The sequence below is a fragment of the Geodermatophilus sp. SYSU D00965 genome, from assembly GCF_054050075.1.
In genome coordinates this window covers 227131-342473 of sequence record NZ_JBJGYQ010000001.1, presented here as the reverse complement: position 1 = coordinate 342473, position 115343 = coordinate 227131, and the positions used below count along the sequence as shown (strand labels likewise).

The following is a 115343-nucleotide window of genomic DNA, read 5'->3' as shown; positions in this document are numbered from 1 at the left end:
CCCGACCACCGGCGGCGACGTGCTGCCGACCATCCGCGCCGAGGTGCACCGCGTCCGCAGCGGCACCGAGACCGCGCCCCGGCGCGAGGCCGGCTCCTCGGTCTTTCAGGTGTTCGACGGCACCGGCACGGTGACCGTGGGCGAGGCCTCCTGGCGGGTGGAGCGCGGCGACCTGTTCGTCGTCCCCTCCTGGCAGCCGCTGTCGGTCCGCTCCGAGGCCGGCCCCAGCGACTCCGACTCCGGCGCGCTGGACCTGTTCCGGTTCAGCGACACCCCGATCTTCGAGGCCCTGCACCTCGACCGCGTCCACGTGGAGGACACGCCCCGATGAAGCTGGCCACCATCCGCACCCTCGACGGCGCCACCCGCGCGGTCCGGGTCGACGACGACCGCCTCGTCGACCTCGGGGCCGACGACCTGGGCGCGTTCCTCGCCGACCCGGGCTGGGAGGAGCGGGCTGCCGCCGCGTCCGGGGAGGTGTCCCACTCCCGGGGCGCGGCGTTCGCGCCGGTCGTCCCGCGGCCGGGCAAGGTCGTCTGCGTCGGGCTCAACTACCGCAACCACATCCTCGAGATGGGCCGGGACCTGCCCGAGTACCCGACGCTGTTCTCCAAGTTCGCCGACACCCTCGTCGGGGCCAACGACGACATCGTCAAGCCGCCGGAGACCACCGAGTTCGACTGGGAGTGCGAGCTGGCCGTGGTCATCGGCGCGCCGGTCCGCCGGGCCACCGGAGCGCAGGCCGAGGCGGCGATCGCCGGGTTCTCGGTGCTCAACGACGTGACCTGCCGCGACTGGCAGTTCCGCACCCGCGAGTGGCTGCAGGGCAAGAACTGGGAGGCGACCACCCCGCTGGGCCCCTACCTGGTCACCCCCGACGAGCTGCCCGGCGGCGTCCGCCCGAAGCTGGAGATCAGCACGCGGATCGACGGCGAGACGGTGCAGGAGGACACCACCGGCGACCTGCTGTTCGACCCGGTCACGCTGGTCGAGTACGTGTCCACGATCGCCACCCTGCGGCCGGGCGACGTCATCGCCACCGGGACACCCGGCGGTGTCGGCCACGCGCGCAAGCCGGCCCGCTACCTGGAGGTCGGGCAGCGCCTGACCACGGAGGTCAGCGGCCTGGGGCGGTGCGAGAACACGATCGTCGCCGACCCGGTGGCCCTCGAGGGGATCTGATGACCACCACTCCCGACGTCCTGGTCGTCGGCGGCGGCATCGGCGGGCTGGCCAACGCCCTGGCGCTGTCCCGCACGGGGCTGCGGGTGCGCGTCCTCGAGCGCGCGTCGGAGTTCGGCGAGGTCGGCGCCGGCCTGCAGATCGCCCCCAACTGCACCCGCATCCTCGAGTCCTGGGGGCTGCTCGACGAGGTGCTCTCCCTCGGCGTGCAGCCGGAGAACCTGGTGATGAAGGACGCCGTCGACGGCTCGGTGCTCACCCGCCTCGACCTGGCCGACGCCCGGCAGCGGTACGGCTCCCCGTACGTCGTCATCCACCGCAGCGACCTGCACGGCACGCTGCTGCGGGCCTGCCGCGCCGCCGGCGTGGACCTGGTCAACGACGTGCAGGTGACCGGCTACGAGCACGTGGACGGCGGCGTCACGGTGGTCTCCGCCGGCGGCCGGGAGACCGCACCCGTCGTCCTCGCCGCCGACGGCCTGTACTCCGTGGCCCGCAGGCTGATCAGCGACGACCGGCCGGTCAGCTCCGCCTACGTCGCCTACCGCGGCGCGATCCCCGCCGAGCAGGTCGCGGAGGCCGACGTCTCGATGAGCGACGTCGTGCTCTACGTCGGCCCGCACTGCCACTTCGTGCAGTACCCGCTGCGCCGGGGCGAGATGTTCAACCAGGTGGCGGTGTTCCGGTCGCCCAAGGCGCTGGCCGGCGAGGAGGACTGGGGCACCCCCGACGAGCTGGACGCCGCCTTCGCCGGCGCCTGCGACCAGGTGCGGGCCGGCCTGCCGCTGATGTGGCGCGACCGGTGGTGGCGGATGTACGACCGCGACCCGATCCCGCACTGGGTCCAGGGCCGGCTGGCGCTGACCGGGGACGCCGCCCACCCGCCGCTGCAGTACCTCGCGCAGGGTGCGGTGATGGCGATCGAGGACGCCTGGGTGCTGTCCGAGCACGTCGGCGCGCAGCTGGCGGAGGGGCGGCTGGACTGGGACGCCGCGCTCGCCGCCTACGACGCGGTGCGCCCCGAGCACTGCCGGCGGGTGCTGACCACCGCCCGCGCCTGGGGCGAGCTGTGGCACCTCACCGGCGCGGAGCGGGAGGCCCGCAACCACCTCCTGCGGGAGCGCGACGTCCACGACTACGGCTTCGTGGACTGGCTCTACGGGCCCACGGCGCTGACCCCCGAGCAGGAGCCGCCGATGTTCACCCCGCAGCCGCTGTCCGCGCCGGTCGGCGCCTGACCGCACGGCACGAGGCCCCTGCCCGGCACACCCGCCGGGCAGGGGCCTCGTGCCGTTTCCGGACCGGCGTGCGCCGGGACCCGCCCGCACCCCCCGGTGCGGGTGCACCCTGGGCCCCTCTCCACGTCGCGCCACCGGGAGGAGCAGCCATGCCACCCCTGATCGACCTGGACACCGCGGCCCAGGCCGCACCGCGGATGCGCGCCTCGGACGCCGACCGCCTGGCCACCGTCACGCAGTTGCAGGACGCCGTGGCCCGCGGACTGCTCACGCCCGACGAGGGCAGCGAGCGGATGGCCGAGGCGTTCGCCGCCGTCCACCGGGACGACCTCGGCCCGCTCACCGAGGACCTCCCGCCGGCGCCCGCCCCGCGCACGGCGCCGGGCTGGCGCTCGCTCGGGTCGCTCGCCGCGGAGCAGGTGCGGGCCTCCCTGACCTCCTCCGTCACCGGCCGGCTGCGGGCGGCGCGGGTGGCCGTCGTGCTCGTCGTCGCCGCCCTGTTCCTCCTCTTCGTCGGGGCCCTGAGTGGGGCCGCGATGTCGGACGACGGCAGCGGCGGGGGCGGCGGTTGGAGCGAGGACTGGGGCCACCACGGCGGCTGGGACGACGACGAGGACGACTGGGACGACGACTGACCCCACGCCTGCCAGACTCGCCGACCGGTGTCCCGAGCGTTCCCGGAGGTGTCGGCGGTGGGCCGGAGGGTGTGCGTGGTGACCGGGGGCGGCCGTGGCATCGGCGCGGCCACGAGCCTGCGGCTGGCCCGCGACGGCTGGGACGTGTGCCTGTCCTGGACCAGCCGCGAGGAGCCGGCCGAGGAGGTGGCCGAGGCCTGCCGGGCGGCCGGCGGGCAGGCCGTCGCCGTCCGGGCCGACGTGTCCAGGGAGCCCGACGTGCTCGGCCTGTTCGACACCGCGGCCACGCTCGGCCCCGTGCGGGGGCTGGTGAACAACGCGGGGGCGCTCGGCCTGCAGTCGCGGGTCGAGGACCTCGACGCGGCCCGCATCGAGCGCACGCTGGCGGTCAACACGCTCGGGGCGTTCCTGTGCGCCCGCGAGGCGGTCCGGGCGATGTCCACCCGGCACGGCGGGGACGGCGGCGGGATCGTCAACGTCTCCTCGCGGGCCGCCGTCCTGGGCGGCGCGGAGGAGTACGTGGACTACGCGGCCGCGAAGGCCGCCGTCGACGCGCTCACGGTCGGGCTGGCCAAGGAGGTCGCGGCCGACGGGATCCGCGTGAACTCGGTGCGGCCCGGGCTCATCCGCACCGACATCCACGCGTCGGGCGGGGAGCCGGGGAGGGTGGACCGGCTGGCGCCGACGGTGCCGATGCGCCGTGGCGGGGACCCCGAGGAGGTGGCCGCCGTCGTCGCCTGGCTGCTCTCCCCGGAGGCCTCCTACGTGACGGCGACCGTCGTCGACGTGGCCGGCGGCCGCTGAGCGGGGGAGGTCAGGAGCCGCCGAGCGCGCGGTCGAGGTTCACCGCGGCGCTGATCAGCGCCAGGTGGGTGAACGCCTGGGGGAAGTTGCCCAGCGCCTCCCCGGAGGGGCCGATCTCCTCGGCGTAGAGGCCGACGTGGTTGGCGTAGGTGAGCATCTTCTCGAACACCATCCGGGCCTCCTTGACCCGACCGGCCCGGGTCAGCGCCTCCACGTACCAGAACGAGCAGAGGTTGAAGGTCCCCTCGCTGCCGGTCAGCCCGTCGTGGCCGGTCATGGCGTACCGGTGCACGAGGCTGTCGGAGACGAGTTGCTCGCCGATCCGGTCCAGGGTGGAGAGGAAGCGCGGATCGGTGGGGCCGGCGAACTTCACCAGCGGCATGCACAGCAGCGACGCGTCCAGGGCGGTGCTGCCCGGGTGCATGACGTAGGCGCCGATCCGCGGGTCCCAGCACTCGTCCTGCACGAAGCGGTAGGCGGCGCCGGCCAGCTTGCGCCACCTCGACACCGGCGCGGGCAGGCCGCGGTCGCGGGCCAGCCGGCCGGCCCGCTCGAAGGCCACCCAGGTCATCAGCGCCGAGTAGGTGAACCGCTGCCGCGGCCCCCGGACCTCCCACACCCCCTCGTCGGGCTCCTCCCAGTGGTCGGCCAGCCAGTCGAGGCGCTTGGAGAGCCCCGTCCACAGGTCGTAGGAGATCGGGACCTCGCGGTTGTAGAGCCAGACCGAGTCCATCAGCTCGCCGTACACGTCGATCTGCCGCTGGCCGACGGCGTTGTTGCCGATCCGCACCGGCGCCGACCCGCGGTAGCCCTCGAGGTGGTCGAGCACCGTCTCGGGCAGGTGCTCGCTGCCGTCGACCGCGTACATGATCATGACGTCGCGCTCCGGCGTCGCGGCCTCGCAGCGCTGCTGGATCCACTCCATGAAGGCCGCGGCCTCCTCCAGGAAGCCCAGCGTCATCAGCGCGTAGGTGGTGAAGGCGGCGTCGCGCAGCCAGGCGTAGCGGTAGTCCCAGTTGCGGCTGCCGCCGAGCTCCTCCGGCAGCGAGGTCGTCGGCGCGGCGACCAGCGCGCCGGTGGGGTGGTAGACGAGCAGCTTGAGGGTGAGGGCGGACCGCTGCACCATCTCCCGCCAGCGGCCGCGGTAGCGGGACTGCGCCAGCCAGCGCTGCCAGAACTGCGAGGTCTCCTCGAAGTGCCGGTCGGTCTCCCCCGCCTGCAGCGGCCGCACCTCGCCGCGCCACTCGAGCTCGAAGTCGACCGTCTCGCCCGCGTCGAGGGTGAACGTCGCGCCCACTCCCCCGCCGTCCTCGACCTTGAGCGGCACCGGCGTGCGCAGCACGCAGGTGCCGGCGGCCGACCGGAACACCGCACCCACGCCCTCCACGACGTCGACGGTGTGCGTCGCCCGCCCGTAGTCGAAGGCCGGGGTGCAGGACAGCTCGAAGGTGGCCCGCCCGCGGACGGCGCGCGCCTGCCGGACCAGCAGGTCGCGCGGCGCGGCACTGCTGCTGGTCTCGGGGACCATGAAGTCGACGACCTCGCCCACCGCGTCGGCGGCGAGGAACCGGGTCATGAGGATGTTGGTGTCGGGCAGGTACAGCTGCTTGGGCCGCGCCGCCGTCCGGCAGGACAGCGCGAACGAGCCGCCGCGCTCGGCGTCCAGCAGCGCCGCGAACAGCGACGGAGCGTCGAAGCGGCCCGGGCAGTACCAGTCGATGGTGCCGTCGGTGCCCACCAGCGCGGTGGTGCGCAGGTCGCCGATGACCGCGTGCTCCTCGATGGGCAGGTAGCCGCGCGTCACGCCGTCGTCCCCCGCCCGGTGGTGCCCACCTCCTCACGGTCCCCCGGCGACGTGTCGCCCCTGTTGACCCGCTGTTACGGAGTCCACGCGCCCAGGACCTCGGCGAGGCTCGTCCGGCCGGCCCGCTCCCGGTCGATGCGGCGCACCTCCCCCGGACCCGGGTCCTGCAACAGCCGCGCCCACCGGGCGGCGTGCCGGCGCATCCGGCGGGCCGGTATCCGCCGTCCGCGGGCGGCCTGCCCGCTCTCGGCCAGCTCCCGGGGCACGTCGAGGAGCACCAGGCGCACCGACCGGCCGGCCCGCCCGGCGGCCCACAGCACGGCGGCGCGCCAGGTCCGGCTGGTCCACGGGTCGGTGAGGACGACGACCGGCGCCGGCCCGCCGACGCCGCGCAGGACCCGCACCCGGTGCCGGAGGTGGACCCACGGGCGCAGCAGGCGGTAGGGCAGTCGCAGCGGGTTGCGCAGCCGGGCGGCGACCTGCTCGGAGTCGTAGGCCGCCACCCCGGGGACGCCGGGACCCAGCAGCCGCCGCAGCAGCGTCGTCTTGCCGCTGCCGGGCAGGCCGGCGACGACGACCAGGACGCGGTCGTCGCCGGCCACGGGCCGCGCCGGCGCGGTCGGGGCGGGTGCGGTGGGCATGGGCGCCTCCTCGGTCGAGGACGACGGTGCACGCCCCTCCTCGACGGATCCGGTGCGGCGGCTGGGCGGTCGCTGTGAACACGTCGGGGCGCTGCCGCCCGTTCCCCGGGCGCCGGACCCGGGACGTCGTCGCCGTCCGCGCGCTGCGGCGGAGTCGGCGACCGTCCCGCGGGGTCCGGTTCCGACAGCTCCTTGACAGATGACAGTAACGATGTATCGTTACTGTCATCCGATACGACAGGAGGACAGCATGAGACCCATGCGAGACCACGACGGCCGGCACCCCGGCCTGCGCCACCACCACCCCCGCCACGGCGCCTTCGGGCCGCCCGACGGCCCCCCGCGGCCGCACCGCCGCGGCGGCCGGGGACGCGCCCCGCGCGGCGACGTCCGCACCGCGGTCCTGCTGCTGCTGGCCCAGGAGCCCATGCACGGCTACCAGCTGATGCAGGCCATCGCCGAGCGCAGCGGCGGGCGCTGGAGCCCGAGCCCGGGGGCCATCTACCCGACCATCGCCCAGCTCGAGGACGAGGGCCTGGTGACGGTCACCGCCGAGGCCGGCCGCAAGCTCGTGACGCTCACCGACGCCGGCCGCGAGCACCTGGAGTCCCGGCAGCAGACCTGGCCCGACCCGTTCGCCGGCCGCGGCGAGGCGGGCCCGGGCGACGACCTGCCCGGCCTGGTGCACCAGCTGCACGGCGCCGTCCGCGAGGTCGCCCGCACCGGCACCGACGCCCAGCGCGCCGCGGCGGCGCGGGTCCTGGCCGACGCCCGCCGGTCGATCTACCTGCTGCTCGCCGAGGGACCCGAGACCCCCGGGGAGCCCGAGACACCCGGCTCGTGACCGGCCGGCAGGGCCCGCAACGGCACCGACGCCCCTCCCGCGGCTGCGGGAGGGGCGTCGGTGCGGAAGGGGTGCCGGGCGGTCAGTGCCCCGGGGTGTCGACCGGCGGGGTGCCGTGGGTGTGGAAGGTCTCGATCGTCTTGAGCCCCCAGGCCTGACCCTTGGCCCGCTCGGCCTCGGTCCAGTCGACCGGCTGCCAGTCGGGGGCCAGCATCACCCGCGCGCCGGCGTTGCACAGCTCGATCCGGTTGCCGCCGGGCTCCCAGACGTAGAGGAAGAACGTCTGCTGGATGGCGTGCTTGTGCGGCCCGGTCTCGATGTGCACGCCCTGCTCGAGGGCGATGTCGGCGGCGCGCAGGATGCCGTCGCGGGTGTCCACGGCGAAGGCGATGTGGTGCAGCCGGCCGGGGGTCTGCGTCCAGTCGCGGGTGTAGACCGCGTCGTAGGTCTTGTTGGTGAAGGTGGTCCAGCTGCCGGCGACGGTGCCGTCGTCCAGCACGATCTGCTCGGTGACCAGCGCACCGAGGGTGTCGCGCAGGAAGTCCCGGTTCACCACCGGCTCCACGCCGAGGTAGTTGATGTGGTCCAGCCGGCGCACGGCGACCCCGGAGGAGGGGTAGGCCTGGGCCTGGTTCTTCAGCGCCGGCCTGAGCTCGGCCGGCGGGGTGTACCACTCCGACTCGTAGTACAGCCCCAGCTCGTGACCGTCGGGGTCGGTGAACACGTAGGTCGGCCCGTACCCCGGGTCGCCGTCCTGCCAGCCGACCCCCCGCCCGGTCGCCTCGATCTCCTCGACCCGGCGCTCGAGCGCCTCGGGGCTGGCCGCGCGCAGGTTCGTCCGGCCGACGCCGGAGGTGCGGTGCGCGGTGAGCTTGATGGTGGCCTGCTCGTAGTCGTCCCACGCCCGGAGGTAGACCGAGTCGCCCGACGACCCGTTCTCCGTCATCCCCAGGTACCGGGTGAAGAACTCGACGCTCTCCTCCAGCACCGGGGTGCGCAGCTCGACGTGGGCCAGGTGGGCGATCTCGTGCAGCGGGGGCATGACCTCTCCAGTCGACGATCCGGGGTGCGGGGACGGGCCGGCCGACCCGGGGGTCGTGGCTCGCGTCACTCGCCGAGTCTGCGAGAGGCCCAGCGACCAGTCCAACGCCATGGTGTGGCCGCAGCGATCGCGGCGCGCGATCGGCCACGGCCGCGACGACCGCGCCGGGGTGGCCGCCTCGCACGCACGGCGGCCACCCCCTGCGCTCAGCGGCCGCGGGCCTCCAGGGCGGCGTTGAGCCGCGGGTACACCCGGCGGACGTTGCCCTCGAAGACCTTCGTGCGGTCCTCCGGCGTCAGGTCGAGCGCCTCGACGTAGCGCCGGGTGTCGTCGAAGAACTGCCCGGTGCGCGGGTCGATCCCCCGGACGGCGCCGACCATCTCCGAGCCGAACAGGATGTTGTCGATGTCGATGACGTCGAAGAGCAGGTCGATGCCCGGCTGGTGGTAGACGCAGGTGTCGAAGAAGACGTTGCCCATCACCGCCTCCTCGACGGCGGGCCGGTCGAGCATGTCGGCCAGCCCGCGGAAGCGGCCCCAGTGGTAGGGCACGGCCCCGCCGCCGTGCGGGATGACGAACCGCAGGTCGGGGAAGTCCTTGAACAGGTCGGCCTGGACGAACTGCATGAACGCCGTCGTGTCGGCGTTGAGGTAGTGCGACCCGGTCGCGTGGAAGTTCCGGTTGGTCACCGCGGACACGTGGACCATGGCCGGGACGTCGAGCTCGACCATGGCCTCGTAGAACGGGTACCAGCTGCGGTCGGTCAGCGGCGCCGACGTCCAGGAGCCGCCGCTGGGGTCGGGGTTGAGGTTGCACCCGACGAAACCGAGCTCCTCGACGCACCGGCGCAGCTCGGCCACCGAGTTGCCGATCGGGACCCCGGGCGACTGCGGCAGCTGGCAGACCCCGATGAAGTTGTCCGGGTAGAGCTCCACGACCCGGGCGATGAGGTCGTTGTTGACCTGGGCCCAGCGGGTGCTCACCGCCTCGTCGCCCAGGTGGTGACCCATCGCCGAGGCGCGCGGCGAGAAGACGGTGAGGTCGATGCCCCGCTCGCTCATCAGCCGCAGCTGGCTGCCCTCGATCGTCTCGCGGATCTCGTCGTCGGAGATCTGCGGGTAGGCGGGCGGCTCCGCGCCGGCGGCGAACGCCTGCTCCTGCTCCGTGCGCCACGCGGTGTGCGGCGCCGGCGCGGTCGTGTAGTGGCCGTGGCAGTCGATGATCATGCGGTCTCTCCTCGCGTGGGGGTGGGGGGCGCCGTGCCGCTCAGCTGTCCTGCCGGTCGCGCAGCTCGACGAGCAGGTCGCGGGCGGCCGCGGCGATCCGGGGCGGCACGCCGAGCTCGGTGAGCTGGTCGGTGGCGGCGGTCATCTCGTCGGCGCGGCGCCGGGCGTGCCGGTGGGTGCCGTCGACGAGCCGGTCGATGGTGCGCTCGTCGAAGCCGGCCAGCTCCGCGCTGATGTTGCCGCGCAGCCAGTCGGCGCAGCCGGCGGCCTCGGCCGCGGCGAGCGCCTCGACCACCGCGGCGGCCAGCCCCTTGTAGAAGACGCTGCGCAGCAGCTTGCGGGAGATCGCCTCCCCGGCCGGGCCGGGCTGGATCGTCACCGAGATCCCGAAGCCGGCCAGGAGCTGGGCGTAGCGCTCCGCGCCCTCGCCGGAGACCAGCATCGGGGTGCGCAGCCCCTTGCCGGGCACCGGCGACATCAGCGCGACATCGACGACCGGGACGTCGCGGCCGGCCAGCTGCTCCACCAGGGCGGCCTTCACCCCGGGGGACGCGGTGTTCAGGTCGGCCCAGACCGTGCCGGGACGCAGCGCCGGCAGGGCGTTGACCAGCGCCGTGACCGCGTCGTGCGAGCTGTTCGCGCTGAGCACCAGGTCGGCGTCGGCGACCGCCTCGGCCTCGCTGCCGCGCGGCTGCACCCCTTCGACCACGATCCCCTTGGGGTCGTAGCCCCGGACGTCGGCGCCGGCCGCGACGAGGTCGCGGCCGATCTCCGACCCCGCCTCGCCCAGCCCGAGGAGCGCGATGCGGGCGGTCACCGGGCACCCGCCGCGGCACGCGGGAACGCCGTCCCGTCGAACAGCTTGCGCGCCGTCCGCACGACCCCGGAGCGCACCACCCGCGGCGGGGTGGCCGCGGCGTCGACGACGACGTCGACCAGCAGGTGGCCGGTGGGGTGCTCGACGTCGACCTGCGACCGACCGGCGTCCCAGGCGGCGGTGAGCTCGTGCCCGACCGCCCCGGGCAGGAGCAGGCCGGTCGCCACGCTCACCGCGGCCAGCACGCCGATCGAGGTGTGCGGCTGCACGGGGATGAACGACCGGGTGCACACCTGGCCGCCGTCCCGGGCGGGGGCGACCAGCACGGTCTTGGGCACCGACGAGCGGCTCACGTCCCCGAGGCCCATGAGCTGCCCGGCCTTGGTGCGCAGCGCGTCGACCCGCTCGAGCAGCGCGGTGTCGGCGGCCAGCTGCTCGTGCGGCTCGTAGCCGGTCAGCCCGAGGGACTCCGCCGTCGCGACGACCACCGGCATGCCGTTGTCGACGCAGGTGACCTCGACCCCGTCGACGGTGTCGCGGAGGTGGCCGGTGGGCAGCAGGCTGCCGGTCGCCGACCCCTCGGTGTCGGTGAAGGCGAGCACCACGGGCGCGGCCGTCCCCGGCACGCCGGCGATCTCGACGTCGCCGCGGTACTCGACCCGACCGCCCGGGGTGGGGAACGTGGCGACCGCGACGCTGTCGGAGTTGACCATCCGGATCCGCACGGTGGTCTCCTCCGCGCCGGCGGGCACCAGGCCGCGCTCGACCGCGAACGGCCCGACGCCGGCCAGGATGTTGCCGCAGTTCTGCTGCGTGCTGACGGTGGCCTCGTCCACCCCCAGCTGCAGGAACAGGTAGTCGACGTCGGCATCCGGGTGCTCCGACGGCCCGACGACGGCGACCTTGCTGGTCAGCGACGTCCCGCCGCCCAGCCCGTCGATCTGCCGCGGGTCGGGGGTGCCCATCAGCCGCAGCAGCAGGTCGTCGCGGGCGGCGGGGTCGGCGGGCAGGTCGCCCGGCTCGAAGAACAGCCCCCGGGACGTGCCGCCGCGCAGCATCGTGCAGCGGACGCCGGCGTCGTCGTAGCCGGAGGCGTCAGTCACCGCCGGCCACCTTCCGGTACTCCTCGTAGGTCACGTACTCGATGCCGAACTCCGGCAGCCGCTCCCGCAGGCCGTAGCGGTCCAGGCCCAGCTGCCCCTCCTGGAAGGCGGCGCGAGCGGCGGCCTCCTTGTCCAGACGGGCCTGCGAGGCGGTCAGCGCGCGGGCGACGTCGGCCCGGGGCACCACCATCACGCCGTCGTCGTCACCCAGCACGACGTCGCCGGGGTGGATCGTCTGGCCGCCCAGGACGACCGGCACGTTGACCGCGCCGGCGGTGGCCTTGACCGAGCCCTGCGCGCTGATCGCCCGCGACCAGGCGGGGAAGCCCATCTCGCGCAGCTCGGCGACGTCGCGGACGCCGCTGGCCAGGATCACGCCCCGCACGCCGCGGCGGGCCAGCGCGGTGGCGAACAGCTCGCCGAACAGCCCGTCGGTGGACGGCGAGTTGGTGGCCACCACGAGGACGTCGCCGGCCCGGCACTGCTCGACGGCGACGTGGATCATCAGGTTGTCCCCGGGCCAGCAGACGACCGTGACGGCGGTGCCGCCGATCCGCGCGCCCGGCCACGCCGGCCGGTACTCGGGGCCGAGGTAGCCGACCCGGCCCAGCGCCTCGTGCACGGTGGCCACGCCGAAGGTGCCCAGCTTCTCGGCCTCGCCGGCGTCCGCCCGGGGCGGGTCGGTGACGACGACGGTCCTCATGCCGTCACCGCCGGGGCGACGGCGCGCTTCGCGGAGTGGGAGTGGGACACGGACGGCTCCTCGGGGGTGGGGGGACGGGACATCAGTCGGCGACGGACTCGGTGAGGGCGGCGACGACGCTGTGGAGGTGGCTGCGCGCCGCCGACTCGGCGGCCGGCGGGTCGCGGTCGGCGATGGCGTCGACGACCTGCCGGAGCTCGGCGAGGGACTGCTGCGCGCGGCCGGGCCGCAGTGACAGCTGGAACTGGTGGCGCACGATCTGCGCCTGCAGGCGCTCGATCAGCCGGCCGGCCGTGGCCTGCCGCGCGGCCTCGCGGATGAGCGCGTGCAACTGGGCGACGAGGGCGGAGTACTCCAGCAGGTCGCCGTCGGCCACGGCCTGCCGCATGCGCTCGCACTGGTCGCGCAGCCGGTCGACCTCGGCCTCGGTGACGCACTCGGCGGCCTTCGCGGCCAGCAGGCCCTCGAGCACGGCGCGGCACTCGGTGATCTCGATCGCCTCGGCGACGGAGACCGTGCGGACCCGGGCGCCGCGGTTGGGGATCCGCTCGACCAGCCCGTCGGCGATGAGCGCGTCGAGCGCCAGGCGGACGGCGTTGCGGCTCACGCCGAACCCCTCGGCGAGGTCGGCCTCGACGAGCCGGTGCCCCGGCGGCAGGTCGCCGCGGGTGATGGCGTGCCGCAGCCGGCTCTCGGCTGCGACGCGGCCGTGCGCCCCGTCCTCCATGCGACCTCCCGTGACCTCTGCCGACCACCCTAAACCCGTCGACAAGATTGTCAACAATCCTGTCGACGGTGACGACCCACGGCCTCCGCCACACTGTCGACCGCGTCGATGCGGCCCCACTGATCGGAGACGGCGATGGATCTGCGCCAGCTGGAGTACGTCGTGGCCGTGGCCGACGAGCGCAGCTTCACCCGGGCGGCCGCCCGCTGCCACGTCGTCCAGTCGGCGCTCAGCGCCCAGGTCGCCCGGCTCGAGCGGGAGCTGGGCGTGACCCTGTTCCACCGCACCAGCCGCTCGGTCCGGCTGGCCCCCGCCGGGGAGCTGCTCCTCCCCCACGCCCGGGCCCTGCTCCGGGGCGCCGAGGTGGCCCGGGCCGAGCTGGACGCCTTCGCCGGGGTCGTCACCGGGCGGCTGCGGCTGGGCATGGTCGGCACGGCCGGGAGGGGGGTGCCCCTGGTCGAGCAGACCCTGCTGGCGTTCCACGAGCGGCACCCCGCGGTGGAGATCGCCGTCCAGGACACCGGGAGCCGGAGCATGGCCGAGCAGGTCCGCACCGGGGACCTGGACCTGGCCTTCGTCGGCCTGTTCGGCGACCAGGTCCCACCCGGCGTCGTCCACCACCTGCTCGCCGACGAGCCCCTGGTGGCCGTCGTCGCGCGCACCCACCCCCTCGCCGGGCGCGCCGGCGTCTCGCTGCGGGAGCTGGCCGCGACCGGTCCGTTCGTGGAGATGCCCGACGAGTCCGGCCTGCGCCTGCAGGCCGACGCGGCCTTCGCCCGCGCCGGCGTCGAGCGGGCGCTCGCCTTCGAGCTCGGCACCTCCGAGGCCGTCGCCCGGTTCGCGGGGCTCGGCTTCGGCGCCGGGCTGGTGCCCGCGTCGACGGCCGCGCAGGTGCCCGGCGTCGCCGTCCTGCCCGTCGACGACGCCGCGGCGCGGCACCCCATCGGGCTGGTGCACCGGGCCCCCGCACCCTCGACGCCCAGCGCCCGCGCGTTCGTCGACCTGCTCCTCGGCGAGGCCGGCTGACCGGTCAGGCCGGGCGCGCCACGCGGCCGGGCGGGGGTGCCGGGACGGCGTCCGGGTGCAGCGCCCAGGCCAGCGCCGCCACGCCGTCGACGAGGGCGGGGCCGGCCTGCACCACGTAGCCGGCCGAGTCGATCGCGAGCAGCGGGACCCCCGGCAGGTGCTCGCCGACCGGGCCGCACTGGTCGAGCGCCGCCGCCAGCCCCATCCCGCACGGCGCGACGACGACGAGGTCGGCCGGCGGCAGGTCGGCCCAGGCGACCGCGACGCTGCGCCCGCCCTCGACCGCGCCCACCGGCTCCCCGCCGGCCCGGCGCACCAGCTCGGGGACCCAGTGCCCGGCGAGGTAGGGCGGGTCGGTCCACTCCAGCACCAGCACGCGGGGCCGGGGCCGCCCGGCGACCGCCCGCTCGACCTCCCGCAGCCGGGCCCGCAGGTCCGCGACCAGCGCCTCGCCGGCGTCGGCGGCGCCGGCCGCGCGGCCGACCGCGGCCACGGCGGCCAGCACGTCGTCGAGGCTGTGCGGGTCGATCGACAGCACCGCGGCGTCGGTGCCGATGGCCCGGCAGGCCTCCTCCACCGTCGCCGCCGGCAGCGCGCAGACCCGGCAGAGGTCCTGGGTGAGGATCAGGTCGGGGTCGGCCGCGGCCAGCGCCGCGCGGTCCAGCTCGTACAGCGGCAGCCCGCGGGCGGCCCGCTCGTGCACCAGCGCGTCGATCGCGGCGGGGGTCAGGCCCGGCGGGATCACCGTGTCCACCACGACCGGGCAGCGCTCCCGGGCCTGCGGCGCGCACTCGAAGGTCACCGCGACGAGCCGGTCGGCCAGCCCCAGGGCCGTCACGATCTCCGTGGCCGCCGGCAGCAGGGAGGCGATCCGCACGCCGCCACGCTAGCCGCGGCGCGGCGCTCCCTCAGGCGACGTGCTCGTCCACCACGGCGTCGGCGCGGCGCAGGAACGCCTGCAGGGCCCCGGGGTCGTCGCTGCCGATGTGGTCGACGCCGGCCGCGAGCAGCTCGCCCCAGACGGCCTCGCGCGCCGCGGCCGAGCTCTCGGGCGTCGCCCGGAACCGCAGCCGGTGACCCCGGGCGTGGGCGGCCGTGACCAGGGCGCGCAGGTCCTCCCGCTCCGTCGCGGGCATGGGCCCCACGCCGGTCCAGGTGAAGCGGGCGTTCCAGTCGTCGCTGACGACCGGCACCAGCGACGGCGGGAAGCCGGTGCCGAGGTCGGCGGGCCGGCCCTCGAGGGCGCAGAACCGCAGCCGCGCGGCCGCGAGGGCCACCGGCGGGCGGTTGCCGCTGACGACCACGGTGACCGGGCGGCGCCGGACGGTGCCCCCGGTCCAGTGCGTGACCAGCCGCGGGGAGCGGCGCAGCAGCCCCTCGAGCGCGGCGTGCGTGCTCCGGCCCTCGCTGCGGACGTCGACCAGCAGCTGCAGCGACCTGGTCCAGCCGCGGTGCACCGAGCCCCCGAGCGCGGCGACCCGGGCGGCCAGCGGGTCCAGGTAGAGCGCCGGGAGGGTGACCCCGGGCCGGGTGCCGGCCCGGTCGCAGTCGACCCGCAGCTCGCCGTCCACCAGCCGGACGCCCACCTCGACGCTGGTGCAGCCGGAGTGCAGGGCGTCCCCGAGGGAACGGCGGGCGCCGGTGCCGGATGCGTGGGCGCGGGCCAGCGGCGGGGCGGGGCGGGTGCGGGCGACGTCGAGGGGGATCACGCCGCGAACGCTCGCCGTCGAGCGCGACCTCCCCACGGCAGCGACGTGACCGGCGGTTGAACGCGGCCCGACGAACCGGGTCGTCCCGGATCACCGCGACGGCGAGGTCAGCTGGTCCAGGGAGACGGGGTCGACCAGCACGCCGGCGGAGGTGCGCGACCACCAGGCGCCGGTCTCCCGCCGCTCCTGCCGCGTGGTGAACCGGTAGCGGTACAGCCGGACACGGACGAACGCCGGTGGCGACTCCGGCGGGAACGGCGAGCGGCGCAGCAGCCGCAGCGTGGCCCGGTCCCCCTCGAGCAGCCGCTGGAGGAAGGGCCGCAGCCAGCGGCTGCCGTAGCCGGGGTCGATGCCGACGAACCACATCAGCCAGTCCAGCCGCAGGTGGTAGGGCGCGTACTGCGGCGGACGGCGGCGCACGTCGCCGGGCTTGCCGCGGAACTCGTACTCCTGCCAGGGAGTGTCCGGGCCGGGGTGCGGGTCGTCGGTGCCCTCCACGACCACCTCGTAGCGGGTGCGGGTGACCGACCCGAAGGCGCCGTAGGTGTTCACCAGGTGCAGCGGGTCGAAGCTGGCGTTCATCCGCTGCCGCCGCGACACCAGGTTGCGGGCCGGCCGCCAGCTGAGCACCAGCAGCCCGGCGGTGACCACGACGACGAGGACGGTGTGCCAGGTCGGCGCGGCCAGGTCCGCCGGCGGGTCCACCGGCAGCACGGCGTCCCAGACGCGGCCGTCGACGACCGAGGTCGCGAGGACCAGCGTGAGCCAGTTCAGCCAGGCGAAGTTGCCGCTGAGCACCAGGTAGCCCTGGGTCACGATCACCACGAGCGCGGCGACGGTGGCCACCGGCTGCGGCAGCAGCAGCCCCCACACGACGACCAGCTGGGTGGCGTGGTTGGCCAGCGCCTCGACCGTGTGCAGCCGGGGGCTGAGGTGGTGGAACCACCAGCTGGCCGGGTTGGGCATCGGCTGGGTCTCGTGGTGGTAGCGCAGGCAGGTGAGGTCCCGCCAGCAGGGGTCACCGCGCAGCTTGATCAGGCCGGCGCCGAACTCCAGCCGGAACAGCAGCCAGCGCAGCAGCCACAGCACCAGCGTGGGCGGCGCCACGTGGGCCGGGCCGAGGAAGACCGCGAGGAAGCCCGCCTCGACCAGCAGCGACTCCCAGCCGAAGCCGTACCAGATCTGTCCCACGTTGACGATGGACAGGTACAGCGCCCACATCAGCGCCCAGACCGCCATCCAGGCCCACAGCGGCGCCCGGTCGAGCAGGCCGACCAGGGCGGCCGCCGAGCAGGCGATGCCGACCCAGCAGACGGCGGCGAAGAACCGGTCGGAGAAGTGCAGGTGGAACAGGCTCGGGGCCCGGCGGAACGGCGTCCGGGCCAGGAAGCGGGGCACCGGCAGCATCCCGCGCGTGCCGATCAGCGGCCGGAACTGGCGCAGCGCCGCCACGAAGGCGACCAGGTAGACCAGCGCCAGCCCGCGGGTGAACACCAGCCGGCTCGACCAGTAGCCCGGGTCGGAGAGCCAGTCCACGCCCCGCTCCCTACCCGGCGGGAGCGCCCCTCACCGGGCCGGGCCGGCGACGCGGAGCACCGGCACACTGGGGTCGTGAGCCCGGAGTCCTCTGGCGTGCGAGGCGTCGTCCGGCTGCTGAACACCGCCGACGGCGGCGTGCTGTGCCTGGCCGGCGCGGTCGACGCGGCCGTCGTCGACACCTTCCTGCGGCGCTACGGCCGGGAGCCGGTGCGGGTGGCCGCGATCGACGCCGGGTCGGTGACCTCGCTGTCCGGCCCGGGCCTCGACCTCCTGCGCGACACCCTGGCCGCTGCCGAGCGGGCCGGACGGGTGGTGGCGCTGCGTCACTCGCCTGCGGTTCGCCGGCTGCTCGCCGACGCCGCGCCTTGACCCGGCCCTACTCCCCCGTGCGCCCGTCCACGGCCTCCCGCAGGAGGTCGGCGTGCCCGTTGTGCCGCGCGTACTCCTCGATCAGGTGGACGAGGACCCACCGCAGGCTCGGCGCCCGCCGGTCGGGCCAGGTGCGCCGGGTCGGTCGCCCCAGGCCCCCGTCGGCGAGCGCCTCCGCCACCGCTGCCCGCGAGCGCACGACCGCGTCCTCCCACAGCTGCCGGAGCTGCTCGGGGGTGTCCTCGGCGGCCGAGTGCCAGTCCCAGCCGGGGTCGGCGCGCCAGTCGACGGCGTCCCACGGGGGCAGCCGATCGCGCCCGCGCAGCCACCGCGAGCACCAGTCGTCCTCGACGTAGGCCAGGTGCTCGAGCAGCCCGCCGAGGGTCACCGCCGAGGCGCCGACCGTCGCCCGCAGCCCCACCGCGCCGAGTCCTCGGCACTTCCACGCCAGGGTCGCCCGCTGGTACTCCAGGAAGCCGAGCAGGGTGGCGGTCTCGTCGCCGGCCAGCGGCGGCTCGGGACGGCCCTGGTCGTCCACGTCGGTCACGCCCGGGGACGTCACCGACGGCGACGGCGGTCGAGCGCGAGGTGGCCGCCGAGCTGGTTCGCCGGCTGACCGGCCCGACGCCGACCTGCACTCGCGGGTGCTGGCGACCGGCTTCCTCGCGACCCTGCGCATCGCCGTCCAGCAGTGGACCGACGCAACCTCAGGGACCGCTCTCCGACGCCGTCCGCGCTCGCCGCACCGCGGGGCTGAGCGGGCGACCCGCCGCGGACACGCCACGGCCCCGGCGCGGGGGTTTCACGGCCACGCCGGGGCCGGTCCGGTCCCTGGTGTGCCCCACCCTCCGCTGGCGAAACGCCGGTTGCTCGACGGGCCGCGAGACGTCCCGAGCCGGCAGGCGGTACTGCGGCTCAGGCCGCGACGGCGCCCGCCCCGGCGAGCCGGCGGAGCTCGTCGACCATCACGTCCGGCCGCTCCAGTGGCAGGAAGTGCGACGCCGGGTGCTCGCGGTACCGCGCGCCGGGGAGGCTGCTCGCCGCGGCCCGCACGTCGGCGACGTCGACGAGCACGTCGTAGCGGCCGGCCAGGAACGTGACCGGACCGGACAGCGGCGAGAGGTCGAGCGGGGCGTGGTCGGCGGCGGCCACCGCCATGTGGCGGAACCAGGCCCAGTCCTGACCGGCGAACTCGTGCGCGACGGCCAGGACGCCGGCCAGCCGGGCCGCGTCGCTCGCCCGCTCCGGCGCGGCCAGGGACAGCAGCGGCTGCCACTGCCGCAGGCTCCCGGTGACCAGCGGCAGGAACGGCCCGACGACCGGCAGCAGCCGGCTGCCGTGCCGCCCGGCCGACGGGCGCAGCCGCCGCGGCAGACCGAGCGACCCGAACAGCGACGAGAAGCTGCCCCCCGGGACACCGGCCACGGCCATCACGCCGAGCACCCGCTGCGGGTCCTCCAGCGCCAGCTCGAAGGCGATGTTGACGCCCAGCGACCAGCCCACGACCAGGGCCGAGGAGAGGTCGAAGGCCTCGAGGACGGCACGGGCGTCGGCGACGTGGTCCTCGACCCGGACCCGCGACGGGTCCCGGGGCCGGTGCGAGGCACCGAGCCCGCGGTGGTCCCAGCCGACCACCCGGAAGCCGCTGTCCGGGGCGAGGAGGGCCGGCCACGCCGCGGGCGAGGCGCCGAGGCCGTTGCACAGCAGGACCGGCACGCCGTCCTGCTCGGTGGACCAGGCGCGCAGCAGCGTTCCGTCCGCGCTGCGCACCGGGCTGGTGCGGACCGGAGGATGACGACGGGTGATGGGACCTCTCCCCACGACGGGCGCCCCGAGGACCGGGGCCGGGATTCGTGTCGACGGTCTGGTGTCCAGGCTAGGGCGGCTCCCCCGGCCCACCCCAGGCCTGGCGGTGGATGTGACACAGTCCACAGTGCGGGCCCGGGCGGGACCGGGCCACGAGATCCGGGGGTGCGGATGCGCCGGACGAGGGGGGACCTGCAGCGCGAGCTGCTGCGGTTCCTGCAGCCGCCGGTGCCGCGCCGGGCCGAGCTGGTCAGCGAGCGGGTCGCCCCGGCACTGGCCGAGGTCGGCGAGCGGCTGTCCGGCCGGCCGGCCGAGGAGGTCGCCGCGGCACTGGAGGCCGTGGTGCGCTCCGCCGGCGCGACCCCGGACCGCGCGGCGATCGCGGAGTTCGCCGCCGAGATCGAGGCCGGCGAGAACCCCTTCAGCTGACGCGGAAGAGCTGCACGCCGGCCTGACGGGCGAGGATGGCGGCCGCCTCGCTGCCGGAGGGGCCGCGGCCGGCGAAGAGGGCGGCCAGCTCGTCCCGGTCGGCGGGGGTGGCGTAGTCGGCGAGCTCCTGCTCGAGGACGCGGCGGGCACGGCGCTCGGCGCGGGCGCGGCCGAGGGCGTCGAGGAGGCTGCGGGGCATGGCGGGTCTCCGGACTGCGAGGAAGGGCGGCGCGGTGCCGCCCTTCCCATGTTCGGACAACCTGCCTGGCAGATCTCGCTCTCGGCGTGTGAGTGTCACCACGACGGGGTGGCAGGTGTGGCCGGCACCACGACCCGGCGCCGGCCCTGACGCCGTCAGGTCGTGCCGAGGGCCCGGGCGGGTCAGCGGCCGACGAGCGTCGTCTCGAAGTCGTAGCGGGAGGCGCGGTAGACGTGCCGGCCGTACTCGACGGCCACGCCCTGGTCGTCGAACGCCGTGCGCGACATCGTCAGCAGGGCCGACCGCGGCGGCTCGTCGAGCAGCCGGGCCTCCTCGGCCCGCGCCAGCCGCGCGCCGATGCGCTGGTGGGCCACCCGCAGGTGCACGCCCTGGGCGCGGAGGTACTGGTACAGACCCCGCTCGGTGAGGTCCTCCATCGTGGGCGTGAAGCGGCCGGGCAGGTGGTTGGTCAGCAGCGCCAGGGGCTCGCCGCGGGAGCGGCGCAGCCGCCGCACCACCACGATCTCGTCCCCCTCGGCCAGGTCGAGCTCCTCGGCGACGTCGGCCGGCGCGGGGCCGCGGTCCAGCGAGAGGACCTCGGTGGTCGGCGCCTCGCCGGCCCGGGACAGGTCGTCGTAGAGGCTGGTGAGCTCGACCGAGCGGCGCACGTGCGGCTGGATCACCTGGGTGCCGACGCCGCGCTTGCGGACCAGCAGGCCCTTGTCGACCAGCTCCTGCACCGCCCGCCGGACCGTCGGGCGGGACAGCCCGTAGCGCTGGGCCAGCAGGACCTCGTTCTCCAGCCGCGATCCGGCCGGCAGCGCGCCACCGGTGATCGCACCCTCGATCGCCTGCGCGAGCTGGAAGTACAGCGGCGTCGGACTGGAGCGGTCGATGTCGAACGTCAGCACAGGTGCCACCGGTCCCTCCTCGCGTGGGCCGCGGGTGGGGCCGACCCCTCGACACCCCCGCGACGGCCATGATCCCACCCCGGCGACCCATCCTGTCCTCACCTCATCGGGGCAGCCCGACATCTCCACGTCCTGTTGCTCGTATGTCTTTACAAACTCTTGACACCGCAGTGTGTCCCGGAGCACAGTTCCGACAGGACGGCGACCGACGACGCAGGGGGACGGAGAGCTGTGGGACACGCCCTCGACATGGTGGTGATGGGTCGCAGCGGGGTGGACGTCTACCCCCTGCAGGTCGGCGTCGGGCTGGAGGACGTCGAGACGTTCGGCAAGTTCCTCGGCGGCAGCGCGGCCAACGTCGCCGTCGCCGCCGCCCGCCTCGGCCACTCCGTCGCGCTGGTCACCGGCGTCGGTGACGACCCCTTCGGCCGGTTCGTCCGGCGGGCGCTGGGCGACCTCGGCGTGGACGACCGGTTCGTCGTCGTCGACCCCGAGCACCCCACGCCGGTCACCTTCTGCGAGATCTTCCCGCCCGACGACTTCCCGCTGTACTTCTACCGCCGGCCCAAGGCCCCCGACCTCCAGATCCGGCCCGAGGACCTCGACCGGGCGGCCGTCCGGGACGCCGCCCTGTTCTGGGCGACGGTGACCGGGCTGTCCGAGGAGCCCAGCCGGTCGGCGCACCTCGCCGCCTGGGAGGCGCGCGGCCGCCGCCGGTACACCGTGCTCGACCTGGACTACCGGCCGGTGTTCTGGGCCTCTCGCGAGGAGGCGACCGAGCAGGTCCGCGCCGCCCTCCCCCACGTCACGGTCGCCGTCGGCAACCGGGAGGAGTGCGAGGTCGCCGTCGGGGAGACCGACCCCGACCGGGCCGCGGACGCGCTGCTCGACGCCGGGGTGGAGCTGGCGATCGTCAAGCAGGGACCGCGGGGCGTCCTCGGCAAGACGCGCACCGAGCGGGTCGTCGTCCCGCCCACGCCGGTCGAGGTCGTCAACGGCCTCGGCGCCGGGGACGCGTTCGGCGGCTCCCTGGCCCACGGGCTGCTCACCGGCCTGCCGCTGGAGCAGCTCCTGCGCAACGCCAACGCCGCCGGCGCGATCGTCGCCTCCCGCCTGGAGTGCTCCACCGCGATGCCGACCGCCGCCGAGGTCGAGGCGCACGTCGCCGCCGCCACCTCCCTGGAGGACACCCGTGTCTGACACCGCCCTCTCCCCCGACGCGGTGCTCGCCCCGCCGCCGGTGTGCTCGACCTACGCCGAGGTCACCGAGCTGCGCAGCCGGGACCCCGAGGCCATCGGCCGCGCCCTGGCCGCCCGCCGCCGGCGGCCGGCTTTCCTCCCGGAGGACGGCCGGCTGATGCTGCTGGCCGCCGACCACCCCGCCCGCGGCGCGTTCTCCGCGCAGGGCCGGCCGACGGCGATGTACAGCCGCACCGAGATGCTCGACCGGCTGCGCACCGCGCTGGACCGCCCCGGCGTCGACGGGCTGCTGGCCACCGCCGACGTCGCCGAGGACCTGCTGCTCCTGGGGGCGCTGGAGGACAAGGTCGTCGTCGCCTCGATGAACCGCGGCGGCCTGGCCGGTGCCAGCTTCGAGCTCGACGACCGCATGACCGGCTACGACGTCGCCGGCGTCGTCGAGGCCCGCTTCGACGCGGCGAAGATGCTCAACCGCATCGACCTCGACGACCCCAGCACCGTGGCCATGCTGGAGACCTCCGGCCGGGCGATCACCGAGCTGGCCCGGGCCGGGGTCGTGGCGATGCTCGAGCCGTTCATCTCGCGCCGGGTGGAGGGCCGGGTCACCAACGACCTGAGCCCCGACGCGGTCATCCGGTCGGTGCACATCGCCCAGGGGCTGGGCGCCACCTCGGCCTACACCTGGCTGAAGCTGCCGGTGGTCGCCGAGATGGAGCGGGTCATGGACGCCACGACGCTGCCCACCCTGCTGCTCGGCGGCGACCCCTCCCGCCGGCCGCAGGAGACCTACGCCGCCTGGCGCGACGCCCTGGCGCTCCCGGCCGTGCGCGGCCTCGTCGTGGGCCGGACCCTGCTCTACCCGCCGGACGACGACGTGGCCGCCGCCGTCGACACCGCCGTCTCCCTGGTCCACTGAAGGAGCAGCCGATGACCGCGACCGCCGCGTCGTTGCACCTGCCCGCCGGCAGCGCCGCCGCCGGCCCGTACGCCCTCGAGGTGACCCCCGAGTCCGCCGGCTGGGCGCACTCCGGCCTGCGGGTGCTCGAGCTGCCCGCCGGCGGCAGCTCCACCCTCGACACCGGCCCCGACGAGGTCGTCGTCGTCCCGCTGGAGGGCGGGCTGACCGTCGAGTGCGACGGCGAGGTCCTCACCCTCGCCGGGCGCAGCGGGGTCTTCGCCGGGCCGACCGACTTCGCCTACCTCCCTCTCGGCGTGTCCGCCGACCTCTCCAGCCGGGACGGCGGGCGGTTCGCGCTGTGCAGCGCCCGGGCCCGCCGTCGGCTCCCGGTCCGGTACGGCCCGGCCGCCGACGTCCCGGTCGAGCTGCGCGGCGCGGGCCGGTGCAGCCGCCAGGTCAACAACTTCGCCACCGCCGACGTCTTCGAGGCCGACGCGGTCATCGCCTGCGAGGTCATCACGCCGGGCGGCAACTGGTCGTCGTACCCGCCGCACAAGCACGACGAGACCTCCGACGTGGAGACCGAGCTGGAGGAGATCTACTACTTCGAGGTCGCCGCCGGGCCCCAGGGTCAGCCGGGCCTGGCCTACCACCGGGTGTACGGCACAGCCGAGCGGCCGATCGACGTCCTCGCCGAGGTGCGGGACCGCGACGTCGTGCTGGTGCCGCACGGCTGGCACGGCCCGTCGATCGCCGCGCCGGGCCACGACCTCTACTACCTCAACGTCATGGCCGGCCCCGGCCCCGAGCGGGCCTGGCGGATCGTCGACGACCCCGCGCACGCCTGGATCCGCGGCACCTGGGACGACGAGCCGGTCGACCCCCGGCTGCCCCTGCACTCCCCCGCCGGCACCGAGCAGAACGGAGCCTCCCGACCGTGAGCGAGCACCCCGCACCGGCACGTACCGAGACCGTGCGCCTGACCGTCGCCCAGGCCGTCGTCCGCTTCCTGGCCCAGCAGCACACCGAGCGCGACGGGCAGCGGCAGCGGCTGTTCGCCGGCTGCTTCGGGATCTTCGGGCACGGCAACGTCGCCGGGCTGGGCCAGGCGCTGCTGCAGGCCGAGATCGACGAACCCGGTGCGCTGCCCTACGTGCTGGGCCGCAACGAGCAGGCCGTGGTGCACACCGCCGTCGCCTACGCCCGCGCCAAGGACCGGCTGCAGACCTGGGCGGTCTCCACCAGCGTGGGCCCCGGCTCGACGAACATGCTCACCGGCGCCGCGCTGGCGACGATCAACCGGCTGCCGGTGCTGCTGCTGCCGGCCGACACCTTCGCCACCCGCTCGGCCGGACCGCTGCTGCAGGAGCTCGAGCGGCCCGACAGCGGCGACGTGACCGTCAACGACGCGTTCCGGCCGGTGTCGCGCTACTTCGACCGCATCTGGCGGCCCGAGCAGCTGCCCGGCGCCCTGCTGAGCGCGATGCGGGTGCTCACCGACCCGGCCGAGACCGGCGCGGTGACGCTGTGCTTCCCGCAGGACGTGCAGGCCGAGGCGTTCGACTGGCCGGTCGAGCTGTTCGCCGAGCGGACCTGGCACGTGGGACGGCCGCTGCCCGAGCGGGCCGCCCTCGCACGGGCCGTCGAGGTGATCCGGTCGGCGCGCCGGCCGCTGGTCGTGGCCGGCGGCGGGGTCGTCTACTCCGACGCCACCGAGGCGCTGGACGCCTTCGTCTCGGCCACCGGCATCCCGGTCGGGCAGACCCAGGCCGGCAAGGGCGCCCTCCCCTACGACCACCCGCAGTCGGTGGGTGCGATCGGCTCGACCGGGACCACCGCGGCCAACGCCCTGGCACGGGAGGCCGACGTCGTCATCGGGATCGGCACCCGCTACCAGGACTTCACCACCGCCTCGCACACCGCCTTCAACGACCCCGGCGTGCGGTTCGTCAACGTCAACGTCGCCGCGATGGACGCCGCCAAGCACGCCGGCGTGACCGTGCAGGCCGACGCCCGCGAGGCGATCACCGCGCTGGCCGACGCGCTGGCCGGCTGGTCGGTCGACGACGCGTACCGCACCCGCACCGCCGAGCTGGCCGAGCAGTGGGAGGCCACCGTCGAGGCCGCCTACCACCCCGAGACGCCGAGCGCGGGCGAGGGCGGCCGGCTGACCCAGAACGAGGTCATCGGGATCGTCAACGAGGTCTCCGCCCCGCGCGACGTGGTGGTCTGCGCGGCCGGGTCCATGCCCGGCGACCTGCACAAGATGTGGCGGGTCCGCGACCGCAAGGGCTACCACGTCGAGTACGGGTACTCCTGCATGGGCTACGAGATCCCCGGCGGCATCGGCATCCGGATGGCCAGCCCCGACCGCGACGTCTTCGTGATGGTCGGCGACGGCTCCTACCTGATGATGCCCACCGAGCTGGTCACCGCCGTCCAGGAGGGCGTCAAGATCGTCGTCGTCCTGGTGCAGAACCACGGCTTCGCCTCGATCGGCGCGCTGTCGGAGTCGCTGGGCTCCCAGCGCTTCGGGACCCGCTACCGCTACCGGTCGGCGTCCGGCCGGCTCGACGGCGACGTGCTGCCGGTCGACCTCGCCGCCAACGCCGCCAGCCTCGGCGTCGACGTCCTCGTCGCCCAGGACGGGCCCAGCTTCGAGGCGGCGCTGCGCAAGGCGAAGGCGAGCGACCGGACGACGGTCGTGCACGTCGAGACCGACCCGCTGGTCGACGCGCCCTCGAGCGAGTCGTGGTGGGACGTGCCGGTCAGCGAGGTCTCCACCCTGCAGAGCACCCGGGACGCCCGCGCCGTCTACGACCGCTGGAAGTCCGTCCAGCGGCCGGCCTACCTCGCCCCGTCCGAGAACACCCCGCAGTCCTGACCCACCCGTCCGTCCCCGGAGGAGAGAAGACATGACCGCGCAGCACCCCGCGGCTGGCCGCGCCCGCATCCGCGTCGGGTCGGCCCCCGACTCGTGGGGCGTCTGGTTCCCGGACGACCCGGAACAGGTGCCCTGGCAGCGGTTCCTCGACGAGGTGAGCGCCTGCGGCTACGAGTGGATCGAGCTGGGTCCCTACGGCTACCTGCCCACCGACCCCGCGCAGCTGGCCGACGAGCTCGGGTCCCGCGGGCTGAGGGTGTCGGCCGGCACCGTGTTCGAGCACCTGCACCGGCCGGACTCCTGGGACGCCGTGTGGGGCCAGGTCAAGGACGTCGCCGCGCTGACCCAGGCCATGGGCGGCACCCACGTCGTCGTCATCCCCGACACCTTCCGCGACCAGAAGACCGGCGCGGACGTCGAGTCCCGCCACCTCACCCCCGAGGCGTGGCAGGCGAAGACGACCGGCGTGACCCAGCTGGGCAAGGCGGTGCAGGAGGAGTACGGCCTGTCCATCGCCTTCCACCCGCACGCCGAGACCCACGTCGGCTACCAGCAGGACATCGAGCGGTTCCTCGCCGACACCGACCCGCAGTACGTGCCGCTGTGCCTGGACACCGGGCACGTCAGCTACTACCGCGGCGACAACCTCGACCTGATCCGCCGCTACCCCGAGCGGATCGGCTACCTGCACCTCAAGCAGGTCGACCCGGCGGTCATCGACCGCGTGCTGGCCGACGACATCGTCTGGCCCGAGGCGGTGAAGATGGGCGCGATGGTGGAGCCGCCGAACGGCGTGCCGGCCTATCCGCCGCTGCTCGAGGCGATCGAGGAGCTCGGCCTGGACGTGTTCGCGATCGTCGAGCACGACCTGTACCCGTGCCCGCCGGACGTGCCCTTCCCCATCGCCCAGCGGACCCACCGCTACATCGCCAGCTGCGGGTTCCCGTCGCTGCAGATCGGCGCCCCGAAGGCCAACGCCGCCGGATCGGAGGCCTCGGCGTGACGACCACCGAGACCGCCGCCGGCGTGCTGCCGGAGCTGGCCGACGTCCCCGCCGCCGAGCTGCGCGTCGCCGTGCTCGGCGTGGGGCTGATGGGCGCCGACCACGTCGCCCGCATCCACAGCCGGATCTCCGGGGCCCGGGTCACCGTCGTCAGCGACGCCTTCGCCGACAAGGCCGAGCAGGTCGCCTCGACGGTGCCCGGGTGCCGGGTGGTCGCCGACCCGCGGGCCGCGATCGCCGACCCCGAGGTCGACGCCGTCGTCATCGCCACGCCCGGCGAGTTCCACGAGGAGCAGCTGCTCGCCTGCATCGAGCACGACAAGCCGGTGCTCTGCGAGAAGCCGCTGACCATGGACGCCGACAGCTCGCTGGCCGTCGTCCGGGCCGAGGACGAGTACGCGGAGCGCACCGGACGCCGGCTGGTGCAGGTCGGCTTCATGCGCCGCTTCGACCCCGAGTACGCGCAGCTGCGCGGGCTCATCGCGTCCGGCGAGATCGGCGAGCCGCTGGTGGTCCACTGCGCGCACCGCAACGCCGGCGTCCACGCGCGCTTCACCACCGAGATGATGATCACCGACTCGGTGGTGCACGAGGTCGACGTCACCCGGTTCCTGCTCGACGAGGAGATCGCCGCGGTCACCGTGGTCCGGCCGCGGGCGACGCGGCACGCCCGCGAGGGGCTGTCCGACCCGCTCCTGGTGCTGCTCGAGACCACGAGCGGCCGGGTCGTCGACGTCGAGTGCTTCGTGAGCACCGGCGTGGGCTACGAGGTGCGCACCGAGGTGGTCGGCGAGGACGGCAGCGCGATGATCGGCCTGGACCTCGGCCTGGTCCGGCAGTCGGCCGGCCCCGGCGGTGCGACCCGCGGCACGGCCGTCGCCCCCGACTTCCGGCAGCGCTTCGGCCGCGCCTACGACATCGAGCTGCAGCGCTGGGTGGACGCCGCCCGCCGCGGCACCATCGACGGGCCCGGGGTGTGGGACGGCTACGCGGCCTCGGCCGTGTGCGCGGCCGGCGTGGCGGCGCTGCGCTCCGGGCAGCGCACCGAGGTGCGGATGGAGTCGCGATGAGGATCGCCCTGGACCCGCAGATGCTGCGGACCACGCCGCTGCTGGAGCTGCCCGACGTCGTCGCCGGGATGGGCTACGAGTGGATCGAGCTCTCGCCGCGCGAGGACTTCATCCCGTTCTTCAAGCACCCCCGGGTCGACCTCGCCACGGTGCGGGCGTTCCGGGGGAAGCTCGCCTCGGCCGGCGTGGGCGTCACCTCGGTGCTGCCGGTGATGCGCTGGTCGGGCCCCGGGGAGGTGGAGCGGCAGGCCGCCGTCCGGTACTGGCGGCGGGCCATCGAGATCTGCGTCGAGCTCGGCGTGGACACGATGAACTCCGAGTTCAACGGCCGTCCGGAGGCGCCCGAGCTGGCCGAGGCGATGTTCTGGCGGTCGATGGAGGAGCTGCTGCCGGTCTTCGAGCGGGAGGGCGTCAAGCTCGCCCTGGAGCCGCACCCGGACGACTTCATCGAGCTCGGACACCCCGCCGTCGACATGGTCCGCGGCATCGACAGCTCCTACGTCTCGTTCCTGTACTGCCTGCCGCACACGTTCCACCAGGGCGACGACGCGGCCGGGATCATCGCCCACGCCGGCGACGAGCTCACCCACGTGCACGTCGCCGACTCGATGGACCACACCGCCTCCGACGGGCTGCGCTACATCACCAACCCGCCGGGCAACCCCGTGCGCGTGCACCAGCACATGGAGATCGGCCGCGGGGACGTCGACTTCGACGAGGCCTTCGCCGCCCTGGCGGGGATCGGCTTCGACGGCGTCCTCACCACCTGCGTGTTCGGCTGGGACGACCAGGCCCGCGAGTCCGGGGTGCGGATGCTCGCCGCGATCCGGGACCTGGTCACCAAGCACTTCCCCGGCGACGCGCTCTCCGCCACCGTGGCACCTCGACCCGCTCCCCAGCAGACCACCGTTCCCGTTCCCTAGACCCTCGAGAGGCAGCCATGCCCACGCACATCCCGCACTGGATCGACGGCGCCCGCCGGGAGGGTTCCAGCGGCCGCACCGGCGACGTGACCGACTCGGCGACCGGCGAGGTCATCGGCGAGGTCGCGCTCGCCGACGTCGGTGAGGTCGACGCCGCCGTCGCCGCGGCCACCGCGGCCTTCCCCGGCTGGCGGGACACCTCGCTGGCCAAGCGGACGGCGGTGCTGTTCCGCTTCCGCGAGCTGCTCAACGCCCGCAAGCCCGAGCTGGCCGCGATCATCACCGCCGAGCACGGCAAGGTCCTCGACGACGCCCTCGGCGAGGTCTCCCGCGGCCAGGAGGTCGTCGAGTACGCCTGCGGCGTGCCGTCGCTGGTCCGCGGCGGCTTCACCGAGAACGCCTCGACCGGCGTCGACGTCCACTCGGTGCGCCAGCCGCTCGGCCCGGTGGCGGTCATCAGCCCGTTCAACTTCCCCGCGATGGTCCCGATGTGGTTCTTCCCCATCGCGATCGCCACCGGCAACACCGTCGTCCTCAAGCCCAGCGAGCAGGACCCGTCGGCGGCGCTGTGGATGGCCGAGCTGTGGCAGGAGGCCGGGCTGCCCGACGGCGTGTTCAACGTCGTGCAGGGCGACAAGGTCGCCGTCGACCGGCTGCTCGAGCACCCCGACATCCAGTCGGTGTCCTTCGTCGGCTCCACCGCGATCGCCCAGTACGTGTACGAGACCGGCACCCGCCACGGCAAGCGGGTGCAGGCGCTCGGCGGCGCGAAGAACCACATGGTGGTGCTGCCCGACGCCGACCTCGACCTCGCCGCCGACCAGGCGGTCAACTCCGGGTTCGGCTCGGCCGGCGAGCGGTGCATGGCGATCAGCGCCGTGCTCGCCGTCGGCGGGATCGGCGACGACCTGGTCGCGCGCATCGCCGAGCGCACCCACACGCTGCGCACCGGCGACGGCCGCAAGGGCTGCGACATGGGCCCGCTGATCAGCAAGAAGCACCGCGACCGGGTCGCCTCATACGTCGACGCGGGCGAGGAGGAGGGCGCGAAGATCGTCGTCGACGGCCGCCGGGTGGAGCCCGACGGCGCCGAGGACGGCTTCTGGCTCGGCCCGACGCTGGTCGACCACGTCGAGCCGCACATGAGCGTCTACAAGGACGAGATCTTCGGGCCGGTGCTGTCGGTGCTGCGGGTGGACACCTACGAGCACGCGGTCGAGCTGATCAACCGCAACGAGTACGGCAACGGCACCGCGATCTTCACCAACGACGGCGGCGCCGCGCGGCGCTTCCAGAACGAGGTGCAGGTCGGGATGATCGGCATCAACGTGCCGATCCCGGTCCCGATGGCCTACTACTCCTTCGGCGGGTGGAAGAACAGCCTGTTCGGCGACTCCCACGCGCACGGCGCCGAGGGCGTGCACTTCTTCACCCGCGGCAAGGTCATCACCAGCCGCTGGCTCGACCCGAGCCACGGCGGCCTGAACCTGGGCTTCCCGCAGAACGCCTGAAGGACCTCCCTGCCCCCCGCCACTCGCGAGCTCGCGGCGGGACCCTGCAGGGAGGCCTCACGAGCGGCCGGCGCCGGCGAGACGTGTCTCCGCCGGCGCCGGTCTGCGTCGGGTCCGAGGTGCCCGCGGTGATCATGGCGCCCTGACCACGCCGAGGTCCCGGCCGGCGGTCACGACGCCATGATCGCGATGACGAGGACCCGCCCCGGTCAGCCGGGCAGGGTGTAGGCGGTGCGGAACCGGTCGAGGGCCACCGCCGGGTCGCCGGACGCCCAGCCCTCCAGGGCGACCACGCCGGTGTAGCCGAGCCGGCCGAGGGCGGCGGCGATCGCGGGGTGGTGGATCTCCCCCGTGCCCGGCTCGCACCGGCCCGGGACGTCGGCCACCTGGATCTCCCCGACCAGCGGCAGCGCCCGCTCGACGAGCCGCACGAGGTCCCCCTCGCCGATCTGCGCGTGGTAGAGGTCCAGGTTGAGCCGCAGGTGCGGGCTGCCGACCGCCTCCACCAGCGCGATCGTGTCGGCGGCGCGGGCGAACGGCGTGCCCGGGTGGTCGACGGCGGTGTTGAGGTTCTCCAGCGTGAAGACCCGCCCGGCCCGCTCCCCCAGTGCCGCCAGCCGCTCCAGGGTGCGCGCCGCGGTCAGCCACATCGTCGGGGTCACGAGCTGGGTCGGCACCACCGGCAGGCCCCGGCCGTCCAGCCCGGTGCCGTGCACGTTGAGCCGCGGGCAGTCCAGCCGCTCGGCGACCGCCAGCGACTGCTCCGCGGTCTCCAGCAGCTCCTCGGCGCCGTCCGCGTCGGCCAGCGTGCCGGTGACGTAGCCGGTCATCGAGGAGAACGTCGCACCGGTGGCCACCAGCTCGTCGACGTCCTTGGTCGTCCAGTCCCAGATCTCGACCTCGAGGCCGGCGTCGGCGATGCGCCGCACCCGCTCGGTGAACGGCAGGTCCAGGAAGAGCATCTCGGCCGAGGCGGCCAGCCGATGGGTCACTTCTCGACCTCCTCGAGGCGCACCGGGCGGCCGGCGCGCACCGACTCCGCCGCGGCGAGGGCGATGGCCAGGGCCGCCCGGGCGTCCTCGCCGGTGACGGGGGCCGGGCTCCCGGTGCGGACGGCGTCGACGAACGCGGCGAGCTCGCCGGTGTAGCCCTCGGGGAAGAGCTCCTGGTCGCTGCGGACGGTCTCGACCAGCCGGCCGGCGGGGCCGGAGAAGACCATCCCGCTGCGCCGGCCGTCGCCCATGGTGGCCATGCCGCCGGAGGCAAGCACCTCGCCGCGGACGTCGTAGCCGTAGGCCGCCTCGAAGCACGCCTCGGCGACCGCCATGGCGCCGTTGTCGAAGCGCACCTGGACGACGGCGGTGTCGAGCAGCCCGCGGTCGCGCCACCCCGGCTCGACCAGCGCGTCGGCGGTCGCGTACACCTCGACGGCCTGCGCGCCCGGGTTGAGGAAGCGCAGCGTGTCGAAGTCGTGGATCAGCGTCTCGAGGAAGATCGTGTCCGGCAGCACCCGCGACGGGTCGAAGCCGCCCGGGTCGCGGGTCACCGAGCGCAGCTGCCGCGGGGTGCCGAGCGTGCCGGCGTCGAGCAGGGCGCGGGCCGCCCGCCAGTCGGCGGCGAACCGGCGGTTGAACCCGACCTGGAGGACGACGCCGGCGGCGCGCGCGGCGTCGATCGCCCGGTCGGCGTCCGGCAGCGAGACCGCCATCGGCTTCTCGCAGAACACGTGCTTGCCCGCGGCCGCGGCGGCGACGACCAGGTCGGCGTGCGACCGGGCCGGTGCGGCGATGACGACGGCGTCGACCTCGGGATCGGCCCAGAGCTGCGCCACGTCGGTGCACGCCCGGCCCGTCCCGAGCGCGCCGGTCAGCCGCTCGGCCGCGCCCGGCGCGGGGTCGGCCACGGCGGCCAGCCGCGCGCCGGGCAGGCGCAGCGCCAGCGTCTGCGCGTGGAAGGCGCCCATCCGCCCCGACCCGACGAGGGCCACACCCACGGTCTCGCTCGCCATCCCGACTCCTCGCTAGAACGTTCTAGGTCGTTGTCAGCGTGGCGCGCGCCACGCTCCCCCGTCAAGGGGATGGCGCTAGAACGTTCTAGCGACTCGGCGCTACGCTCGCCGCCATGACCCCGACGAGCCCCGACCGGCGGCCCACCCTGGCCGACGTCGCGGCCCGCGCCGGGGTCTCCACCGCGCTCGTGTCCATCGTGATGCGCGACGCCCCCGGCGCGAGCACCGCGACCCGGGACCGGGTGCGGCGCGCCGCCGACGAGATCGGCTACCGCCCCGACACCCGCGCCCGGCTGCTGCGCAGCTCCCGCAGCCGGCTGATCGGTGTCGTCTTCGGGGTGCAGCACGCGTTCCACGGCGACCTGCTGACCGGGCTCTACGACGCCGCCGAGCGGGTCGGCTACGAGCTGGCGCTCAGCGCCGTCACGCCGGGCCGCGGCGAGCAGCGGGCCGTCGAGAGCCTGCTGCGGGACCGCTGCGAGGCGCTGGTGCTGCTCGGCCCCTCCTCGCCCACCGCACAGCTCACCGACCTCGCGGACCGCCTGCCCGTGGTGGTCGTCGCCCGCTCGGTCCGGTCCGCCGCGGTCGACGTCGTCCGGACCGCCGACGACGAGGGTGCCCACCTGGCGGTGGACCACCTGGTCGCGCTCGGCCACCGCGACGTCGTCCACGTCGACGGCGGGCGGGCTCCCGGCGCCGCCGAGCGGCGCCGGGGGTACCGCGAGGCGGCGCGCCGGCACGGCCTCGAGCCCCGGGTCGTGCCCGGCGGGCTGACCGAGGAGGACGGCGCCGCCGCCGCGCGCACGCTGCTGTCCGGTTCGCTGCCCGGCGCCGTCGCGGCCTTCAACGACCGCTGCGCGCTCGGCCTGCTCGACGTCCTGCGCCGGGCGGGCCGCACCGTGCCCGGCGACGTGAGCGTCGTGGGCTACGACGACAGCCGGATCGCCCGGCTCTCCTCGGTCGACCTCACCTCGGTGGCCCAGGACGTCGAGCAGCTGAGCACGCTGGCCGTGCGGCGGGCCATCGACCGGCTCGACGGGGTCCCAGCCGAGCAGCGCGAGCTGGTCGTACCGCCCCGGCTGGTCGTCCGCAGCAGCACCGCTCCGCCGGGCTGACGGAGCCCCTCCTGCCGCGATGAGTTCCGGCCGGATCAGGAGTCGCTCCTGGTGACCGCCCGACCGCCCCCGGCCCGGGAGACCCCCGGCACGGGACACCGAGGAGGACGCCATGACGACCACGCCGCAGGACCGGACCACCACGCTGCCCGGCCGCCCACCCGTCGTCGACCGGGCCACCTGGCAGGCCGCCCGGGACGAGCTGCTGGTCCGCGAGAAGGCCCACACCCGCGCGGGCGACGCCCTCGCCGCGGCGCGCCGCCGGCTGCCGATGGTGGAGGTCGACGGGACGGCCGAGGTCGTCGGACCCGACGGCCCGGTCCCGTTCCGCGACCTGTTCCGGGGCCGCGACGAGCTCGTCGTCTACCACTCCATGTGGTACGACGGCGCGCCGCCCCAGGGGCAGTGCGAGGGCTGCACCTTCAACGCCTGGCAGATGAGGGACCCCGTCTACCTGAACGCCCGCGGCGTGTCCTTCGCCGTCCTGACCTCGGGCCGGTGGGACGAGGTGGCCGACTACGTCGCGTTCATGGGCTACACCCAGCCCTGGTACTCGGTGCGCGGCGTGGAGGCGTCGATCGCCACGGACGAGGGGCACATCGTGTGCTACCTGCGCGACGGCGACCGCGTGTTCCTCACCTACTCCACGACCGGCCGCGGCAACGAGCCGGCCGACGGCTCCCTCGGCCTGCTCGACATGACGCCCTACGGCCGCGGCGAGGCGTGGGAGGACGACCCCGAGGGCTGGCCCGAGGGGCGCGACGCGTGCTGGTACTGGCGCACGGACGCGGACGGGAACTCCACCTGGGGCCCGACCAGCCGTCCGACGCCGCAGTGGACCCGTCCGGGCGCGACGCCGGTGGAGACCCTCGGCCGGCAGGGCGCCCACCACTGACGCGCGCCGTCCGAGGCCGCCCGGTGCCGGACGGCCTCGGCGGCTCCGCTCACCGCGCGCCGCCCCCGACCGGGAACGACAGCGGCAGGGAGTCCCAGACGTACATGTTGGGCGTCGTCTTGTACCGGACCGGCGGGCCGGCGAGCGTGTAGTCGCCGAGCACCGGCAGCGCCTCCTCCAGGGCGATCCGGGCCTCCAGTCGGGCCAGCGGCGCACCGAGGCAGCCGTGCTTGCCCTCGCCGAAGCCCATGTGCCGGACCTTGCCGCGGGTGACGTCGAACCGCTCCGGGTCGGCGTACTGGCGGGGGTCGCGGTTGGCCGCGCCGTAGACCAGCACGACCCGTCCGCCGGCGGGGATGGTCACGCCGTGCAGGGTGACCTCGCGCGAGGTCGTCCGCCCCACCAGCTGCAGCGGGCTGGAGTGGCGGATCGTCTCCTCGACCGCGGTGGGGATCAGCGAGGGGTCCTGCCGGAGCAGCTCGCGCTGGTCGGGGTTCTCGGCGAGCAGCTTGAACAGCGAGCCGGCCAGCCCTGCGGTGCTCTCCACCCCACCCAGGAAGAGCACCATCATCAGGCCGAGGATCTCCGAGGCCGGGGTGAGGTGCTCGTCGGCGAAGGGCACGCCGTCGATCTCGGCCTGCACCAGCGCGCTGACGACGTCCTCCCGCGGGTTGCGCCGGCGGTCCTCGAGCAGGTCGATGAAGTAGTCGCGGATGCCCTCGGTGGCGGCCTTGGCGACCGGGGTCAGGCTGGGGTCGTCGGGACGGCGGTCCTTGAGCTCGTGCACCCAGCGGTCCAGCTGGGCGCGGCCCTCCTCCTGCGCGCTGGGCAGGCCGAGGACGGTGAAGAAGACCTCGTTGGGCATCGGCCAGGCCAGCTCCTGGGCGAGGTCGACGTGCCCGCGGTCGCGCCAGCGGTCGACCAGGCCTCGGACGACGGCGCGGATCGCGTCCTCCTTGCCGGCGATGCGGCGCGGCAGGAAGTGCGGCTGCACCACCCGGCGCACCTGGTCGTGGCGCGGGTTGTCGACGTCGGGGAGGAAGCCCGGGCCGCTCTGGTCCTTGGCCGTGTCGTCGATGTCGATGCCCTCGTAGCTGAGGAACGTGTCGGTGTCGGTCGCGGCGGCGCGCACGTCCTCGAACCGGGACAGCGCCCACCAGTTCCACTTCTCGCTGTGGAAGACCGGCGCCTCCTCCTGCATCCACCGGTACACGGGGAAGGGGTCTGCCTGGAACTCCGGGCTGAAGGGGTCGTACTCCATCGCGGTGGGGGCGGTGGTCATGTCGGTCTCCGCGGTCGCGTGAGGGGCCAGGAGCGCGCCGGTACCGGCGCACGGACGCTTTGAAGCGCTTCAAACGCCAGCGTGACGGGTGACCCGCGTCACCGTCAAGACTCCGTCAGGACGAAGCCGGCGGACCCGTCGTCCCGCGGACGACCAGGTGCGGCGGGACGACGACCTCCCGCTGCTCGGTGCGGCCGCCGTCGAGCCGCTCGACCACCGCGGCCACCGCGAGCCGGGTCAGCTGGGCGGAGTCCTGGCTGACGGTGGTCAGGTCGATGTGCGCCAGCCGGGACAGCGGGCTGTCGTCGTAGCCGACCACGGAGACCTCCCCCGGCACGTCGACCCCGGCGCGCAGCAGGGCGTCGAGCAGGCCCACCGCCGAGGCGTCGTTGTAGGTCACCACGGCCGTCGGGTGCTCCGCCGGGCCGAACAGCGCGCCCGCCGCACGGGCGCCGGACCCCTCTCCGGGGTCCCCGCCCACGACCTGCACGTGCGCCCCGAGGCCCGAGCGGTGCATCGCCCGCTCGTACCCCCGCCGCCGGGCGCCGGCGATGGGCCCGCGGCCGCCGTCGACGTGGGCGATGCGGCGGTGCCCGAGACCGGCCAGGTGCTCGACGGCCAGCGCCACGCCCTCGTCGTCCGCCGCCCGGACGACGTCGACGCCGTCGGCCTCCACCGGCCGGCCGACGGCGACCACCGGCAGCTGGCGGGCCAGCGCGCTCAGCCGGGCGGCGGGCGCGTCGGGGCCCAGCAGGACCAGCGCCTCGCACCGCGAGTCGAGCAGCGTCTCCACCGCCCGCCGCTCGTCGCGGGTCCGGGTGACCGTGCTGAGGACCAGGTCGTAGCCGTGCTCCTCGGCGGCCTCGTGGACGTCCTCGACCAGCTGGGCGTGGAAGGTGCTGCGGACGTCCATCACCACGCCGATCAGCCGGCTGCGCCGCCGGGCCAGGAGGCTCGCGGCCCGGTCGGGCCGGTAGCCGAGGCGGGCCGCCGCGTCGAGGACCCGCTCGCGCGTGGCCCCGCTGGGCCCGGGCGCACCGCGCAGCACGAGGGACGCCGTCGCCGCCGAGACGCCCGCCTCGTCGGCGACGTCGGCCAGCCGCGGTCGTCGCGCCGGCTCCGAGTCGCTCACGCTCCTCCCCTCCCTTGACACCCCTGGGATTGAAGCGCTTCACCGCGGCGTGGCCAACCGCTCTGCCGAGGGACCCGGAGAGCGCAGGAGCCGGCCGGGTTCAGCTCCGCGGCGCGAGCCTCGTCCGGGGCCGGGTCGGGAGGCCGGCGAGCCGGTAGCACTCGTCGATCAGCGTCATGGTGGCGACCGCGTCGTCCGGCCCGGTGAGCACCTGCGTCCCACTCCGGACGGCGGCGGCGAACGCCTCGAGCTGGAACGTGTAGGACGACCGCGTGCCCAGGTGCTCGGTGCGCTCACCCGCCGGCGTGCGCACCAGCACCCGGTCGTCGCGGTTCGGCTCGACGAACGCCGGCGCGGTCGCCTCGCCCCGGGTGCCGACGATCCGCAGCGAGAAGTCCCGGTCGGGGTGCACCATGCTGCAGCGCACCGCGGCCGTGGCGCCGGACGGGAAGCGCAGGTCGGCGTCCAGCCACTCGTCGACACCCGGCGCACCGGCGCGCTCCCCGGCCCGCGCGGCGACCGGCTCCGGCTCGCCGCCGGTCCAGGGCGCCAGCTCGCGGGCGGCGTGCAGCCCGTAGCAGCCCAGGTCCATGAGCGCGCCGCCGGCGAGCTCGAACGACCAGCGCGGGTCGCCGTCGTCCGGCGGGAGCATGGCGATGGTCGCCTCGACGCGGACGACGTCGCCCAGCTCCCCGGTGTCCACCAGCTCCAGCAGCCGGCGCACCACCGGGTGGTAGAGGTGGTGGAAGCCCTCCACGACCGTGACGCCCGCGGCCTGCGCGGCATCGCGGACCTCGGCGGCCTCCGCGGCGTCCGAGGCGAACGGCTTCTCCGACAGCACGTGCTTGCCGGCGGCGATCGCGGCCAGGTTCCACGGCCCGTGCAGGGCGTTGGGCAGCGGGTTGTAGACCGCCTCGACCTCCGGATCGGCGAGGACGTCGGCGTAGGAGGCCAGCACCCGCTCGACGCCGTGCGCGCGGGCGAACGCCTCCGCCCGGGCGCGGTCCCGCGCGGCGACCGCGACCAGCCGGGAACCGGTGACCTGCGCGGGGACGGCGATGGCCCGCTCGGCGATGCGGGCGGCCCCGAGGACGCCGATCCGCAGGGGCCCGGCCGCTTCCGCGGTCACCGGTACAGGGCCGGCTGCTCGGGGAGCTCCACCGGCACGCGGGCCCCGGTGTGCAGGGACCGCAGCGCCGCGTCGGCGACCGCCTGCGCGACGAAGCCGTCCCAGGCGCCGGGGCCCTGCGGCGGCCGCCCGGCAGCTACTGCGTCCACCCACTCGCGCAGCTCGACGTCGTAGGACAGCGCGAAGCGCTCCCGCCAGTCGGCCGGGACCAGCCCCGCGACCGCGCCCTCGCGGCGGATGGTCACCGGCGCCGGGTCGGCCAGCTCGACGGTGCCGGTCTCCCCGGAGACCTCGCAGCGGATCTCGTAGCCGTAGTGGATGTTGACCGACACCTCGACGTCGACGAGCACGCCGTCGGCCATCTCGAACAGCACCAGCAGCGGGTCCTGCAGCTCGCCGCCCCGGCCGCTCTTCCGCGGGGTGAGCACCTGCACGGCGGCGATCTCGGTGCCCAGCAGCCAGCGCAGCTCGTCGATCTCGTGGACGGCGGTGTCGGAGATGGACATGTCCCGGGTGTAGTGCGGCGGCACCGAGGCGTTGCGGTGCGCGCAGTGGACCATCAGCGGAGCACCGATGGCGCCGCCGTCCACGGCCTGCTTGAGGGCCCGGTGCGCCGGGTCGTAGCGCCGGTTGAAGCCGACCTGCACCAGCCGGCGGCCGGCGGCGACCTCGGCGTCGACGATCCGCCGGCACGCCTCCTGCGTGGGCGCCAGCGGCTTCTCGCAGAACACCGGCTTGCCGGCGGCGACCGCCGCGAGCACGTACGGCTCGTGCGTCGGCCCCCAGGAGGTGACGACGACGGCGTCGACCGCGTCCGAGGCGACCAGCTCCTCGCCGGTCGGCAGGGCCTTCGCTCCGGCCAGCCACCCGGCGACGGTGGCGGCGCGCTCGGCGTCCGCGTCGGCGACGGCGACCACGCGGCTGCCGCCGGGGCCGCCGTCCAGCCGGCGGACGTGCTCCTGGCCGATCGTGCCGACCCCGATGACCCCGACGTCGAGCGCCATCACGTCCTCCTCGGTCCCGTCCCGGCCCGCCGCCGCGCGGCCGTGCCGCTCCAGGCTGTGCGCCGGTGCAGCCCGGGTCAACGGCGCCGACCCCTCAAGAACCCGTCAGCGCCGTCAGCGGGCCGAGAGCACCTCGGCGGGGAGGTTGTACGGCGTGACGACCTGGACGCCGGAGTGCCAGGAGCGCGGCGTCCCCGGCAGCGCGCTGTGGGCCTGCATGACCACGTGGCAGGCCCGGCGCAGGTCCAGCGCGAGGTCGTGGTGCAGCACCGCCGAGAGCCGGCCGGCCTGCAGCAGCTCGAGGTTCTCGGCGTCCAGGTCGTGGGCGACGAAGGCCCGGCAGCTCCGGCCGGCGTCGGCGAAGGCCGCCACGGTCGCGGCATTGCCGCCGTAGGCGTACATCGAGTAGACGGCGGCGACGTCCGGGTGGGCGGCCAGCGCGTCGCGGACTCGCCCGCGCAGCACCTCGTCGTCCCCGCTCGCGTCGACCAGGTCGACCTGCCGGCGGCCGGGGCGCAGCTGCCGCAGCGTCGCGCGGAAACCCATCTCCCGTTCGTCCTCGCCGCGGAACGAGCCGTCGCCACGGGTGACCAGCACCGCGCCGTCGTCGTCGCCGAGCCACTGGTCGAGCAGGTAGGCCACGGTCGCGCCGGCGGCCCGGTTGTCCAGGCCGACGTAGGCGACCCGGCGGCTGGTCGGCAGGTCGGTGACGAGCGTGACGACGGGGACCCCGGCCTCGGCCAGCCGCTCGACGGCGGCGGCGACCACGGGCGAGTCCGGCGCCTTGAGGACCACACCCTGCGAGCCGCGCCGCGCGATGCCGTCGAGGGTGGCGGCGAGCTCGGTCACCGGCGGGGACTCGGCGAGGTGGAACCGCGCCCGGAAGGTCGCCGGGCGGACCAGCGGCAGCTGCGACTCGAGCGCCGCGCGGACGGCGGAGGAGAACCGGGCGGGCGCGTCGACGACGACGTCGAGGAAGAACGTCCGCCCCGTCAGCCGCACCTGCGAGCGCTGCCGGTGCAGGTCGGCGATCGCCCGGTGCACCTCGTCGACCGTGCTCTGCCGCACGCCGCCCCGCCGGTTGAGGACGCGGTCGACGGTCGCCTCCGACAGCCCCGCCTGGCGGGCGATCTCGCGGATCGGATAGGGGTGCGGCACGCGCCGCATTGTGACGGGTTCCTGAGGGATCCGCGACGTTGACCGCGACCGTCCGCCGCGGGAGGGTGACCCGGAAAACGGACCCCTACCGGGAGGATGCCCGTGAGCGCCGTCCCCACCGTCCCGCTGAACAACGGGGTACCGATCCCCCAGCTCGGGCTCGGGACCGCCCGCCTCCCCGACGAGGAGACCCGGCGGATCGTCCGCGAGGCGCTCGAGGTCGGCTACCGGTTCGTCGACACCGCGGCCAGCTACGAGAACGAGCGCGGCGTCGGGCAGGGCATCGCCGACTCCGGCCTGCCGCGCGAGGAGGTCTTCGTCTCCACCAAGCTGCGCGGCTCCGAGCAGGGCCGCGAGTCGGCGAAGGAGGCGCTGCGGGCCAGCCTGGACCGGCTCGGGCTGGAGTACGTCGACCTCTACCTCATCCACTGGCCGCTGCCCCGGCTGGACCGCTACGTCGAGTCGTGGCTGGCCATGGAGGAGCTGCTGGCCGCCGGGCTGACCCGGGCGATCGGCGTCTCCAACTTCCTGCCCGCGCACCTCGACCGGCTGGCCGCGGCGAGCTCGACCGTGCCGGCGGTCAACCAGATCGAGTGCCACCCGCGGGAGCCGCAGGTCGAGCAGCGGGCCGACGACGCCCGCCGCGGCATCGTCACCGAGTCGTGGTCGCCGCTGGCCAACGGCGGGGAGCTGCTGCGCCACCCGGTGGTCACCGGGATCGCCGAGCGGCACGGCCGGACGCCGGCGCAGGTGGTGCTGCGCTGGCACGTGCAGCAGGGACTGGTGACCTTCCCGAAGGCGTCCTCGCGCGCCCGCCTGGTCGAGAACCTCGACGTCTACGGCTTCGCCCTCACCGACGAGGACCTGGCCGGCTTCGCCACGCTCGCCGACGGCACCCGGGTCAACGGCCAGCACCCCGACGTGTGGGAGGAGTTCTGAGGGGTTTCTGATGGGTGGGCGGCGTTGACCGTGCCGTCGAGGGCCGCGCACGCTGGTCGGCACAGACGTCGACCGAGAGGACGAGGCCATGACAGCAGCGCCCACCGTCGCCCCCACCCCCGGCTGGTACACCGCGGCCGACTGCCGCCTGGAGGACTTCCGCGCGGTCGTCGAGACGACCACCGACCCGGCCGAGTACCCGCACGCCGACGAGGTCCGGGAGAACGTGCTCGTCTACGGCCCCGGGCTGCGCGACTCCACCGCCACCCCCGAGGGGCGCCGGGAGGTGCAGGCCGAACTGGTCCGGGCACTGGCCGACGGGCCGGGGATCGTCGTGTTCGCGGGCGCCTTCCCGGACACCGGCGTCGTCGACCGGGCCACCGCCGTCTTCGAGGCGCTCATCGCCGAGCAGAAGGCCGCGGGCGTCGTCGGCGGGGACCACTTCGCCAAGCCCGGCGCCAACGACCGCGTCTGGGGCGCGCTGGACAAGTTCGCCGTCCGCGACCCGGACGCCTTCGCCGCCTACTACGCCAACGACGTCCTCGCGCTGGTCTCCGAGGCGTGGCTGGGCCCGGGCTACCAGGTCACCAGCCAGGTCAACGTCGTCAACCCGGGCGGCACGTCGCAGGTGGCCCACCGCGACTACCACCTGGGCTTCATGTCCGAGGAGCAGAGCCGGGCCTTCCCGGCCCACGTGCACCGGCTCTCCCCCGCCCTGACCCTGCAGGGAGCGGTGGCGCACTGCGACATGCCCGTGGAGACCGGGCCGACGATGTACCTGCCGCACTCGCAGAAGTACGCGCCCGGCTACGTCGCCTTCCACCGGCCCGACTTCACCGCCTACTTCGACGAGCACTTCGTGCAGCTGCCGCTGCGGAAGGGCGACGCCGCGTTCTTCAACCCGGCGCTGTTCCACGGCGCGGGCACCAACCGGTCGGCCGACGTGCGCCGCATGGCCAACCTGCTGCAGGTCTCCTCCGCGTTCGGCCGGGCGATGGAGACCGTCGACCGGACGGCGATGGTGCGGGCGCTCCACCCGGTCCTGCTCGCGCAGAAGGCCGCCGGCATCGAGGAGCGCACCCTGCACAACGTCGTGGCCACCTCCGCCGAGGGCTACGCCTTCCCGACCAACCTCGACCGGGACCAGCCGATCGGCGGCCTGGCCCCCGAGACCCAGGCCGAGCTCGTCTGGCGCGCCCTGCAGGAGGACTGGTCGCCCGAGGCGCTGGACGCCGAGCTCACCGCCCAGGCCGGGCGGCACACCAGCGCCCCCTGATCGGGCGGGCCCTGCACCCGGGCCGTCCGTCCGCGCCCGCCGCACCGGCTGGCTGGCCGACTCCGGGAGTGGCCGGCACCGGGCTGGTCGAGGTCCGTGCTGCACGTGTCTCCGCTCACGTGCTCGCGCCCCCCGGGTCCCTCACCGCCACGGCGGCCGGCCGGGTGAGCGCGGGACCGGCCAGAGGCACCAAGCCCTCGACCGCCGTCCCCCTGCCGGGGCTGGTCCGGACTTCCAGCTGTCCGCCGACCGCCGCGATCCGGGCCGCCATGTTGCGCAGGCCACGGCTGTGCGTGGCGGAGCCGGCCTGCGCCTCCCATCCCGGTCCCTCGTCGCGGACGGTGAAGTGCAGACGCTCCTCCTCGGTGGACAGCTGCAACCGGACCGGAGCACCCGGCGCGTGCTTGCGGGCGTTGTTCACCGCCTCGAGACAGCAGAAGTAGACGGCGGCCTCGACCTCCGGCGGGAACCGCTGGACCGTCACTCCGGTGCTGTCGACCCGGACGTGCGGGTCTCCCTCGAACTCGGCACCCAGGGCGGCGAGCGCACCGCGTTCGCCGAGAGCGGGAGCGGAGAGGCCCGCGGCGGTACGGGCGAGGACCGTCTCCGCGGTCTCGAGCTGCTCGAGGACCTGGTCCAGCCGGGCGCGTGCCTTTCCCAGCCGTCCGGCTCCGACCTCGAACTCGGCCAGGCCGAGTGCCAGGCTCACCGACACCAGGTGGTGCTGGACACCGTCGTGCAGGTCGCGCTCGATGCGCCGCCGTTCGCTGTCGGCCTCCGCCACCGCTCGACGACGCGCGTCGGCGATCTCGGCTGCATGCGCGAGCCCGGCACGCAGCTGTCGCTCCAGGTCGATGCTGACGCGCGTGGCTTCCAACACGACTCCGAGGCTGTTCGCGATCGCCGCCAGCAGGTCCTGTCGTTGGTCGTCCGCCCCGGCGACAGCGGCCCGGTCGATCGCGATCGTCCCGACCTCCCGCCCCCCGTGCCGGCTGGGGACCTCCAGCAACGTCCCGGCCTCCTCCTCCCCCGGTCTGACCCACTGGTAGGTCTTGTCGCGCAGCCCGGGCCGGTGCACCGTCAGCCGGCACGTGGTCGCGCCCAGTCCCCGGCCGATCACCTCGGCGATGCCGGCCAGGTCGGGCAGGCCCCCGGTGACGGTCCGCGGCCGTGCCGCCAGCTCGGCCAGCACGCCGTAGGGCGCCGGTCGGGTGCCGTACAGCAACGTGTCGGACACGCGTGCGGCCAGCAGGAACACCGGGAGGAAGGCGAGGGCGCACACCGCGACGGCCGCCCCCTCGGAGAGGACCGGAGCAGCCCTCCTGCCCACGACCGTATCGACGACCACGTACAGGCAGCCGATCACCGCTGAGACCAGCACGACGACCAGGCTGCGGCTGAACCACCGCTGGGCGCTCACGGCACCGGCCCCCCGGCCGGCCCACAGCACGGCCACGGCAAGGACGGGCAGGGACAGGTGCGCCGCCCACAGCCACAGCACCAACGGTGGCAGGGACGGAAACGACGCCCCCACACCCACGGCCGTCGGGTCGATGACGGGCAGTCCCGGCAACCCCAGCCCCACCAGCACCCCGGTGACGATGGCCAACGCTGCCCCCGCCACCACCGTCCCGACCAGGACGCCGAACAGCAGTCGCGCCGGCGCCCGCAACCGCTCGCTCGTGCAGGCGCGATACCGCCGGCGCGCGCCGACCACCCCGAGGAGCGGCAGCGCGAGTCCGAGCAGGAACACGCATCGGACCGACACCGGGTACAGCAGGGCGGCAGATACGGCGACCACCGCCAGGCCGACGGCCGCCACCACCGCCCACGGTTCGGGGCGTCCTGCCGGACGGCCCCGGGGCGCCCAGGCCATGGCCAGCACGTAGGCGACGCAGGTGACCACCGGCAGCGCGAACTGGGGAACGGCGTCCACCCGGTCGAGCTCCGTGGCCGTGGCGAGGGCCTGTGACGCCGCGCTCGACTGCAGGTTGAAGGCAGCCGCCGACGCAGCCAACGCGATCCCGAGCAGGGACTGTGCCGGGTCGTGGGCACCGGACACCAGGAGAGCGGCCCCGAGGGCCAGCACCAGCACGCTGAACGCCGTGTCCGGCACCAGTTGGTACAGGGGCTCGGTCCGCGGTCCCCCCGCGAGCAGGCCCAGGGCCCAGTCGTCGCCCCTGGCAGCCTCCGCGGCGACCCAGCGGGTGAGGCCCGGTGAGTGGTGCACCACGGCCACCACCAGCCCGAGGACGAGCCAGCCGGCTGACAGCAGGGCACAGCAGACGAACGCGACCGTCGACGCGGCGTCGACCCGCCTTCCCGAGCGCTCGGCCGTCACTGGACCACGATCTCCGCCTCGAGCTGCTCTCCACCACGGGCTCCACCTGGTCGGGCACCCACGCCCGGACGACGATCGGGTGGTTCCCGGATCCGGCGACCGAGGAGCCCTCCCCGTCGTCCTCGTCCGTCCCGGTGATCAGCACAGCGCCGCCGAGCGCGGTGAGGCGGTCGGCGTCCTCGGCGAGCAGCGCCTCCAGACGCACGGCGCTCACCGGAGGGACGGGGTCCTCGACCACCAGGCAGATGCGGCCGGGAGCCGGCTCCAGCTTCAGGGCGACCTCCCGCTCGGCAGGTCGACCGGCCAGGGCGCGGAGTGCCGAGGCGGCGACGTAGTAGAGCCCGGACTCCAGCTCCCAGGCCAGGCGCGGTGCGGGGTCCGCCACGAGCTGGACCGGTCGAGGGAGGTCGGCCGCCACCTCCTGGAGCGCGGCGGCCGGCCCCTGGTCGCGGAGCACGGCCGGGTACACGCCCCGGGCCACCGTGCGGAACCGGTCGAGCAGGTCGTCCAGCCGGATCCGCGTGTCGGCGAGCGTGTCCCGGACCGGATCCACCTCGGCGGGTGCACCGGTCAATCCGGCACGGGCCCGCTGGAGGCCTTCTCGCAGCTCGATCAGACGGTCCCCCACCACCCCGGTGAGCTCGCCGGTCAGCCGACGCCGCTCCGCCTCCCGCGCTGAGTCGAGCCGGCGACGGGAGGCCCGCAGCTCCTCGGCGAGCTCCGCCGCCCGCCGGACCCGGTCGCTGAGCTCCGCGTTGAGAGCGGCGACCCGCAGCAGCAACGCCGCTCCGTTGGCGACGTCGTCGAGGAGCCGACGGTCCGCGGCGGTGATCGCAGCGGGCTTGGTGATCACGAGAGCGGCTCGGAGGAGCCCACCGTCGAGCACCGGCACGAGACAGTCGGTGTCCGGCTCTGCGAGCAGGTCCGCGAGCCCGGCCACGCTCCGCGGGGGGCTGACCGGGTCCCCTGCATCCGGCGGGTGGTGAGCGGCATCCACCAGCCGGTCACCGACGGCCAACCAGATCACGGCGCGGTCCGCCGCGGTGCCGGCGGCGAGCACCCCGGTCAGTCCGGGCAGTACCTGCTCCAGGGAGCCCGCCTGGATCCGCCGGGCCGCCTCCGCCAGCGCCGAGTACGGGCTCACCACGCCGAGCCCCGCCACCCGGGTGGCCATGCGCCCGAGGGAGGACCACACCAGGAAGAGGGCGACAGTGGCGAGCACGACCGCGAGGAACGGGAGCACCAACCGGACCTGATCAGGCGCGATCACCCTGTTGCCCGTGTGGACGACCGCCACGAGGACCGCGGCCGCACCCACGGCAACCGGCAGCGCACGGAGCGCCGCTGCCATGCTGACCCGGGTCATCGCCACCACCGACCCCCGCCCGACCCATGGCGGCCGTGGCTCCTCAACGCTAGGTGGACGAGCCGACCGGGCCAACCGTCTCCGTCGCCAGACGGCGGTGCTTCGTGGACCCCATGACCCGCCGCGGGCGGGAGTGGGCTCTGCGCCGAGGCGGTGCGCCACCTGCTGGGGTCCCGTGGACCACCGTCGGCCTCGGGACCTCGCTGCACCGGCGTCACGGTCAACCGATCCACTCGCCGATCTGGCCGGCGTGCTCGTCGACCCACTGCCGTGCGACGGCCTCGACGTCCTCGCCGTCGACGTCGACCTGCTTCTGCATCACCTCCATCTCCTCGATGGAGATGCGCAGGTCCCGCAGCAGGTCGACGAACCGCGGGGCCTGCTCCTGCAGGTCGTTGCTCACGGCGATGTGCGCGCTGTACGAGGGCATCGCGCAGGCGCCGTCGCCGGTGGTCAGGCAGCCCTCGGTGTAGGGCCTGGGCTCGTCGAGCTGCACCAGGTCGTACTGCGCGAACACCCAGTGCGGGTGGTAGAGGTACAGCACCATCGGCTGCTTGCGGCGGTAGAAGTCCTCCAGCAGCGCGAGCTGGGCTGCCTCACCGGAGACGACGTGCTCCAGGCGGGTGATGCCGTAGCCCGCCAGCCGCTTGGCGTTCTGTTCGGTGGTGATGTAGCCGGGGTCGGCGTCGTAGAACGCGTGGCCGAGCTCGGCGGCGTAGTCGTCGAGCTGGGTGACGCTGGTCAGCCCTTTCAGCGGGCCGCCGGGCTGGACCGCGTAGGCGGGCACGAACCAGCCCTGTGAGGCGTTGCCATACGTCTCCGACACGATGTCGACCCGGTCCCTGGCGCTCTGTGCGAGCTCCTGTTGATTGGGGAGATCGACCTCGGTGAGCAGGTCGATGTCCCCGCGCTCCGCGCCGGACCAGGCCGCGGCCGGGTCGAGTTGCGTCGTCTCCAAGGAGGCGATGCCCAGCTCAGGATGGTCGGCGACGACCTCGTCGAGGATGGCGTTGGTCAGTACCGCGGCCGTCCAGCTGTACTGGGCGGCCTCCACGACGATGCCGTCCACGCCGCCGGAACTGCCGTCATCGCCGGCGCACCCGCTGATGGACGCAGCGAGGAGGGCCGTGAGTCCCACTGCGTGCGCACGGGTGCGGACGGGGGTGCGCAGCATGGGTTCTTCTCCCGTGGGGCGCCGGGGCCTCTGCATGCCGGAGAGGTGGGCGCGTCGCGCGACCCAGGGGGAGCCTGCGCCTCCCGCCGTGCGATCGGTCGGTCGACGAGCGTGACCTGCAGCGGCGGTCGCGCGGCGGACGGCCTCATCGGCTCGTCCCCACTCAGCGTGATGCGGCCGACCCCCCCTGCTCCCCGATCGAGGAGATCTGGACCCGACCGCCCACGAGACGTCCGCCTTGGTTCCCGACGGTCAGCGAGGTGGTCGGGCCGCGCAGGCCCCGGACGATGATCATGGAGCGGCGGTAGCGACACGCGCGCCGACCGCGGCGTGTCACCGCGCCAACTCCATGATCGCCGCGTACCGGGCCAGACAGACCGGACACGACGGCGCCCGCCCTCCCGGTGCGGGAGGACGGGCGCCGCGGGGGCAGGGGGTCCGTCAGCGCTTGAGCTCGTGGGAGAGCTCGGCGAGCTCCTGGCCGCCGGCCATCTCGGTGGTGAGCTCCTCCAGCGTGACCTCCGAGCGCTTCTTGTCCAGCACCCGGCGGCCGAGCTTGAGGATGATGAAGTGGTCGCCCACCAGGTAGGCGTGGTGCGGGTTGTGGGTGATGAAGACGACCCCGAGGCCGGCGTCGCGCGCCGCGGCGGTGTACTTGAGCACCACCCCGGACTGCTTGACGCCGAGGGCCGCCGTCGGCTCGTCGAGGATCAGCACCCGGGCACCGAAGTACACCGCGCGGGCGATGGCGACGCACTGCCGCTGGCCGCCGGAGAGCGTGCCGATCGGCTGGTTGATGTCCTTGACGACGATGCCCATCTTCTGCAGCTCGGCATCGGCGATCTCCCGCATGGCCTTGATGTCCAGCGGCGCCATCGGGTACTTGCCCTTGCGGATCTCCGACCCGAGGAAGAAGTTCCGCCACACCTCCATGAGGCCGACGACGGCGAGGTCCTGGTAGACGGTGGCGATCCCGGCGTCGAGGGACTCGCGGGGCGAGCCGAAGCGCCGCTCCTGGCCGTCGACCCGGAGCGTGCCCTCGCTGTGCGCGTGCAGCCCGGAGATGATCTTGATGAGCGTGGACTTGCCGGCGCCGTTGTCCCCCAGCACGCAGGCCACCTCGCCGGCGTTGACCTTGAGGTTGATGCCCTCCAGGGCGCGGATGGCGCCGTAGGTCTTGCCGACGCCCTCCATCTCGACGAGGGGCTCGCCCTTGTGCAGGTCGGCTGCGGCGTGCTCGGCGATGGTGTCAGTCACGTCGTCATCTCCTCTGGGCGGCGTAGTTCTTGATGTAGAGGTTGACCAGGACGGCGAGCAGGAGCATCACGCCGAGGAAGGTCCGGAACCAGTTCGGGTCCCAGCCGGCGTAGACGATCCCCTGGGTGGTCATCCCGAAGATGAAGGCGCCGAGCGCCGAGCCGACCGCCGAGCCGTAGCCGCCGGTCAGCAGGGCGCCGCCGACGACCGAGGCGATGATGTAGATGAACTCGTTGCCGACGCCGAGGCCCGCCTGGACGGTGCTGAAGTTGAAGAGCAGGTGCATGCCGAGGAACCAGGCCAGGAACGAGACGCCCATGAACAGGCCGATCTTGGTGGCGCGCACCGGCACGCCGACCGCGCGGGCGCTGGCCTGGTTGCCACCGACCGCGGTGATCCAGTTGCCGGTGCGGGTGCGCAGCAGCAGCCAGGTGCCGATGACGACGAACACCAGCCACCAGAGCACGGTGACCTTGACGGTCATGAAGCCGAGCGGGATGTCGGAGGCGAAGACCGCCTTCGCGGCGCCGAAGCCGTCCAGCGCGCTGGTGTTCGGGGTGGCGACCGTCCCGGTGACCAGCTTGGTGACCCCGAGGTTGATGCCCTGGAGGATGAAGAACGTGGACAGGGTGATGAGGAAGCTCGGGATCCCCGTCCTCATCACCAGGTAGCCGTTGACGAACCCGATCGCCAGCGCGATCAGCAGGCTGACGACGACGCCGACCCACATGTTCAGGCTGAACTGGTAGCAGATCATCGCCGACGCGAGCGCCGTCGTGGTCACCGTGACACCGGCGGACAGGTCGAACTCGCCGCCGATCATCAGCAGCGCCACACCGACGGCGACGATGCCGATCGTGGAGGAGGCGTAGAGGACCGTCGCCAGCGCCGGGAGCGTCCGGAACGGCGGGGCGACCGCCCAGAAGAAGGCGAAGATCACGATCGCCGCGGCCAGCGCGCCGATCTCGGGCCGGGAGAGGACGCGGGAGACCAGGGATCGTTCGGCGCGCCCCGGCGGGGTGGCCGCCGGCACCGTGGGCTTGGTCGCCACGGATGAACTCATGGTTGCTCCAGGGAGGCGGGGAGGATCCGGGGGAGCCGGGGTCCGCCCCCGGCTCCCCCGAGTGGGCTTACCGGGTGTTGTTGTTCGCGTACTCGACGATCGGGCCGATGTTGGTCGAGTCGACGATCGACGGGCCGGTGAGCACCGGGCCGCCACCGCCGATGTCGTTGCCGTTGGTGAGGTTCAGCCACAGCGAGGTCACGGCCATGTAGCCCTGCACGTAGGGCTGCTGGTCGACGGAGAACAGGATGCCGCCGCTGTCGATCTGCTCGGCGACGTCGGCGTTCAGGTCGAAGGTGACGACGTTGGCCTGGCTGCCCGAGTCGGCCTTGGCCTGCTGCGCCGCCAGCGCGATGTCCGCGCCGAGCGTGACGACGTTGGCGATGTTGGCGTCCTGCTGGAGCTTGGCGCCGATGGTCTGCTGCACCGCCGGCAGGTCCCGGCCGTTGACGTAGAGGATCTCGGTGTCGGGGTTGGTCTTGATCACCCCGGCGCAGCGGGCCTCGAGCTGCACCTGCCCCTGCTCCTGGATGACGCACACCGTGTGGCCGGGGCTCTCCTGGGTGATCTTGGTGCCCACGGTCTGCCCGGCGAGGTCCTCGTCCGACCCGAAGTACATCGTGACGCCGTAGTTCTTGTAGTCGTTGATGCCCGCGTTGAACGCGACCGTGGGGATCCCCGCGTCGACCGCCTTCTGCACGTTCGGCCCGATCGCGTCGGGCGTGGGCAGCGTGGTGGCCAGGCCGTCGACCCCGCTGTCGATGGCGTTCTGGATCAGCGTCGCCTGCTCACCGGCGTCCTGGTTGTTGGAGTAGTTCAGGGTGATGCCGAGGTTCGCGGCCGCCGCCTCGGCACCGGCGCGGATCTTGTCCCAGAACGTGTCGCCGGGCGCCTCGTGGGTGACCATCGCGATGGTGAAGTCCTCGCCACCACCGGGGGCGGCCTCGTTCTGCGCACCCCCCTGACTGCTGCACGCGGCCAGCGCCGTGGCAGCGGCGGCCACGGCCACCGCCACTCTCAGCGACCTACGGCTGGTCCTCATGGCTGTCTCCTCGTCGGGTTGGCCACCGGGCCGGTGACCGCTGACCTGCTCCGTCCGGGACGTCGGGTCGAGCGCTCAGCCGTGGGACCGGGGTCCTCGTGCCGTCCTTATGTCCGGACATAGTGACATGGGCCAATGTGACACGGCTCACCAGGAGCGTCAAGGGTCCTCCTCACCGCCCGGCCTGCCCAGCAGCAGCGGCACGGCCCCGACCGGCGGCCCCGGGCAGCTCCCCGGACCGCCGGCGGCCGCGCCACTCCCCCGTGAGCTACGCGCCGGCGGACACCGGGTCGGCGGCGACCCGCACCGGCCGGCCGGTGTGCAGCGACTCCTGCGCGGCGTCGGCCACACGGGAGGCGGCCACGGCCTCCTCGGGCGTGCAGGGGTTGCCCCGCTCGCCCCGCACCAGTTCCACGAAGGCCCGCGCCTCCGCCCGGTAGGCCGCGGCGAAGCGCTCGGCGAAGGTCGCGTGCGGCCGGCCGCCGGGGAAGGTCACGCCGGGCTCGGCCGAGCGCAGCGCCGCGTGCTCGTCGAGGCCCACGACGAGGCTGCCCCGCGACCCCTGGACCTCCAGCCGCACGTCGTGCCCGGCGCCGTTGTAGCGCGAGGCGGTGACCGTGGCGAGGGTGCCGTCGTCGAGGGTGCACACGGCCAGGGCGGTGTCGACGTCGCCGACCTCCCCGATGGCCGGGTCGCCGTTGTTGCTGCCCATCGCGTACACCTCGGCGATCCGCCGGCCGGTGACCCAGGCGAGGACGTCGAAGTCGTGCACGCTGACGTCCCGGAACAGCCCGCCCGAGGTGGCGAGGAAGGCCACCGGGGGCGGCGCGGCATCGCAGGTGACCGCGCGGATGCTGTGGACCCAGCCCAGCTCGCCGGCCCGGAGGGCCCGCCGGGCCTCCAGGTAGCCGGGGTCGAACCGGCGCTGGTGGCCGATCTGGACGACGCCGCCGGCCGCCCGGACGTGCTCGAGCACCGGGAGCGAGGCCGCGACGTCCGGTGCGACGGGCTTCTCGCACAGCACGGGCAGGCCGGCGTCGACCCCCGCGCGGATCAGCGCCGGGTGCGCGGGGGTGGCCGCGGCCACGACCAGCCCGTCGACCCCGTAGGCGATCAGCTCCTCCACGCTCCGGGCCCAGTCGACGTCGAGCTCCGCGGCCAGCCGCCGGGCCGGCGCCGGGTCGGCGTCGGTGAGCGTCAGCCGCGCGACGTCCGGCAGGGCCGACAGGGTGCGGGCGTGCATGGCGCCGATCCGCCCGGTGCCGACGAGGCCCAGGTGCACTCCGGTGGACGAGGTCATCGCGGCGGCTCCTCCGCAGGGCGACGGCCCCGCGGGGAGCGGGGTCGGCGTCCAGGCTCGGGGTGGCGCCCGGCGCCGGTCAACGCCCCGCGGCCCCTCCCCGAGCCCTCGTGGGACGGGTGAGGCACGACACCCAACCGGATCGGTCGGACGACCGACCAGAACGGTCGGTAACGCCTAGCCTGTCCTCGTGGCCCGACCGTTCCGGCAGCAGATCGACGAGGGCATCCTCGACCGCGCCGCCGCGCTCTTCGCCCGCCGCGGGTTCGCCAAGACCTCGCTGCAGGACGTCGCCGGCGCCGTCGGCCTGTCCAAGGCCGGCCTGCTGCACCACTTCCCCAGCAAGGACGCGCTGCACGAGGCCGTGCTCGCCCAGGCCACCACCCTGGGCCGGCGCGTGCTCGAGCAGGTGCAGGACCTGCCGGCGGGCGCCGAGCGCGACCGGCGCGCCGTCGAGGTGCTCGTCGACGTCGCCCTCGCCCACCCCGGGCTGGTCGCGCTGATGCTGGGGCCGACCACGCAGCCCGACGCCGCCGGCCCCGAGCACGCCGTCGCCGAGCTGGTGCTGCGCGCCTTCGGCGTCGACCCGGCCACCACGGAGCAGCAGCGGCTGGTCCGGGCCCTGGGCGCGCTCGGCGCGCTGGCCGTGCTCACCCTCGCGGCGCACTCCGCCGACCAGACCACCGCGTGGCGCCAGCACATCGTCGCCACGTGCTTCGACGCGCTCGGTTCCCGCCGTCCCGGCGCCGCGCTACCCGACCCCGACCAGGTGGAGGCCTGATCCCGCATGGCTGTGTTGTTGTCCCGACTCGGTGCCTTCTCGCACCGGCACCGATGGGCCGTGGTCCTCGTCTGGCTGGCCGTCCTGGTCGCCGGCGGCGCGGGCGCGGCCACCCTGGCCGGGGAGACGTCGAGCAGCTTCTCCATCCCCGGGCAGGAGTCGACCATCGCCCTCGAGCGCATCGGGGAGGAGTTCGGCGCCGGCGGCGGGGCCACCGCCCGGGTCGTGCTGCAGGCACCGGACGGTCAGACGCTGACCACGCCGCAGAACGCCACGGCCGTCGGCGACCTGGTCGGCGAGCTCGCGCAGCTGCCGGGCGTCGCCTCGGCCAGCAACCCGCTGGACCCGGCCGCGCCGGCGGTCAACGCCGAGCAGACCACCGCCTACAGCACCGTCACCTACGACGCCCTGCCCGGCGAGGTGACCCCCGAGCAGCAGGACGCCCTGGTGGCGGCCGTCGAGTCCGCCGGCAGCGGTGCGCTGACCGTCGAGGTCACCGGCGAGGCCGTCCAGTCACCCCCGCACGTCGGGGGCCCCGCCGAGGCGATCGGCGTGGTCATCGCCCTGGTCGTCCTCGCCGTCACCTACGGCTCGCTGATCGCGGCGGGCATGAACCTGCTGACGGCGGTGGTCGGCGTCGGCATCGGCGTCCTCGGCATCACCATCGCGACCGGGTTCGCCGACCTGTCCTCGACCACCCCGATCCTCGCCGCGATGCTCGGCCTGGCGGTCGGCATCGACTACGCCCTGTTCATCGTCACGCGGTACCGGCAGGAGCTGCGGCACGGCGCCGAGACCGGGACCGCGATCGCCACGGCCGTGGGCACCGCGGGCTCCGCGGTGGTCACCGCCGGGCTCACCGTCGTCATCGCGCTGGCCGGGCTGTCCGTCGTCGGCATCCCCTTCCTGACACAGATGGGCCTCGCCGCGGCCGCGACCATCGTCGCCGCCGTCCTCGTCGCGCTCACCCTGGTGCCGGCTGCGCTGGGCTTCCTGGGCGCGCGGGCGCTGCCCCGCCGGCAGCGCGCCGCCGGGGCGCACGAGGCCCGGCACCCCGCCCACGCGCGGGGCCGGCGCGGGTTCCTCGACGGCTGGATCACCACGGTCACCCGCCGGCGGGTGGTCTCCCTGCTGCTCGCGGTCGTGGCCCTCGGGGTCGTCGCGATCCCGGCGTTCTCGATGCAGACCACGCTCGTGCAGTCCCCGCCGGAGGGTTCCACCCAGGCCCGGGCCGAGCAGCTGCTCGCCGACGGCTTCGGCGCGGGCTTCACCGGCCCGCTCACCGTGCTGTTCGACGGCGACGGCGCGGCGCAGGCGGCCGCCCGGGTCAGCGGCGCGATCGCCGACCTCGACGACGTGGTGCTGGTGGCCCCGCCGGTGCCCAACGCCGACGGCAGCGCCGCCCTGCTCACCGTCATCCCCGGGTCCGGGCCGACCAGCCAGGAGACCCAGGACCTCGTGCACGCGCTGCGCGACCTGCTCGCCGGCACCGACGGGCCGCAGGCCTCCGTCACCGGCGCCACCGCGGTGAGCGTGGACGTCGCGCAGAGCCTCGACGAGGCGCTGCCGGTCTACCTCGCCCTGGTCGTGGGGCTGGCGCTGGTGCTGCTCGTGCTGGTCTTCCGGTCGCTGCTGGTGCCGCTGGTCGGCGTCCTGGGCTTCCTGCTGACCATCGGCGCGTCGCTGGGCGCCACGGTGGCGGTCTTCCAGTGGGGCTGGCTGGCCGACGTGGTCAACCTCGACGGCACCGGCCCGCTGATCAGCCTCACCCCGATCCTGGTCATCGGGATCCTGTTCGGGTTGGCGATGGACTACCAGATCTTCCTGGTCTCCCGGATGCACGAGGCGCACAGCCACGGCGCCCGGCCGCTGGACGCAATCCGCACCGGCTTCCGGCAGGCCGCGCCGGTCGTCGTGGCCGCGGCGCTGATCATGTTCTCGGTCTTCGCCGGGTTCGTGCCCGCCGGGGAGGCCACGATCAAGTCGATCGCCTTCGCCCTGGCGGCCGGGATCCTGGTCGACGCGTTCGTCGTCCGCATGGTGCTCGTGCCCGCCGCGCTGGCGCTGCTCGGCCGGGCGGCCTGGTGGCTGCCCCGCTGGCTGCGCTGGCTGCCCGTCCTCGACGTCGAGGGCGCGGCCCTGGAGAAGGCCGCCCCGGCACCGGCCGATCAGCACGAGCCGGTCGCCGTCGGGCGGTGACCGCCCGGCCGGCTCCCGGCTGACCCCCTCCCCTGCGTGGCCCGCCTCCGATGGAGGCGGGCCGCGCGCACAAGGGGGGACGGCAGCTGCCGGGTCAGCGCCCCGGACCGCCGACCGACGGGGACGGCGAGGGCAGGGGCCCGGCGACCACGGCCTCGAGGGTGGCCCGGGCCCCCCGCTCGTGCAGCGAGGTGAGGGCGGCCAGGTAGGCGGCGGTGAACCGCTCGTCGTCCACGAGGTCGCCGAACAGGTCGCGGTCGGCGACGAAGGCCAGCGGGTCCTCCCGCTGTCGGACGGCGCGCGCCCGGAGCGAGTCGCGCCGGCGGTCGGCGACCTCGATCGGCCGCCCCTGCTCGTCCACGCCCTCCGAGTACCGGGCCCAGCCCGCGACGACCGTGGCCGACCGCCGGATCTCGCCCCCGGAGGCCAGGTTCTCCCGGACGACCGGGAGCAGCCACTTCGGCAGCCGCTCGGAGCCGTCGAAGGCCAGCCGGGCGAGGGTGTCCCGGATGTGGGGGTTGGAGAAGCGGGCGATCAGGTCCCGCCGGTAGTGGTCGAGGTCGATCCCGGGGACCGGCCGGAGGGTCGGCGTCGCCTCCTCCTCCATGTAGCCGAGCAGGAACCGCTGGAACAGCGGGTCCTGCGCCGCGTCGTGGACCAGCTCGTAGCCGGCCAGCCGCCCCAGGTAGGCCAGCCCCTGGTGGCCGGCGTTGAGCAGCCGCAGCTTCATCCGCTCGTAGGGGTCGACGTCGGCGACGACCTGGACGCCGGCGTCCTCCAGCGGCGGGCGCCCGAGGCCGAACCGGTCCTCCAGGACCCACTGGGTGAACGGCTCGCACACGACCGGCCACCGGTCCTCGATCCCGAACCGCCGGGCGACCTCCGCCCGGTCCTCGTCCGTGGTGGCCGGCGTGATCCGGTCGACCATCGAGTTGGGGAAGGGCACCTCCCGCTCGACCCACGCGCCCAGGTCCGGGTCGCGCAGCGCGGCGAAGGCGCCGAAGGTCCGCCGGGCGACGTCCCCGTTGTGCTGGATGTTGTCGCAGGAGACGACCGTGAACGGGGCCAGACCGCGCTCCCGCCGGCGGACCAGGGCCTCGGTCACCAGCCCGAACGTCGTCCGCAGGGCGGCGCCGGGCCGCAGGTCGCCGACGACGTCGGGCGCGGTCGCGTCGAACTCCCCGGTCACCGCGGAGATGTTGTAGCCGCCCTCGGTCACCGTGAGCGAGACGATCCGGGTGGTCTCGGCCGCCATCTTCTCGACGACCGCGTCGGGGTCGTCCGGGGCCAGCAGGTACTCGACGATGGAGCCGATGACCTGCGGCTCGTAGGACCCGTCCGCGTTCTTGACGACGAGGGTGTAGAGGCAGTCCTGGGCCGCCATCACCTCCGCCATCCCGCGGTCGGACGGCAGGACGCCGACGCCGCAGATGCCCCAGTCCTCCGCGCCGCCCTGCTGCAGGAGGCGGTCGACGTACACCGCCTGGTGGGACCGGTGGAACGCCCCCACCCCGAGGTGCACGATCCCGGGCCGGACGCGGGACCGGTCGTACGTCGGCACGGGCAGGGTGCCGGCCAGGGTCGGCAGGGACCCCGCGTTCAGCGGTGGCACGGCTCTCCTCCTCCTGCTTCCGGTCTCAGGCGGGCAGCCGCCGGCCCGTCGACGGGGAGAACAGGTGCTCCCTGCCCGGCTGGATCCGCAGGTACACCAGGTCCCCCTTCGCGGGCGGCCGGCCGGGGTCCACGCGGGCGACGAGGTTCTCGTTGATGTCCCCGGCGTCCTGGGCCAGTTCGGGCAGCCGCCCGTGCAGGAACGCGTCGGAGCCGAGTTCCTCCACGACGCCGACCTCGACCGGGAACGCCCCCGGGTCGCTCTCCGAGACCAGGTCGAGGGACTCCGGCCGGAAGCCGGCGACCACGGTGTCGGCGCCCTCCGCGGACAGCGCGCTCAGGGTCGTGGTGGACAGCGGGATGCGGGCCCGGCCGAGGACGGCGTGCCCGTCCTCGAGCCGGAACTCGGCGATGTTCATCCCCGGGGAGCCGATGAACCCGGCGACGAAGACGTTGGCCGGTTCCTGGTAGAGCCGCAGCGGGGTGTCGCACTGCTCGAGGACCCCGGCCCGGAGCACCGCGACCCGGTCACCCATGGTCATCGCCTCGACCTGGTCGTGGGTGACGTAGACGGTGGTGGTGGCCAGGCGGCGTTGCAGGGCCGCGATCTGGGTGCGGGTCTGCACGCGGAGCTTGGCGTCGAGGTTGGACAGCGGCTCGTCCATCAGGAAGACCTGCGGCTGGCGCACGATGGCCCGGCCCATCGCCACCCGCTGCCGCTGGCCGCCGGACAGCGCCTTGGGCTTGCGGTCGAGGAACGGCTCGAGGTCGAGGATCTTGGCGGCCTCGGCGACGCGGGTGGAGATCTCCTCGCGGCTCTTCCCGGCGAGCTTCAGCGCGAAGCCCATGTTGTCGCCCACCGTCATGTGCGGGTACAGGGCGTAGCTCTGGAACACCATGGCGATGTCCCTGTCCTTGGGCTTGACGTGGGTGACGTCCCGGTCGCCGATGCGGATGCTGCCGCGGTCGACGTCCTCCAGGCCGGCGAGCATCCGGAGGCTGGTCGACTTGCCGCACCCGGACGGGCCGACGAGGACGAGGAACTCGCCGTCGGCGATCTCCAGGTCGAGCGCGTCCACCGCGGGGCGCTCGGCGCCTGGGTAGATCCGGCTCGCCTTGTCGTAGGTGACGGACGCCATGGGGGTCTCCTCGCTGGGTGGACCGGGGTCACGCCCCCGGGTGGACGACGACCTTCACGGGCTCCGGCTCCCGCCGGGCTGCGGCCCTCACTTCACGGCGCCCAGCGACAGGCCCTGCACCAGCTTGTCCTGGGCGGCGAAGCCCGCGACCAGCACCGGCAGGGACACCACGAAGGCCGCGGCGCACATCTGGGCCAGGAACAGCCCCTGGCTGGTCACGAACCCGGTCAGGTACACCGGCGCGGTCAGCGCCCGGGTCCCGGTGAGGGTCCGGGCGAGCAGCAGCTCGTTCCAGCTGAAGATGAAGCAGATCAGCGAGGTGGCGGCGATCCCGGGCAGCACGATGGGCGCCACGACCTGGCGCAGGGTCCGCAGCAGCCCCGCGCCGTCCATCGCGGCCGCCTCCAGGATCTCCACGGGGACCTCGGCGAGGAACGACCGCATCATCCAGACCGCGATCGGCAGGTTCATCGAGGTGTAGAGCACGATGAGCAGCCAGATGTTGTCCAGCAGCCCGCTCCACTGCGCGAACAGGTAGATCGGCAGGATGCCGGCCACGACGGGGAGCATCCGGGTGGACAGGAAGAAGAACATCACGTCGGTCCACTTGCGCACCGGCCGGATCGACAGCGCGTACGCCGCCGGGATGGCCAGCAGCAGCACGAGCACCGTGGACACGATGCTGGCGGTCAGCGAGTTGAGCAGCGACGGCCAGGGGTTGGTGCCGGTGCCGACGCCGAAGAACGTCCGGTAGCCCTCCAGGGTCAGCGGCGCGAGGACCGAGGGCGGGTTGGTGGCGGCGGCCTCCTCGCTGTGGAACGACGTGAGCACCATCCACAGCACGGGGAGCACGAAGAGCAGCCCGATCAGCCAGGCGAGCAGGCCGAGGACCAGCCCGCCGCGGGGCTTGCGCGGCCGGCGGGCCTGCCCCTCCGTCGTGCGGGTGGCGGGGACCGGGGCGACGTCGGTGACCGAGCTCATCGCGCGTTCTCCTCCTGGAACAGCGTCGACACCGTGCGCAGCGCCAGGGTGGCGATGATGATCGTGCCGATCACGGTGATGACACCCGCGGCGGACGCCAGGCCGTAGTCGTGGGCGGTGTAGAAGGTCTGGTAGATCGTGTAGGGCAGGTTCGCGGTGCCCAGCCCGCCCGAGGTGATGACGAAGACCGCGTCGAAGGTCTGCACGATGTAGATCGCCCCCAGCAGCGCGCCCAGCTCCAGGTAGCGGCGCAGGTGCGGGAAGGTCATGTAGCGGAAGATCTGCCAGCTGCTCGCGCCGTCGATGCGGGCCGCCTCGATCACGTCCAGCGGCCGGCTCTGCAGGCCCGCCAGCAGGATCAGCATCATGAACGGCGTCCACTGCCAGATCAGGGCGATCTCGATCGACGCCAGCGGCGCGATCGTGATCCAGTCCGGCTGCGGCGGGCTGTCGGAGCCGAACAGCCCCCAGATCCAGGTCAGGGCGCCGTTGAGCAGGCCGTACTCCGGGTTGAACAGCGCGTGCTTCCACAGCAGCGCGGCGGCGACCGGGACGACGAGGAACGGCGTGATCATCATCGTCCGGACCGCGCCCCGACCGAGGAACTTGCGGTCCAGCAGCAGCGCGATGACCAGGCCCAGCACCAGGCTGACCAGGACGACCACCACGGTCAGCTCGATGGTCACGATGATCGCGTCGCGCGTGGCGACGTCGGTCAGCACGTCGGCGTAGTTGCCGAAGCCCGCGAAGCCGCGCTCGTCCGGGTAGTAGGCGTTCCAGTCCATGAACGAGATGACCAGCGTGACCACGAAGGGCAGCTGGGTCACGATGATCATGAAGACCAGCGCCGGCAGGAGCGGCGCCCGCCGCGCCCAGTCGGCCGACCGCCGCAGGGCCCCGCCGGGCGGGGGTCCGGGCGGCCGGACGTCCTCGCGGCTGCGTTCCAGGGTGGTGCTCATGGCCGCTCCTCCGGGTCGGGGGGAGGTCCGGACGGGGGGAGAGCGGTGGCGGTCATCCGCTGCCCCGCTCGCGGTAGCGCTCGGCGACGTCCTCGGCCAGCTGCTGCCCCCGCCCGAGGGCCTCCTCCACGGTCATCCGCCCGGCGATCGCCGAGCTGACGTCCTGGGACACCCGCGTGCCGAGGTCGGGGAACTCCGGGATGTCGACGAACTGGATGCCGGGGGCCGGGCGCGGCTGCACGCCGGGGTTCTCCGGGTCGGCCGACTGGATCGCCTGGACCGTCGGCTGGGCGAAGGCGCCGGCCTCGGCGAGGTAGTCGGGGTTCTCGTAGGTCGACGCCCGCTTGCCCGCCGGGACCCGTGACCAGCCGAGCTCGCGGCCGACCAGTTCCTCGTACTCCCGGCTGGAGGCCCAGGAGATGAAGCGCCAGGCGTTGTCCTTCTTCTGGCTGGCCTGCTGGATGCTCCAGGCCCAGGCGTACAGCCAGCCCGAGCTGCGGGTCTCGACGACCGGCGCGGCGACGTAGCCGATCTTGCCCTTCACCGGGGAGTCGGCGGCCTCCAGCGACCCGGCGGCCGAGGTCGCGTCGTACCACATCGCGACGTTGCCCTGGATCATGTTGTTGAGGCACTCGGTGAACCCGGCCTGCGGAGCGCCGGTCTCCCCGTGCTCGCGGACGAGGTCGACGTAGAACTCCGTGGCCTCGACGAACCCGCCGCTGTCGACCTGGGCCTGCCAGTCCTCGGTGAACCAGGTGCCGCCGAAGGTGTTGACCACCGTGGTCAGCGGTGCGAACAGCTGCCCCCAGCCGGGCTGGCCGCGCAGGCAGATGCCGGCCATCCCCGGCTGCGTGCCGTCCACCGCCGCGGCGATGTCGGCGACCTGCTGCCACGTCGGGTTCGGCGGCATGGTGATCCCGGCGGCCTCCAGGACGTCGGTGCGGTACATCAGGAACGAGGACTCGCCGTAGAAGGGCTCGCCGTAGACCCGGCCGTCCTCGCCGGACAGCGACTGGGTCATCGGCCCGAGGACGTCGGCCTGGTCGAACGCGGAGTCGGCCGCGATGTAGTCGTCCAGCGGCGCCACCCACCCGCTGCGGGCGTAGATCGGGATCTCGAAGTTGCTCAGCGTGGCGACGTCGTACTGCCCGGCCTGGCTGGAGAACTCCTGGCTGATCTTGTCCCGGACGTCGTTCTCCGGCAGCACCGTGTAGTTGACCGTGATGCCCGTCTCGGCGGTGAAGTGCTCCGCGGTGAGCTGCTGGAGGTCGACCATCTGCGGGTTGTTGACCATCAAAACGTTGATGCTGTTCGGCCCTCCACCGCCGGGCCCGCCGCCCCAGCCGGCGCACCCGCCGACCCCGGCCGCCACCACGGTCGCCGCGGTCGCGGCCAGGACGCGTCTGGGCACCATCTCGTCCTCCAGTGGCGAGCACGGAAGCGACTGCTCAGATGAGCGGGAACACCCTCAAAAGTGTGAGCTGAGTCTCGGGGGCACGGGCACCGGCGTCAAGATGCCGTGCGATAGTGAGGAACGGGGCGCTCAGATGAGCAGGGGTGGGCCAGTGACAGCAGAGCAGACCGGTCCGGCCCGCGTCGTCCTCACCGCGTCGATCGCCCGCCGGTACTACCTGGAGGGCCGGTCCAAGGTCGAGATCGCCGAGGAGTTCGGGCTGAGCCGCTTCAAGGTCGCCCGGCTGCTCGACAGCGCGCGCCAGAGCGGCCTGGTCCGCATCGAGATCCGCCACCAGGGGGAGATCGACGTCGACCTGTCGGCGCGGCTGCAGGCCCGGTTCGGACTGCGGCACTCGGTGGTCGTCGACACCCCGGACGACGACGTGCGGTCGTTGCGCGACCACGTCGGCCGGGCCGCCGCGCAGTTGCTGGCGGAGATCACCACACCCCAGGACGTGCTCGGCCTGGCGTGGGCGCGCTCGGTGAGCGCGATGGCCCGCGCGCTGCCCCGCCTGCCCGGGGTCCCGGTCGTGCAGCTCACCGGGGCGCTCTCGCTGCCGGACGGGCCCGACACCTCGGTGGACGCGGTGCGCGACGCGGCCAGCGCGTCCGGCGGCGCGGCGCACTGCTTCTACGCCCCGCTCACGGTGCCCGACGCCGCGACCGCCCGGGCCCTCCGCCAGCAACCCGAGGTCGCCCGGGCGCTCGGCCAGCTGCCGTCGGTGACCAAGGCCGTCGCCGGCGTGGGGCTCTGGGCGGCGGGACAGTCCACGGTCTACGACGCGGCGTCCGCGGAGGACCGGCGGGCGCTGCACGACCTGGGGGTCTGCGCCGACATCTCCGGCGTCTTCGTCGACGCCGAGGGCGCACCGGTGCCGACCGACCTGGCCGACCGGATGATCGGGATCACCGCCGAGGAGATGCGGGCCATCCCGGAGGTCGTCGTCATCCCCTACGGCGCGGGCAAGGCCCCGGCCGTCCGCGCCGCCCTCCGCAGCGGACTGGTCGGCGGCATCGTCACCCACACGGCCCTCGCCGAGGCCGTCCTCGACGGGCGCTGACGGGGTCCCCGCGGGGTCCGGGGAGGACCAGGATGGGCAGGTGCCCGAGGAGAGGGAGCCGGAGGTCGTCCTCACGGGGGGCCTGACCAACCGGGGCCGGGTGGTGCGCATCGGGGACACCGTGCGGCGGCCCCAGCGGTCCACCAGCCCGGCCACCCGCGCGCTGTTGGGCCACCTCGCCGACGTCGGGTTCCGCGGCGCACCGCGCTTCCTCGGGGTGGATGACCGGGGCCGCGAGGTCCTCTCCTACGTCGCCGGCACCGCGGTGACGCCGCCGTACCCGGCCTGGGCGCTGACCGACGAGGCGCTGGTCAGCGTGGCCCACCTGCTCCGCGACTACCACCGGGCCGTGAGCACCTTCGACCCTGCGCCGCACGCCTGGCCGCCGTCGCCCCCGCCGCCCTTCGCCGGGACGCTGGTCAGCCACAACGACCCCAACCTGGACAACGTCGTCTTCCGGGACGGCCGCGCCGTCGCCCTCATCGACTTCGACCTGGCCAGCCCCGGCAGCCGGGTCTGGGACGTCGCCTGCGCCGCCCGGCTCTGGGCGCCGCTGCGGCCCGACCGGCACATCCCCGACCGCCGGCGCGGACGGGCCCTGGACCGCCTCCGGCTGTTCGTCGACAGCTACGGGCTGACCGGGCCCGAGCGCGAGCGCGTGGCGCTGGCGGTCCTGCGCAACCACGAGTGGTGCTACGACATCGTCGGCACCGCGGCGGCCGACGGGCACGCCGCCTTCGCCGACTACCTGGGCGGCGCGGGCCGGCGCGCCGCCGAGACCCACCAGTGGTACCTCGACCACGGCCACCTGCTGCGGGAGGCGGTCCTCGAGGGAGCGTGAGCGCCGGGGTGTGGCGCCGGGCACTCAGCAGACGGACAGCAGAGGTCCAGGACCGCCACACAGCAGGCACCGACAGTGAGCGCATGACCACGACTCCTGCGCCACCGACCCCTGCCGACGAGCGCCGGCCGCTGCTGGGCAGGTTCACCCGCCCGCTCGTCGGGAGCCTCGCAGCCCTGGCCCTGCTGGGCACCGCCGTCGCCTGCGGCACCGCCGAGGACACCACCGCGTCGACCTCGACGACGTCGACCTCCTCCGGCTCGACGTCGCCCGAGGTCACCACCGCGGCCGCCGAGGGCTCCCCGACCGCGGAGGTCGTCGCGGCCGCCGAGGCCTTCACGGCCACGCTGTCCGACGACCAGCTCGACACGCTGCTGTACGACTACGCGGACTCCGACGCGAAGAGCAACTGGTCGAACCTCCCCGAGGGGATGGTCCAGCGCAACGGCCTGGCGATGGGCGACCTGACCGACGAGCAGCGGACCGCGGCGCTCGCCGTCCTCCAGGCGGTGCTCAGCGACGAGGGCTACCAGCAGGTCCTCGAGATGATGGCCGCCGACGACGTGCTCGCCGCGAGCGGCAGCAGCGGCGGCGGTCCCGGCGGCGGCCTGGACTGGAGCAGCGACAACTACTTCATCGCCTTCTTCGGCCGGCCGGCGACCGACAGCGCCTTCATGGTCCAGTTCGGCGGTCACCACCTGGCGGTGGACGTCGACTACGCCGGCGACACCGTCGCGATCACCCCCGAGTTCGTCGGCATCGAGCCCCAGACCTGGCAGACCGACGACGGGACGACCCTCGAGCCGCTCGGCTCGATGAAGGACTCGGTGTTCGCGGCGCTGTCCGGCCTGTCCGAGGACCAGCTCGCGACCGCCGAGCTCGACCAGCTCTACGACGACGTCGTCATGGGCGCGGGCCAGGACGGCGCGAGCTACCCGGACGACGGCGGCGTGCTCGTCTCCGACCTGAGCCAGAGGCAGCAGGACCTGGTGACCGCGGCCATCCGTGAGTGGGTGGGCGACGTCGACGAGGAGGTCGCCGACCAGGTCGTCGCCGAGTACGTCGCCGCCTACGACCAGACCTACGTGTCGTGGTCGGGCTCCACCGACTCCGACGGCGAGGACGCCTACTTCCGGATCAGCGGGCCCCGGGTGTGGATCGAGTACGTGCACCAGTCGGGCATCGGGTTCGACGGCGTCCACCTGCACACCGTCTACCGGGACAAGGCGACCGACTACGGCAGCGCGGCCTGATGCCCCGCCGCCTCCTGGCGCGCACCGCGGTGGTGGCCGCGGCGGCCGGGCTCGCCCTGGTCGCCGCGCCCGCCGCCGCGCAGGCGCACCCCTCGGAGACGTCGGCCGTCCTGCTGACCGTGGGCGCGGACGAGGTCGACCTGGACCTGCAGATCCCCCTGGACCGCTACACCCTGGCCACCGGCAGCGAGGTCGCCGCCGACCCCGCCGGGGTGGCCGCCGCCGAGGCCGACGTCGCCGCCTACGTCGCCGGTCACCTGGCCCTCAGCGACGAGAACGGCGCCTACGACGTCGCGGTCACCTCCGTCGAGCTCGGCACGGTGGACGACCTGCCCACGCTCCTCGTCGACGTCGCGGCCACCCCGGCCGGCAGCGCGGTCGGCGACGTGGTGCTCGACTACGACGCGGTCTCCGAGCGCATCGCCACCCACGACGTGTACGTCTCGGTGGTCAGCGACTGGTCCGCCGGCGTGCTGCCCGAGGGCGAGCCCGAGCTGATCGGGGTCCTCACCGGCGAGGAGTCCACGATCGCGCTGGACCGGGACGGCGCCTCCTGGGAGAGCGGGATGACCGCGACCGTCGCCCTCGGGGTGCGGCACATCGCCGAGGGCACCGACCACCTGCTGTTCCTCGCGATGCTGCTGCTCCCCGCCCCGCTGGTCGCCGCCGGCCGGGGGCTGCGCGCGCGGTGGCGGGAGCGCCGGGGCCTGCCCGCCACGCTGCGCCGGGCCGGGCTGGTGGTGAGCGCCTTCACCGTCGGGCACTCGCTCACCCTCGCCGCGGTCTCCCTCGGCTGGCTGAGCGTGCCCACGACGCCGGTCGAGGTGCTCGTCGCGGCGTCCATCGCGGTCGCGGCGGTGCACGCGGTCCGGCCGGTCGTGCCGAGGGGCGAGGTGTGGATCGCCGGCCTGTTCGGGCTGGTGCACGGCACCGCCTTCGCCACGACGATCCTCGACCTGCACCTGGACCCGGGCGCCACCGTCTCGGCGATCCTCGGCTTCAACGTCGGCGTCGAACTGGCCCAGCTCGTGGCCGTGGCCGTCGTCCTGCCGCTGGTGGTGCTGATGAGCCGGTCGCGGGCGTACCCGGCGGTCCGCGCCCTGCTCGCCGCCGCCGGGGTGGCCGCCGCGGCGGCCTGGGCGGCCGCGGTCCTCACCGGGGGCGAGTCGGTGCTGCAGCCGGCCGTCGACGCCGTCGCGGCGCACCCGCTGGTGGCCCTCGTGGTGCTCGCGGCGAGCGCGGCGGCCCTCTGGGCGGCGTTCCCGATCCGGCCGGCGGGGCTTGTGTCGGGCACCACAACGTCGTAACCTCGCAGTCGATAAGCGGATCGCTCGTCCGATTATGGAACACAGTGAGGGAGACCCGTCCATGGCCGCCAAGCCCTTCGCCTCCTCCGCCGACCTCGGCGTGAAGGAACAGACCCTCGAGGTGCTCGCCGACGGCGTGTACGCGCTGACCGCGGAGGGGGACCCGAACCTCGGCGCCATCGAGGGCGAGGACTTCCTGGTCTGCTTCGAGGCCCTGGCCACGCCGGTCGCGGCCCGCCGCTGGCTGGCCAAGCTGCGCGAGCACACCGACAAGCCGGTGCGCTACCTGGTGCTCAGCCACTACCACGCCGTCCGCGTGCTGGGCGCCAGCGCGTTCGACGCGGAGGTGATCGTCAGCTCCGAGCAGACCAAGCACCTCATCGAGGAGCGCGGCCAGCAGGACTGGGAGAGCGAGTACGGCCGGATGCCTCGGCTGTTCGAGGAGCCGGAGTCCATCCCCGGCCTGACCTGGCCGACCATGACCTTCCGCGACAAGCTCACCATCGAGCTGGGCGGCGACCGCGGTGAGCTGGTGCTCGAGTTCCTCGGCCGCGGCCACACCGAGGGCGACATCGTGGCCTGGCTGCCCAAGCAGGAGATCGTCTTCGCCGGCGACCTCGTGGAGTCGCAGGCCGCGCTCTACACCGGCGACGCGTTCCACTTCGACTGGGCGGCCGGCACCCTCGACCGGGTCAAGGCCCTCGGCGCCCGGCAGCTGGTCGGCGGGCGCGGCGCCATCGCCCGCGGCCGCGACCAGGTCGACGCCGCGATCGAGCAGACCCGCGACTTCCTGCTCACCATGCAGCGCACCGTCGGCGAGGCGCACCGCTCCGGCGGCACGCTCAAGGACGCCTTCGCCGCCACCCACGAGGCGCTGGCCCCCAAGTACGGGAAGTGGCCGATCTTTGAGCACTGCCTGCCCTTCGACGTGCAGCGCCTGTGGGACGAGTTCTCCGGCATCGAGCGCCCCGTGATCTGGACCGCCGAGCGCGACCGCCAGGTCTGGGACGAGCTGCAGGGATGAGGCCCGCGATGACCTCCGACCTGCCCGTGCTGGTCGTCGGCGCCGGCCCGGTCGGCCAGACCGCGGCGCTGCTGCTGGCCCGCTGGGGCCTGCGGGTCGTCGTCCTCGACGGCCGCCCCGAGCGGGACGCGATCGGCAGCAAGGCCATCTGCCAGCAGCGCGACGTCCTCGACGTCTGGGACGCCGTCGGCGTCGGCGCCGAGGTCGCCCGCCGCGGCGTCACCTGGACGACGGCGCGCACCTTCCACCGCGACGCCGAGCTGTTCAGCTTCACCTTCGCCGACCGCGGGAAGTCCCCGTTCCCGCCGTTCGTCAACATCTCCCAGTGCGAGACCGAGCAGCTGCTCGACGCGCGGATCGCCGAGCAGCCGCTGATCGAGGTGCGCTGGGGCTCCCGGGTGGTCGGCGTCGCCCAGGACGAGACCGGCGTGACCCTCACCTGCGCGACGGCGGACGGCGAGGTCCCGGTGCGCGGCTCCTACGTCGTCGCCTGCCCCGGCCCGCGCAGCGACGCGCTGCGGTCGGCCCTCGGGCTGACCTTCGAGGGCGAGACGTTCGACGACCACTTCCTCATCTGCGACATCCGCACCGACCTGCCCGGCTGGGAGACCGAGCGCCGCTTCTACTTCGACCCGGCGTGGAACCCGGGCCGGCAGGTGCTCATCCACCCCTGCCCGGACTCGACGTTCCGGATCGACTGGCAGGTGCCGGCGGAGTTCGACCTGGCCGCCGAGGAGGCCTCGGGCGGGCTGGACCGGCGGATCCGGCAGGTCATCGGCGACCGCGACTACGAGGTCGTGTGGAAGTCGGTCTACCGGTTCCACTCGCGGGTCGTGGACCGCATGCGGGTCGGGCGGGTCCTGGTCGCCGGTGACGCGGCGCACCTGGTCTCCCCCTTCGGCGCACGCGGCCTCAACTCCGGGGTGCTCGACGCCGAGAACGCCGCCTGGAAGATCGCCTTCGTGCTCCACGGCTGGGCGCCGGAGTCGCTGCTGGACAGCTACCACGACGAGCGGCACGCCGCGGCCCTGGAGAACATCGAGGTCACTGGCGCGACGATGCGGTTCCTGGTGCCCGGCAGCGAGGCCGACGCCCGGCACCGGCTCGACGTCCTCGAGCGGGCCGCCACCGACCCGGCCGCCCGGGCGCAGGTCGACTCCGGCCGGTTGGCCGAGCCGTTCTGGTACGTCGACTCGCCCCTGACGACCCCGGACGACCGCCGCCCCTTCCCGGGCCGGCCCGCCCGCGGCGACGTCCCCGTCCCCGCCCCCGGGGTCCTGGTGCCCGACTGCCCGGTCAGCGTGCCGGGCCGGCCGGACGTCGTCCGGCTGCGCCAGCTCGCCCGCGCGGGGGTCACCGTGCTGGTCGGGGACGACGCCGAGACCCCGTCCCTGCCCGACCTCGGCGACGTGCCCGTCGCGGTGCACCGCGTCCGCGACCTGGACGGCGGGCCGACGCTGCGCGAGGCGCTCGGCGTGCGGCCCGACGAGGTCTGGGTGCTGCGCCCCGACGGGCACGTGGCCGCCGTCCTCACCCGCGCCGCCGACGTCGCCCCCGCGGTGGCCCGGCTGCTCGCCCGCCCTGTCCCCACCCCCGTCCCGGCCTGAAGGAGGCACACCATGGCGTTCTACCGGCAGGTGGGCAGCGTCCCGCCGAAGCGGCACACCCAGCACCGCCGTCCCGACGGCGGTCTGTACTACGAGGAACTGGTCGGTGAGGAGGGCTTCTCGTCGGACTCCTCGCTGCTCTACCACCGCGGCGTCCCGTCGGCGATCGTCGACGCCCGCCCGTGGGCGCTGCCCGACCAGACGCTGACCCCCAACAGCCCGCTGGTGCCCCGGCACCTGAAGCTGCACGACCTGTTCCCCGGCGAGGAGCACAAGGCCGTCGACCCGGTCACCGGCCGCCGGCTGGTGCTGGGCAACGGCGACGTCCGCATCTCCTACGCGGTGTCGTCCCTGACCAGCCCGTACTACCGCAACGCGACCGGCGACGAGTGCGTCTACGTCGAGCGGGGCGCGGCGACGGTGGAGACGGTGTTCGGCGCGCTGGAGGTGGGCGCCGGCGACTACGTGGTCATCCCGCGGACCACCACCCACCGCTGGATCCCGACCGGCACCGAGCCGCTGCGCACCTACGCCGTCGAGGCCAACAGCCACATCGCGCCGCCCAGGCGCTACCTGAGCAAGTACGGGCAGTTCCTCGAGCACGCGCCCTACTGCGAGCGGGACCTGCGCGGCCCGGCCGAGCCGCTGCTGGCCGAGGGCACCGACGTCGAGGTCTACGTCAAGCACCGCGGGCCCGGCCCCGGCGGGCTGGCCGGCACCGTGCACGTCGTCCCGGAGCACCCGTTCGACGTCGTGGGCTGGGACGGGCACCTCTACCCCTACGCGTTCAACGTCCGCGACTTCGAGCCGATCACCGGCCGGGTCCACCAGCCGCCGCCGGTGCACCAGGTCTTCGAGGGCGACAACTTCGTGATCTGCAACTTCGTGCCGCGCAAGGTCGACTACCACCCGCTGGCGGTCCCGGTGCCCTACTACCACTCCAACGTCGACTCCGACGAGGTCATGTTCTACGTCGACGGCGACTACGAGGCGCGCAAGGGCTCGGGCATCGGCAAGGGCTCGATCAGCCTGCACCCGGGCGGGCACTCCCACGGCCCGCAGCCCGGCGCGGTCGAGAACTCCCTCGGCGTGGAGTACTTCGACGAGCTCGCCGTCATGGTCGACACCTTCCGGCCGCTGGACCTCGGCGAGGCCGGCACCGCCGCCGACGACGGGAAGTACGCCTGGACCTGGTCCGGCCGGGGGCCCTCGGCATGACGACCTGGCTGGACCTCCCGCCCGGCACCGGCTTCGGGCTGGACAACCTCCCCTACGGCGTCTTCTCCACCCCCGGCACCGCGCCGCGGACCGGGGTCGCGATCGGCGAGCACGTGCTCGACCTGGCCGCGGCCACGGGGGACGACGGGCACGCCACCGGCTCGCTCAACACGTTCATGGCGCGCGGGCCGCAGGCGTGGGCGCAGTTGCGCGAGCAGCTGACCACGTGGTTCACCGACGAGGCGCACCGGGCGGCGGTGCAGCCGCACCTGGTGCCGCGGTCGGAGGTGACCCTGCACCTGCCGGTCGAGGTGGCCGACTACGTCGACTTCTACAGCTCGCAGCACCACGCGGAGAACCTCGGGAAGATGTTCCGGCCCGACTCCGCGGCGCTGACGCCGAACTGGAAGCACCTGCCGATCGGCTACCACGGCCGCGCCGGCACCGTGCAGGTGTCGGGCACCCCCGTCGTCCGGCCGAACGGGCAGCGCAAGGCGCCCACCGACGACGCCCCGACCTTCGGCCCCTCCCAGCGGCTGGACATCGAGGCCGAGGTGGGCTTCGTCGTCGGCACGCCGTCGCAGCTCGGCCGGCCGGTGCCGGTGGCCGACTTCCCGCAACACGTGTTCGGCGTCTGCCTGGTCAACGACTGGTCCGCCCGGGACCTCCAGTCGTGGGAGTACGTGCCGCTGGGCCCGTTCCTCGGCAAGTCCTTCCTCACCTCGCTGTCGCCGTGGGTGGTGCCCCTGGCCGCGCTGGAGGCCGCCCGGGTCCCCGCGCCGGCCCGCGACGTGCCGCTGCTCCCCTACCTCGACGACACCGACTCCCCCTGGGGTCTCGACCTCACCCTCGAGGTCCGGCTCAACGGCGAGCTCATCAGCTGCCCACCGTTCGGCGGGCTGTACTGGACGCCGGCCCAGCAGCTCGCGCACATGACCGTCAACGGCGCGTCCCTGCGCACCGGTGACCTCTACGCGTCGGGCACCGTCTCCGGCCCGGGCAAGGAGCAGCGCGGCTCGTTCATCGAGCTGTCCTGGGGCGGCACCGAGCCGCTGACCCTCGCCGACGGCTCCACCCGCACGTTCCTCGAGGACGGCGACGAGGTGACCATCACCGCCACCGCGCCGGGTGCCGGCGGCGGCCGGATCACCTTCGGCGAGGTCACCGGGCGCATCCAGCCGGCGCCGTGAGCCCAGCCGCCCCCTCCCCCGCTCCTCCCTCCGATCGAAAGGCGACGATGACCACCCCCACCGGAAGCGAGCCCGGGACCCCCACGCCGGAGACGCCGACCTACGACGACCTGCTGGCCGCCGTCACCGACCCCGGCGGCCGCGAGGTCCTCGACCCCGCGACGGGAGAGGTCGTCGGCCGCGCTCCGGTCCGCTCCGTCGAGGACCTCGACGCCGCCGTCGCCCGTGCCCGCGCCGCGCAGCCGGCCTGGGCGGCCCGTCCCGACGCCGACCGCATCGAGCTGCTCCTGCGCGCGGCGGACGCGGTCGAGGCGGCCGCCGAACCGCTCGCCGAGCTGCTCTCCCGGGAGCAGGGCAAGCCGCTCAACGGCCCGAACGCCCGCTTCGAGGTCGGCGCGTGCGCCGCGTGGCTGCGCGCCACCGCGGCCACCGAGCTCCCCGGCGGGACCGTGGTGGACGACGGCCAGACCCACGCCGAGCTGCACTACCGCCCCGTCGGCGTGGTCGGCGCGATCGGCCCGTGGAACTGGCCGATGATGATCACGATCTGGCAGGTCGCCCCCGCGCTGCGGATGGGCAACACCGTGGTGGTCAAGCCCTCGGAGCACACCCCGCTCTCCGTCCTGGCCCTCGTCGAGGTCCTGAACGGCGTGCTGCCCGCCGACGTGCTGAGCGTCGTCGCCGGCGAGCGGGAGGTGGGTGCCCGCCTGTCGGCCCACCCCGGCGTGGACAAGCTGGTGTTCACCGGCTCCACCGCGACCGGGCAGGCGATCATCCGCAGCTCCGCCGACACCGTGAAGCGGCTGACCCTGGAGCTCGGCGGCAACGACGCCGGCATCGTGCTGCCCGACGTCGACCCGCGCGCGATCGCGCAGGACCTGTTCTGGGGCGCGTTCATCAACACCGGCCAGACGTGCGCGGCGCTCAAGCGGCTGTACGTGCACAACGACGTCTACGACGAGGTGTGCGCGGCGCTGGTCGAGGTCGCGAAGGCGATGCCGATGGGCCGAGGGCTCGACGAGCAGAACGTGCTCGGCCCGCTGCAGAACCGCGCGCAGTACGAGATCGTCGCGCGGCTGGTCGACGCCGCGCGCGAGGCCGGCGCGAAGGTCCTCCTCGGCGGCGACCCCGACCCCGACGCGCCCGGCCACTTCTACCCGACCACGATCGTGGCCGACGTCGACGACGACAACCCGCTGGTGGCCGAGGAGCAGTTCGGTCCGGCCCTGCCGATCGTGCGGTACGAGGACGTCGACGACGCCGTCGGCATGGCCAACGCGCTCGACGTCGGCCTGGGCGCCTCGGTCTGGAGCAGCGACCGGGAGGCGGCGCGCGCCGTGGCCGCCCGGCTCGAGGCCGGCACCGTCTGGATCAACGCCCACGGCGGCGTGCACCCGATGATCCCGTTCGGCGGGGTCAAGAAGTCCGGCTACGGGCTGGAGTTCGGCGTCGAGGGCCTCAAGGCGGTGGCCGTGCCGCAGGTGGTCAACGGCTGAGGGCCCGGCACCGCCCCGCCGTCCGGACCCCACCCGGGCGGCGGGGCGGAGCCGCGTCCGTAGGGTGGTGCCGACCGGCACGGGAGGGGGTGGCGATGGTGGCGGACGAGGGTGCGAGCACGCCGCAGTCGCAGACGCTCGACCGCGGCCTCCGGGTCCTCGAGCACCTGGCCGCCGCCGGGCGGCCGCAGCCGATCGCGGAGATCGGGCAGGCGCTGGGGCTGCACCGGTCGATCACCTACCGGCTGCTGCGCACGCTGGAGGACCACCAGCTCGTCGAGCGCGACGCCGTCGGACACTTCTCGCTCGGGCTCGGGGTGGCCGCGCTGGCCCGCGGCGTGCGGACCGGGCTGCAGGCCGCCGCGCTCCCCCGGCTCAACGAGCTCGTCGCGGAGCTGGGCATGACCGCCTTCCTGGTCGTGCGCACCGGCGACGAGGCGGTGACGGTGACCAGCGTCGAGCCCCACGACTCCCCGGCGCACGTCACCTACCGCCCGGGCACCCGGCACCCCGTCGGCCGCGGCGCCCCGGGCCTCGCGCTGCTGGTCCCGGAGCCGCCGTCCCCCGACGACCGGCCGGAGCTCGCCGCGGCCCGCCGCACCGGCTGGGCGACGTCGCGGGGCGAGGTCATCCCCGGCATGCACTCGGTCGCCGCCCCCGTCCTGGGGCCCGACGGCGGGGCCCGCGCGGCGCTGGCCGTCGTCTACGTCGACGACACGATCGACGTCGACCGGGTGGGCCGGGCCGTGGCCGCTGCCGCGGCGAAGGTCGCCGCCGCCCTCCGCTGACCGCCGCCCCGGCTCACCCGACGAGCGGCGGGCGCAACCGGCCGTGCCCGGTCGCCTGCTCGAACGCGTGCGCGACCTCGAGGACCCGCCGGTCGGCCCGCGGCGGCCCGACGACCTGCAGGCCCACGGGGAGCCCCTCGGGCGTGAACCCGCCCGGCACGCTCACCGCAGGGCACCCGGTGGCCGAGATCAGCGAGCAGGAGCGCATCCACTCCAGGTAGTCGCCCATCGGCCGGCCGTCCACCTGCGTGGGGTGCTCGAGGTCGACGTCGAAGGGCAGCACCTGGGTGGTCGGCGCGAGGAGGACGTCGTACTCCGCGAAGAACGCGACCACCTGCTGGTGCAGCCGGGTGTGCGCCAGCTCGGCCCGGCCGACGTCCTCGGCGGTGAGCCGGAACCCGCGCTCGACGTTCCACCGCACGGTCTCCTTGACCCGGTCCGGGTGCCGGCGGACGGCGTCGCCGAGGGTCGTGGCGAAGTGCCAGGCGCGCAGGACGTCGAAGGTCTCGCCGGCGCCGGCGAGGTCGGGGCAGGCCTCGGTGACCTCGGCGCCGAGGTCCTCGAAGGTCTTGCCCTGCGGGGTGAGGACGGCGGTGACCGCGGGGTCCACCGGGATGCGGCCGCCGAGGTCGGGCGCCCACGCCACGCGCAGCCCCCGCAGGTCGGTGTCGAGAGCTCCGAGGAACGACGACCCGGGCTGCTCCAGCGACAGCGGTGCCCGCGGGTCGGGGCCCGCGACGACCGACAGCAGCAGCGCCACGTCGGCGACGGTGCGGCCCATCGGGCCCTGGACGCCGAGGGTCTGCCAGCCGAGCCCGGTCGGGACCATCGGCACCCGCCCCGGGGTGGGCCGCAGCCCGACGACGTTGCAGAACGCCGCGGGGTTGCGCAACGAACCGCCCATGTCGCTGCCCTCGGCGAGCGGCACCAGCCCCGCGGCGAGCGCGGCGGCCGCTCCCCCGCTCGACCCGCCGGCGCTGCGCCGCAGGTCGTAGGGGTTGCGCGTGGGCCCGAACAGCGGGTTGGTGGTGTGCGAGCCCGCGGCCCACTCAGGGACGTTGGTCTTGCCGACCCGGACCGCGCCGGCGTCCCGGATGCGCGCGACGACCAGCTCGTCCTCGGCCGGCACGGAGTCGGCCATGAGCGGCGATCCCCACGTCGTCCGCATCCCCGCGGTGGCGTGGGTGTCCTTGTGCGCCACCGCCAGGCCGTGCAGCGGCCCGACCGGTCCCCCCGCGGCGAGCCGCCGGTCGGCCTCCCGTGCCGCGGCGCGGGCCGCGTCGTCGTCCCGGGTCACGATGGCGTTGACCAGCGGGTCGAGCCGGTCGATCCGCGCCAGGTGCGCCTCCAGCAGCTCGACGGCCGAGACCTCGCGGCGGCGGACCAGGGCCGCCTGCGCGACGGCGGACAGGGTGCACAGCTCCTCGGACACGGTCGGTCCTCCTCTCGATCGGTCCGGCTCAGGACAGCTCGGTGCCGCGGGTCTCGCGGGTACGCCAGACGGTCAGCAGCGTGACCACCCCGAGGACGACCACGTAGCCGGTGAACAGGTCCTCCTGCCCGCGGCTGCCCAGCCACGTCTGCAGGTAGGGCGCCGTCCCGCCGGTCAGCGCGACGGCGATCGAGTACGGGATCGCCATGCCCGACGCCCGGACCCGCGTCGGGAACAGCTCGGCGAACCACGCGGGCACCATCGAGGCGCTGGACGCCAGGACGACGAGGGCCAGCGACATCGCGACGCCCAGCTGCCAGGCCTCGTCCTGGATCAGCGCGGTGAGCGGGAAGGCCAGGACGACGGTGCCGATCCCGAAGACGAACCCGTTGGGCCGGCGTCCCCACCGGTCCGACAGCGCGCCCCACAGCGGGAGGACGGCGAGGAAGACGACGTTGGCCACCACCCCGGCCCACAGCGCCTTGCCGGGGTCGATGCCCTTCACGCCGATGGCGTAGGCGGGGGCCGCGACCGCCCACGTGTAGTAGAAGACCGTCCCGCCGACGGTCAGGCCGATGACCCGCAGGGCAGCCCAGCGGTGCGCCCACACGCCGGTCAGCAGCGATGGGGACGACGGCGCCTCGGCGGGGACCGCGGTCCGGGCGCGCTCCTGCTGAAAGGCGTCGGTCTCGGCCAGTGAGCGGCGCAGCCAGAGGGCGTAGCCGCCCAGCGCGGCCCCGACGAGGAACGGGATGCGCCAGCCCCACGACGCCATCGCCTCCGGCGACACCGTGCTGGTCAGCACCGCACCGATCAGCGTGGCCGCCAGCGTGCCGGTGGTGATCGCCACGTACATCGTCGAGGCCCACAGTCCACGGCGCCGGGCCGGCGCCATCTCGGCCAGGTACGTGTGCGACGAGCCGATCTCGCCGCCGTGGGCCAGGCCCTGCACGCAGCGCGCCAGGAGCAGCAGTGCCGGCGCCGCGACGCCGATGGCCTCGTGGGTCGGGGCCAGGCCGATGACCAGGCTGCCGGCGGCGCACAGCACCATGGCGTGGGCCATGGCCGTCTTCCGCCCGCGCCGGTCGGCGAGCCAGCCGAAGACGAACCCGCCGAGCGGCCGCATGAGGAACCCGACGGCGAAGACGCCCAGCGTGGCCAGCAGCGCCGAGACGGGGTCGGTGGGTGCGAAGAACTGCGCGGCGAAGAACGGCGCGAAGATCGCGTAGACGCTCCAGTCGTACCACTCCAGGGCGTTGCCGATGCCGGTGGCGGCGAGGACGCGGCGACGGCTCGACGAGCGGGCCGGCGGGTCGGCCGGATGCCGGGGACCCCCGGTCCCGACGGCGGCGGGTGCGGCCATGACTCCTCCTGGGGACGACGACCTGAGTGCGAACTGGGTCACAGAGTCCGGCCGGGCCACGGACATCGGCAACGGTCTTGTCGCCACTGACGGAATCGGCCAGGCTCCTGGCGCATGACGACACCTCCGGGGCCGCTCACGCCGCTGGACCGGCGCATCGTCGGCGCGCTGCAGGTCGACGGGCGGGCGTCCTGGCGGCAGATCGCCGCGGTGCTGGGCGAGCCCGAGCGCACCGTGGCCCGCCGCGGGGCCCGGCTGGTCGAGGAGGGCTGGGTGGTGGTCACCGCGCTGCCGGCGCGGACGCGGATCGGCGCGGGTGACCCGTGGGTCCTGCGGGCGCAGTGCGCGCCCGGGACGGCGCGGCTGGCGGCCGGGGCGCTGGCGCGGCGGCGGGACTCGATCTTCACCTACCTCGTGACCGGCACGTCCGACGTCGTGGCCGAGGTGGTCTGCCGCGACGAGCACGTCGCCGCGCTCACCCTGGAGGAGCTGCCCGCCGTCCCGGGGCTGGGGCGGGTGAGCAGCGCGCCCGTGCTGCGCTACCACCGGACCGTGCACGACTGGATGCCGGACCTGCTGGCCCCGGACGAGCGGGCGGCGCTCGCCCGCGACGTCCCCGACATCCCCCTCTCCGGCGCCGCCCCGAGGGTGGCGCTGAGCGGCGTGGACCGGCTCCTGCTGCGGGCACTCGCGGAGGACGGGCGGCGGACCAGCGACGAGCTGTCGCGGCTGTGCGGGGTGTCCGAGGCGACGGTGCGGCGGCGGATCGAGGGCCTGCGCTCCGACGGCGTCGTCTACTTCCGCGCCGTCGTCGAGCCCGCGCTGCTGGGGCTGCCGGTCGAGGCCCTGGTGTGGCTGCGCACCGCTCCCGGCCGGGTCGACGAGCTGGGCCGGGCGCTCGCCGCGGCGTCGTCGGTCCGGTACGCCGCGGAGCTCGCCGGCGAGTGGTCCTTCCTCGTCGACGTCGCGGCCCCGGACAAGGCGGCCCTGCGGGAGCTGGTCACGACCTCCCCCTGGTCGGCGTCCGTGACGGCCCTGGAGGTCTCGGTCGTCGTGGAGTCGCTCAAGCGCAGCGCTGTGCTCGCGTCCCGGCTCCGCGCCACCGGCGACCGGGACGACGTCGGCTGACCGCCCGGGCACCGGGCCGGGTCACAGGCCCGCCGAGCTCGGCACGCGCCCCCCGGAGGGGCCGAGCGGTCTCTCCAGCCGCCGGTACGCCAGGCCCCCGAGCACGGCGAGGGCGGCGAGACCGCACAGCGTCGCCGGACGGCCCGCCCACGAGGCCACCGCCGCGTCGACCGCGACCGCGAGGGGCGGTCCTCCGAGCTGGCCGATGCTCGAGCCCTGCATCAGCAGGCCCACGGACGCCCCCGCCGACGCGGTGCCGGCGGAGATCGCGGCCACCCCGCTGAAGGCGGCGGCCGGGACCAGACCGGCGGTCGCGGAGAACGCCAGGGCCGAGGCGATGCGCACACCGAGCGGCAGGCCGGCGTCCAGCACCCCCCACACGGCCACCCCCATGCAGGCGCTGCCGGTCACCAGCAGCCGGCCGCGCGGCACCCCCCGGTGGAGGAGGACCGCACCGAGCACGTTGCCGGGGGCGTTGACCAGGAAGACCAGGGCGCTGACCAGGCCCGCGGAGGCCAGCGACAGCCCGCCGTCGTCGACGAGCACGGCGGGCAGCAGCCCGACGACCGCGAGGTACTGCCCGGCGTAGAGCCCGAAGACCGCCGCGAGGCAGAGGACCCCCGGCGACCGGAGAGCCCGCGCCAGACCGCCGCGCGCCGGCTGGCGGGCCCGGGTCGGGGGCACCCACCGGACCACGGCCAGCAGGACGCACGCGGCCAGGACCGCGTCGACCAGCCAGGTGCCCCGCCACCCCACGAGCGCGACCCCACCGGGCACGAGCAGCGTGGCCAGCCCGGCACCGACCGGCATGTAGGCGCCCCAGGCACCGACGACCAGTCGGCGGTGCACCGGCGCGGAGACCTCCAGGAGCAGCGCGGGAGCGGCGAGGACGACGAGCACCAGCCCCAGGCCCTCGGCGGCCCGGGCGGCCAGCAGCCACCCGCTCGACGGGACGAGTGCTCCTCCGGCGCTGGCGAGCAGGATCGCGAGCAACCCGAGCAGGACCTGACGGCGGAACCCGAGCGCCTGCCCGAGCCACCCCAGGACGGCGCCCACCACCGCGCCGATGGCGCTGACCACGGAGAGGAACCACGCCGCTGCGGCCGGGCTGAGGCCGAACTCGTCCTGCAGGACGGGCAGCGCGGCGGACGCCTTGCCGATCTGGGCCGCGGCGACCACCCCGGCGGCCATCAGGCTCAGCACGGCCGCCCAGCGCGTCCCGTCCCCGGCGCTCCGCTCCGCGACCGCCGCCGCCGACGTCGACCTGCTCGACCGAAGCGCCACCGCTCCACCCCCGTGCTCGGACCCCGGCCCTCCTCTGTACCGGATGAGCCGGCCCCCCGTTGCGCCGGGCTCGGGTGCGGCGCGGACCGCGCCGGCGGTCGGGTGCGGCGCGGGCCGCGACCGGTCAGGTCACCACCCGACGCGCCCGGGCACCCAGCACCAGCGCCCACGCGGCCAGCGCCAGCCCGGCGGCGGGGACGACGACCAGCGCGACGCCTAGTGACCCGTGCCCCGCGCCGTGGTGGCCGGCCGGCACCAGCGGGTGGGCGCCGAGCATGGCCGCGGACACGACGGCGGTCTGCAGCCACGCCCGCCGGCAGGGCAGCAGCGCGAGGTGCACGGCACACGGCAGGCAGGCCGCGCCCATGCCGAGCAGCACCACCACCTGCACCGACGACGGCGTCCCGCCGGTGGCCAGGGCGAGCACGTGCACCGCGGCGGAGGCCATCGCCACCAGGACCGCGCACCAGCGCAGCGGAGCCAACCACGGAGCTGCCTTCGTATGTGGAACACGGGCTTCACATATCGAGACACCGGCTGTAACTTGGGTCACGCAGTCTTTCTACACCCGTAGAATCAAAACAGGGAGCCCCCATGGCCGCACCCGCCGTGCCGTCCACCGCGACCCACCCCCTCGAGCAGCTCGCCGCCGACGAGGTCGCCACCGCCCGCGAGGTCCTGACCGACGCCGGGCTGGTCGCCGACACGACCCGCTTCGTCTACGTCGGCCTCGAGGAGCCGGACAAGGCGGCGCTGTCCGCCGGCGCGCCCGTCGACCGCCGGGTCCGGGTGCTGCTGCACGACGTGTCGCGGCCCGACGCCCACGACGTCGTCGTCTCGGTGACCTGCCGCGAGGTCGTCTCCGACCGCGCCCTCGACGCCGCCACCGACGGGCAGCTGCCGGTGCTCGACGAGGAGTTCGCCCTCGTCGAGGAGGTCCTCGCCACCGACGAGCGCTGGCTGACCGCCCTGGCCGCGCGCGGTCTCGACGTCGCCGACGTGCGCGTGGCGCCGCTGTCGGCCGGCGTCTTCGAGTACCCGGAGGAGACCGGCCGGCGCATCCTGCGCGGCCTGGCCTTCCGCCAGGACTCCCCCGAGGACCACCCCTGGGCGCACCCGATCGACGGGCTGGTCGCCTACGTCGACGTCATGCACCGGACCGTCGACCAGGTCGTCGACCTCGGCCCGGTGCCGGTCCCCGAGGAGCACGGCAACTTCACCGACCCGTCCCTCACCGGCCCGCTGCGCACGACGCAGAAGCCGATCGAGATCACCCAGCCCGAGGGGCCGAGCTTCACCCTCGACGGCAACCTGCTCGCCTGGGAGAAGTGGCAGCTGCGGGTCGGCTTCGACGCCCGCGAGGGGCTGACCCTGCACCAGGTCGGCTTCGAGGACGGCGGCCGGCTGCGGCCGGTCGTCCACCGCGCCTCGATCGCCGAGATGGTCGTCCCCTACGCCGACCCCTCCCCCGTCCGGTCGTGGCAGAACTACTTCGACACCGGCGAGTACCTGGTCGGCCGCTACGCCAACGCCCTCGAGCTCGGCTGCGACTGCCTCGGCGACATCACCTACATGGACGCGGTGATCGCCGACGAGCGCGGCAACCCTCAGGTGCTGCGCAACGCGATCTGCATGCACGAGGAGGACTTCGGGATCCTCTGGAAGCACACCGACCTGTGGGCCGGGTCCTCCGAGACCCGCCGCCAGCGCCGCATGGTGATCAGCTTCTTCACCACGATCGGCAACTACGACTACGGCTTCTACTGGTACCTCTACCTCGACGGCACCATCGGCTTCGAGGTCAAGGCCACCGGGATCGTCTTCACCTCCGCCCACCCCGGTGCGGGCTACCCGTACGCCTCGGAGATCGCACCGGGTCTCGGCGCCCCCTTCCACCAGCACCTGTTCAGCGCCCGGCTGGACATGGCCGTCGACGGCCCGACGAACACCGTCGAGGAACTCGACTTCGTCCGCGTCCCGATGGGCCCGGACAACCCGCGGGGCAACGCCTTCGCCCAGCGGCGGACGGCGCTGCGCCGCGAGTCCGAGGCGCAGCGGATGGCCGACCAGTCGGTGGGCCGGGTGTGGCACATCAGCAACCCGAACAGCCGCAACCGCCTCGGCGAGCCGGTCGCCTACGCGCTGCTGCCCGAGGGCCAGCCGCCGCTGCTGGCCGACCCGGACAGCTCCATCGCCCGCCGCGCCGGCTTCGCCACCAAGCACCTGTGGGTCACCCGGCACGATCCCGCCGAGCGCTACGCGGCCGGCGACTTCGTCAACCAGCACCCGGGCGGGGCCGGCCTGCCCGGGTACGTCGCCGCCGACCGCGACCTCGAGGGCACCGACCTCGTCGTGTGGCACACCTTCGGCCTCACCCACGTCCCCCGGCCCGAGGACTGGCCGATCATGCCCGTGGACCACACGGGCTTCCGGCTCAAGCCGGTCGGCTTCTTCGACCGCAACCCCACCCTCGACGTCCCGCCCAACGCCAGTGCCCACTGCCGCTCCCGGTCCACCGGCGGCTCGACCGAGGGCGGTTCCTGCCATGAGTGAGCTCTCCTCCACCGCGCCGGCTCCCGCCCCTGCTCCCGAGGAGCCCGCGGGCGGTCGCGGCCTGCGCGGCTCGATCGGCGTCGTCGGCATCGTCTTCCTGGTCGTCGCGGCGGCCGCACCGCTCACCTCGATCGGCGGCGCGCTGCCGGTCATGCTCGCGATCGGCAACGGCCCCGGCAGCCCGATGGCCTACGTCGTCGCCGCCGTCGTCCTGCTGCTGTTCAGCGTCGGCTACGCGGCGATGAGCCGGCACGTCGTGGACGCCGGCGCCTTCTACGCCTACGTCAGCAAGGGGCTCGGCAGGTCCACCGGCGTCGGCGCCGCGGGCCTGGCGCTGCTCACCTACACCGCCATCCAGGCGGCGATCTACGGCCTGGCCGGCGCCACCGCGGAGGGCCTGGTCGTCCGGTACGGCGGCCCGGACCTGCCGTGGTGGGTCTGGTCGCTGGTGCTCATGGCGGTCGTCGGCCTGCTGGGCTACCGGAACATCGACGTGGGCGCCAAGGTCCTCGGCGTCCTGCTCACCCTGGAGATCGGCGTCATCGCCGTGGTGGCCGTCGCGGTGCTGGCGCAGGGCGGCGCCGACGGGATCGACGTGCGGTCGTTCGCGCCCTCGGAGTTCTTCTCCGGCGCGCCGGGCATCAGCATCGTGTTCGCGATCGCGTCGTTCATCGGCTTCGAGGCCACCGCCATCTACGGCGAGGAGGCCCGCAACCCGCGCCGGACGGTGCCCCTGGCCACCTACGTGGCGGTGGTCCTCATCGGCGGCTTCTACGCGCTGGCCAGCTGGGCGATCGTGCTGGCGTTCGGCACCGACGGCGTGGTCGCGGCGGCCCAGGCTGACACCGCGGGGCTGGTGTTCAGCGCGACCGCCGAGTACCTGAGCCCGGCCGTCGCCGACGCCATGGTCGTGCTGCTGCTGACCAGTCTGTTCGCCGCGCTGCTGGCGTTCCACAACGCCATCTCGCGGTACCTGTTCGCGCTGGGCCGGCAGGGCGTCGCGCCGGGTGGGCTCGGCCGCACGCACGCCCGGCACGCCTCGCCGCACGTCGGCTCGCTGGTGCAGACGGCGACCGCGTTCGTGGTCGTGGCGGTCTTCGCCGTGGCCGGGTCGGACCCGGTGCTGCAGCTGTTCACCTGGATGTCGGGCCTGGCGACGGTGAGCGTCCTGCTGCTCATGGTGCTGACCAGCGTGGCGGTGCTGGCGTTCTTCGCCCGCAGCCGGGTGGACGGCCGCCTGTGGCACACCCGCGTCGCCCCCGTGCTCGGCACCCTCGGCCTGCTGGGCATCGTCGGCCTCGTGCTGGCCAACTTCACCACGCTCATCAGTGGGGACGCCGTCCTGGCCACGGTGCTGCTGGCCGTCATCGCCGCCGCGTTCGCCGCCGGGGTGGCCGTCGCGCTGGTGCGCCGGCCGCAGCAGGCCGCGGCCGCCGACCGCTGACGCCCGGCGCCGGGCTCCCGCCGTCCCATCGGTCAGACTCGGACGTCGCCGACGAGAGGACGGGAGCCCGGTGCCGAAGCTGGTGGACCACGAGGCCAAGCGCCGCGAGATCCTCGAGGTGACCTGGCGGCTCATGGCCACGCAGGGGGCCGACGCCGCCACCATGCGGGAGATCGCCCGCGCCGCGGGGTACGCCAACGGCGCGCTGGCCTACTACTTCGCCAACAAGAACGAGCTGATCGAGGCCGCGTACGGCTACGTCTTCGACCGCACCAACGAGCGGATCCGGGCGGCGGTCGAGGGCGAGCGCGGCGTGGCGGCCCTGCGCGCCTTCTTCGTCGAGGTCCTGCCGACGACGGAGCTCACCCGACTCGAGGCCCGGATCGTCCTGCCGTTCTGGAGCCGCACCGTCACCGACGACCGCCTCGCCGGCATCAGCGACGCCGCCATGCAGACCTGGCGCCGTGACCTGTGCGCCCTGCTCGCCCAGGGCCGGGAGGACGGCGACGTCACGGTCGCCACGCCGGACGACGTCCTCGCCGAGCAGCTGCTGGCCATGGCCATGGGACTGCAGGTCCTCGCCCTGCTGCCCACCGGCCCCACCGCCGCCGACACCCAGCTGCGGATGCTCGACGACTCCCTGGCGCGGCTGCGCGCCGGCTGAGCCGGGGGTTGCCCGGAGCCCCGACCGTGCGCGAGACTTCCCGGGACGAATTACTGAACGATCGGTCGGGAACTCGGCGTGCGGCGCCGCGAGGAGGACACATGAGCAGCGTCCCCGCCCGGGTGGGCGTCATCGGCGGCGGCCGCATGGGTGCCGGCATCGCGCAGGTGTTCCTCGCCGCCGGGGCGCAGGTCGCCGTGGTCGAGGCCGGCGAGGAGGCCGCGGCGGCCGCCCGCGGGCGCGTGGCCGAGGGGCTCGAGGAGGCGGCCCGGCGCGGCAAGCTCGCCGACGACGTCGCGGCCGTCCTCGGCCGGCTGACCCTGCTGGACTCCCCCGCCGACCTCGATCGGGACACCGACCTGGTGATCGAGGCCGTTCCCGAGCGGGCCGACCTCAAGGCCGAGGTGCTGGGCGCGGCGGCGGCCGCCGCCGGTCCCGCCGCCGTGCTGGCGACCAACACCAGCTCGCTGTCGGTGACCGAGCTCGCCGCGGCGCTGGAGCGCCCGGCGCGCTTCCTCGGCCTGCACTTCTTCAACCCGGTGCCGGCGTCGAAGCTGGTGGAGGTCGTCGTCGCGCCGGAGACCGACCCGGTGGTGGTCGACGCCGCCCGCGGCTGGGTGCGGGCCCTGGGCAAGACCGACGTCGTGGTGAAGGACTCCCCCGGCTTCGCCTCCTCCCGGCTCGGCGTCCTGCTGGGCCTGGAGGCGATCCGGATGCTCGAGGAGGGCGTGGCCGACGCCGAGGCGATCGACACCGCGATGGAGCTGGGCTACCGCCACCCGATGGGTCCGCTTCGTTCCACGGACCTGGTCGGCCTCGACGTCCGGCTGGCGATCGCCGAGTACCTGCACCGGACCCTCGGTGAGCGGTTCGCCCCACCGCAGCTGCTCCGTGACAAGGTCGCGGCCGGGGAGCTCGGCCGCAAGACCGGCAAGGGTTTCCACACGTACTCCTAGACCCCAGGAGCGGACATGGCCTCAGCGGCGCTGGACACCGCCGTCCTCGTCGACCCGGCGACCTACGAGGAGGGGCCGCCGTTCGAGCTGCTGCGCCGACTGCGGGCCGAGGCGCCGGTGACCTGGGTCGAGGAGCCCGCGCTGCACGGTCAGCCGGCCGGTCCGGGGTTCTGGTTGGTGCTGCGGCACGCCGACGTCGAGCGGGTGCTCCGCGACCCGGCGACGTTCTCCTCGTGGCTGGGCGCCACCCAGGTGCGCGACGCCGCGGACCTCGCCTGGGTGCGCCGGATGATGCTCAACATGGACCCGCCGGACCACTCCCGGCTCCGGCGGCTGCTCACCCGCTCCTTCACGCCACGGGCCGTGGCGGCGCTGAGCGAGGCCATCCAGGCGACGGCGGCGGGGCTGGTCGACCGGATGGTGGACGGCGCGGCCGAGGGCCGGTGCGACTTCGCCAAGGACGTCGCCGCGGACCTCCCGCTGCTCACCCTCGCCGACGTCCTCGGGGTGCCGGCCGAGGACCGCTGGCTGATGTTCGACTGGTCCAACCGGGTCATCGGCTGGCAGGACCCCGACTACGCCACGTCGTCGCACTTCGACGGCACCGGCGGGACGGCGATGGCCCGGGCGGCCGTCGCGCTGCGCCCGGCCCCGGACGCCGACGGACGGATGCCCGACCCGCGCACCCGTGCCGGCATGCCCGACCTCTACGAGTACGCCCGGCTGCTGGCCGAGGAGAAGCGCCGCTCCCCCGGCACCGACGTCATGTCGATCCTGCTCGCCCAGGTCGACGACGAGGGCGGCTCGGTCAGCGACGCCGAGTTCGAGAACACGTTCTGGCTGTTCGCCGTCGCCGGCAACGAGACGCTGCGCAACGGCCTGCCCGGCGGCTTGATCGCGCTGCTGCAGCACCCGGAGGCGCTGGGCGCGCTGCGTGCCGACCCGTCCCTGCTGCCCGGCGCGGTCGACGAGATGCTGCGCTGGTGGACGCCGGTGATGGTGTTCCGGCGCACCGCGACGCGCGACGTCGACCTCGCCGGCGCCCGCATCCGCGCCGGGGACAAGGTGGTCGTGTCGTTCACCTCGGCCAACCGGGACGAGGCGGTGTTCGCCGAGCCGGACACCTTCGACGTCCGCCGCTCCCCCAACCCGCACCTGTCCTTCGGGCACGGCCCGCACTTCTGCCTCGGCGGCCAGCTCGCCCGCGTGCAGATGCGGGCGCTGTTCGGCGAGCTGCTGCGCCGCACGGCCACGCTCGACCTCGACGGTCCACCGGCGCTGCTGCGGTCGAACTTCCAGCGTGGCGTCAAGCGCCTGCCGATCCGCTGGACCGCCGCCTAGCGGAGTGCGGACGGCGAGGATCCCTCGCTCTCCGGACTCCGCTCGAGAATTTTTGCCGGGGGATGTCGAGAACCCGCCTGCGGCTCCGTCCCCCGGGTGCACACGGCCACGATGGGCCGTACCCCACCGAGGAGAACGCGATGGCCAAGTACCTGCTGCTCAAGCACTACCGCGGCGCGCCGGCGGCGGTGAACGACGTGCCGATGGACCAGTGGACGCCGGAGGAGGTCACGGCGCACGTGCAGTACATGCAGGACTTCGCCGCCCGGTTGGAGAGCACCGGCGAGTTCGTCGACGGCCAGGCGCTCTCCCCGGACGGCATGTGGGTCCGCTCCGACGGCGAGGGACGGCCGCCGGTCACCGACGGCCCGTTCGCCGAGACCAAGGACCTCATCGCCGGCTGGATGGTGATCGACGTCGAGACCCGGGAGCGGGCGGTCGAGCTGGCCGGCGAGCTGTCCGCGGCTCCGGGCGCCGGCGGGGAGCCGATCCACGAGTGGCTCGAGGTGCGCCCGTTCCTGGCCGCGCCGCCGACCATCACGGAGTGACGCGCGGTGGATGACGCCCTGCTGCGGGCCCTCATCCCCACCGTGATCGGGATCCTCGGCCGCCGCGGAGCCGACTTCGCGGCGGCCGAGGACGCCGTCCAGGACGCCCTGCTCGAGGCCGTGCGGGTGTGGCCGGACGACCCGCCGCGGGACCCGAGGGGCTGGCTGGTCACCGTGGCCTGGCGCAGGTTCCTCGACGCCACCCGCGCCGACGCCTCCCGGCGGCAGCGCGAGGTCCGCGTCGACAGCGAGCCGGCGCCCGGTCCGGGCGAGGAGGTGGACGATCCGCTCCAGCTCTACTTCCTCTGCGCCCACCCGTCCCTGACCCCGGCCTCGGCGGTCGCGCTCACGCTGCGCGCGGTCGGCGGGCTGACCACGCGGCAGATCGCGCAGGCCTACCTCGTGCCGGAGGCGACCATGGCCCAGCGGATCAGCCGGGCCAAGCGGACCGTCTCCGGTGTCCGCCTCGACCGGCCCGGCGACGTCGGCACGGTGCTGCGGGTGCTCTACCTGGTCTTCAACGAGGGCTACTCGGGCGACGTCGACCTCGCCGCCGAGGCGATCCGGCTCACCCGCCAGCTGGCGGCCCGGATCGACTCCGAGGAGGTGGCGGGACTGCTCGCGCTGATGCTGCTGCACCACGCCCGGCGCCCGGCCCGGACCCGCCCGGACGGCAGCCTCGTGCCCCTCGCCGAGCAGGACCGCAGCCGGTGGGACACCCGCCTCATCGCCGAGGGCGTCGACGTGCTCCAGACCGCGCTCGCCCGCGACCGCCTCGGCGAGTTCCAGGCCCAGGCCGCCATCGCCGCCCTCCACGCCGACGCCCGCACGGCGCAGGAGACCGACTGGGTGCAGATCGTCGAGTGGTACGACGAGCTGGTGCGGCTCACCGACAGCCCGGTCGCCCGCCTCAACCGGGCCGTCGCGGTCGGCGAGGCCGACGGCCCGCGGGCCGGCCTGGCCGCACTGGCCGGGCTCGACCCCGCCCTGCCCCGCCACACCGCGGTCGCCGCGTACCTGCACGAGCGCGCCGGCGACCCGGCGACCGCGGCACGGCTCTACGCCGAGGCCGCCCGGTCGGCGCCCAACCTGCCCGAACGGGACCACCTCACCCGCCAGGCCGCCCGGCTCAACGCCCGGCTGCGCGGCTGAGCGGCCCGGTCAGGCGGTCGGCGGCCAGGTCTTGGCCACCATCGTGAGGACGTCGTAGGTCGCCACCGGCGCGCCCGCGGTGTCGACGACGACGGCGTCCCAGCGGACCTCGCCGTGGTCGGCGCCGCCGCGCGGGGTGATCTGCTTGCAGGTGAGCGTCACCGTGAGCTCCTCCCCCGGCTTGACCGGGGTGAGGAAGCGCAGGTTGTCGACCCCGTAGTTGGCCAGCACCGGACCGGGCGCCGGGTCGACGAACAGCCCCGCGGCCCAGGACACGATGAGGTAGCCGTGGGCCACCCGCCCGCCGAAGAGCGGGTTGGCCGCGGCGGCCGCCTCGTCCGTGTGCGCGTAGAAGGTGTCGCCGGTGAACTCGGCGAAGTGCTCGATGTCCTCCAGCGTCACCGCCCGCGGGCCGGCGGTCACCGAGTCCCCGATCCGCAGCTCGGCCAGCGACTTGCGGAACGGGTGGATGCCGTCGTCGGTCCGCCGGGCGCCGGTCACCCAGCGGCCGCCGACCGCGGTCAGCATGTCCGGCGAGGCCTGGACGGCGGTGCGCTGCATGTGGTGGAGCACGCCGCGGATGCCGCCGAGCTCCTCGCCGCCACCGGCGCGGCCGGGCCCGCCGTGCACGAGCACCGGCAGCGGGGACCCGTGGCCGGTGCTCTCCTCCGCGTCGTCCCGGTCGAGCACCAGGATCCGGCCGTGCGCGTGCGCGGCGCCCACCACGAACTCCCGCGCGAACTGCTCGTCGTGGGTGACGACCGAGCCGACCAGGCTGCCCTGCCCGCGGGCGGCCAGCTCCACCGCCTGCGCCACGCCGTCGTAGGGCAGGACGGTGCTGACCGGGCCGAACGCCTCCACGTCGTGCGGCTCGGCGGCGGCCGGGTCGTCGCAGCGCAGCAGCATCGGGGGCAGGAACGCGCCGCGGTCGCGGTCGGCGCCGACCACCTCGAAGTGCTCCGGGTCGCCGGCGACCAGCTCGGCGACGCCACGCAGCGCCTTGAGCGAGCGGAGCACCTCCTCGCGCTGGTCGAGGCTGGCCAGCGCGCCCATCTGCACCCCCTCGGCGCCGGGTGCCCCGACGACCACCTGCGCCAGCCGCTCGCGGGTGGCCTCGACGACGTCGTCCACCACGTCGCGCGGCACGAACGCCCGGCGGATCGCGGTGCACTTCTGGCCGGCCTTCACCGTCATCTCGGTGACCAGCTGCGCCACGAACAGCTCGAACTCCGGGGTGCCCGGGCCGGCGTCGGGGCCGAGCACCGAGCAGTTGAGCGAGTCGGCCTCGGCGTTGAACCGCACCGAGTGGGCGACCACCGCCGGGGAGCTGCGCAGCTTGCGGGCGGTCGCGGCCGAGCCGGTGAAGGACACCAGGTCCTGACCGGCCAGGCCGTCGAGGAGCCCGGCGGCGCTGCCGGCGAGCAGCTGGACCGAGCCCTCGGGCAGCAGGCCGGACTCGACGATCTCCCGGAACACCGCCGCGGTGACGTAGGCGGTCTGGCTGGCCGGCTTGACGACGGTCGGGACACCGGCGAGGAAGGCCGGCGCCAGCTTCTCCAGGAACCCCCACACCGGGAAGTTGAAGGCGTTGACCTGCACCGCGACCCCGCGCAGCGGGGTGTAGAGGTGCTGACCGGCGAAGGTGCCGCGCCTGCCCAGCGGCTCGACCGGCCCGTCGAGGACGACGGTGTCGTCGGGCAGCTCGCGGCGGCCCTTGGACGCGTAGGACAGCAGCGTGCCGAACCCGCCGTCGACGTCGACCGCACTGTCCCGGTCGGTGGCGCCGGTGCGGCGGGACAGCGCGTAGAACTCGTCCTTGCCGGCCATGAGCTTCAGGCCCAGCTGCTTGAGCAGGCCGGCCCGCTGGTGGAAGGTCAGCTCGCGCAGTGCCGGCCCGCCGACGGTGCGGGCGTGGTCGAGCATCGCGGGGACGTCCAGGCCGGTGCTGCTGACCCGGACGACGGTCTCCCCGGTGACGGCGTCGGCGATCGGCGTGCCCTCGTCGGGGGCGGCGTACCACCGGCCGGCGACGTAGCTCTCGAGCAGAGGTGCGGTCATGGCGGACTCCCTGGTTCGGTCGGTCCCCGCGGGGACCGGCGCGGTGTTCCCGTCGGTCCCCGCGGGGACCGACGGAGGTGGCTCAGGACGGCCGGGCGCGCAGGCCCTGGAAGGTCGTGGTGACGAGGGCGTCGGCGAGGGCGTCGGGCGTCAGGCCGCCGTCGGGCCGGTACCACTCGGTGAGGGAGTTGACGGTGCCGAACAGCAGCCGGCTGGTGACGGCGGGGTCGACGTCGGGGCGCACGTCGCCCTCGTCCTCGGCGGCCCGCACCAGGTCGGTGACGATGCGGTCGAACTCGCGGCGCCGGGCGAGCGCGGCCTCCTCGACCGGGGAGTTGCCGCGCACCCGCAGCAGCAGGGTGACGAACGGCAGCTCCGCCGCGAGGACGTGGACCGACCCGCGGACGACGTGCTCGAGCCGGTCGATGGCCGCACCGGTCGTCGCGCCGGGCTCCTCGGTGACGGCGAACAGCGCGTCCAGGGCCCGGTCGAGGGCCAGCCGGAGCAGCTCGACCTTGCTCGCGACGTGGTGGTAGATCGCCGACTTGGTGATGCCCAGCCGCGTGGCGAGCTCGTCCATGCTCGTGGCGTCGTAGCCGCGCTCGTTGAACACCGCGACGGCGGTGTCGAGCAGCGTGTCGAGCGAGTGCCCGGGGCGGCCGCGCCGCACCCGGGCCGGATCAGCGGTCGACGTCACGCCCCACCCCTCTGATCGGGTCACTCCCTGTCGGCTCCGCCCTCACTGCGATGCTCACGCCCCTGTCCGCTCCCGGTTGTCGTACAGCCGCTTGAGCTTCCCGACCGACCGGGCGAGGGTCTCCGGGTCGACGACGAGCACCTCGATGCTGCAGCCGACGACGTCCTTGACGCCCTTCGCCACCTCCGCGCCGGCCGCCTCCCGCCGCTCCGGCGGGCAGTCGGGCCGCGCTTCGATGCGGCAGATCAGGTGGTCCATCCGGCCGCGCGTGACGAGCTCCAGGGCGAAGTGCGGCGACAGCCCCGGGGTGCGCAGCACGATCTCCTCGATCTGGGTCGGGAAGAGGTTCACCCCGCGCAGGATGATCATGTCGTCGGTGCGGCCGGTGATCTTCTCCATCCGGCGCATGCCGGGGCGGGCGGTGCCGGGCAGCAGCCGGGTGAGGTCGCGGGTCCGGTAGCGGATGACCGGCATGGCCTGCTTGGTCAGCGAGGTGAACACCAGCTCGCCCTGCTCGCCCTCGGGCAGCACCTCACCGGTCAGCGGGTCGATGACCTCCGGGTAGAAGTGGTCCTCCCAGACGTGCAGGCCGTCCTTGGTCTCCACGCACTCCTGGGCCACGCCCGGCCCAATGACCTCGGACAGGCCGTAGATGTCGACGGCGTGGATGCCGGCGCGCTCCTCCATCTCGCGGCGCATCTGCTCGGTCCAGGGCTCGGCGCCGAAGATGCCGATCTCCAGGGAGCTCTCCCGCGGGTCCACGCCCTGCTTCTCGAACTCGTCGATGACGGTGAGCATGTAGGAGGGCGTCACCATGATCACCCGCGGCTCGAAGTCGCGGATCAGCTGCACCTGCCGCGGCGTCATGCCGCCCGAGACCGGGATGACGGTGCAGCCCAGCTTCTCCGCGCCGTAGTGGGCGCCGAGCCCGCCGGTGAACAGGCCGTAGCCGTAGGCGTTGTGCAGCTTGTCCCCCGGCCGCCCGCCGGCCGCCCGGATCGAGCGGGCCATGACCGTGGCCCAGGTGTCGATGTCGGCCTCGGTGTAGCCGACGACGGTGGGCCGGCCGGTGGTGCCCGAGGAGGCGTGCACCCGCCGGACCCGCTCCTGGGGGACGGCGAACATGCCGAAGGGGTAGTTCTCGCGGAGGTCGGCCTTGCTGGTGGTCGGGAACCTCGCCAGGTCGGCCAGCTCGCGGCAGTCGTCGGGGTGCACCCCGGCCTCGTCGAAGGCCCGCCGGTAGTGCGGCACGTTCTCGTAGGCGTGCCGCAGCGTCCACCGCAGCCGCTCCAGCTGCAGGGCGCGCAGCTCGTCGACCCCCATCCGCTCCGCGGGGTCGAGCAGGCCCGGGTCGGGCGCCGACCCCAGGCGTCGGGACGTCTCGCTGGTCGTGGCGGTCATGGCGGGGGCCTCCGTGGTCCTGAGCGTCGTCGCCGGACGGTCGATCGGTCGGCACCGGACAGCGAAATACCGACCGGATGGTCAGGTAATCAACTCCTCGGCGCACGCACTGTCAAGCCCCGCGAGGAACTTCCCGGCGCAGGGTTGTGCGCCCCGTCGCGGTCGTGCAAACTCATTACCGACCGTCCGGTCAGTAAATGACCTCCCGCCGTCGCGAACGAGGGAACGAGATGTCCGCGCCCACCCTGGAACGGCCGGCCGACGAGGCCGCCCTGCAGGAGCACTTCGACGCCACGATCGCCGCCGAGCACCGCATCGAGCCGCGTGACTGGATGCCCGAGGGCTACCGCAAGACGCTCATCCGGCAGATCGCGCAGCACGCGCACTCCGAGATCATCGGGATGCAGCCCGAGGGCGACTGGCTGCTGGCCGCGCCGAGCCTGCGGCGCAAGGCGATCCTGCTGGCCAAGGTGCAGGACGAGGCCGGCCACGGCATGTACCTGTACTCCGCGGCCGAGACCCTCGGCGCCGACCGGGCCGACCTCACCGACAAGCTGATCGAGCGCAAGCAGAAGTACAGCTCGATCTTCAACTACCCGACGCTCACCTACGCCGACGTCGGCGTCATCGGCTGGCTGGTCGACGGCGCGGCGATCTGCAACCAGGTGCCGCTGTGCCGCTCCTCCTACGGGCCCTACGCCCGGGCGATGATCCGGATCTGCAAGGAGGAGTCGTTCCACCAGCGGCAGGGCTACGAGCTGCTGATGACGATGATGCGCGGCACCCCCGAGCAGCGGGCGATGGTGCAGGACGCCGTCGACCGCTGGTGGTGGCCGTCGCTGATGATGTTCGGCCCTCCGGACGACGACAGCCCGAACTCGGCGCAGTCGATGGCGTGGGGCATCAAGCGGCACAGCAACGACGAGCTGCGCCAGCGCTTCGTCGACATGACCGTGCCGCAGGCGGAGTTCCTCGGCGTCACGCTGCCCGACCCCGAGCTGTCCCTGGACCCGGAGACCGGCCAGCACCGGTTCGGCCGGATCGACTGGGAGGAGTTCAAGCGGGTCGTCTCCGGCGGCGGCCCGATGAACGACGTCCGGATCGCCCGCCGCCGGGCCGCCCGCGACGACAACGCCTGGGTGACCGAGGCGGCCACCGCGTACGCCGCCAAGCACGAGGGAGCGCGGGCATGAGCCTCACCAGCGAGGGCGGCCACGGCGCGGTCCCCACCGGGCCCGAGGTGCCGGTCGAGCCCAAGCCGGCCGCGAGCCGGCGGGACTGGCCGCTCTACGAGGTCTTCGTGCGCGGCAAGCGCGGCATCAACCACGTGCACGTGGGGTCGCTGCACGCCCCGGACGACGAGATGGCCGTGCACGCGGCGCGCGACCTGTACACCCGCCGCAACGAGGGCGTGAGCATCTGGGTGGTCAAGGCCGCCGACATCACCGCGTCCAGCCCCGACGAGAAGGACCCGATGTTCGCCCCGAGCGGCGACAAGGTCTACCGCCACCCGACGTTCTACGAGATCCCGGAGAACGTCCCCCACATGTGAAGGACCCCCTCCCCGGGCCCACCACCGCTCGTTGCTCGCGGCGGCGAGGCCCGGGGAGGGGGCCACCGCCGTCCGTCATCCAGGCAAGGAGCCGTTGCGTGGCGCACGAAGAGACCGTGTACGAGGCGCTGGACCACGCCCACGGGGGCGAGGGGCACTGGGCGTTCGGCACCGGGTTCGACGAGCCGCTGGCCGGGGTCGACACGACCGTCCCCGACGGCATCGACCCGGCCGACCTCGGCGAGTACTGCCTGATGCTGGGCGACGACGCCCTCGTGCTGGCCCAGCGGCTGACCCAGTGGGTCACCGCCGCGCCGGAGCTCGAGGAGGAGGTGGCGATCGCCAACGTCGCCCTCGACCTGCTCGGCCAGGCCCGGCTGCTGCTGGCCCGCGCCGGGTCGGTGGGCGTGCTCGGCCGCTCGCGCGAGCGCGCCACGGAGAGCATCCCCGACGAGGACGCCCTGGCCTACTTCCGCGACCCCCACGAGTTCCGCAACACCGGCCTGGTCGAGGCGCCGAACGGCGACTTCGCGCAGACGATCGTCCGGCTGCTGGTGGCCGCCACCGTGCGGCTCGCGGTGTTCGCCCGGCTGCGGGAGTCGCGCGACCCGGTGGTCGCCGCCATCGCCGCCAAGGGCGTCAACGAGCTGGCCTACCACCGCGACCACGCCGCGCGCTGGGTGCTCCGGCTCGGCGACGGCACCGAGGAGTCGCACCGGCGCGCGCAGGCGGGCGTCGACGCCGTCTGGCCGCTGCTGGACGACGTCTTCACCGCCACCGAGGTCGAGGCGCGGCTCACCGCGGCCGGCGTCGCCGTCGACCCGGCCGACGTCCGCGAGGAGGTCGTCTCGGTGCTCACGCAGGTCCTCGAGCGGGCCACGCTGCGGGTGCCCGCCTGGCCGGCCGACGCCGCGCCCCGCGGCCGCACCGGCGAGCACACGGCCGAGATGACCGAGCTGCTGGCCACCCTGCAGGGGCTGGCCCGGCAGCACCCGGCGGCCACCTGGTGAGGGCAGAGATGGCCATTCCTGCCCTCACGGACCCGCGGGACGTGGCCGAGACGGTCACCGACCCCGAGCTGCCGATGCTGACCCTCGCCGACCTGGGCGTCCTCCGCGACGTCCGGGTCGAGGACGGCACGGTCGTCGTCGACATCACCCCGACGTACTCGGGCTGCCCGGCGATGGGGGTCATGCGGGCCGACCTGCTGCACGCCCTGCACCGCGCGGGGTTCGCCGACGTCGAGGTGCGCACCGTCCTCTCCCCCGCCTGGAGCACCGACTGGATCAGCGAGGAGGGCCGCCGCAAGCTCGCCGCCGGCGGCATCGCCCCGCCGGGGAAGGCGCCCGTCCGCCCCGCCGGCCCGGTGCCGCTGCAGCTGGGACCGACCCGCCGCACCGCGGCCTGCCCGGTGTGCGGCTCGCCCGACACCGAGGAGCTCAGCGAGTTCAGCGCCACCGCCTGCAAGGCCCTGCGCCGCTGCCGCAGCTGCCGGGAGCCCTTCGAGCACGTCAAGGAGATCTGACCCGTGACCGCGAGCACCCGCCGCCGGCCGCAGTTCCACCCGCTCAAGGTGGCCCGCGTCGAGCAGCTCACCGACGACGCCGTCGCGGTGACCTTCGACGTCCCGCCCGAGCTGGCCGAGGACTACGTCTTCAAGCCCGGCCAGGCGCTCACCCTGCGCCGGGTGGACGGCGATCGCGACGAGCGCCGCTCGTACTCGATCTGCGCGCCGGTGGGCGCCGCGCCGCGGGTCGGCGTCCGCGAGGTGCCCGGCGGCTTCTTCTCCTCCTACCTGGTGCACTCGGTGCGCCCGGGCGACGAGATCGAGGTGTTGCCGCCGTCGGGCACCTTCACCGCCGACCTGTCGGTGCCCGCCGACCACGTGTTCGTCGTCGCCGGCTCCGGCATCACCCCGGCGCTGTCGCTGGCCGCCAGCGTGCTGCGCGACGGGGAGTCGACAGTGACCGTCTTCTACGGCAACCGGCGCACCAACACCGTCATGTTCGCCGACGAGCTGGCCGACCTGAAGGACCGCTACGGCACCCGGCTGCAGCTGGTGCACGTCCTCTCCCGCGAGCCGCGGGACGCCGAGGTGACCAGCGGCCGGCTCGACGGCGCCCGGCTGCGCACGCTGATCGACAACCTGGTCGACGCCGAGCACGTCGACCACTGGTGGCTGTGCGGCCCGCACGGGATGGTCGGCGACGCCCGCGCGCTGCTGACCGAGCTCGGCGTCCCGGCCGAGAAGGTGCACCAGGAGCTGTTCTACGTCGACGACGTCCCGCCGCAGCCGGTCCGCGGGGACGACGCGACCGTGACCGGGCCGAGCAGCGAGGTCACCGTCGTCCTCGACGGCCGCACGACCACCATGACGCTGCCGCGGGACGTGCCGGTCCTCGACTCCGCGCAGCGGGTGCGCGGCGACCTCCCCTTCGCCTGCAAGGGCGGGGTCTGCGGCACCTGCCGGGCGCGGGTCACCGCGGGTGAGGTGGAGATGCGGCGCAACTACGCCCTCGAGCCGAAGGAGGTCGAGGCGGGCTACGTGCTGACCTGCCAGTCGGTGCCGGTGACCGACGACGTGACCGTGGACTTCGACGCGTGAGCACCGAGCCGGTCCTGCGGGTCGGGGTGCGCAGCGGCGTCGCCACCCTCACCCTCGACTCCCCCGCCAACCGCAACGCCCTCTCCCGGGCGATGCGCGCGCAGCTGCGCGACGCCCTGGCCGCCGCGCGGGCCGACGACGCGGTCCGCGTGGTCGTCCTCGACCACACCGGCCGGGTCTTCTGCTCGGGCATGGACCTGGCCGAGGCCGCCGGAGGGGCCGCGGAGGACCAGGGGGTCAACGAGTTCCCGGCACTGCTGGAGACGATCTGGGACTTCCCCAAGCCCGTGGTGGCGGCCGTCCGCGGGCCCGCCCGGGCCGGCGGCGTGGGCCTGCTGGCCGCCTGCGACGTGGTGGTCGCCGCGACCTCGGCGACCTTCGCGTTCACCGAGGTCCGGGTGGGCGTGGTGCCGGCGGTCATCTCGGCGGTCTGCCTGCCGCGGATGCTGCCGAACGTGGCCCACCGGCTGATGCTGACCGGCGAGGTGTTCGAGGCCCCGGCAGCGCTGGCCGGTGGGCTGGTGGACCTGGGCGTCCCGGACGACGAGGTGGACGCCTGCGTGGCCGCGCAGGTCGATGCCCTGGGCCGCGGCGCGCCGTCCGCCCTGGCCGAGACCAAGCGCCTGCTGCGTGCCCGTTCAGGTCCGCTGGGCGAGCGGTTCCCCGAGCTGCTGGCGCTGTCCGCGCGGTTCTTCGCGAGCGAGGAGGGCCAGGAGGGCATCGCCGCCTTCCGCGAGAAGCGCCCCGCGCGCTGGGTGCCGGCGTGAGACCCGTCGCCGTCGGGGCCGCCGCGGACCTCGACGTCGTCGTGACGCCGGAGATGACCGTCCGGTTCGACGAGCTCGGCCCGGTGCACCCGGTCTACGCGACCTACACGATGGCCAAGCACTTCGAGGAGGCCGGGCGCAAGCTCCTGCTGCGCCACCTCGAGCCGGGCGAGGCCGGGATCGGGCGGTCGGTGTCGGTCGAGCACCTGGCCCCGGCCTGGGTCGGCGACCCGATCCGGGTGACGGCCCGCTGCGTCGAGGTGCGCGGCAACCGGCTGACCTGCGAGTGCACCGCCGTCGACGCCGGCGGCCGCGAGCTCGGCCGTGGCACGACCGTCCAGGTGGTGCTCCCCGAGGAGGCGCTGGCGGCGCGCATCGGCGAGCAGGCCGCGGCCCGGGCGGCCGGGGACCGTTAGTTCGGGCACGCATCGTTGTGTCCTGGACCACACCCCCGCTACAGTTCCGCCGGTAATAACTGACCGCTCGGTCAGTATCGAGCCCCAGGGGGACGACGGATGGCCACGACCGACACGGCACGGCGACCGCGCGAACGGCTGACCACCGAGGAGCGCAAGGTCCTCGCGGGCACCCTCGCCGGCACCACCATCGAGTGGTACGACTTCTTCATCTACGCCCAGGCCGCCGGGCTGGTCCTGGCGCCGCTGTTCCTCTCCCCGGTCAGCGAGGACTCCCCGGGCCTGGCCACGGTCCTCTCGCTGGCCACCATCGGCATCAGCTTCCTGTTCCGCCCGCTCGGCGCGATCGTCGCCGGCCGGTTCGGCGACCGGCTGGGCCGCAAGCGGATGCTGGTCTTCACGCTGCTGCTGATGGGCGCCTCCACGGCGCTGATCGGCCTGCTGCCCACCTACGAGCAGATCGGCCTGGCCGCGCCGGCGGTCCTGATCCTGCTGCGGGTGCTGCAGGGCTTCTCCGCCGGCGGCGAGTGGGGCGGCGCGGCGCTGATGTCGGTGGAGCACGCCCCGGTCAACCGCCGCGGCCTGTTCGGCGCCTACCCGCAGATCGGCGTCCCGATCGGGATGATCCTGGCGACCGGCGTGCTGTACCTCATCTCCACCGTCACGACCCCCGAGCAGTTCGCGTCCTGGGGCTGGCGCATCCCGTTCCTGCTGTCGGTCGTGCTGATCGTCATCGGCTACCTGATCCGGCGGGCCGTCGACGAGAGCCCGGTCTTCCAGGAGATGCGGCTGCGGAAGAAGGAGTCGTCGGCGCCGCTGCGCGACCTGTTCCGGAGGAACACCAAGCAGGTCGTCCTCACCGCGCTGATCTTCGTCGCGAACAACGCCGCGGGGTACCTGCTGATCGCCTTCTTCATCGCCTACGCCACCACGGCGCTGGGGATGGCGCGCACCTCGGTGCTGCTGGCGACCACGCTCGCCTCGTTCGGCTGGCTGGTCTTCACGCTCTACGGCGGCGCCCTCTCCGACCGGATCGGCCGGGTGCGCACCTTCCAGATCGGCTACGCCCTGGTGTTCGTCTGGATGATCCCGCTGTTCCTGCTCATCGACACCGGCGACATCTGGCTCTACGGCGTCGCGCTGCTGGTGCTGACCGTCGGGCTGGGCCTGTCGTACGGCCCGATGTCGGCCATGTACGCGGAGATGTTCCCGGTCGCCGTCCGGTACTCGGGGATCTCCATCGGCTACGCCCTCGGCGCGATCCTCGGCGGCGCCTTCGCCCCGATGATCGCCGAGCTGCTCATCCAGACCACCGGCTGGTCGGGGTCGATCGGGATCTACATCATGGCGCTCTGCGTCGTCTCGCTGGTCGCGGTGACCGTTGCCGGGGAGACCCGGGGCAACAACCTGCGGGTGACCGAGGCCCACGAGCAGTACCTCCGCGAGCACCCGGAGGTGGCCCGCGAGCTGGGTCAGCGGCCGTGATCCCGACCGGGGACGGCGCGACGGCGGTGCCGCCGACGGGGCTCGACGGCGTCCGGTCGCGCATCGCGGCGTCGTCCGCCGAGGAGGTGCTCGCCGCGAGCCGGGCACGGGCGCGGGAGGTCGCCGACCTGGGCGCCTTCACCACCCTGGCCGACCGTCCGCAGGCCGGGCCCGGGCCGCTCTCCGGCGTCCCCCTCGCGGTGAAGGACAACCTCGACACCCGCGACCTGCCCACCAGCGGCGGCACCCCGGCGCTGCGCGGCTCCCGGCCCGGCCGCGACCAGCACGCGGTCGAGCGGCTGCGCGCGGCCGGCGCCGCGGTGGTCGGCAAGACCAACCTGCACGAGCTGGCCCTGGGCATCACCAGCAACAACGCCGCGTTCGGCCCGGTGCGCAACCCGTACGACCCCAGCCGCTCGGCCGGGGGCTCCTCCGGCGGCTCGGCGGTCGCCGTGGCCACCGGCGTCGTCCCCATCGCCCTGGGCACCGACACCGGCGGGTCGGTGCGGGTGCCGGCGGCGCACTGCGGCCTGGTCGGCTTCCGGCCGACGGTCGGGCGCTGGGGCACCGGGCGAACGGTGCCGATCTCGAGCACCCGGGACACCGCCGGCGTGCTGGCCACCCGGGTGGCCGACGTGGTGGTCGTGGACGAGCTGGTCACCGGGGAGACCGCGGTCCCCGGCGGCGAGCGGCCGCTGCGGCTCGGCGTCCCCCGGGCCGGCTTCTACGACGACCTGCACCCCGAGGTCGCCGGGACCGTGGCCCGCGCGCTCGACCGGCTCGCCGACGCCGGCGTCGAGCTGGTCGAGGTCCGGGTGGCCGACGCGCACGCACTGGACGCCGAGTGCGGCTTCCCGATCGTGTTCTTCGAGGTCGCCCGCGAGCTGCCCGCCTACCTCGCCACGCTGCCCGGACCGGAGCGCCGGCTGAGCCTGGCCGACGTGATCGCGCAGGTGGCCTCCCCCGACGTCCGGGGCGCGCTGGAGCTGGCCGCCTCGGGCTCGGTCACCGACGAGGTCTACCGGGCCAACCTCGCCGTCCGGGACCGGCTGCGCAGCGCCTACACCGCCGCCCTCCACCCCGCGGACGGCGGGCGGCTGGACGCGCTCGTCTACCCGACCGTCCCGCTACCCGCCCCGCCGGTCGGGGACGACGACACCACCGAGCTGAACGGGCGGCAGGTGCCGGTCTTCCTGACCACGATCCGCAACACCGGGCCGGGGTCGACCGCCGGGATGCCCGCGATCACCCTGCCGGCCGGCGCGACCGCCGCCGGCCTGCCGATCGGGATCTCCCTGGAGTCCCTGCCCGGGGAGGACGGCGCGCTGCTCGCGGCGGCCGGCCGGGTGGAGGCCCTCCTGGCGGCCGGCCCTCGACCGGTCAGGCCCGGGTGACCGTCACCGGCACGCTCGCCCAGCCCTTGAGCGTGTTGTTCAGCTTCGGCGTGGGCTCCCCGGCCGGCTCGAGGGTGCGGGCGCGCTGCGCCAGGGCGGTCAGCACCAGCTCGGTCTCGAGGCGGGCGACCGGCTGGCCGACGCACTGGTGGATGCCCATGCCGAAGGCGACGTGCCCGGCGGTCCGGCGGTTGAGGTCGAGCACCTCGGAGTCCTCGCCCCAGTGGCGGGGGTCGCGGTTGGCCGAGCCGAGGAACAGCAGCACCTTGGTGCCCTCGGGGATGTGCGTGCCGGCGACCTCGACGTCGCGGGAGGTGGTGCGGAAGAACGTCTGCACCGGCGACTCCCAGCGCAACGCCTCGTCGTAGGCGAACTTGGCCTTGGCCGGCTGCGCGTGCAGCTGGGCCCACTGCTCGGGGTGCCGCGACAGCCCGTAGACGGTGTTGGCGATGCCGTAGACGGTGGTGTCCACCCCGGCGGTCAGCAGCGAGCGGACCAGCATCGGCGCCTGCTCGTGGGTGATCTCGCCGCGGTCGGCGGCCGCCCAGATCTGCGCGCCGAACCCGTCGGGCGCCAGGTTCTCCCGCTGGCACTGCTCCCAGATCCAGGCCTGCACCGGCGCCGCGGTGGCCAGGGCGTTGCGGCGCAGCTCGTTGTCCGGACCGAAGGCGTTGAACGCCAGCCCGCCGTAGGGCAGCAGGTTCTCCCGACCCTCCTCGGGCAGGCCCATGGCGTCCGGGAAGACCCGCAGCGGGTAGACCTCGGCCAGGTCGGTCACCGCGTCGAAGGTGCCCTGCTCGACCAGCCGCTCGGCGATCTCGGCCGCGGGGGCGGCGAACCGCTCGCGCAGCGCCCGCATGCTCCGCGGGGAGATCACGCCGTTCATCGCCGTCCGGACGACGGTGTGGTCCGGCGGGTCGGCCTCCAGCAGCAGGCTCGGCGGCCGCCAGGGCTTCTCCTTGGCGAAGTCGGCCAGGCCGGCGCCGCGGCTGGAGACGAAGGTCTCCCAGTCCCGCAGCGACGCGGAGACCTCGTCGAACCGGCCCATCGCGTAGATGCCGTAGCGGGGCAGGAACACCACCGGCCCGGCGTCGCGCAGCCGGCGGTGGAAGTCGTAGGGGTCGGTCAGCACCTCGGTGCCGAACGGGTCGTCGTCCAGCACGGGGACGTCGGTGGCGGGCAGGCTGTCGACGGTCATCGGGGTTCTCCTGGAGCTCAGAGGTCGAGGACGAGACGGGGGCAGGCGGCCCGGGACACTCAGACCAGGGTGACCGCGCTCACCACCGCGTCCCACCGGACTCTCATCCAATGAGAAGTCGCGAGGTTGACGAGGGCTCCGGTTGCCCCGCTACGGTGACGGGCGTGAGCCGTTGCACGCGCTGGTGGGCGTGGTCGTCGAGGACGACCCCGGCCCGCTGACGCGCGCCCGGACCGTCCCCCCGCCGGACGGTCCGAGGTCCTCCCCTTCGGTCGGCCGGTGGGCCGTTCCTGGAGGAGAGCACCCGATGACGAGCACCGACGTCGGTGACCTGGACCGCGCCGTCCGTCCGCTGACCAAGGCCGTGCTGGCCGAGGCGGACCTGCCCACGCACTGGTACAACCTGGCCGCCGACCTCCCGGCGCCGATGCCGCCGTACCTGCACCCCGGCACCGGGGAGCCGCTGGCGCCCGACGACATGGCGCCGCTGTTCCCGGCCGCGCTGATCGAGCAGGAGATGACCGGTGAGCGGTTCGTGCCGATCCCCGAGCCGGTGCGGGAGGTGTACCGGCTGTGGCGGCCCTCGCCGCTCTACCGGGCGCACCGCCTGGAGCGGGCCCTGGAGACCCCGGCGCGGATCTACTACAAGTACGAGGGCGTCAGCCCCGTCGGCAGCCACAAGCCCAACACCGCGGTCGCGCAGGCGTACTACAACGCGGCCGAGGGCGTGCGGCGACTGACCACCGAGACCGGCGCCGGCCAGTGGGGCAGCGCGCTGTCGTTCGCCTGCTCGCTGTTCGGGATGCAGTGCGAGGTGTGGCAGGTGCGCGCCTCCTTCGACAGCAAGCCCTACCGGCGGATGCTCGTGCAGACCTTCGGCGGCGTCGTCCACCCCAGCCCCTCGGAGCTGACCGAGGCCGGCCGTGGCTTCCTCCAGCGCTTCCCCGGCACGACGGGCAGCCTGGGCATGGCGGTCAGCGAGGCGGTGGAGTCGGCGGCACCCGACCCCGAGGCCCGCTATGCGCTGGGCAGCGTGCTCAACCACGTGCTGCTGCACCAGACCGTCATCGGCGAGGAGGCGCTGCGGCAGCTGGAGCTGTTCGGGGAGGCGCAGGCCGACGTCGTCTTCGGCTGCGCAGGTGGCGGGTCGAACCTGGCCGGGCTGGCCTTCCCCTTCCTGCGCGGGAAGCTGGGCGGGCGCACCGGCACCCGGGTGGTGGCCGTCGAGCCGACGGCGTGCCCGTCGCTCACCCAGGGGCGGTACGAGTACGACCACGGCGACGTCGCGGGGCTCACCCCGCTGATGAAGATGCACACGCTGGGGCGGGACTTCGTGCCCGACCCGATCCACGCCGGCGGGCTGCGCTACCACGGGATGGCCCCGATGGTCAGCCACGCCGTCGAGCTCGGGCTGATCACCGCGCAGGCGGTCGACCAGCGCGAGGCGTTCGACGCCGGGGTGCTGTTCGCCCGCACCGAGGGGCTGGTCCCGGCGCCGGAGTCCTGCCACGCCATCGCCGGCACGATCGCCGAGGCCCGCCGTCGCGCGGGCACCGGCGAGGAGGGGGTGCTGGTCCTCGGGCTGTCCGGCAACGGGCAGCTGGACCTGCCGGCCTTCGCCGAGCACCTCACCGGCACCCCGGAGCCCACCGCCGGCGACCAGCCGTTCTGACCGCCGCTGCGCGGTCGGGCGGACCACCGGGTCCGTCCGGCCGCGTCAGCCGGTGGGCTGTGCGTCTCAACCGGTGGGCTGCGCGTCCCAGAACGCGCACTGGTGCTCGTCGGCGAGGGCGGCGTCGGACAGCACGGTGCTCGCGCCGCCGGGCTGCAAGGACAGCACGCCCTCGCCTGAGCCGTACTCCGGCCAGGCCGTCTGACCGGCGACGGCGGGGTCCCCGGACCGCACGAAGGCACCCCAGTACTGCTTCATCTCGGCCGCGAGCTGCTGCTCGGCCGCGTCGAACGTCGGGGCGATGGGCGTGCCGTTGTCGAAGCTCGGCCACAGGTACGCCAGCTCGGCGGCGTGCCCGGCGCCCCACTCGTAGCCGGGGACCGGCCGCAGGCCGGGCCCGGTGCGGGCGGCGAACTCGTACCCCCACGTCGGCACGTGCGCAGCGAGGTCGCGGGTCAGCGCCCGGTTGGGGCAGCCGCCGATGCCGGCGGCGAGTCCGGCGTCGGTCCAGACGGCGCCGGCGAGGTACGCCGGGGTGAACTGGTCCGCGTCGGCCGGCCACGGATAGCGGGCCAGCACCTCGTCGGCGGCCTCAGGGAAGGTCTCGCGCACCCACGCCTCGTACTGCTCCCGCGTCCAGCCGATGCTGTCGGCCGCGAAGGTCCGGCCCTCGTCGAGGTTGGCCCCGACGACCACCGGGACCTGCGCGAGGTCTCCCTCGGTGACGGCGACGCGCGGGTCGGCGGGCAGGAACGGCGTGCCGCGGACCGGGGGGACGACGGGCATCGGGGCGTCGATGAGCGCGGCCACCGGGGCGCCCCGCAGGCAGGCCGCCGCGGTCGCGGCGTCGGTGCACCCCACGGCTGCGGCGATCTCCTCGCCGCCGGCGTCCGCGTCCTGCTGGGTGCGGCTCGGGCACGACCCGCTCTGGAGCATCGCGGCGGCGAGCAGGTCGCGGGACCCGGGGGCGACCAGGTGCGTGCAGACGGAGAAGCCGCCGGCCGACTCGCCGCCGACGGTCACCCGGGCAGGGTCGCCGCCGAACGCGGCGACGTTGTCCCGGATCCAGCGCAGCGCCGCCTGCTGGTCCATCAGCCCGTAGTTGCCCGACTCGCCCTGCTCCGCGGTGAACGCGGGGTGGCCGAGGAAGCCGAGCGCCCCCAGCCGGTAGTTCAGCGTCACGCCGAGGACGCCGGTCGCCTCGACGATCTCGGTCATGTCGTGCTGGTTGGAGCTGCCGTTGAGGAAGCCGCCGCCGTGGATGAACACGTAGACCGGCAGGCCGTCGTCGACCGTGGTGCCGGTGGGGCGCTGCACGTTGACGAACAGGCAGTCCTCGGTCTCCGAGCGCGGCCCGTTGGTGCTCTCGGCCGCGGGGCAGCGGTTGCCGAACTGCTCGGCCGGCCGGACGCCGTCCCACGGCGCGGCCGGCTGCGGCGGGGTCCACCGCAGGTCCCCGACCGGCGGGGCGGCGTACGGGATGCCGAGGAAGCTCTCCACCCCCTCGGCGCGGATGCCGCGCACCGCGCCCTGTGCGGTGTCGACGACGGGCGGGTCGTCCGACTGGGCTGCCACCAGGGCTGCCGCGCCGGCCGGCGACCCCACGGCGACGAGGACCCCGGCCAGCACGGCTGCCGGCGTGGCGAGCAGATGACGACGGCGCATTCCGTCCCCCTCGTGCGGCGATCGGTACGGCACGGAGACGCCGGGCGTCCGGGGCGGCGGGGCTGGCCGCTCTCGGGAGGACCGGCGCGCGCTGCGGCAGATCGGGACCGGGCCAGCATCCGCCGCGAACCGCCCCGACGGCAACAGCCGCCGAGGTGGTCCGACGGGCCCGGCAGACTGGCCCGGTGGAGACGTCGACGACGCCGGGCGCCGTGCTGGTGCACGGGCTGTGGCACGGCTCGTGGTGCTGGGACGCCGTCCGCGCCGCGCTCGACGAGCGGGGCATCGACAGCGTCGCCGTCGACCTGCCGCTCACCGGCCTGGCCGAGGACACCCGGGTGACGCGGGAGGCGCTCGACCGCTTCGGGCGGCCGGCGGTGCTCGTCGGGCACTCCTACGGCGGGGCGGTGGTCACCGGCGCCGGCACCCACCCGCTGGTGCGCGAGCTCGTCTACGTGGCGGCGTTCCAGCTGGACGACGGCGAGTCGGTCAGCCGGACCCGCGCCGGACAGGGACTCCCCGACACCCGGCTGGCCGATGCGATGCGCGTCTCCGGCGACGAGGTCGGCCTCGACCGCTCCCTCGGGCGCCACCTGCTGTACGGCGACGCGCCGGCCGACGTGGCCGAGGCGGCCGCCGCCCGGTTCCGCCCCGTCCACCGCACCGTCTTCCGCGGCGTCCCGGAGGCGATCGCCTGGCGGACTGTGCCGTCGACCTACGTGGTGTGCACGGCCGACGAGGCGGTGCACCCGGAGCTGCAGCGGGCGATGGCGCAGCGGGCCACCCGCACCGAGGAGTGGGCCTCCGGACACAGCCCCGCCGCCACCCGCCCGGACCAGCTCGCCGACCTGATCGCGGAGCGGGTCGCCGCGCTCGGCTGACGACGCATCCGCGCCGCGCCGCGCCGGCTCGGTGCCGGCCGGTCGGTCGGTCGGTCGGTCACGGTCGGCCGCTCAGAACGGAGGAGGCGCCGTGGTGACGGTCAGGCCGGTGGGGGTGGTGACGGTCAGCGTGCCGTCGGGGGCCAGGTCGTGCGTCCAGCCCGGAGCCTGGTGCTTGCCGCGGTGGTCACCGACGCAGAGCCCGGCGAGGTTCACGACCGCGGTCGGCCCGTCGGGGTAGCGGACCCGGTGGTCCAGTTCCCCGGTCACCACCGGGCGGCGGCACCCGGGGAACCGGCAGCGACGGTCCCGGGCCCGGACGAAGCGGTCCAGCGCGGCCGAGGGCCGGTAGCCGTCGGTCGGGCCGGGCGCCCGGAGGCCGGGCCGGCCGGTGAGGTCGTGGGTGCAGCTCATCGGGTCGCTGCGGCACCGATCGGCGCCGCAGGAAGCCGCCCGGCGGATCTCGGGCAGGTCGGTGAGCGACACCAACGCCCCTGTGAGGGCGTCGACCAGGGCGATGCGGGGCCGGTCGGCCAGCCCGCCCCCGGCCGTGCGGGCCAGCAGGTCCGTCAGCGACTGCCGGTCGGCCTCGGCCGCCACCGCGAGCGCCTCGAGCGCGTCGACGGCGGCGTCGACCCGCCCGGCCGGGCTCGCCCGCCAGGCAGCCTCGTCGGCGGATGCTGCGGTCTCAGCGGTGCGCACCAGCCGCCGCACGTGCGCGAGCGCGAGCTGAGCGCGGTACGCGGCCTGCGAGGCGTCGTCCACCGCCCGGTCGGCCGCCGCCCACCAGCCGTCGTCCGGCGCGCCCTGGGTCGGCGGTCCGCCGACGGGTGGTGCCGTCAGCACCGGATCCTCGGACGCCCACCGGTCGTCCGGCGGATCGGGATCGGTGACCAGCCCGCGTTCGACGTCCGCCCACCATCGCTCCTCGGCCTCCAGCAGAGCTCGCTCGAGGGACGGGTCGGTGTCGACGTCCCAGTGCCACGTCTCGCCGTCGCCCCTCGCCCAGTCGCCGGCGGCCGGCGCATCGACGCGGTCCCCGGCAGCACCGCTGCCGGTCACGACCGGATCGTCGTAGGAGACGGCGGCGTCAGCCGCGTCGGCCACGGGGCCGTCGGAGAGAGCGCCGGGCGCGGCTGCGTCGGACGGGGCTGCAGGCGCGGCTGCGTCGGAGGGAGCGCCGGGCCCGGGGGCCGGATCGGCGCCGGTGAGCAGCCGGAGCAACTGGCGGACCACCTCGGCCGGGACCACCTGCCCGTTCAGCTCCCCCGGCTCGTCGCCACCGAGCACCGTGCTGACCGCGGCGACCAGGGTGAGGGCGATCTGCACCGGAGGCCGGTCCGACTCCCCCGGCCGCAGCACCAGGTCCATCAGACAGTCGGCCATCTTCCGCGCCCGCGTACGGGTGTCGCCCGGTTCGCTGGGCAGCGCGTCGGCGTACGCACCCAGCGCGCCGTACAGCGCCTGCGCCTCCGGCAGCGTGAGCACCGTGGTGACCGCAGCCATCCCCTCGGTGCGCTCTCCGCGGAGGTGGACCCCGCGCTCCCTGACCGCCTTCGCGAGCCGGTCGGCCGCGTCGCGGGCGCCCCGCCGCAACGTCTCGCGGCGGGCCTTGTCCCGGAGCTGCGCCGGCGTCGTGATCTCTCCCCGCGCCGCGCGGTCGGCCATCCAGCGCAGCAACGCCGCCTCGATCTCGGCGCGCAGCCGGTCGTCGCCGATCGGGGCCACGAGGTCCAGCAGCGCCCAGAGGTGGTCGGCGTGCAGCGCACCGGCCTCCAGCGCCGCCAGCGCCGCCGGCAGCCGGGTCACCAGCGTGACCGACCGCTCGAGCAGGTTCTGCGCCGACCGCTGGCTGTAGGCCAGTGCCACCGACAGCTCCGCTGAGGCCCACTCGCTCACCGGCCGCAGCACCTCCGGCCGGACCGCCCACCGCTCCGGGCTCATCGCCCCGCGCTCACCCTGCTGGCGGTCGAGCGACGCCGGCCGGGACGCGGCGAACTCGGCGACCGCACGAGCCCGCCGGGCGACCAGTCGGGAGATCTCGCGATCCGCCGCCTGCACCACGCCCAGCGGACCGCCCGACAGCGCCACCGGAGAGCGGCCGGGCGCCGAGGACTGCGCCGCCTCGGCCACCACCCCGCCGTTCATGCGTTCGATCATACGTTCGAACGACCACCACCGCAACGCGTCCAGCGGCGAAGGCGCAGGTCAGCTCGCCGTGATGCGGGCGCCGACCAGTCGGCCGCCCACGACGACGGTCCCAGCCGGCGTCAGGGGAACAACAGCAGCTTGCCGGTCGTCCGCCGTCCCTCGAGGTCCTCGTGCGCCCGGCGGGCGTCGGCCAGCGGGTACCGGCCACCGATGCGGACGTCGAGCCGGCCGGCGGCGACCATGTCGAGGACCGCGCCGGCCCGCTCGCGCAGCATCTGCGGGGTGCGCGTGTAGGTGGCCAGCGTCGGCCGCTGCACGTACAGCGAGCCGTGCCCGGCCAGCTGCTGCAGCACCAGCGGCTCGGGCTGCCCGCTGGCGGCGCCGTACAGGATCATCCGCCCGGTGGGCCGCAGCGCGGTCAGCCCCGCGGCGAACGTCGTCCGGCCGACGCCGTCGTAGACGACCGCCGCGCCCTCGCCGCCGGTGAGCTCGCGGACCCGCTCGGGGAAGCCGTCGTAGCCGACGACGACGTCGTCGGCACCCGCCGCGCGGGCCAGCTCGGCCTTCTCCTCGGTCGACGTCGTGGCCAGCACGTGGCCGCCGCGCGCCCGCACCAGCTGGGTGAGCAGCAGGCCCACGCCCCCGGCCGCGCTGTGCACGACGGCCCAGTCGCCCTCGGCGACGGGGTAGGAGTCGGCGGTCAGGTACTGGGCGGTGCAGCCCTGCAGCATGACGGCGGCGGCGACGTCCGCGGCCACCCCGTCGGGCACCGGGACCAGCTTGTCCCGGGGCGCGACGACCCGGGCGGCGTAGCTGGCCGGGACGTCGAGCCAGGCGACCCGCTCGCCGGTGCCGACGACGGTGCCCGCACCCTCCGCACCGACGACCGCGGGGAGTTCGGAGCCGTAGGGTGGCCGGCCCTCGCGCTCGTACACGTCGCGGAAGTTGACGCCCACGGCCTCGACGTCGACCAGCACCTGCCCGTCGCCGGGCTCGGGGTCGGGTCCGTCGCGCACCGTCAGCACCTCGGGTCCGCCGGTACGCTCGATGACCACCGCCTGCACGTCGCCTCCCGTTCTCGGCCGTGCCTGGTGCCTACCACGCACAGACCGAGGTCACACGACGGGGTGACCTGCGGATCGGGATCCCGCAAGCTGGTCCGACCACCTGTCGAGACCTGGTGGTATCGGAACACCGCAGGGATGAACGGGGATGCGGGCATGGACGGTCACGCGGTCACGGCGACGCGGTCGTGCGCGCCCACGCCCGTGGACCTGCACCGGGCCGTCGTCGACACCACCGACGCCCTGATCGCGGTCATCGGGCGGGACGGCCGCCTGCTGCACGCCAACCCGGCGCTCCAGCGCTTCACCGGCCGCACCGAGGCCGAGCTCCTGGGCCGCCACTTCTGCGACGTGTACGTGGTGCCGGAGCACGTGGTGCTGGCCGTGCACGCGGTGACGACGGCCATCGAGCAGGGCCTGGCGTACCCGCAGGAGGGCGACTGGCTCACCGGCGACGGCACCCGTCGGCGCATCGCCATGCAGAACACCGTCCTCCGGGACGGGAGGGGTGAACCTTTCGCCGTCGCCACCGTCGGCATCGACGTGACCGTCGAGCGCGACCGGGAGGACGAGCTCCGCGTCCGGGCCACCACCGACGCGCTGACCGGCGCCCGCACCCGCGGCGTCCTCTTCGAGGTCCTGCACGAGCACCTGGATGCCCGCAGCGGCGCAGGTTGCGGCCTGCTGTTCTGCGACCTCGACGACTTCAAGACCGTCAACGACGTGCACGGCCACGCGGTGGGCGACGTGCTCCTCCGGGAGGTCGCCGCGCGGCTGCTCGAGGTGGCCGCCCCGGGCGACGTCGTCGCCCGTTTCGGCGGCGACGAGCTCGTGCTCGTGCGCCCCGGCACCGACGAGGTGGCGCTGGCGGAGCTGTCCGCGGCCGTGGCCGCGCGGATGTGCGCGCCCGTGGTCGTCGGGGACGCGATCCTCCCGGTCTCGGTCAGCACCGGCTACGAGGTCGGCCCGCCCGGCACCCTGCCCGACGACCTCGTCGCGGCCGCCGACCGCCGGATGTACGGGGTCAAGGCGCGCCGCCGCCGGTAGCCGACGTGCCGGGAGCCACCCCGACGGCCGACACTCGACGCCACGACCGGGATCCTCCGAGGGGAGACGCGCTGATGATGACCGTGGTGACGACGACCAGGCTGCGCCCGGGAGCCGAGCAGGACTGGGACTCGGTGGTCCGCGACCGGTTCGAGTCCGCGCACGGCCGGCCGGGCTGGATCTCCGGCCAGCTGCTGACCCCCGAGGACGAGGAGCACACCCGTGTCATCGTCGGCACGTGGCGCAGCCGGGAGGACTGGGCGGCCTGGCACGAGGACCCCGCCTTCCTCGACCAGCGCACCCGGCTGACCCAGCTGGAGGCCGAGCCGAGCACCACCGCCTGGTTCAGCGTCGTGGCCGACGCGCGGGCGGCGCAGGGCTGACCGCGGGAGCCGGGTCGTCGCTGACACGCTCGCGATCGCGCGCGAGGCCTGCTGGAATGCCTCCACCCGGCGGCCCTGCAGAGGTCCGCCCCGGTCGCCGACAGCGAGGAGGCCTCGATGACGCAGGGGACGACGCCGGCGGAGCTCGTCGTGACCGGCGGCCGGGTGTGGACCCAGGACCCGGCCCGGCCGTGGGCGGAGGCGGTGGCCGTCCGCGGCGGCCGCATCGTGGCCGTCGGGACGGCGGACGAGGTCGCGGCCACCGTGGGCCCGGACACCGCGGTGCACGAGCTGGCCGGCGAGATGGTGATGCCGGGACTCGTCGACGGGCACGTGCACCTGAACCTCGGTGGCAGCCAGGCCGCCTTCGAGCTCCCCCTGCTCCCCACGGACGGCGTCGAGGAGATCCTCGAGAAGGTGCGCGACTGGGCCCGGGAACTCGAGCCGGACGCCTGGGTCATCGGCGGGATCATCGGCAGCACGACCATGGACGGCATCACCGACGCCGACACCCTCGCCCGGCTGGACGAGGCCGGCGGCGGTCGGCCCGTGCTGCTCCGCGACGACAGCATGCACAACCGGTGGGTCAGCTCCCGCGCCCTGGAGCTGATGGGGGTCACCCCCGACTCCCCCGACCCGGAGGGCGGTCACTACGTCCGCGACAGCCAGGGGCGGCTGACCGGCGTCCTGCACGAGCTCGCCTCCGGCCTGGCGGAGGGCGCTTTCACCGCCTCGGTGGCAGACCTGGAGGCGCGGGTCCGCACCGCGGTGAGGACGGCGATCGGCATCCTCAACGGCTTCGGCATCACGGCGGCGCAGGAGGCGGCCACCATGGCCGGGCCGGCGCGGGCGCTCGCCGCCCTCGAGGCGGCGGGCGAGCTCACCGCCCGGGTCGTGCTGTCCACGCCGGTGCGGCCGTTCATCGAGGAGGGCACGGTCGGTGAGGAGCTCATCGCCGCTGTCGCCCCGCTGCGCGGCGAGCTGGTCCGACCGGACTTCGTCAAGATCGTCCTCGACGGCGTCCCGATGACCCGGACGACGGCGCTGCTCTCCCCGTACCGGTGCTCCCACGGTGAGGAACCGCAGACCGTCGAGAGCCTCTGGACGCTGGACGACCTCGTCGCCCAGCTGGAGCGCTGCAGCGACCTGGGACTGGGCGCCAAGCTGCACGCCACCGGGGACGCCTCCGTCCGCCGGGTGCTGGATGCGGCCGAGCGGCTGCGCGCCTCGCGCGGTCCCGGCGACCGGCTGCAGATCGCGCACACCGAGTACGTGCACCCCGACGACGTCCCACGCTTCGCCGCGCTCGACGTCGTCGCCGACCTGTCCCCGTACATCTGGTACCCGAGCATCATCCAGGAGAGCATCGCGGCCCAGGTGCCGGACGAGGTCGTCGCAGCGAGCTGGCCCGTCCGCGACCTCGTGGATGCCGGCGCCCTGGTCGCCGCCGGCTCGGACTGGCCGTGCGCCGCGCCGACGCCCGACCCGTGGACCGGCCTGCAGACCCTGGTGACCCGCCGGAACCCGGACCCGGCGGTGTCCGGAGCCCTCAACCCGGGACAGGCGCTGACGCTCGAGGAGGCGATCTCGGCCTTCACGACCAACCCCGCGGAGGCCATGGGGCTGGGGGACGTCGTCGGCCGGCTGGCCGTCGGCTACTCCGCGGACCTCATCGTCCTCGACCGGAACCTGTTCGAGATCGACGTCGCGGAGGTCCACCGGACTCAGGTGCTGCGCACCTACTTCGCCGGCACCGTGGTGCACCAGAGGGTCCCCGCCTGACCGCAGGATGCCGACCTCCCCCACCGGCCGATGCCCCCGCGGCATGGACCGATGCCCAAACGGGCTTGGACGCGCATCGGAGCGGCTGCATAGCGTCGGCGGGTCCCCGATGTGGCCCGCGCCACCGCCGCCCTCGGGCGCAGCGGTGGGAGGGGGTCCGGTCCGACGGAGAGAGAGCCCCTGGTGACGGTCTCCACCCCCGAGCGCGACGCCGCGCTCAGCAGTGCGGTCGGCAAGTTCTTCCGCCGCGTGGTCCCCCTGTTCATCGTCATGCTGATCTGCAACCAGCTGAACAGGTCCAACATCGGCTACGCCGAGGCGCACCTGGAGGCCGACGTCGGCATCGGGGCGGCGGCCTACGGCTTCGGCGCCGGGCTGTTCTTCATCGCGTACGCGATCTTCGAGCTGCCGAGCAACGTGCTCATGGAGCGGTTCGGCGCGCGCGTCTGGCTGACCCGGATCATGGTCACCTGGGGCCTGGCCTCCGCGGCGATGGCGTTCGTCAACGGCCCGACGATGTTCTACGTCCTGCGCTTCCTGCTGGGCGCGGCCGAGGCGGGCTTCTTCCCGGCGGTGATCTTCTACCTGACCCGCTGGCTGCCCGACAGCCACCGCGGCCGGGCCACCGCCCTGTTCATCGCCGGCTCGTCGATCGCCGCGGCGGTGTCCGGGCCGATGTCCGGGCCGCTGCTGTCGCTCGACGGCGTGCTGGGCCACCACGGCTGGCAGTGGCTGTTCCTCCTGGAGGGCCTGCTCTCCGTCGTCGTCGGCCTGATCGCCTTCGGCATGCTCGACTCGAAGATCGCCGACGCCCGCTGGCTCACCGCGGCGGAGAAGGACGCCCTCGGCGGGCGGATCGCGGCCGAGGACGCCGAGAAGGCCGCCGCCCACCGCGCCAACGGCCGCTCCCGCTGGCGGATGCTCGTCGACCGCCAGGTGCTGCTGTTCTGCGGGGTCTACTTCGCCATCCAGCTGTCGATCTACGCCAACACCTTCTGGCTGCCGTCGATCGTCCGCCGCATCGACGGCACGAACGACGTCACGGTCGGCCTGCTGTCCTCCCTGCCCTGGATCTGCGCGGTCGTCGCCATGTACGTGACCGGCCGGGCCGGGGACCGCAGCGGCAACCGCAAGCCGCTGCTGGTCGGCGCGCTGCTCACCGCCGCCGTCGGCACCTACCTGGCCGCCATCGCCTCCCCGGTGCTCGCGCTGGTCTTCCTGTGCCTCGCGGCGATGGGCTTCAAGAGCGCCAGCCCGCTGTTCTGGTCCTTCCCGCAGGGCTCGCTCAACCCGATGGTGCTGGCCCCGGCCGTGGCGCTGGTCAACTCGCTGGGCAACCTGGGCGGCTTCGTCGCGCCGTTCGGCTTCGGCCTGGTCAAGGAGGCCACCGGCGAGGTCACCCTCGGCCTCTACGCACTGGCCGCCGCGTCCCTGCTGGCCGCGCTCGCGGTGCTCACCGCCTTCCGCGGCCGCCGCGCCCCGGTGCCGGCAGACCAGGTGCCCACGGAGCAGGCGCCGGCCGACGTGCGCGAGCCGGTCGAGGCCCGCAGCGCGTAGCGCGCAAACCGACGAGGAGCCGGCCACCACGGGGGTGGCCGGCTCCTCGTCCGTTCTGGGGGTCCTCCGTCACCCGAGCAGCAGCGCCACCCCGACCAGGACCGGCACGGACAGCACCGTGGTCAGCAGGACGACGTCCCGGGCCAGCACCGTGGAGCGGCCCGAGGCGGCCGCGTAGACGAACACGTTCTGCGCCGTGGGCAGCGCGGAGGTGACCGTGACCGCGAGCAGCTCCGCCCCGTCGAGATCGGCCACCCACCGCCCGAGGGCGTAGGCCAGCAGCGGCTGCCCCAGCGTCTTGAGCGCCACGGCGAGCCAGACCCGGCCGGCCTCGCTGCCCGACCCCGGCCGCGGCGCACCGTGCAGGCTCATGCCGTAGGCCAGCAGGGCGGCCGGGACGGCGAGCGCCGCGACCAGCTCGACCGGGCGCAGCACCACCGCGGGCAGCTGGAGACCGGTGGCCGCGACCAGCAGGCCGAGCCCGCAGCCGACCACCACCGGCGTCCGGACCGGCGCGGTCAGCACCCGCCACCGTGACGTCCCCCCGCGGTCCCGCCCGGCGAGGACGGCGAGGCCGATCGGCGCCATGACCAGGACCTGGAACAGCAGCACCGGCGCGACGTGCGACGCGTCGCCCAGGACGTACACGGCGACGGGGACGCCGAGGTTGCCCGCGTTGACGTAGGAGGAGGCGAGCGCGCCGGTCGCCAGGTCGGCCGCGGGCACGCGCCGGCGCCACCGGGCGAGGACGACGAACAGCAGCGCGCACGCCACCGCGCTGCCCGCCGTGGCGACCAGGGCGGGCGAGACCAGCACCGCGGGGTCGGCCTCGACGAGGGTGAGGAACAGCAGGGCCGGCGTCGCCACGAAGAAGGCCAGCCGGGACAGCACCTCCGAGGCGCCGGCCCCGAGCGTGCCGGCCCGGCCGACCAGCCACCCCACGGCGATGACCGCGCCCAGCGCGGCGAAGCCGCCGAGGACGCCGTTCACCGGGTCACGGCAGCGCGGCCCGCACCGCCTCGACGAACCGGTCGACGGCGGCGGGGGCCTGGGGCAGGAAGAGGCTCGGCTCGGCCAGCTCCAGCTCGAGCAGCACGGGCCGGCCGGAGGGGTCGGCCACGAGGTCGATCCGCGCGTACAGCGGAGCGGCCGCGCCGGGGACGAGGCCGGGCACGGCGTCGAACACCGCCTGCGCCACCTCGCGCTGCGCGGCGGTGCACTCCACCGGTTGCAGGTCCCCGCGGCTGTCCCGGTCCTGCCGGACGCCCTCGCCGGGCGCCAGCAGCGGCCCCTTGCGGACGGCGTGGGAGAACCGGCCGCCGAGGAACAGCACCGCCGTCTCCCCCGCCTCGTCCACGCTGGACAGGTAGGGCTGCAGCATCGCCGTCCGCCCGGCCGCCCGGAGCTGCGCGGCGTGCGCCAGCGCCGAGCCCGGGTCGGCCCACCGGGCGGTGTCCCGGGACCCGGCGGACACCGACGGTTTCACCACCCACTCCGCGGCGTCGGGCAGGTGCCCGGCGTCGACGGGGTCCCAGACCGTGGGCACGACCGGCAGGCCCGCGCGGTCCAGGTCGCGCAGGTACGTCTTGTCGGTGTTCCACCGCAGCACCGCGGGGTCGTTGCGCAGCCGCGGCACCGACTCCGCCCAGGCCAGGAACTCCGCCCGCCGCCAGGAGTAGTCCCAGCACGAGCGGACGACGGCCAGGTCGTGCGCGGACCAGTCCACCGCCGGGTCGTCCCAGCGGACGAGGTCGACCGCGACCCCGGCCGCCCGCAGGGCCGGGGTCGCGATCGGCAGGTCGGGGTCGACCCGCAGGCCGCGCTCGGAGCTGACCAGCGCGACCCGCGGCTGCCTCACCGCGGCAGCTCCAGGACCCCGTCGACCCGCCGCGGGATGCCGCGGTAGCCGTCGGTGAGCTCCTCGGGCAGCAGCTCCTGCGGCGCGCCCTGCCAGGTGACCGGGCGCAGGAACCGTCGGATGGCGGTGGTGCCCACCGAGGTGTGCTGGGAGTTGGTCGAGGGCCACGGCCCCCCGTGGTGCTGGGCCCAGGAGACCGCGACCCCGGTCGGGTAGGCGTCGTAGACCAGCCGGCCGGCGCGGGTGCGCAGCTGCTGGGAGACGGCCAGCGGCAGCTCGGTCTCCCCCTGCCCGCGCAGCACCGTGGCGGTGAGGGACGACGGCATGGTCTCCAGCGCCGCGAACAGCTCCTTCTCGCCGTCGTAGCGGGCGACCACCGACACCGGGCCGAAGCACTCCTCGGTGACCGCGGCCGGCAGGTCGGCGGCCGAGGTGGTCAGCAGCCGGGGCACGGCGGCGAACCCGGGGCCAGCGGGGTCCTCGCCGCGGGCGAGCTCCTCGACGCCGGGTGCGGCGGCCAGGCCGTCGGAGATGCGGCCGTAGGAGGCGGCGATGCCGGCGTTGAGCAGCACCGGGGCGGCCGCGCCGCGCACCGCCTCGGCCATGGCGTCGACCAGCGCGTCGCCGTCCGGGCCGGCCGGCACGAACGCCAGACCCGGCTTGGTGCAGAACTGGCCGCCGCCGAGGGTGAACGACCCGACCAGCTCACCGCCGATGCGGTCGCCGCGCTCGGCGGCCGCGGCCGGGGTGACGACCACGGGGTTGAGGCTGGACAGCTCCCCGTAGAACGGGATCGGGTCGGGGCGGGAGTCGATGATCCGCTGCAGCGCCTGCCCGCCGGTCAGCGACCCGGTGAAGCCCACCGCGCGGATCGCCGGGTGGGCGACCAGGTCGGCGCCGGCCTGCTGGCCGAAGACGATCCCGAGGGTGCCCTCGGGCGCGCCGGCCTCGCCGGCGGCCTGCACCAGGACGTCGAAGACCAGTCGCGAGGTCGCCGGGTGCGAGCTGTGCGCCTTGACCACCACCGGGCAGCCGGCGGCCAGCGCCGAGGCGGTGTCCCCGCCGGGCACCGAGAAGGCCAGCGGGAAGTTGCTCGCCCCGAACACCGCGACCGGGCCGATCGGCACCAGCATGCGGCGCAGGTCCGGCCGCGGGCCCATCGGCGTGTCCCCGGCCGGGTCGATCGCCGCCTCCAGGTAGCTGCCCTCGTC

The 115343-nt window shown here is 74.6% G+C and carries 102 protein-coding genes and 1 pseudogene (2 of these 103 only partly in view); 56 read left to right on the top strand and 47 right to left on the bottom strand.

All coding sequences use genetic code 11. The features are described from left to right. The 5 genes from ACI789_RS01625 to ACI789_RS01605 all read left to right on the top strand — a co-directional run. Window positions 1–331 carry the end of a cupin domain-containing protein gene (locus tag ACI789_RS01625; RefSeq protein WP_457006397.1) on the top strand. 818 nt of this gene lie to the left of the window's left edge, so only the last 331 of its 1149 coding nucleotides appear in the window; its start codon lies beyond the left edge, outside the window; the stop codon is at window positions 329–331. After that, window positions 328–1182: a fumarylacetoacetate hydrolase family protein gene (locus tag ACI789_RS01620; RefSeq protein WP_457006396.1), complete on the top strand. Its 855-nt coding sequence runs from the start codon at window positions 328–330 to the stop codon at window positions 1180–1182. Before ACI789_RS01625 ends, ACI789_RS01620 begins: the two co-directional genes overlap by 4 nt. Continuing rightward, complete coding sequence (locus ACI789_RS01615; protein ID WP_457006395.1) at window positions 1182–2420, top strand: FAD-dependent monooxygenase; 1239 nt, start codon at window positions 1182–1184, stop codon at window positions 2418–2420. Before ACI789_RS01620 ends, ACI789_RS01615 begins: the two co-directional genes overlap by 1 nt. A gap of 149 nt (window positions 2421–2569) precedes the next feature. Continuing rightward, a complete protein-coding gene (locus ACI789_RS01610; RefSeq protein ID WP_457006394.1) occupies window positions 2570–3055 on the top strand; it encodes a DUF1707 SHOCT-like domain-containing protein in 486 nt (161 codons plus the stop codon). 27 nt (window positions 3056–3082) lie between these two features. After that, a complete protein-coding gene (locus ACI789_RS01605; protein ID WP_457006393.1) occupies window positions 3083–3859 on the top strand; it encodes an SDR family oxidoreductase in 777 nt (258 codons plus the stop codon). Window positions 3860–3869: 10 nt separating this feature from the next. Here ACI789_RS01605 and ACI789_RS01600 read toward each other — a convergent pair whose 3' ends face one another. Then, on the bottom strand, window positions 3870–5663 hold the full coding sequence (locus ACI789_RS01600) for a glycoside hydrolase family 15 protein (RefSeq protein WP_457006392.1): 1794 nt from the start codon (window positions 5661–5663) through the stop codon (window positions 3870–3872). 74 nt (window positions 5664–5737) lie between these two features. Then, window positions 5738–6304 carry an AAA family ATPase gene (locus ACI789_RS01595; protein WP_457006391.1) on the bottom strand — a complete coding sequence of 189 codons (567 nt, stop codon included), beginning with the start codon at window positions 6302–6304 and terminating at the stop codon, window positions 5738–5740. Window positions 6305–6554: 250 nt separating this feature from the next. On the opposite strand from ACI789_RS01595, the gene ACI789_RS01590 reads away from it, so the two are divergent. Then, on the top strand, window positions 6555–7148 hold the full coding sequence (locus ACI789_RS01590) for a PadR family transcriptional regulator (protein WP_457006390.1): 594 nt from the start codon (window positions 6555–6557) through the stop codon (window positions 7146–7148). Window positions 7149–7230: 82 nt separating this feature from the next. Here the strand turns inward: ACI789_RS01590 and ACI789_RS01585 are convergent, their stop codons facing one another. The 6 genes from ACI789_RS01585 to ACI789_RS01560 form a co-directional block, all read right to left on the bottom strand. Beyond that, complete coding sequence (locus tag ACI789_RS01585) at window positions 7231–8190, bottom strand: VOC family protein (RefSeq protein WP_457006389.1); 960 nt, start codon at window positions 8188–8190, stop codon at window positions 7231–7233. 206 nt (window positions 8191–8396) lie between these two features. Further along, window positions 8397–9416 (bottom strand): amidohydrolase family protein, encoded by a 1020-nt coding sequence (locus ACI789_RS01580; protein WP_457006388.1) that lies wholly within the window; start codon window positions 9414–9416, stop codon window positions 8397–8399. Window positions 9417–9456: 40 nt separating this feature from the next. Continuing rightward, on the bottom strand, window positions 9457–10233 hold the full coding sequence (locus ACI789_RS01575) for a DUF1932 domain-containing protein (RefSeq protein ID WP_457006387.1): 777 nt from the start codon (window positions 10231–10233) through the stop codon (window positions 9457–9459). After that, on the bottom strand, window positions 10230–11336 hold the full coding sequence (locus ACI789_RS01570) for a 4-oxalomesaconate tautomerase (protein ID WP_457006386.1): 1107 nt from the start codon (window positions 11334–11336) through the stop codon (window positions 10230–10232). The genes ACI789_RS01575 and ACI789_RS01570 overlap by 4 nt, the downstream gene beginning before the upstream one ends. Then, window positions 11329–12039 carry a 4-carboxy-4-hydroxy-2-oxoadipate aldolase/oxaloacetate decarboxylase gene (locus ACI789_RS01565; RefSeq protein WP_457006385.1) on the bottom strand — a complete coding sequence of 237 codons (711 nt, stop codon included), beginning with the start codon at window positions 12037–12039 and terminating at the stop codon, window positions 11329–11331. Before ACI789_RS01565 ends, ACI789_RS01570 begins: the two co-directional genes overlap by 8 nt. 82 nt (window positions 12040–12121) lie before the next feature. After that, entirely contained in the window at window positions 12122–12766 is a 645-nt protein-coding gene (locus ACI789_RS01560) for a GntR family transcriptional regulator (RefSeq protein ID WP_457006384.1), read from the bottom strand. Window positions 12767–12901: 135 nt separating this feature from the next. Between ACI789_RS01560 and ACI789_RS01555 the strand changes: the two genes are divergently transcribed. Further along, window positions 12902–13792 carry a LysR family transcriptional regulator gene (locus ACI789_RS01555; RefSeq protein WP_457006383.1) on the top strand — a complete coding sequence of 297 codons (891 nt, stop codon included), beginning with the start codon at window positions 12902–12904 and terminating at the stop codon, window positions 13790–13792. Window positions 13793–13796: 4 nt separating this feature from the next. Here ACI789_RS01555 and ACI789_RS01550 read toward each other — a convergent pair whose 3' ends face one another. The 3 genes from ACI789_RS01550 to ACI789_RS01540 all read right to left on the bottom strand — a co-directional run bounded on the left by ACI789_RS01550 (window position 13797) and on the right by ACI789_RS01540 (window position 17037). Next, entirely contained in the window at window positions 13797–14669 is an 873-nt protein-coding gene (locus tag ACI789_RS01550) for an ABC transporter substrate-binding protein (RefSeq protein ID WP_457006382.1), read from the bottom strand. Window positions 14670–14700: 31 nt separating this feature from the next. Then, window positions 14701–15501 (bottom strand): hypothetical protein, encoded by an 801-nt coding sequence (locus tag ACI789_RS01545; RefSeq protein WP_457006381.1) that lies wholly within the window; start codon window positions 15499–15501, stop codon window positions 14701–14703. Window positions 15502–15591: 90 nt separating this feature from the next. After that, window positions 15592–17037, bottom strand: a complete 1446-nt coding sequence (locus ACI789_RS01540; RefSeq protein WP_457006380.1) for a lipase maturation factor family protein — start codon at window positions 17035–17037, stop codon at window positions 15592–15594. Between the two features lie 75 nt (window positions 17038–17112). Here ACI789_RS01540 and ACI789_RS01535 point away from each other — a divergent pair, with 75 nt between their 5' ends. Further along, window positions 17113–17409 (top strand): hypothetical protein, encoded by a 297-nt coding sequence (locus ACI789_RS01535; protein WP_457006379.1) that lies wholly within the window; start codon window positions 17113–17115, stop codon window positions 17407–17409. Between the two features lie 7 nt (window positions 17410–17416). Here the strand turns inward: ACI789_RS01535 and ACI789_RS01530 are convergent, their stop codons facing one another. Next, window positions 17417–17956 (bottom strand): DinB family protein, encoded by a 540-nt coding sequence (locus tag ACI789_RS01530; RefSeq protein WP_457006378.1) that lies wholly within the window; start codon window positions 17954–17956, stop codon window positions 17417–17419. Between the two features lie 368 nt (window positions 17957–18324). Continuing rightward, window positions 18325–19179 carry an alpha/beta fold hydrolase gene (locus ACI789_RS01525; RefSeq protein WP_457006377.1) on the bottom strand — a complete coding sequence of 285 codons (855 nt, stop codon included), beginning with the start codon at window positions 19177–19179 and terminating at the stop codon, window positions 18325–18327. Window positions 19180–19386: 207 nt separating this feature from the next. On the opposite strand from ACI789_RS01525, the gene ACI789_RS01520 reads away from it, so the two are divergent. After that, on the top strand, window positions 19387–19644 hold the full coding sequence (locus ACI789_RS01520) for a hypothetical protein (protein ID WP_456920019.1): 258 nt from the start codon (window positions 19387–19389) through the stop codon (window positions 19642–19644). Here the strand turns inward: ACI789_RS01520 and ACI789_RS01515 are convergent. Next, a complete protein-coding gene (locus tag ACI789_RS01515) occupies window positions 19637–19843 on the bottom strand; it encodes a hypothetical protein (protein WP_456920018.1) in 207 nt (68 codons plus the stop codon). The genes ACI789_RS01520 and ACI789_RS01515 overlap by 8 nt on opposite strands. 182 nt (window positions 19844–20025) lie before the next feature. Then, window positions 20026–20763, bottom strand: a complete 738-nt coding sequence (locus ACI789_RS01510; protein WP_457006375.1) for a GntR family transcriptional regulator — start codon at window positions 20761–20763, stop codon at window positions 20026–20028. A gap of 222 nt (window positions 20764–20985) precedes the next feature. Between ACI789_RS01510 and iolC the strand changes: the two genes are divergently transcribed. From iolC to ACI789_RS01470, 8 genes are read left to right on the top strand one after another with little or no spacing between them, the layout of a single operon-like run. Further along, a complete protein-coding gene (gene iolC, locus ACI789_RS01505) occupies window positions 20986–21954 on the top strand; it encodes a 5-dehydro-2-deoxygluconokinase (protein ID WP_457006374.1) in 969 nt (322 codons plus the stop codon). Beyond that, entirely contained in the window at window positions 21947–22870 is a 924-nt protein-coding gene (locus tag ACI789_RS01500) for a class I fructose-bisphosphate aldolase (RefSeq protein ID WP_457006373.1), read from the top strand. Before iolC ends, ACI789_RS01500 begins: the two co-directional genes overlap by 8 nt. 11 nt (window positions 22871–22881) lie before the next feature. Next, window positions 22882–23793, top strand: a complete 912-nt coding sequence (gene iolB / locus ACI789_RS01495) for a 5-deoxy-glucuronate isomerase (protein WP_457006372.1) — start codon at window positions 22882–22884, stop codon at window positions 23791–23793. Then, on the top strand, window positions 23790–25736 hold the full coding sequence (gene iolD, locus ACI789_RS01490; protein WP_457006371.1) for a 3D-(3,5/4)-trihydroxycyclohexane-1,2-dione acylhydrolase (decyclizing): 1947 nt from the start codon (window positions 23790–23792) through the stop codon (window positions 25734–25736). The genes iolB and iolD overlap by 4 nt, the downstream gene beginning before the upstream one ends. A 31-nt stretch (window positions 25737–25767) precedes the next feature. Next, a complete protein-coding gene (locus ACI789_RS01485) occupies window positions 25768–26739 on the top strand; it encodes a sugar phosphate isomerase/epimerase family protein (protein ID WP_457006370.1) in 972 nt (323 codons plus the stop codon). Continuing rightward, window positions 26736–27809 carry a Gfo/Idh/MocA family protein gene (locus ACI789_RS01480; protein WP_457006369.1) on the top strand — a complete coding sequence of 358 codons (1074 nt, stop codon included), beginning with the start codon at window positions 26736–26738 and terminating at the stop codon, window positions 27807–27809. The genes ACI789_RS01485 and ACI789_RS01480 overlap by 4 nt, the downstream gene beginning before the upstream one ends. Then, window positions 27806–28732: a sugar phosphate isomerase/epimerase family protein gene (locus tag ACI789_RS01475; protein WP_457006368.1), complete on the top strand. Its 927-nt coding sequence runs from the start codon at window positions 27806–27808 to the stop codon at window positions 28730–28732. The genes ACI789_RS01480 and ACI789_RS01475 overlap by 4 nt, the downstream gene beginning before the upstream one ends. Window positions 28733–28749: 17 nt before the next feature. After that, window positions 28750–30243, top strand: coding sequence for a CoA-acylating methylmalonate-semialdehyde dehydrogenase (locus tag ACI789_RS01470; protein ID WP_456920009.1), 1494 nt, complete (start codon window positions 28750–28752; stop codon window positions 30241–30243). 209 nt (window positions 30244–30452) lie between these two features. Here ACI789_RS01470 and ACI789_RS01465 read toward each other — a convergent pair whose 3' ends face one another. Both ACI789_RS01465 and ACI789_RS01460 read right to left on the bottom strand, forming a co-directional pair. Then, window positions 30453–31235, bottom strand: a complete 783-nt coding sequence (locus ACI789_RS01465; protein WP_457006367.1) for a TIM barrel protein — start codon at window positions 31233–31235, stop codon at window positions 30453–30455. Continuing rightward, window positions 31232–32251: a Gfo/Idh/MocA family oxidoreductase gene (locus ACI789_RS01460; protein WP_457006366.1), complete on the bottom strand. Its 1020-nt coding sequence runs from the start codon at window positions 32249–32251 to the stop codon at window positions 31232–31234. Before ACI789_RS01460 ends, ACI789_RS01465 begins: the two co-directional genes overlap by 4 nt. A gap of 113 nt (window positions 32252–32364) precedes the next feature. Here ACI789_RS01460 and ACI789_RS01455 point away from each other — a divergent pair, with 113 nt between their 5' ends. After that, window positions 32365–33366 (top strand): LacI family DNA-binding transcriptional regulator, encoded by a 1002-nt coding sequence (locus ACI789_RS01455; protein ID WP_457006365.1) that lies wholly within the window; start codon window positions 32365–32367, stop codon window positions 33364–33366. A gap of 112 nt (window positions 33367–33478) precedes the next feature. Further along, window positions 33479–34261: a DUF899 family protein gene (locus ACI789_RS01450; protein ID WP_457006364.1), complete on the top strand. Its 783-nt coding sequence runs from the start codon at window positions 33479–33481 to the stop codon at window positions 34259–34261. An 11-nt stretch (window positions 34262–34272) separates the two neighbouring features. Here the strand turns inward: ACI789_RS01450 and ACI789_RS01445 are convergent. From ACI789_RS01445 to ACI789_RS01425, 5 genes and pseudogenes are all read right to left on the bottom strand, one after another. Further along, a pseudogene (locus ACI789_RS01445) lies at window positions 34273–35543 on the bottom strand (cytochrome P450); the annotation flags it as partial. A 115-nt stretch (window positions 35544–35658) separates the two neighbouring features. Then, on the bottom strand, window positions 35659–36675 hold the full coding sequence (locus tag ACI789_RS01440; RefSeq protein ID WP_457006363.1) for a LacI family DNA-binding transcriptional regulator: 1017 nt from the start codon (window positions 36673–36675) through the stop codon (window positions 35659–35661). A gap of 100 nt (window positions 36676–36775) precedes the next feature. Then, a complete protein-coding gene (locus ACI789_RS01435; RefSeq protein ID WP_457006362.1) occupies window positions 36776–37804 on the bottom strand; it encodes a Gfo/Idh/MocA family protein in 1029 nt (342 codons plus the stop codon). Then, window positions 37801–38889: a Gfo/Idh/MocA family protein gene (locus tag ACI789_RS01430; protein WP_457006361.1), complete on the bottom strand. Its 1089-nt coding sequence runs from the start codon at window positions 38887–38889 to the stop codon at window positions 37801–37803. The genes ACI789_RS01435 and ACI789_RS01430 overlap by 4 nt, the downstream gene beginning before the upstream one ends. A 33-nt stretch (window positions 38890–38922) precedes the next feature. Further along, window positions 38923–39975: a LacI family DNA-binding transcriptional regulator gene (locus ACI789_RS01425; protein WP_457006360.1), complete on the bottom strand. Its 1053-nt coding sequence runs from the start codon at window positions 39973–39975 to the stop codon at window positions 38923–38925. Between the two features lie 93 nt (window positions 39976–40068). Here ACI789_RS01425 and ACI789_RS01420 point away from each other — a divergent pair, with 93 nt between their 5' ends. Further along, entirely contained in the window at window positions 40069–40905 is an 837-nt protein-coding gene (locus ACI789_RS01420) for an aldo/keto reductase (RefSeq protein ID WP_457006359.1), read from the top strand. A gap of 88 nt (window positions 40906–40993) precedes the next feature. Continuing rightward, on the top strand, window positions 40994–42181 hold the full coding sequence (locus ACI789_RS01415) for a phytanoyl-CoA dioxygenase family protein (RefSeq protein WP_457006358.1): 1188 nt from the start codon (window positions 40994–40996) through the stop codon (window positions 42179–42181). A gap of 115 nt (window positions 42182–42296) precedes the next feature. Here ACI789_RS01415 and ACI789_RS01410 read toward each other — a convergent pair whose 3' ends face one another. From ACI789_RS01410 to ACI789_RS01385, 6 genes are all read right to left on the bottom strand, one after another. Beyond that, the gene (locus ACI789_RS01410; RefSeq protein ID WP_457006357.1) at window positions 42297–44522 is read right to left on the bottom strand and encodes a sensor histidine kinase; all 2226 of its coding nucleotides are present in this window, start codon (window positions 44520–44522) and stop codon (window positions 42297–42299) included. A 1586-nt stretch (window positions 44523–46108) separates the two neighbouring features. Beyond that, on the bottom strand, window positions 46109–46957 hold the full coding sequence (locus ACI789_RS01405) for a glycine betaine ABC transporter substrate-binding protein (RefSeq protein ID WP_457006356.1): 849 nt from the start codon (window positions 46955–46957) through the stop codon (window positions 46109–46111). 546 nt (window positions 46958–47503) lie between these two features. Beyond that, complete coding sequence (locus ACI789_RS01400) at window positions 47504–48319, bottom strand: ATP-binding cassette domain-containing protein (RefSeq protein ID WP_457006355.1); 816 nt, start codon at window positions 48317–48319, stop codon at window positions 47504–47506. Window positions 48320–48323: 4 nt separating this feature from the next. Beyond that, window positions 48324–49382, bottom strand: coding sequence for an ABC transporter permease (locus ACI789_RS01395; RefSeq protein ID WP_457006354.1), 1059 nt, complete (start codon window positions 49380–49382; stop codon window positions 48324–48326). Window positions 49383–49449: 67 nt separating this feature from the next. Beyond that, window positions 49450–50424: a substrate-binding domain-containing protein gene (locus ACI789_RS01390; RefSeq protein ID WP_457006353.1), complete on the bottom strand. Its 975-nt coding sequence runs from the start codon at window positions 50422–50424 to the stop codon at window positions 49450–49452. Between the two features lie 268 nt (window positions 50425–50692). Then, window positions 50693–51724: a Gfo/Idh/MocA family protein gene (locus tag ACI789_RS01385; RefSeq protein WP_457006352.1), complete on the bottom strand. Its 1032-nt coding sequence runs from the start codon at window positions 51722–51724 to the stop codon at window positions 50693–50695. Window positions 51725–51914: 190 nt separating this feature from the next. Between ACI789_RS01385 and ACI789_RS01380 the strand changes: the two genes are divergently transcribed. Together ACI789_RS01380 and ACI789_RS01375 are read left to right on the top strand one after the other, a co-directional pair. Then, on the top strand, window positions 51915–52505 hold the full coding sequence (locus tag ACI789_RS01380; protein WP_457006351.1) for a TetR/AcrR family transcriptional regulator: 591 nt from the start codon (window positions 51915–51917) through the stop codon (window positions 52503–52505). 60 nt (window positions 52506–52565) lie between these two features. After that, the gene (locus ACI789_RS01375) at window positions 52566–54704 is read left to right on the top strand and encodes an MMPL family transporter (RefSeq protein ID WP_457006350.1); all 2139 of its coding nucleotides are present in this window, start codon (window positions 52566–52568) and stop codon (window positions 54702–54704) included. Window positions 54705–54798: 94 nt separating this feature from the next. On the opposite strand, the gene ACI789_RS01370 is transcribed toward ACI789_RS01375, so the two are convergent. The 5 genes from ACI789_RS01370 to ACI789_RS01350 form a co-directional block, all read right to left on the bottom strand. After that, window positions 54799–56316: a mannitol dehydrogenase family protein gene (locus ACI789_RS01370; protein WP_457006349.1), complete on the bottom strand. Its 1518-nt coding sequence runs from the start codon at window positions 56314–56316 to the stop codon at window positions 54799–54801. Between the two features lie 25 nt (window positions 56317–56341). After that, window positions 56342–57454, bottom strand: coding sequence for an ABC transporter ATP-binding protein (locus ACI789_RS01365; protein WP_457006348.1), 1113 nt, complete (start codon window positions 57452–57454; stop codon window positions 56342–56344). A gap of 87 nt (window positions 57455–57541) precedes the next feature. Continuing rightward, complete coding sequence (locus tag ACI789_RS01360) at window positions 57542–58435, bottom strand: carbohydrate ABC transporter permease (RefSeq protein WP_457006347.1); 894 nt, start codon at window positions 58433–58435, stop codon at window positions 57542–57544. Then, window positions 58432–59394: a carbohydrate ABC transporter permease gene (locus tag ACI789_RS01355; protein WP_457006346.1), complete on the bottom strand. Its 963-nt coding sequence runs from the start codon at window positions 59392–59394 to the stop codon at window positions 58432–58434. Before ACI789_RS01355 ends, ACI789_RS01360 begins: the two co-directional genes overlap by 4 nt. A gap of 52 nt (window positions 59395–59446) precedes the next feature. Continuing rightward, a complete protein-coding gene (locus ACI789_RS01350; protein WP_457006345.1) occupies window positions 59447–60808 on the bottom strand; it encodes an ABC transporter substrate-binding protein in 1362 nt (453 codons plus the stop codon). 151 nt (window positions 60809–60959) lie between these two features. Between ACI789_RS01350 and ACI789_RS01345 the strand changes: the two genes are divergently transcribed. The 10 genes from ACI789_RS01345 (at window position 60960) to ACI789_RS01300 (ending at window position 72634) form a co-directional block, all read left to right on the top strand. Beyond that, window positions 60960–61910 carry a sugar-binding transcriptional regulator gene (locus tag ACI789_RS01345; RefSeq protein WP_457006344.1) on the top strand — a complete coding sequence of 317 codons (951 nt, stop codon included), beginning with the start codon at window positions 60960–60962 and terminating at the stop codon, window positions 61908–61910. Between the two features lie 40 nt (window positions 61911–61950). Further along, entirely contained in the window at window positions 61951–62751 is an 801-nt protein-coding gene (locus tag ACI789_RS01340; protein ID WP_457006343.1) for a phosphotransferase, read from the top strand. Between the two features lie 83 nt (window positions 62752–62834). Continuing rightward, entirely contained in the window at window positions 62835–64004 is a 1170-nt protein-coding gene (locus ACI789_RS01335) for a DUF3500 domain-containing protein (RefSeq protein WP_457006342.1), read from the top strand. Next, window positions 64004–65311: a HupE/UreJ family protein gene (locus ACI789_RS01330; protein ID WP_457006341.1), complete on the top strand. Its 1308-nt coding sequence runs from the start codon at window positions 64004–64006 to the stop codon at window positions 65309–65311. Before ACI789_RS01335 ends, ACI789_RS01330 begins: the two co-directional genes overlap by 1 nt. Before the next feature lie 61 nt (window positions 65312–65372). Further along, window positions 65373–66335: an MBL fold metallo-hydrolase gene (locus ACI789_RS01325; RefSeq protein ID WP_457006340.1), complete on the top strand. Its 963-nt coding sequence runs from the start codon at window positions 65373–65375 to the stop codon at window positions 66333–66335. Window positions 66336–66343: 8 nt separating this feature from the next. Beyond that, window positions 66344–67942 carry an FAD-dependent monooxygenase gene (locus ACI789_RS01320; protein ID WP_457006339.1) on the top strand — a complete coding sequence of 533 codons (1599 nt, stop codon included), beginning with the start codon at window positions 66344–66346 and terminating at the stop codon, window positions 67940–67942. A 12-nt stretch (window positions 67943–67954) separates the two neighbouring features. Beyond that, on the top strand, window positions 67955–69160 hold the full coding sequence (locus ACI789_RS01315) for a cupin domain-containing protein (protein ID WP_457006338.1): 1206 nt from the start codon (window positions 67955–67957) through the stop codon (window positions 69158–69160). Next, entirely contained in the window at window positions 69157–70350 is a 1194-nt protein-coding gene (fahA, locus tag ACI789_RS01310; RefSeq protein WP_457006337.1) for a fumarylacetoacetase, read from the top strand. The genes ACI789_RS01315 and fahA overlap by 4 nt, the downstream gene beginning before the upstream one ends. A 47-nt stretch (window positions 70351–70397) precedes the next feature. Then, window positions 70398–71846: an aldehyde dehydrogenase family protein gene (locus ACI789_RS01305; protein ID WP_457006336.1), complete on the top strand. Its 1449-nt coding sequence runs from the start codon at window positions 70398–70400 to the stop codon at window positions 71844–71846. Window positions 71847–71941: 95 nt separating this feature from the next. Then, the gene (locus ACI789_RS01300) at window positions 71942–72634 is read left to right on the top strand and encodes an IclR family transcriptional regulator (RefSeq protein WP_457006335.1); all 693 of its coding nucleotides are present in this window, start codon (window positions 71942–71944) and stop codon (window positions 72632–72634) included. Between the two features lie 13 nt (window positions 72635–72647). On the opposite strand, the gene ACI789_RS01295 is transcribed toward ACI789_RS01300, so the two are convergent. Together ACI789_RS01295 and ACI789_RS01290 are read right to left on the bottom strand one after the other, a co-directional pair. Next, window positions 72648–74066 (bottom strand): amidase, encoded by a 1419-nt coding sequence (locus ACI789_RS01295; RefSeq protein ID WP_457006334.1) that lies wholly within the window; start codon window positions 74064–74066, stop codon window positions 72648–72650. Between the two features lie 28 nt (window positions 74067–74094). After that, on the bottom strand, window positions 74095–75429 hold the full coding sequence (locus ACI789_RS01290) for an MFS transporter (protein WP_457006333.1): 1335 nt from the start codon (window positions 75427–75429) through the stop codon (window positions 74095–74097). A gap of 114 nt (window positions 75430–75543) precedes the next feature. On the opposite strand from ACI789_RS01290, the gene ACI789_RS01285 reads away from it, so the two are divergent. After that, on the top strand, window positions 75544–76557 hold the full coding sequence (locus ACI789_RS01285; RefSeq protein ID WP_457006332.1) for an Lrp/AsnC family transcriptional regulator: 1014 nt from the start codon (window positions 75544–75546) through the stop codon (window positions 76555–76557). Between the two features lie 21 nt (window positions 76558–76578). Here the strand turns inward: ACI789_RS01285 and ACI789_RS01280 are convergent, their stop codons facing one another. Further along, window positions 76579–77841, bottom strand: a complete 1263-nt coding sequence (locus tag ACI789_RS01280; RefSeq protein ID WP_457006331.1) for an MFS transporter — start codon at window positions 77839–77841, stop codon at window positions 76579–76581. Window positions 77842–77965: 124 nt separating this feature from the next. Continuing rightward, window positions 77966–78325, bottom strand: coding sequence for a hypothetical protein (locus tag ACI789_RS01275; RefSeq protein WP_457006330.1), 360 nt, complete (start codon window positions 78323–78325; stop codon window positions 77966–77968). Between the two features lie 110 nt (window positions 78326–78435). Here ACI789_RS01275 and ACI789_RS01270 point away from each other — a divergent pair, with 110 nt between their 5' ends. The 7 genes from ACI789_RS01270 (at window position 78436) to ACI789_RS01240 (ending at window position 86499) form a co-directional block, all read left to right on the top strand. Then, a complete protein-coding gene (locus tag ACI789_RS01270) occupies window positions 78436–80394 on the top strand; it encodes a primary-amine oxidase (RefSeq protein ID WP_457006329.1) in 1959 nt (652 codons plus the stop codon). Then, entirely contained in the window at window positions 80387–81838 is a 1452-nt protein-coding gene (locus tag ACI789_RS01265) for an APC family permease (protein WP_457006328.1), read from the top strand. The genes ACI789_RS01270 and ACI789_RS01265 overlap by 8 nt, the downstream gene beginning before the upstream one ends. A 70-nt stretch (window positions 81839–81908) precedes the next feature. Next, window positions 81909–82502: a TetR/AcrR family transcriptional regulator gene (locus ACI789_RS01260; RefSeq protein WP_457006327.1), complete on the top strand. Its 594-nt coding sequence runs from the start codon at window positions 81909–81911 to the stop codon at window positions 82500–82502. A 101-nt stretch (window positions 82503–82603) separates the two neighbouring features. Beyond that, the gene (locus ACI789_RS01255) at window positions 82604–83458 is read left to right on the top strand and encodes a 3-hydroxyacyl-CoA dehydrogenase family protein (RefSeq protein ID WP_457006326.1); all 855 of its coding nucleotides are present in this window, start codon (window positions 82604–82606) and stop codon (window positions 83456–83458) included. A gap of 15 nt (window positions 83459–83473) precedes the next feature. After that, window positions 83474–84799 carry a cytochrome P450 gene (locus ACI789_RS01250; RefSeq protein WP_457006325.1) on the top strand — a complete coding sequence of 442 codons (1326 nt, stop codon included), beginning with the start codon at window positions 83474–83476 and terminating at the stop codon, window positions 84797–84799. 140 nt (window positions 84800–84939) lie between these two features. Then, window positions 84940–85347: a YciI family protein gene (locus tag ACI789_RS01245; RefSeq protein WP_457006324.1), complete on the top strand. Its 408-nt coding sequence runs from the start codon at window positions 84940–84942 to the stop codon at window positions 85345–85347. A gap of 6 nt (window positions 85348–85353) precedes the next feature. Continuing rightward, window positions 85354–86499 carry an RNA polymerase sigma factor gene (locus ACI789_RS01240; protein ID WP_457006323.1) on the top strand — a complete coding sequence of 382 codons (1146 nt, stop codon included), beginning with the start codon at window positions 85354–85356 and terminating at the stop codon, window positions 86497–86499. Window positions 86500–86508: 9 nt separating this feature from the next. On the opposite strand, the gene paaZ is transcribed toward ACI789_RS01240, so the two are convergent. From paaZ to paaK, 3 genes are all read right to left on the bottom strand, one after another. Then, window positions 86509–88557: a phenylacetic acid degradation bifunctional protein PaaZ gene (paaZ, locus tag ACI789_RS01235; protein ID WP_457006322.1), complete on the bottom strand. Its 2049-nt coding sequence runs from the start codon at window positions 88555–88557 to the stop codon at window positions 86509–86511. 82 nt (window positions 88558–88639) lie between these two features. Next, window positions 88640–89254: a TetR/AcrR family transcriptional regulator gene (locus ACI789_RS01230; RefSeq protein WP_457006321.1), complete on the bottom strand. Its 615-nt coding sequence runs from the start codon at window positions 89252–89254 to the stop codon at window positions 88640–88642. Between the two features lie 54 nt (window positions 89255–89308). Next, window positions 89309–90655 (bottom strand): phenylacetate--CoA ligase PaaK, encoded by a 1347-nt coding sequence (gene paaK / locus ACI789_RS01225; protein WP_457006319.1) that lies wholly within the window; start codon window positions 90653–90655, stop codon window positions 89309–89311. Between the two features lie 230 nt (window positions 90656–90885). Between paaK and paaA the strand changes: the two genes are divergently transcribed. The 9 genes from paaA (at window position 90886) to ACI789_RS01180 (ending at window position 98874) form a co-directional block, all read left to right on the top strand. Beyond that, window positions 90886–91848 carry a 1,2-phenylacetyl-CoA epoxidase subunit PaaA gene (gene paaA / locus ACI789_RS01220; protein ID WP_457006318.1) on the top strand — a complete coding sequence of 321 codons (963 nt, stop codon included), beginning with the start codon at window positions 90886–90888 and terminating at the stop codon, window positions 91846–91848. After that, window positions 91845–92207, top strand: coding sequence for a 1,2-phenylacetyl-CoA epoxidase subunit PaaB (gene paaB / locus ACI789_RS01215; RefSeq protein ID WP_456919435.1), 363 nt, complete (start codon window positions 91845–91847; stop codon window positions 92205–92207). The genes paaA and paaB overlap by 4 nt, the downstream gene beginning before the upstream one ends. Before the next feature lie 98 nt (window positions 92208–92305). Continuing rightward, entirely contained in the window at window positions 92306–93217 is a 912-nt protein-coding gene (paaC, locus tag ACI789_RS01210) for a 1,2-phenylacetyl-CoA epoxidase subunit PaaC (RefSeq protein WP_457006317.1), read from the top strand. Between the two features lie 8 nt (window positions 93218–93225). Continuing rightward, complete coding sequence (paaD, locus tag ACI789_RS01205; RefSeq protein WP_457006316.1) at window positions 93226–93732, top strand: 1,2-phenylacetyl-CoA epoxidase subunit PaaD; 507 nt, start codon at window positions 93226–93228, stop codon at window positions 93730–93732. A 3-nt stretch (window positions 93733–93735) separates the two neighbouring features. Beyond that, window positions 93736–94812: a 1,2-phenylacetyl-CoA epoxidase subunit PaaE gene (paaE, locus tag ACI789_RS01200; RefSeq protein WP_457006315.1), complete on the top strand. Its 1077-nt coding sequence runs from the start codon at window positions 93736–93738 to the stop codon at window positions 94810–94812. Continuing rightward, on the top strand, window positions 94809–95579 hold the full coding sequence (locus ACI789_RS01195) for an enoyl-CoA hydratase-related protein (protein ID WP_457006314.1): 771 nt from the start codon (window positions 94809–94811) through the stop codon (window positions 95577–95579). Before paaE ends, ACI789_RS01195 begins: the two co-directional genes overlap by 4 nt. Continuing rightward, entirely contained in the window at window positions 95576–95995 is a 420-nt protein-coding gene (locus ACI789_RS01190; RefSeq protein WP_457006313.1) for a thioesterase family protein, read from the top strand. Before ACI789_RS01195 ends, ACI789_RS01190 begins: the two co-directional genes overlap by 4 nt. Before the next feature lie 99 nt (window positions 95996–96094). After that, window positions 96095–97480 (top strand): MFS transporter, encoded by a 1386-nt coding sequence (locus ACI789_RS01185; RefSeq protein WP_457006312.1) that lies wholly within the window; start codon window positions 96095–96097, stop codon window positions 97478–97480. Then, window positions 97477–98874 (top strand): amidase family protein, encoded by a 1398-nt coding sequence (locus ACI789_RS01180; RefSeq protein WP_457006311.1) that lies wholly within the window; start codon window positions 97477–97479, stop codon window positions 98872–98874. The genes ACI789_RS01185 and ACI789_RS01180 overlap by 4 nt, the downstream gene beginning before the upstream one ends. Here ACI789_RS01180 and ACI789_RS01175 read toward each other — a convergent pair. After that, window positions 98861–100072, bottom strand: a complete 1212-nt coding sequence (locus ACI789_RS01175) for a cytochrome P450 (protein ID WP_456919442.1) — start codon at window positions 100070–100072, stop codon at window positions 98861–98863. The two genes, ACI789_RS01180 and ACI789_RS01175, sit on opposite strands and share 14 nt — an antisense overlap. Before the next feature lie 307 nt (window positions 100073–100379). On the opposite strand from ACI789_RS01175, the gene ACI789_RS01170 reads away from it, so the two are divergent. Then, the gene (locus ACI789_RS01170) at window positions 100380–101744 is read left to right on the top strand and encodes a TrpB-like pyridoxal phosphate-dependent enzyme (RefSeq protein WP_457006310.1); all 1365 of its coding nucleotides are present in this window, start codon (window positions 100380–100382) and stop codon (window positions 101742–101744) included. A 66-nt stretch (window positions 101745–101810) separates the two neighbouring features. Here ACI789_RS01170 and ACI789_RS01165 read toward each other — a convergent pair whose 3' ends face one another. Beyond that, window positions 101811–103409, bottom strand: coding sequence for a carboxylesterase/lipase family protein (locus tag ACI789_RS01165; RefSeq protein WP_457006309.1), 1599 nt, complete (start codon window positions 103407–103409; stop codon window positions 101811–101813). Between the two features lie 185 nt (window positions 103410–103594). On the opposite strand from ACI789_RS01165, the gene ACI789_RS01160 reads away from it, so the two are divergent. After that, the gene (locus ACI789_RS01160; protein ID WP_457006308.1) at window positions 103595–104290 is read left to right on the top strand and encodes an alpha/beta fold hydrolase; all 696 of its coding nucleotides are present in this window, start codon (window positions 103595–103597) and stop codon (window positions 104288–104290) included. Window positions 104291–104362: 72 nt separating this feature from the next. Here ACI789_RS01160 and ACI789_RS01155 read toward each other — a convergent pair whose 3' ends face one another. Both ACI789_RS01155 and ACI789_RS01150 read right to left on the bottom strand, forming a co-directional pair. After that, on the bottom strand, window positions 104363–106438 hold the full coding sequence (locus ACI789_RS01155) for a DUF222 domain-containing protein (RefSeq protein WP_457006307.1): 2076 nt from the start codon (window positions 106436–106438) through the stop codon (window positions 104363–104365). Between the two features lie 122 nt (window positions 106439–106560). Further along, window positions 106561–107457: a quinone oxidoreductase family protein gene (locus ACI789_RS01150; RefSeq protein ID WP_457006306.1), complete on the bottom strand. Its 897-nt coding sequence runs from the start codon at window positions 107455–107457 to the stop codon at window positions 106561–106563. Window positions 107458–107661: 204 nt separating this feature from the next. Between ACI789_RS01150 and ACI789_RS01145 the strand changes: the two genes are divergently transcribed. The 4 genes from ACI789_RS01145 to ACI789_RS01130 all read left to right on the top strand — a co-directional run bounded on the left by ACI789_RS01145 (window position 107662) and on the right by ACI789_RS01130 (window position 112274). Beyond that, window positions 107662–108552: a GGDEF domain-containing protein gene (locus ACI789_RS01145; protein WP_457006305.1), complete on the top strand. Its 891-nt coding sequence runs from the start codon at window positions 107662–107664 to the stop codon at window positions 108550–108552. 86 nt (window positions 108553–108638) lie between these two features. After that, a complete protein-coding gene (locus tag ACI789_RS01140) occupies window positions 108639–108935 on the top strand; it encodes an antibiotic biosynthesis monooxygenase family protein (protein ID WP_457006304.1) in 297 nt (98 codons plus the stop codon). 117 nt (window positions 108936–109052) lie between these two features. Beyond that, window positions 109053–110717 carry an amidohydrolase gene (locus ACI789_RS01135; protein ID WP_457006303.1) on the top strand — a complete coding sequence of 555 codons (1665 nt, stop codon included), beginning with the start codon at window positions 109053–109055 and terminating at the stop codon, window positions 110715–110717. Between the two features lie 183 nt (window positions 110718–110900). Further along, entirely contained in the window at window positions 110901–112274 is a 1374-nt protein-coding gene (locus ACI789_RS01130; RefSeq protein ID WP_457006302.1) for an MFS transporter, read from the top strand. Between the two features lie 69 nt (window positions 112275–112343). On the opposite strand, the gene ACI789_RS01125 is transcribed toward ACI789_RS01130, so the two are convergent. The 3 genes in view from ACI789_RS01125 to ACI789_RS01115 are tightly spaced (at most 4 nt apart) and all read right to left on the bottom strand, a layout consistent with a single transcriptional unit that may run on beyond the window. Then, window positions 112344–113264: an AEC family transporter gene (locus ACI789_RS01125; protein WP_457006301.1), complete on the bottom strand. Its 921-nt coding sequence runs from the start codon at window positions 113262–113264 to the stop codon at window positions 112344–112346. Between the two features lie 4 nt (window positions 113265–113268). Continuing rightward, window positions 113269–114132 (bottom strand): ATP-grasp domain-containing protein, encoded by an 864-nt coding sequence (locus tag ACI789_RS01120; RefSeq protein ID WP_457006300.1) that lies wholly within the window; start codon window positions 114130–114132, stop codon window positions 113269–113271. After that, window positions 114129–115343 carry the 3' portion of an aldehyde dehydrogenase (NADP(+)) gene (locus tag ACI789_RS01115; protein ID WP_457006299.1) on the bottom strand. 300 nt of this gene lie beyond the right edge of the window, so the window shows 1215 of its 1515 coding nt (coding positions 301–1515); its start codon lies off the right edge, out of view; the stop codon is at window positions 114129–114131. The genes ACI789_RS01120 and ACI789_RS01115 overlap by 4 nt, the downstream gene beginning before the upstream one ends.

Bases quoted from the DNA above. Each gene is read 5' to 3' on its own strand.
- ACI789_RS01620 (WP_457006396.1), top strand. From the start codon at position 328: ATGAAGCTGGCCACCATCCGCACCCTCGACGGCGCCACCCGCGCGGTC.
- ACI789_RS01615 (WP_457006395.1), top strand. From the start codon at position 1,182: ATGACCACCACTCCCGACGTCCTGGTCGTCGGCGGCGGCATCGGCGGG.
- ACI789_RS01610 (WP_457006394.1), top strand. From the start codon at position 2,570: ATGCCACCCCTGATCGACCTGGACACCGCGGCCCAGGCCGCACCGCGG.
- ACI789_RS01595 (WP_457006391.1), bottom strand. From the start codon at position 6,304: ATGCCCACCGCACCCGCCCCGACCGCGCCGGCGCGGCCCGTGGCCGGC.
- ACI789_RS01590 (WP_457006390.1), top strand. From the start codon at position 6,555: ATGAGACCCATGCGAGACCACGACGGCCGGCACCCCGGCCTGCGCCAC.
- ACI789_RS01585 (WP_457006389.1), bottom strand. From the start codon at position 8,190: ATGCCCCCGCTGCACGAGATCGCCCACCTGGCCCACGTCGAGCTGCGC.
- ACI789_RS01580 (WP_457006388.1), bottom strand. From the start codon at position 9,416: ATGATCATCGACTGCCACGGCCACTACACGACCGCGCCGGCGCCGCAC.
- ACI789_RS01565 (WP_457006385.1), bottom strand. From the start codon at position 12,039: ATGAGGACCGTCGTCGTCACCGACCCGCCCCGGGCGGACGCCGGCGAG.
- ACI789_RS01560 (WP_457006384.1), bottom strand. From the start codon at position 12,766: ATGGAGGACGGGGCGCACGGCCGCGTCGCAGCCGAGAGCCGGCTGCGG.
- ACI789_RS01555 (WP_457006383.1), top strand. From the start codon at position 12,902: ATGGATCTGCGCCAGCTGGAGTACGTCGTGGCCGTGGCCGACGAGCGC.
- ACI789_RS01520 (WP_456920019.1), top strand. From the start codon at position 19,387: ATGCGCCGGACGAGGGGGGACCTGCAGCGCGAGCTGCTGCGGTTCCTG.
- ACI789_RS01515 (WP_456920018.1), bottom strand. From the start codon at position 19,843: ATGCCCCGCAGCCTCCTCGACGCCCTCGGCCGCGCCCGCGCCGAGCGC.
- iolB (WP_457006372.1), top strand. From the start codon at position 22,882: ATGACCGCGACCGCCGCGTCGTTGCACCTGCCCGCCGGCAGCGCCGCC.
- ACI789_RS01485 (WP_457006370.1), top strand. From the start codon at position 25,768: ATGACCGCGCAGCACCCCGCGGCTGGCCGCGCCCGCATCCGCGTCGGG.
- ACI789_RS01475 (WP_457006368.1), top strand. From the start codon at position 27,806: ATGAGGATCGCCCTGGACCCGCAGATGCTGCGGACCACGCCGCTGCTG.
- ACI789_RS01470 (WP_456920009.1), top strand. From the start codon at position 28,750: ATGCCCACGCACATCCCGCACTGGATCGACGGCGCCCGCCGGGAGGGT.
- ACI789_RS01460 (WP_457006366.1), bottom strand. From the start codon at position 32,251: ATGGCGAGCGAGACCGTGGGTGTGGCCCTCGTCGGGTCGGGGCGGATG.
- ACI789_RS01455 (WP_457006365.1), top strand. From the start codon at position 32,365: ATGACCCCGACGAGCCCCGACCGGCGGCCCACCCTGGCCGACGTCGCG.
- ACI789_RS01450 (WP_457006364.1), top strand. From the start codon at position 33,479: ATGACGACCACGCCGCAGGACCGGACCACCACGCTGCCCGGCCGCCCA.
- ACI789_RS01425 (WP_457006360.1), bottom strand. From the start codon at position 39,975: ATGCGGCGCGTGCCGCACCCCTATCCGATCCGCGAGATCGCCCGCCAG.
- ACI789_RS01415 (WP_457006358.1), top strand. From the start codon at position 40,994: ATGACAGCAGCGCCCACCGTCGCCCCCACCCCCGGCTGGTACACCGCG.
- ACI789_RS01395 (WP_457006354.1), bottom strand. From the start codon at position 49,382: ATGAGTTCATCCGTGGCGACCAAGCCCACGGTGCCGGCGGCCACCCCG.
- ACI789_RS01390 (WP_457006353.1), bottom strand. From the start codon at position 50,424: ATGAGGACCAGCCGTAGGTCGCTGAGAGTGGCGGTGGCCGTGGCCGCC.
- ACI789_RS01385 (WP_457006352.1), bottom strand. From the start codon at position 51,724: ATGACCTCGTCCACCGGAGTGCACCTGGGCCTCGTCGGCACCGGGCGG.
- ACI789_RS01365 (WP_457006348.1), bottom strand. From the start codon at position 57,454: ATGGCGTCCGTCACCTACGACAAGGCGAGCCGGATCTACCCAGGCGCC.
- ACI789_RS01360 (WP_457006347.1), bottom strand. From the start codon at position 58,435: ATGAGCTCGGTCACCGACGTCGCCCCGGTCCCCGCCACCCGCACGACG.
- ACI789_RS01355 (WP_457006346.1), bottom strand. From the start codon at position 59,394: ATGAGCACCACCCTGGAACGCAGCCGCGAGGACGTCCGGCCGCCCGGA.
- ACI789_RS01350 (WP_457006345.1), bottom strand. From the start codon at position 60,808: ATGGTGCCCAGACGCGTCCTGGCCGCGACCGCGGCGACCGTGGTGGCG.
- ACI789_RS01335 (WP_457006342.1), top strand. From the start codon at position 62,835: ATGACCACGACTCCTGCGCCACCGACCCCTGCCGACGAGCGCCGGCCG.
- ACI789_RS01330 (WP_457006341.1), top strand. From the start codon at position 64,004: ATGCCCCGCCGCCTCCTGGCGCGCACCGCGGTGGTGGCCGCGGCGGCC.
- ACI789_RS01325 (WP_457006340.1), top strand. From the start codon at position 65,373: ATGGCCGCCAAGCCCTTCGCCTCCTCCGCCGACCTCGGCGTGAAGGAA.
- ACI789_RS01320 (WP_457006339.1), top strand. From the start codon at position 66,344: ATGACCTCCGACCTGCCCGTGCTGGTCGTCGGCGCCGGCCCGGTCGGC.
- ACI789_RS01315 (WP_457006338.1), top strand. From the start codon at position 67,955: ATGGCGTTCTACCGGCAGGTGGGCAGCGTCCCGCCGAAGCGGCACACC.
- fahA (WP_457006337.1), top strand. From the start codon at position 69,157: ATGACGACCTGGCTGGACCTCCCGCCCGGCACCGGCTTCGGGCTGGAC.
- ACI789_RS01305 (WP_457006336.1), top strand. From the start codon at position 70,398: ATGACCACCCCCACCGGAAGCGAGCCCGGGACCCCCACGCCGGAGACG.
- ACI789_RS01300 (WP_457006335.1), top strand. From the start codon at position 71,942: ATGGTGGCGGACGAGGGTGCGAGCACGCCGCAGTCGCAGACGCTCGAC.
- ACI789_RS01290 (WP_457006333.1), bottom strand. From the start codon at position 75,429: ATGGCCGCACCCGCCGCCGTCGGGACCGGGGGTCCCCGGCATCCGGCC.
- ACI789_RS01285 (WP_457006332.1), top strand. From the start codon at position 75,544: ATGACGACACCTCCGGGGCCGCTCACGCCGCTGGACCGGCGCATCGTC.
- ACI789_RS01270 (WP_457006329.1), top strand. From the start codon at position 78,436: ATGGCCGCACCCGCCGTGCCGTCCACCGCGACCCACCCCCTCGAGCAG.
- ACI789_RS01265 (WP_457006328.1), top strand. From the start codon at position 80,387: ATGAGTGAGCTCTCCTCCACCGCGCCGGCTCCCGCCCCTGCTCCCGAG.
- ACI789_RS01255 (WP_457006326.1), top strand. From the start codon at position 82,604: ATGAGCAGCGTCCCCGCCCGGGTGGGCGTCATCGGCGGCGGCCGCATG.
- ACI789_RS01250 (WP_457006325.1), top strand. From the start codon at position 83,474: ATGGCCTCAGCGGCGCTGGACACCGCCGTCCTCGTCGACCCGGCGACC.
- ACI789_RS01245 (WP_457006324.1), top strand. From the start codon at position 84,940: ATGGCCAAGTACCTGCTGCTCAAGCACTACCGCGGCGCGCCGGCGGCG.
- paaZ (WP_457006322.1), bottom strand. From the start codon at position 88,557: ATGACCGCACCTCTGCTCGAGAGCTACGTCGCCGGCCGGTGGTACGCC.
- paaK (WP_457006319.1), bottom strand. From the start codon at position 90,655: ATGACCGCCACGACCAGCGAGACGTCCCGACGCCTGGGGTCGGCGCCC.
- paaA (WP_457006318.1), top strand. From the start codon at position 90,886: ATGTCCGCGCCCACCCTGGAACGGCCGGCCGACGAGGCCGCCCTGCAG.
- paaB (WP_456919435.1), top strand. From the start codon at position 91,845: ATGAGCCTCACCAGCGAGGGCGGCCACGGCGCGGTCCCCACCGGGCCC.
- paaD (WP_457006316.1), top strand. From the start codon at position 93,226: ATGGCCATTCCTGCCCTCACGGACCCGCGGGACGTGGCCGAGACGGTC.
- ACI789_RS01185 (WP_457006312.1), top strand. From the start codon at position 96,095: ATGGCCACGACCGACACGGCACGGCGACCGCGCGAACGGCTGACCACC.
- ACI789_RS01175 (WP_456919442.1), bottom strand. From the start codon at position 100,072: ATGACCGTCGACAGCCTGCCCGCCACCGACGTCCCCGTGCTGGACGAC.
- ACI789_RS01170 (WP_457006310.1), top strand. From the start codon at position 100,380: ATGACGAGCACCGACGTCGGTGACCTGGACCGCGCCGTCCGTCCGCTG.
- ACI789_RS01165 (WP_457006309.1), bottom strand. From the start codon at position 103,409: ATGCGCCGTCGTCATCTGCTCGCCACGCCGGCAGCCGTGCTGGCCGGG.
- ACI789_RS01155 (WP_457006307.1), bottom strand. From the start codon at position 106,438: ATGAACGGCGGGGTGGTGGCCGAGGCGGCGCAGTCCTCGGCGCCCGGC.
- ACI789_RS01145 (WP_457006305.1), top strand. From the start codon at position 107,662: ATGGACGGTCACGCGGTCACGGCGACGCGGTCGTGCGCGCCCACGCCC.
- ACI789_RS01135 (WP_457006303.1), top strand. From the start codon at position 109,053: ATGACGCAGGGGACGACGCCGGCGGAGCTCGTCGTGACCGGCGGCCGG.